Raw genomic sequence first — 98861 nt, 5'->3', positions numbered from 1 at the left:
CTCCAATGCAAACCAAAGTAGACGTTGGAGGCAGGCGATTCATTTACGTTCAATCAAGAATCGAACGCTACACTAGCATCGGCTGGCGTGCGACCGGCAGCGTCACGCAGCACTTTTTCCGGCAGACGGAGAATCACTACAGATGGCTTTCACGGACGGACGATGGCAGGCAATCCGGATGGGGGCGGGCAACCGCATCGCGTGGCGTTCGCGATGACTGCGCCCGACACCATACTCGTCAGCCGCGACCCGCACGCGCCGATCGTGATCGAGCGCGACGGCGGGTTGCTGTACCGGATCTACATCGAGAGCGGACACGCGTCGTTCTACCGCGATTTTCCGGTCGATCCCGACGCGGTGCGCGTGCTGAGTGACGACGCCGAGCGCTTTTACTTCCTGTTCGCGGCGCTTCACCATCCGTACCAGCTGAGCGCAACGAACCTGTCCGACACGGAACGCGAACGCTATTTCGGCACGATCCTGTTTGCCGGGCGCGACGACGTCGAAGCCTTCATGACGGAACTCGACCGCGCCAGCAACGGTGCCGTCGCGAACCTGCTGAGGATCTTCACGCAGGCCGACTACCGGCAACTGCGCGCGGGCCGGTGGTTCGACATGGGCGCCGGCACGCCGGCCGCGTAGCGCCAGCGCAAGCCCGTCGTCAACTTCAACGGGCGCGGGCGAAAACCGGCCGCGCACCCGGTGCGCGGCCGCGCCGTCAATGGCTGCGCGCGTACCCCTGGATCAGCGCGCGCATCATCCCTTCGACCGTCGCGTCGAGCAGGTCGGTTTCCTGCTCGGACTCCTCGACGAGCGCGGCATACGCGGTCGCGAGCGTCACGCGATCGACCTCATGGCGTTGCTCCATCAGCGTCACCATCCCGTCCTTCGCCAGATGAGCGGAGAACGCGCGGCTGCCGATGGTCTGGAATACGTCAATCATGGCGGCTCTCCCGTCCGTTGCCGATGCTTTCCAGTTTAGTCGGCGCACCGGGGCTCCGCCACGCGCGGCGGGCCGCCGCACGCTGCCCCGGAACGCGTACGGGCGAGCCGCGACCTGCGCGCCCGTGCCGGCCGGCCGACCACCGTTTCCTCGGATGAAACACCGGCGACACATGGCCCGGGCACGGTATCCGCACGCTTCAACGTTTACCCGAAGCAGCAAATTGTCGACTTTTTGTCGATAAAGTCTCGTGTTAGATTGCGCCGTCCGAGCCCGGTCGAAACCGGGCAGGCGGCGCGTTGCCACGGCGCCGCGCGTCCGCTACAAGGAGGAGCAATGCTGGTGCTGATTGGGGTGCCGATCGTCGTGATCGGTTTTGCGCTGCGCTTCAATGCGCTGCTGGTGGTCACGATCGCGGGGCTCGCGACGGGGCTGGCGGGCGGGTTGAATCTGGTCGACATCGTCAGCGCGTTCGGCAAGGCGTTCACCGAAAACCGCTACATGGGGCTCATCTGGCTGACGCTGCCGGTGATCGCGCTGCTCGAGCGCAACGGGCTCAAGGAGCAGGCGAAGCGGATGATCTCGCGCGTGCAGGCGGCCACCACGGGCCGCGTGCTGATGCTGTATTTCGTGCTGCGCCAGGCGACCGCCGCGCTCGGCCTCACGTCGCTCGGCGGGCATGCGCAGATGGTGCGGCCGCTGATCGCGCCGATGGCCGAGGCCGCCGCCGTCAACCGGCACGGCGAGCTGCCCGAGTCGGTGCGCCAGCAGATCCGCGCGCATGCGTCGGCTGCCGACAACGTCGCCGTGTTCTTCGGCGAGGACATCTTCATCGCGATCCAGTCGATCCTGCTGATCAAGGGCTTTCTCGAACAGAACGGGATCTCCATCGAGCCGCTGCATCTGTCGGTGTGGGCGATCCCGACCGCGATCGCCGCGCTGCTGATCCACTGCGCGCGCCTCGCGCTGCTCGACCGCCGGCTGGCGCGCGGCTTCGGCCTGCTCGCGCAGGAGGGCGCGCGATGATCGGCCTCGAATCGCTGTACACGCTCGCGGGGCTGATGTTCGCCGCGTTCGCATGCTTCAACCTGACCGACCGCACGAACCCGCGTCGCATCGTCAATTTCGCGTTCTGGATGATCTACGCGGTCACGTTCCTGTTCGGCGCGCTGCTGCCGCATTTCGTGACGGGCTGCCTCGCGATCGCGCTCGCGGTCATTGCCGGTTCGGGCAAGCTCGGGCGCGGCAAGTCCGATGAAGCCGGGGAGGCCGCGGCCGTGCGGCGCGAAACGCTCGCGCAGCGTTTCGGCAACACGCTGTTCCTGCCCGCGCTGCTGATTCCGGTCGTCACGCTGATCGGCACGTTCGCGTTGAAGCTTGTCCCGTTCGTCGACCAGAAAAGCGTGACGCTGATCTCGCTCGTGCTCGGCACGCTCGTCGCGTTCGCCGTCGCGCTCGCGATGCTGCGCGATTCGCCGGTGCATGCGGTGAAGGAGGCACGCCACACGATGGACGCGGTCGGCTGGGCCGCGATCCTGCCGCAGATGCTCGCGGCGCTCGGCGCGCTGTTCGCGGTCGCGGGCGTCGGCGGCGTGGTGTCGGGGCTCGTGAAGGAGTGGGTGCCGATCGATTCGCCGTTCGCGGTGGTCGCGGCCTACACGGTCGGCATGGCGCTGTTCACGATGATCATGGGCAACGGCTTCGCCGCGTTCCCCGTGATGACGGCCGGCATCGGCCTGCCGCTGATCGTCCACCAGTTCCACGGCAACCCGGCGATCGTCGGCGCGATCGGGATGCTGAGCGGTTTCTGCGGTACGCTGATGACGCCGATGGCCGCGAACTTCAACATCGTGCCGGCGGCGCTGCTCGAACTGAAGGACAAGAACGGCGTGATCAAGGCGCAGTGGCCGACGGCCGTACTGTTGCTCGCCGTGAACACGCTGCTGATGTACGCGTTCGTATTCCGCTTCTGACTCGAAGGACGAGATGCCCATGACCGACCGACTCACGCCCGAACTCGCCTCGACATTCGCGTCGCTCGCGCTCGCGCACCTGACCCGCGAATATCCGAACAAGCTCACGCATTCGCTCGAAGGGCCGCACGACGTGCAGGGGCCGCGCGCGCTGCACCCGATTTTCTACGGCAGCTACGACTGGCACTCGTGCGTGCACGGCTACTGGCTCGTGCTGCGCGTGCTCGAACGCTACCCGGCCTTGCCCGAGGCCGAACGCATCATCGCGATCGTCGATGCGCATTTCACCGATGCGAACGTCGCCGGCGAGCGCGCGTATCTCGCGCTGCCGCACAACAGCGGCTTCGAGCGGCCGTACGGCTGGGCGTGGCTGCTCGCGCTCTCCGCGCAACTCGAGCGGCTCGCGCTGAAGGGCGCGCTGCCGCAGGCTGCGCGCTGGGCGAAGACGATGGCGCCGCTTACCGACCTGTTCGTGGCGCGCTTCGAAACCTTCCTGCCGAAAGCGACCTATCCGCTGCGCGTCGGCACGCACTTCAACACCGCGTTCGCGCTGGCGCTCGCGCTCGATTTCGCGCGCGACACGCAGCGCGACGGGCTCGCGGCGCTGATCGTCGATACCGCGAAGCGCTGGCACCTGAACGATGTCGCATGCCAGGCGTGGGAGCCGTCGGGCGACGAATTCCTGTCGCCCGCGTTGATGGAAGCGGAACTGATGCGGCGCGTGCTGCCGGCCGCCGAATTCGACGGCTGGTTCGCACGCTTCCTGCCCGATCTCGCGCGCGGCGAGCCGGCGACGCTGTTCGAGCCGGCGACGGTCAGCGATCGCAGTGACGGCAAGATCGCGCACCTCGACGGGCTCAACCTGAGCCGCGCGTGGTGCCAGCGTGCGCTGGCCGGCGCGCTGCCGGAAGGCGATGCGCGACGCGCGAAGCTGCTCGATGCGGCCGACCGGCATCTCGCGAGCGCGCTCGCGCACGTGGCCGGCGACTACATGGGCGAGCACTGGCTCGCAACGTTCGCGGTGCTCGCGCTGGAGGCGTAGCGCGGCGGGTGCCGCGACATGACGGGTTTTCCGCCTGTCGCGGCAGCCGAGCGATGGAGGGTGCATGCAGGAGCGGACGATGGATCAACGTGACGAAAAACGGGCATGGGTGACGGCAATCATGACGTTCATCGAAACGCAACCCTATGACCCGGACGGGTGCGCGCGATATGTGTACACCGAAGCGCTCGATGCCCGGGCGTATCGGTACCGTGACCGACGGCTCGACACCTTGCTCGATACGATTGGAGGAATGAGTGCAGGGGACGAGTTTCACTATTCACGGGATGAACTCGTTGAAATGTTGCGATCGTATTTGCGCGATGCCGAGTGAATAGCGGGGCTGAGCGACTCGTTGCCGAACCGGGAAGCGGATGTGCCGAGACATGCTGCTCACGGATCAGGCATGAGCGGGGTGTTGTCCGCATAACCCATTTCCTGGCGCGAACCGCGTCGCCGCTTCCCGCATCGTCGGTACGTTCTCCCGCCAATCGCTGAGCGTCGCGCGCGGGCCGAGCGCGATGCCACGGGCGTGGTTGCGCGAGCAAGCACTGGCTCGCGACGTTCGCGTCGCTGGTGCGGGAGGCGTCGCGCGAAACCCCGCCGGCGGCAAGGTCTTCGGCGCGCGGCTATACTCGGCGCTCGGGTTGCCTCGTTCCATGCGTATTGTGCGAGGCGGCCATCCATTCGTTCGCCGCCTCGCCATGGACAAGCTCATTTCCTACGTTGCCGCGATCCACGGGCTCGCGGGCCCGGTGTCGATCGTGTCTCACGCGACGTCGCACGACCGCTGGACCGACGACGACGTCGAGGTCACGCGCGACGAAACCGAATACCGCTTCGACAACGGTGCGATCGTGCGCCGCTCGGTCGAGCAGGACCGCGCGCCGTCCGATCTGCTGTGTGCCGAATGCTGGATCGACTACGACGTGCTTCGCCATCCCGATGCGCAGCCAATCGGTCCGACGAGGATGACGTTCGACAACGCATGCCGCGAAACCTTCTGGCTGCGTTATCACCTTGCATGACTGCATGACTGCATGACTGCATGACTGCATGACTGCATGACTGCATGACTGCATGACTGCATGACTGCATGACCGCATGACCGCATGACCGCATGACCGCGCGCAGCCTCGTCAACCCGGTGGCGCGCCCTCAGCCGCATTCAGCAGCGGCGCGAGCCGCGTCGCCGCTTCCCGCATCTTCGGCACGTTCTCCAGCAGGTCGCTGAGCGTCGCCCGCGCGGTCGGCGCATGCACGGCAAGCGCCGCGAGCACGCGACCACTCGCGGCATCCTTCACCGGCACCGCAACAGCCACCATCCCGCGCACGAATTCCTCGTTGTCGATCCCGACGCCGCGCGCCGCGAGCCGGTCGAGTTCGGCCGCGAGCAACTGCGCATCGGTCAGCGTCCGGTAGGTCATCTTCTTCAGCGTGAGCCGCGTGAGCATCGCGTTGCGCTCCAGCGCATTCATCTGCGACAGGAACAGCTTGCCGCTCGCCGTGCAATGCAGCGGCACGCGCATGCCGGGCCGCATCTCGAGCCGCAGCGGCTCGGTCGTCTCCATGCGCTCCACATACAGCACCGTGTCGCCGTCGAGCGCGGTGAGGTTGCAGGTCTCGCCGAGCACGTCGACGAGCGAACGCAGCACCGAGCGGCAGCCGCGTGTGAACGTGTTGTTCGACAGCGCCGCGAGCGCGAACTGCGCGGCGCGCGGGCCGAGCGCGATGCCGCGGTCGTGCCCGCGCGAGTCGGGCATGTGGATCACGTAGCCGCGTGTTTCGAGCGATTCGATCAGCCGCAGCAGCGTCGCCTTTGGAATGTGCAGCCGCGCGGCGAGTTGCGACAGCGTGTACGGCTGGCCGGCCGACGCGAGCGCTTCGAGTACCGCGAGGGCGCGCAGCACGCGCGCGTCGTCGGCGGGCGCGCCGTCGGGCGGCGCGGGGGCGGTTTCGCGCATGTGTCTCCTCCGTCGGGATCGGCGTGCGTCCCGGGATGGTTGTGCGATGGAAATGAAACGAATTGAACGGTTTTTGTACCACATTCGCGGTGTGGACAATAAATCGACTTGTATGTGTTCCGTGTGCTCCATAAATTTGGACGAAACATACCGGATTTTTCAAATACCCCGGAACGGAGACACGAATGACACGCAGCTTCGACTATGTCGTGGTCGGCGCAGGATCGGCCGGTTGCGTCCTCGCCAACCGGCTGTCCGACGGCGGACGTCACACGGTGTGCCTGCTGGAAGCCGGCCCCGCCGACAACTACATGTGGATCCATGTGCCGATCGGGTACGGCAAGACGATGTTCCACCCCGTGTACAACTGGGGCTTCCACACCGATCCCGATCCGAACATGCACAACCGCCGCCTGTACTGGCCGCGCGGCCGTACGCTCGGTGGCTGTAGTTCGATCAACGGGCTGATCTACGTGCGCGGGCAGCAGCAGGACTACGACCACTGGGCCGCGCTCGGCAATCGCGGCTGGAGCTGGCGCGACTGTTTGCCGTATTTCCGCAAGCTCGAACACAACACGCTCGGAGAAGGGCCGACGCGCGGCACCGGCGGCCCGTTGTGGGCGTCTGCTATCCGGCAGCGGCACGAACTCGTCGATGCGTTCGTCGCCGCGTCGAACAAGCTCGGCGTGCGTACGGTGGACGATTTCAACACGGGCGACCAGGAAGGCGTCGGCTATTACCAGCTCACCACGCGCAACGGGCTGCGCTGCTCGACGGCGGTGGCCTACCTGAAGCCTGCGCGCGGGCGGCCGAACCTGCATGTCGCAACCGATGCGCAGGCGCTGAAGGTGCTGTTCGACGGCACGCAGGCGTCCGGCGTGCGCTACGTGCAGCACGGCAAGGTGTGCGAGGTGCGCGCGTTGCGCGAGGTGATCCTCGCGGCCGGCGCGCTGCAGTCGCCGCAACTGCTGCAGGTGTCGGGCGTCGGGCCGGCCGCGCTGCTGAACCGGCACGGGATTCCGGTCGTCGCCGATCGCGCGGGCGTCGGCGAGAACCTGCAGGATCATCTGCAGATTCGTCTGATCTACGAAGTGACGAAGCCGATCACGACCAACGACGAACTGCATTCATGGGTCGGCCGCGCGAAGATGGGGCTGCAATGGGCGCTGTTCCGCGGCGGCCCGCTCGCGATCGGCATCAACCAGGGCGGCATGTTCTGTCGTGCGCTGCCGGACGAATCGGCGACGCCCGACATCCAGTTCCATTTCTCGACGCTGTCGGCCGATTCGGCGGGCGGCAGCGTGCACCCGTTTCCCGGCTGCACGTATTCGATCTGCCAGCTGCGCCCGGAATCGCGCGGCACCGTGCGCATCCGCACCGACGATGCACGCGATGCACCGTCGATCCAGCCGAACTATCTCGACACCGAGTGCGACCGCCGCACGACGGTGGCCGGCGTGCGCTTCGCGCGACGCGTCGCGGCCACCGAGCCGATGGCGCCGCTGATGAAGCGCGAGGTGCGGCCGGGCGCGGACGCGCAGACGGACGACGAACTGCTCGAGTTCTGCCGCGAGTACGGGCAGACGATCTTCCATCCGTCCGGCACCGCGAAAATGGGCGTCGCGAGCGATCCGCTCGCGGTCGTCGACGAGCGGCTGCGCGTGTACGGCACGCGCGGGCTGCGCGTGGTCGACTGTTCGATCATGCCGACCCTCGTATCGGGCAATACCAACGTGCCGATCGTGATGGTCGCCGAGAAGGCGTCCGACATGATCCTCGAAGACGCGCGCGCGGCCGATCGCGGTCATAGCATCGCATCGGCCGCCGAGGCGCTCGCGTAGGGCCTCGCCACGCATCCCCCCGCGTGGCCCGTGCTCCTGCGCCCGGACGGCCGCCGCGCGTTTATCGATGCCCCCGCCGGCACGGCGCCGGGGCAGGTTGCGGCGCATCCTTACCTGGAGAAGCTCGCATGGCAATCGATTCCCGGGTCGTCCGACGCGTGGCCGCGGCCAGCGTGATCGGCGCGACCGTCGAGTGGTACGACTTTTTCCTGTACGGCGTGGTCGCCGGCATCGTGTTCGACAAGCAGTACTTTCCGTCCGGCGACGCGTTCGTGTCGACGATGCTCGCGTATGCGACGTTCGCGGTCGGCTTCGTCACGCGGCCGCTCGGCGGCTTGCTGTTCGGCCATCTCGGCGACCGCGTCGGGCGCAAGTCCGCGCTGATCCTGACGATGCTGATCATGGGCGTGTCGACGGCCGGCGTTGCGTTCCTGCCGACCTATGCGCAGATCGGCATGTGGGCGCCGGTGCTGCTGCTGACGCTGCGCGTGCTGCAGGGCATCGGCCTCGGCGGCGAGTGGGGCGGCGCGGTGCTGATGGCCTACGAGTACGCACCGCCGCACCGGCGCGGGCTGTATGCGAGCCTGCCGCAGATCGGGCTCGCGATCGGACTGTGCCTCGCGGCCGGTATAGTCGCGGCACTGTCGCGTGCGTTGCCGGACGCCGCATTTCTCGCGTGGGGCTGGCGCGTCGCGTTCGCGGCGTCGCTGTTGCTGGTTGCGGTCGGCTTCTACATCCGCACGCGCGTGGCCGATACGCCCGAGTTCGTCGCGCTCAAGCGCCAGCGGCGCGATACGAAGCTGCCGGTCGTCGAACTGCTTGCGAATTATCGGCAGGCGATCTTGCTCGGGATGGGCGCACGCTATATCGACGGCGTGTTCTTCAACGTGTTCGCGGTGTTCTCGATCGGCTACATGACACGCAACCTGTCGATCTCGCGTGGCGACGCGCTGCTCGGCGTGATGAGCGCGGCAGTCGTGATGTGCGTGTTCATCCCCGTGTTCGGCAGCCTGTCGGACCGGCTCGGCCGCGCGCGCGTGTACCGGTGGGGCGCGACACTGTGCGGGCTGTCGGTGTTGCCCGCGTTCTGGCTGCTGCAGACGCAGTCGACCAACCTGCTCGCCGTGTGGCTCGCGCTGGTGATCCCGTTCGGGATCTTCTACGCGATGGCGTACGGGCCGGAGGCCGCGCTGTTCGCGGAACTGTTCGACGCGAACGTGCGTTACACGGGCATCTCGTTCGTCTACCAGGTGTCGGGCATCTTCGCGAGCGGCCTCACGCCGATCGTCGCGACCGCATTGCTGCGCGTGAACGGCGGAGCGCCGTGGCTCGTCGGGGTTTACGTGATGTTGTCTGCACTCCTGTCGATCGTGTCCGCGCGGGCGATCGAGAAGCGCGGCGGGATGGACGGCGTCGTGGTGCGCGCGATGTGACGGCGGGCGGGGCGGATCGGGTGGGGCGGCGTGGCGTGGGGCCGTATCGGCGCCCTGATCTTCTTGCGGGGTCATGCCTGCGCCGCTGATTGCCACTCACCGACGCCGTCTGCCGGTCGCTCGCCGTGGCCCGCCGTTCGGCTTCCCGGCCGTCCGGCGGCGTTGCCCCCGCACCGTTGATCCTTGTTGACCGACGCCGTCTGCTGGCTGCCCGCCATTCGGCATTCCGATCGTCCGGCTGCGTCGGGTCCGTGTCGCTGATCCCTTTCGACCGTTGCCGTTCACCGGTTGCCTGCCGCCCGCCGTCCCGCGCGCTGGTCCAAGCGAATCCGGTCCACTGGCCCTACCTCCGAAAAAACGGCCTGCCTACACTTTCCTCGACAGATCGCTGCATTGAAGCATCTGCACACGATCGACCCGAAGAGAACGATCAGGAGACAGGCATGACCAACAGGCAGTCGGCAGCATTGGCCCGCGCGGCGCGCGCGCGCCCCGCATCAGTCCATCGAATCGCCTCGTGCGCCCGTTGCGGCGCGGCAGGCAAGCCCGCGTCGGAGGGCTGACCATGTCGACCCCTTCCATCGAACGTGCCGCGAGCGGCTTCGCCGGCGGCCGGTCGAACGATACGCGTTACGACCCGACCTACGATCCGCTCGTGTCGCCGGGGCCCGGGTGCGGCAAGCAGTACGCGCCGACCTACTGGGTCGCGACGGCCGGCACCCCGCCGCCCGACGACGGCCCCGTCACGCGCGATCTCGATGTCGATGTCGCGATCATCGGCGCCGGCTACACGGGCCTCGCAACGGCGCTGTGCCTTGCTCGGGACCACGGCATCAAGGCCGTCGTGCTCGAAGCCAACCGCACGAGCTGGGGCTGCAGCAGCCGCAACGGCGGGCAGGGGCAGAACGCGTCGGGCCGGCTGTCGCGCTCGCAGTGGATCGAGCGCTGGGGCAAGGACGTCGCGCTGAAGATGCACGACGAGATCCTCGAAGGCTTCGACAACTTCAAGTCGCTGGTGTCGGAAATCGACTGCGATCCGCAGCCGGGCGGCCATTTCCTGATCGCGCATCGTCCGCGCATCATGGCGAAGCTCGCGGCCGAGGCGAAGGTGTGGAAGGACGTGTTCGGCTATCCGTCGGAACTGCTGAGCGCGGAAACCTTCCGCCGCGAATTCATCAACGACCACGAGGCAGCCGGCGCGCTGCACGAGCCGGAAGGCATCGGCATCCATGCGCTGAAGCTCGCGTTCGGCTACCTGCGCCTCGCGCGCGAAGCCGGCGCGAAGGTGCATACGAGCAGCCCGGTGCTCGGCTTCGAGACGATCGACGGCGTGCATCACCTGCGCACGCCGGGCGGCGTCGTGCGGGCCCGCGCGGTCGGCATCGCGACCGGCGCGTACACCGCGCAGACGCTGCATCCGTCGCTGCGTAGCAAGGTGATGCCGATCCTGTCGAACTCGATGGTCACGCGCCCGCTCACCGACGCGGAGATCGACGCGTGCAATTTCCGCACGACGCAGGTGCTGACCGATACGCGTACGCTGCGCTTCTACTACCGGTTCCTGCCCGATCGTCGCTTGCAGATCGGCAGCCGCAGCGCAATCACCGGTGACGACGCGCCGAATCCGCGTCACTTCGAATTGCTGAAGGAAGGGATGGCGCGCAAGTTTCCCGCGCTGCGCGGCGTACAGATCGATTATTCGTGGTGGGGCTGGGTCGACGTCAGCCACGACATGATGCCGCGCGTGTGCCAGCCCGACCCGCGGCAGTCGGTGTACTACGCGCTCGGCTACGGCGGCAACGGCGTGTCGTACTCGCAGCAGGCCGGCCGCCGGCTGGCCGAGCAGATCGCGGGGAAGGGCGCACGCCAGACGCTGCCGATCTTCACGTCGCCGCTGCCTGGCCACCCGTTCGCGCCATTCCGGCGCATCGGGCAGCGGATGCTCTACCTGTCGTACTTCAGGAACGACGAAAAGCCCTGAACGATGTGCACCTCGCCCGGCGTGATGCAACGCGCCGGGCCGTCCAACACAAGAAAAGCAACAGAAATCCGTGCGGCCGGGGCTGCAGGCGCCCCTGCACGCGCCGTCGCCGGCGGCGCCCGTGCTCACCCGACGGTGGCGTGCGGGCGGCGTCCGGACAACTGGATATGGAGAAGACATGCAACCCTCGAACCAGAGTGACCTGAAGTGTGGGCTCAAGCAGCGCCACATGACGATGATTGCGCTTGGCGGCGTGATCGGTGCCGGGCTGTTCGTCGGCAGCGGTGTGGTGATTCAGCAGACCGGGCCGGCCGCGATCCTGTCGTTCCTGATCACGGGCGGGCTCGTCGTGCTCGTGATGCGGATGCTCGGCGAGATGGCCTGCGCGATGCCGGCCGTCGGTTCGTTCTACGAATACGCGCGGCTCGCGTTCGGCAACTGGCGCGGGCCCGGCAAGATGGCGGGCTTCCTGACCGGCTGGATGTACTGGTATTTCTGGGTGATCGTCGTCGCGCTCGAAGCGGTGGCCGGCGCCAAGCTGATCCAGTTCTGGCTGCCCGATACCCCCGCGTGGATCATCAGCCTCGCGCTGCTGGTCGTGCTGACGCTCACGAACCTGATCTCGGTCGGCAGCTACGGCGAGTTCGAGTTCTGGTTCTCGTCGATCAAGGTCGGCGCGATCGTCGTGTTCCTGTTCCTCGGCGGCCTGTACGTGCTCGGCCTGTGGCCTGCGTCGATGCACACCACGTCCGTGCTGCCGACGCTGCTCGGCCACGGCGGCTTCATGCCGCTCGGCATCGGGCCGGTGATGAGCGGGGCGGTCGCGGCCACCGGCTTCTACTTCGGCGCGGAAATCGTCACGATCGCGGCGGCCGAGGCCAAGGAGCCGGCGAAAGCGGTCGCGAAGGCCACCAATTCGGTGATCACGCGTGTGCTGGTGTTCTACGTCGGCTCGGTGGCCCTCGTCGTCGCGCTGGTACCGTGGAATTCGCATCAGATGGCCACGCCGTATGTGAGCGCACTCGAAGTGATGGGCCTGCCGGCCGCTGCCAACGTGATGAACGCGATCGTGCTGACGGCGGTGCTGTCCGCGCTCAACTCGGGGCTCTATGCGGCGTCGCGGATGCTGTTCGCGCTGACCCGCCACGGTGACGCGCCGGCCGCGCTCGCGAAGGTCAACAAGCGCGGGGTGCCGGTGCGCGCGATCCTGCTCGGCACGGTGTTCGGCTACGTGTCGGTGGTGATGTCGTACGTGTCGCCCGATACCGTGTTCGCATTCCTCGTCAATTCGTACGGCACCGTCGCGCTGTTCGTGTACGTGCTGATCGCGTTCTCGCAACTGCGCCTGCGCAAGCGTCTCGACCCGGTGGCCGCCAGCAAGCTGCGCGTCAAGATGTGGGCATACCCGTACCTCACCTGGGTTGCGATCGTCGGCATGGTCGGCATCCTCGTCGCGATGGCGTTCATCCCGGATCAGCGCAAGCCGCTGTGGCTCGGCGTCGCCAGCCTGGGCGTGCTGGTCGTCGCCTACGGGCTGACGCGCCGTAGCCGCCGCGAGCATCTCGACGACAGCGAACTGCTCGCCTATCCGCCGCGGTAATGCGCGGGCACGCATGACACCGAAGGCCCGGCCCACAAGCCGGGCCTTCGCGCATGCGGCTTCTCGCCCGAGCCGATGGATGGCCGGGGCAACTATCGGGCCGACTGATAGCACCGATCAGAGGATGCGACTTTATGTCGGCCGCGTGCCGGCATAGCATGGATGAACCGATTCACGGGTGCGCCCCTGCGGGGCGCACCCTCATCCGCGAACGAGGACAGACGATGGAACATCGGGCACGCGAGCGCGACGAGCAGGCCGAGATCAAGACGACGACGTGCTACATGTGCGCGTGCCGCTGCGGCATCCGCGTGCACCTGCGCGACGGCGAGGTGCGCTACATCGACGGCAATCCCGCGCATCCGCTGAACCAGGGCGTCATCTGCGCGAAAGGTTCGTCGGGAATCATGAAGCAGTATTCGCCCGCGCGGCTCACGCAGCCGCTGATGCGCAAGCCGGGCGCCGAGCGCGGCGACGCGCAGTTCGAGCCGGTGTCGTGGGAGGTCGCGTTCGACGTGCTCGAAAAGCGCCTCGCGCACCTGCGCGCCACCGACCCGAAGCGCTTCGCGCTGTTTACGGGCCGCGACCAGATGCAGGCGCTCACCGGCCTGTTCGCGAAACAGTTCGGTACGCCGAACTATGCGGCGCACGGCGGGTTCTGCTCGGCGAACATGGCGGCCGGGATGATCTACACGATCGGCGGCTCGTTCTGGGAATTCGGCGGCCCCGATCTCGACAATGCGAAGCTGTTCTTCATGATCGGCACTGCGGAAGACCACCATTCGAATCCGCTGAAGATCGCGCTCGGCAAGTTCAAGCGCGCGGGCGGCCGCTTCATCGCGATCAATCCGGTGCGTACCGGCTACGCGGCGATTGCCGACGAATGGATTCCGATTCGCCCCGGCACCGACGGCGCGCTGTTCATGGCGCTGATGCACGAGCTGATCGCGCGCGATGCGTTCGACCTCGAATTCGTGTCGCGTTTCACGAACGCGGCCGAGCTGGTCGATCAGCGCGACGGTGCCGACACGTTCGGGCTGTTCGTGCGTGACGCCGGCGCGCCGGAGGTCAACGCGCTGTATCCGCAGAACCGGATGTGGTGGGACACGAAGACGAACCGCGCGGTGCTGCATCACACGGACGGCGCGGAGCCTGCGCTCGACGGCCGCTATACGCTCGACGACGGTACGCCCGTCGCGCCGTCGTTCACGCTGCTGCGCGAACAGGTGGCCGAGTGCACACCCGAATGGGCGGCCGACATCACCGGCATCGCGGCCGACACGATCCGCCGCCTCGCCCGCGAGATGGAGACGGTCGCGCGCGAGCACACGATCGAGCTGCCGGTGCGCTGGACCGATTCGTGGGGCAAGGAGCACGCCTCGGTGAAGGGCGTGCCGATCGCGTTCCATGCGATGCGCGGGCTCGCCGCGCATTCGAACGGCTTCCAGACGATCCGCGCGCTCGCCGTGCTGATGTCGCTGCTCGGCACGATCGACCGGCCAGGCGGCTTCCGGCACAAGGCGCCGTATCCGCGCGCGGTGCCGCCGTCGGCGAAACCGCCGAACGACCCGGCGCAGATCAAGCCGAACACGCCGCTCGCCACCGGCCCGCTCGGCTGGCCGGCGGGCCCCGAGGATTTGTTCGTCCATCCGGACGGCACGCCCGCGCGGCTCGACAAGGCGTTCTCGTGGGAATACCCGCTGGCAGTGCACGGGCTGATGCATTCGGTGATCACCAATGCGTGGCGCGGCGATCCCTATCCGATCGACACGCTGCTGATCTTCATGGCCAACATGGCGTGGAATTCGTCGATGAACACGACGGAAGTGCGCAAGATGCTGGTCGACAAGCGCGACGACGGCGAATACCGGATTCCGTTCCTCGTCGTATGCGATGCGTTTGCGTCGGAGATGACGGCGTTCGCCGACCTGATCCTCCCTGACACGACCTACCTCGAACGGCACGACGTGATGTCGGTGCTCGACCGGCCGATCTCCGAATTCGACGGGCCGGTCGACTCGGTGCGCGTGCCCGTGGTGCCGCCGACCGGTGAATGCAAGCCGTTCCAGGAGGTGCTGATCGAGCTTGCGAGCCGGCTGAAGTTTCCCGCCTTCACGACCGCGGACGGGCAGCGCAAGTACCGCGACTATCCGGATTTCGTCGTCAACTTCCAGACCGCGCCCGATTCGGGCACCGGTTTCCTGATCGGCTGGCGTGGCAAGGACGGCGACAAGGCCGTCGTCGGCGAGCCGAACCCCGACCAGTGGAAGCGCTACGCGGAGAACAACTGCGTGTATCACCACCGGCTGCCGGAGCCGCTGCAGTACATGCGCAACTGCAATGGCCCGTACATGCAATGGGCGGTCGACAACGGGATGCGCAAGTTCGGCGTGCCGATCGTGATCCAGCTCTACTCGGACGTGATGCAGAAATTCCGGCTCGCCGCGCAGGGCCGCACGTCGGGCCGCCAGCCGCCCGACCATCTGCGCGAGCGCATCGCGCGCTATTTCGATCCGCTGCCGTTCTGGCATCGCTCGCTCGAGAGCGGGCTGACCGATGCGGGCCGCTATCCGCTCGCGGCGATCACGCAGCGGCCGATGGCGATGTATCACTCGTGGGATTCGCAGAACGCGTGGCTGCGGCAGATCCACGGCGAGAACCACCTGTTCGTGAACCCCGTGACGGCCGCCGCGCAACAGATCGACGACGGCGCGTGGATCTACGTCGAATCGCCGTGGGGCAAGGTGCGGTGCCGCGCGCGCTACAGCGAGGCGGTCGAACCCGGCACCGTGTGGACGTGGAACGCGATCGGCAAGGCGGCCGGCGCGTGGAACCTCGGGCCGCAAGCGGGCGAGTCGCAGCGCGGCTTCCTGTTGAACCACGTGATTACCGATGAGCTGCCGGATGCGGCGCGCGACGGCGCACGCATGTCGAATTCCGATCCGGTGACGGGGCAGGCCGGCTGGTACGACGTGCAAGTGCGGATCTATCCGGCCGAAGCCGATGCGGCGACGACCTTGCCGCAGTTCGCGCCGATGCCGGCGCTGCCGGGCACGCCGCGCGTGCTGCAGCGCGTGCAGGCGTATTTCGCGGGAACCGGCGCATTCGCCGCGCGGCTGCGGCGCGCGACGTCGGCCGGCCCGCAGTCTGACGACCGCTGATCGAAGGAGCGCAACCATGACCCAGATGGCCCTCGTCATCGACCTGAACGTATGCGTCGGCTGCCATGCCTGCGTGACGAGCTGCAAGGAATGGAACACGTCGGGCGAAGCCGGCAGTCTCGCCGACATGCGCCCGTACGACGACGATCCGTCCGGCACGTTCTTCAATCGCGTGCAAACCTACGAAGCGGGCGTGTTCCCGATGACCGACACGATCCACTTCCCGAAATCGTGCCTGCACTGCGAGGATCCGCCGTGCGTGCCTGTCTGTCCGACCGGCGCGAGCTACAAGCGCAAGTCGGACGGCATCGTGCTGGTCGACTACGACAAGTGCATCGGCTGCAAGTATTGCGCGTGGGCGTGCCCGTACGGCGCACGCGAGCTCGACGAGGGCCGCAAGGAGATGACGAAGTGCACGCTGTGCGCGGACCGCATCGACAACGAGGCGTTGCCCGAACGCGACCGGAAACCGGCCTGCGTGCTCGCGTGCCCGACGTCGGCGCGGCTGTTCGGCGACGTGCACGATCCCGAGTCGGATGTGTCGCGCGCGATCCGAGAACGCGGCGGTTATCAGCTGATGCCCGAATGGGGCACGCGGCCGTCGAACCATTACCTGCCGCGCGTGAAGACCGAAGCGTCGTGCGGTTGCGGGAGTAGCGGCGGGTGTGGCAGCGGGTCGGTCGGTGTCGATGAAGACGAGTCGTTTGAAGGCCGTGCGGCGCGTGGCGACATCAATCTCGTGTCGCTCGCGACGCAGCGCTGAGCGCGAAGCCCTTCACTCATACGAAAAAACGGAGTCCCCATGCGTCCAGCCTTTTCGGTCGTTTTTCTCACCACGCTGTGCGGCGCCGCACAGGGCCTGTTGCTGACGCTCGTGATCGTCGAGGCGCTCGCGCGGCTGGCCGGCATCGACGTGGCCGCCGCGTTCTACGTGACGGGCGCGGCGCTGTCGGTCGCGCTCGGCGTGCTCGGCCTGTTCGCGTCGTTCTTCCATCTCGGCCACCCCGAACGCGCATGGCGCGCGATCGCGATGTGGCGCACGTCGTGGCTGTCGCGTGAATGCATCGCACTGCCGGTGTTTCTCGCGTGCGCATTCGCGTATGGCGCGGCACACCTGTTCGGCTGGCCCGGCACGTTGCTGATCGGCGCGGCGGGCGCGCTCGCGAGCGTCGCGCTGTTCGTGTGTACCGCGATGATCTACGCGTGCCTGCGCTTCCTGCAGGAATGGGCGAGCCCACTGACGCTCGTGAACTTCGTGCTGCTCGGTTGCGCGTCGGGTTGCACGCTGGCGACGGCCTGCGCCGCGTGGCTCGCGCCGGCGCAGGTCGGCCGGCTCGCCGTGGCCGCGTGCGTGCTGACGCTCGCGGGCTGTGTCACACGGCTCGCGTCGCTCGCACGCAATGCGCGGTTGCGGCCGAAGTCGACCGTGCAGAGCGCGACCGGGATCCGCAATGCGAAGGTCGAACAGAAGTCGCGCGGCTTCACCGCCAGTGCGTTCAATACGCGGGAGTTCTTTCACGGGCAGGGCAACGGCACGCTGCGCGCGGTGAAGGCGGGCTTCCTGATCGGCGCATTCGCGGTGCCGTTCGTGCTGACCGGGGCGGGCGCGCTCGCGCCGACGTCGGTCGCGGCGGCCGTCGCGCTCGGCGCGGCGTTCGTGATCCAGTATGCGGGGCTGGTTGCGGAACGCTGGTTCTTCTTCGCGGATGCGCGGCATCCGCAGAACATCTACTACCAGCGCGCGTCGTGACGTTGCGTGCGCGCGTTCACGCCGTGCGGGAACTAGAACGTTGCCGCGAGCGCGCGAGCCGCTTCCTGCAGGCGCGGCACGTGGTCGAGCAGTCGCGACAGCGGGGCGCGCGACACGGGCGCATGCACGGCGACCGCGGCGATACACGCGCCGTCGTCGCCGACGATCGGGGCCGCGATGCACACGATGCCCGCGACGAATTCCTCGTTGTCGATCGCGACGCCCTTGTGTGCGGTGCGGTCGAGTTCGGCTTCGAGCAGTTCGGGATCCGAGATCGTGTTCGGGGTGTAGCGCGGCAGTGCCAGCGCGCGCACCAGCGCGGCGCGTTCGTCGCGCGGCAGCAGCGCGAGCAGCAGCTTGCCGCTGGCGCTGCAGTGCGCGGGCACGCGCGAGCCGGGTTTCAGGTCGAGCCGCAACGGCCAGTCGGCCTCGACGCGGTCGAGATAGACGACTTCAGTGTCGTGCAGCGCGGTCAGGTTGCAGGTTTCGCCGAGATCGGTGACGAGCCGTTCGAGGATCGCGTGGCGCAGCCGGCGCGCGCCCGCATGCAGCATCACGCCGGTGCCGAGCCGCGCGAGGCGCGGGCCGATCGCATACGCGTTCTTGCGGCCCGGCTCGCGGATCACGAGGCCGCCGGCTTCGAGCGACGCGAGCATCCGGTGCAGCGACGCCTTCGGGATATCGACATCACGCGCGAGATCGGCGAGCGACACGGCATCGCCGGCCTGGACGAGATGTTCGAGCAGCGCGAAGGCGCGCAGCGTGGGCGTATCCACGGGCAGCATGGCAGGCGTTCCGGAAACTGGACTGCGGCCATTGTACCGAACGGCCCGGCAGGCTAGCCGCACGGGGCCGGGATCGATGGAATCCGGCACGCATTTTCGGCAACGGAACGAATCGTTCCGTAAACACGACTGACGCGGGCACGACGATCGACGTCCGCGCAATACGCAACGACAGGAGCGCAACGCAATGGATGGGGTGGCGAACAAGCCGGACTGCATGGTGTCGGTCCGCGAACGGTTCGGGTTCGAATCGGACCTGATGGTGCCCGCGTTCAGCGCGCGCGACGATCACGTGCCCGATATCGACGACGCGTACCGTTTCAACCCGGACGTCACGCTCGCGATCCTCGCGGGGTTCGCGCGCAATCGCCGCGTGCTCGTGCAGGGGATGCACGGCACCGGCAAGTCGACGCATATCGAGCAGGTCGCGGCACGGCTGAACTGGCCGTGCGTGCGCGTGAACCTCGACGGCCACATCAGCCGCCTCGACCTCGTCGGCAAGGATGCGATCGTCGTGCGCGACGACGTGCAGGTGACCGAATTCCAGGAAGGGATCGTGCCGTGGGCGCTGCAGCGTCCGGTCGCGCTGATCTTCGACGAATACGACGCGGGGCGGCCGGACGTGATGTTCGTGATCCAGCGGATTCTCGAACGCGACGGCAAGTTCACGCTGCTCGACCAGAACCGTGTGATCCACCCGCATCCGTCGTTCCGGCTGTTCGCGACCGCGAACACGGTCGGGCTCGGCAACCTGAACGGGCTCTATCACGGCACGCAGATGCTCAACCATGCGCAGATGGATCGCTGGAACGTCGTCGCGACGCTCGACTACCTGCCGCGCGACGAGGAGATCGGCATCGTGCGCGCGCGCGTGCCGGAACTCGCGGACGAAGCCGGCCGCCCGCTGCTCGAATCGATGGTGAGCCTCGCGGAACTGACGCGCAACGGCTTCGCGACCGGCGACCTGTCGACGCTGATGTCGCCGCGCACGGTGATCAACTGGGCCGAGAACTGCCAGATCTTCCGCGATCCGGCGCTCGCGTTCCGGCTCACGTTCCTGAACAAATGCGACGACGCGGAGCGGCCGGTCGTCGCCGAGTATTACCAGCGCTGCTTTGGCGAGGAGCTGGCGGTCGCGTCGCGTGCCGGCGGCGGCGGCGAGCCGGGAGCGGGGCGGTGAGCACCGATCGGGACGCCGCGCGCCGCGCATCGGCGCGCGAAGCGCTGGGCGCGTCGACCGTGCGCGCGCTGACGCGTGACGCGGCGCTGCATTACCGTGCGGGCCGCGTGTGCCGCGACCTGCGGCCGCTGCCGATCCATGCGCCGCACCTGCGCGCGCAGGCGGCCGACGACGATCTCGCGTCGTGGCGCGGTGCGGCCGACGGTGCTGCGCTACGCATCCTGCATTCGGATGCCGACCTGCATCGCGTGTTGTCCGGCGACGACCCGGTCGAACGCGTGCTGTTCGAAATGCTCGAGCAACTGCGCTGCGAATCGCTGGCGCCATCCGCCATGCGCGGTGTCGTGCAGAACCTGCGCCATCGCTTCGAAACTTGGTCGCGCGCGTTCCACCGGTCGGGGCAGGCCGATACGCATGTCGGGATCCTCGTGTACACGGTCGCGCAGATCGCCTGGTCGCGGCTGACGGGCTGGCCGGTGCTCGAAGAAACGGAAGACCTGATCGAAGCGTCGCGCGCGGCGATCGTGCCCGAGATCGGCGTACAGCTCGCGGGGCTCAAGCGGTGCCGGCACGATCAGCGCGCATTCGCGGAACACGCGCTGGCGCTCGCGAAGCGCATTGCTGCGATGATCCGCGACGCGCGGGCGGCCGTCGTGGAAACGGAGACGGAAGACGCGAGAGAGCAGGACGACGCACTGACGAATTTCTCGCTCTGGGTCGACTTCGACGATACAGGCATCGACCTTCCTGCACTCGTAGAGACGGGCGACAGCGTCGTGCTGCAGGGCAGTGATGCCGTCTACCGTGCATATACGACGCGTTACGACCGCGAGCTCCGGCCGGCCGCGCAGATCCGCGCGGCCCTGCTGCGCGAGTACCGCGACCGGCTCGATGGCCAGGTCGCCGCGCAGCGGATCAACGTCACGCGGCTCGCGCGCGTGCTGCGCGCGGCGCTCGTCGTGCCGCAGGCCGACGGCTGGTCGTTCGGCGAGGAGCACGGCCGCCTCGATGGCCGCCGGCTCGCGCAACTCGTCAGCTCGCCGGCCGAACGGCGGCTGTTCCGGCTCGAACGCGTGCGGCCGCATGCCGACTGCGCGCTCGCGTTCCTGATCGACTGCTCGGGGTCGATGAAGACGTGGATCGACGGCGTTGCGCTGATGGTCGATACGCTGGCCCGCGCGGGCGACGCCGCCGGCCTTGCGACCGAAGTGCTGGGCTTCACGACGCTCGCCTGGAATGGTGGCCGCGCGCGGCAGGACTGGCTCGCGCGCGGCAAGCCGCGCCATCCGGGACGGCTCAACGAAACCGGCCATCTGGTGTTCAAGGACGCGGACACGCGCTGGCGGCATGCGCGCACGGGCATTGCCGCGCTGTTCAAGGCCGATCTGTTCCGTGAGGGGGTGGACGGCGAAGCGGTCGAGTGGGCGTGCGCGCGGCTCGCGGTGCGGCCGGAGGCGCGCAAGATCCTCGTCGTGATCTCGGACGGCAGCCCGATGGACGGCGCGACGGCGCTCGCGAACGATCCGTTCTATCTCGACAACCATCTGAAACAGGTGGTCGCGCGCCAGGAAGCGGCGGGCCGTGTCGAAGTGCTCGGGCTCGGCGTCGGGCTCGATCTCGGCCCGTATTACCGGCACCGGCTCGCGATCGATCTTGCGTCGGCGCCGGACATGAAGCGGCTCGTCGAGATCGCCGCATGGATCGGCGCGCGGCGGTGAAGCGGGCGACTGCATTCGACGCGGACGCGGTGAACGTGTACGCGTCGACTCCGAATCGATTGCCGGGAACAGGGTGGGTCGACGCGGCGCACGCCGCGCGACATCAAGCGCGATGCAGCAGCGGCGGCAGCGACGTCGCAATCAACCCGATGCCGATCGCCATCAACACACCGAACGCGAGCCGGCGCAACGCGACCGGCGACAGCGGCGGCGGGTAGTGACGCGCGGCGACCGTCGTCAGCATCACAACAGGCGTCGCGATCGCGGCCAGCACCCAGATGTCGCGATCGAGCTGGCCTTCGCATGCGCTGTACAGCACGCGCGTGGCCGAGGTCGTCGTGAACAGCACGATCAGCGCGCAGCGGATCTGCACGAGCGTCAGCGGCTGCCGGTAGAACTGGAAGATCAGCGGCGGGCCCGACACGCCGAACATCCCGCTCAGCAAGCCGCCGAACAGGCCGCTGACGAAGAAGCTGCGGTTGTCCGAGCGCTCGGTGAGCGGTGCCGGGCGCAGCGCCGCGCTCAGGCCGCCGTACAGCACGACCACGCCGAGAATGAGCTGCAGCAGGTCGGCCGCCGAGCGGCTCAGGCATTCGAGCAGCAGCACGCCCGCGACGACCGACGGCAGGATGCCGAGCGTCGCCGCACCCACCGCGCGCCAGTCGATGTGATGCAGCCGGCCAGGCAGCGCGGTCGCGCCGTTCGCGAGCGACACGACGCTCATCAGCGTCGCGACGGTGGCGAGCGGCGCGAGCCCGAAGCCGCTCGTCGCGCCCATCACGATCATCCCGAGCCCGAAGCCGGTGACGGTCTGGAAATAGCTGCCGGCGCCGATCACCGCGATCAGGATCGCGAGTTTGTCGGCTGTCATGCGTGTGCGGCCTCGCCGGTCGCGGCGCGCTGCGCGGCCGCCTGCGCCTGCACGGTGGTCGCCGCGATCACGTGATACACGTCGTCGGCGCTGCAGCCGCGCGACAGGTCGTTCGCGGGCCGGCGCAGCCCCTGCAGCAGCGGGCCGACGGCCTTCGCGCGGCCGATCCGCTCGGCGAGCTTGTAGCCGATGTTGCCGGCTTCGAGGCTCGGGAACACGAGTACGTTCGCGTGGCCGCCCACCTGCGAGTGCGCGATCTTGCGCTCGGCGATTTCCGCGACGATCGCCGCGTCGAGCTGCACGTCGCCGTCGATCGCGAGCGCGGGGCGCCGTTCGCGCACCTGCGCGGTCGCGGCGGTCACCTTGTCGACCGCCGCGTGATGCGCGCTGCCGCTCGTCGAGAACGACAGCATCGCGACACGCGGCTCCTCGCCGAGCAGCGCGCGCGCGCTGTCGGCGGCGGCCATCGCGATCTCGGCGAGCTGATCGGCATCCGGATCGACGACCAGCGCGCAGTCGGAGAAGATCAGTCCACCCTTGATCGTGTGAAACGGTTCGCACAGCATCATCAGGAAGAAGCTCGACACGATCCGGAACGCGGGATCGACACCGATCAGCTGGATCGCTGCGCGCACGACGTCGGCCGTCGCATGCACGGCGCCCGCGACCGAGCCGTCCGCATCGCCGAGCCGCACCATCAGGTTCGCGTGGCAGAGCGGGTCGAGTACCGCGTCGCGCGCGGCATCGGCCGTCATGCCCTTGCTCTTGCGCAGCGCATGCAGCGTGTCGGCATAGGCATCGCGTTGCGGAGCGGTGGCCGGATCGACGAGCGTCATGCCGTCAAGATCGATCGCGTCGCGCGCGGCCGCCGCGTGGATCGCCGCACGGTTGCCGACGAGCACGATGCGGGCGATGCCGTCGCGTGTTGCGCGTGCAGCGGCCTGCAGCACGCGCGGATCGTCGGCTTCGCACAGCGCGATGCGCATCGGCTGGCGGCGCGCGGAGTCGAGAATGCGGTCGAGGGCTTTCATCGTTCGCTCGGGTAGGAAAGGAAAAACGGCCGGATGCGGCGGCCCGCACGGGGCACGGCGTCCGGCCGGAAGGCCGGTCGCGCGAGAGGGGCGCGCGACCGGCAACGGGTGCGTCAGCGACGCGGCGTTACACGTAGTCCTTGTACTTGTCGAGCATGCGAACCGGCTTCGACAGCGCATCGCGACGGAACGGATCGCCGAGTTCACGCGTGCACATGATCTCGATGATCGTCGTCTTGCCTTCGTTCATCTGCATGTCGATGGCGCGCTTGAGCGCCGGGCCGACGTCTTCGAGGCGGTCGACCGTGATCCCTTCGGCACCCATCGCTCGCGCGATCGCCGCGAAGCTCTGGTTGTCGAGTTCACCTGCGACGAAGCGGCGGTTGTAGAAGTCGACCTGGTTCTTCTTCTCCGCACCCCACTGGCGGTTGTGGAACACAACGGCCGTCACCGGGATGTTGTGGCGCACGCAGGTCATCGTTTCCATCAGGCTCATGCCCCACGCGCCATCGCCCGCATACGACACGGCCGGGCGGTGCGGTGCGGCGACCTTCGCGCCGATGATCGTCGGGAACGCATAGCCGCAGTTGCCCCAGCTCATCGCCGCGAAGAAGCTGCGCGGCTTGTTGAAGCGCAGGTAGCTGTTCGCGACCGAGTTGATGTTGCCGATGTCGGTCGACACCATCACGTCGTCGGGCATCGCCTTCTCGAGCTCGCGCAGCACCTGGCGCGGATGCAGATACTGGCCGCCGCTGAACGGCTTCTCGTGCTTCTGCTCCTCGATCATGTCGAGGCTGTACGCGTCGCGCTCGTGCGTCCAGTCGTCGAGTTCCTTTTCCCACGCAGCCTTCTCGGTCGCGATCTGGTCAGCGCGATCGCCGCGCGAGCCGTCGCACGCGAGCGTGCGGCCTTCGAGGCGTTGCGTGAGCGCGATCGCCGCGGCCTTCGCATCGCCGCAGATGCCGACCGAGATCTTCTTCACGAGGCCGAGCATCTTGTGGTCGGCGTCGATCTGGATGATCTTCGCGTCCTTCGGCCAGTAGTCCATCCCGTGCTGCGGCAGCGTGCCGAACGGCCCGAGGCGCGAGCCCAGCGCGATCACGACGTCGGCGCGCGACAGCAGCTTCATCGCGGCCTTCGAGCCCTGGTAGCCGAGCGGGCCGCACCACAGCGGATGGTTCGCCGGGAACGAGTCGTTGTGCAGGTAGCTGTTGACGACCGGCGCGCCGAGCCGTTCGGCGAGCGCCTTGCATTCCTCGATCGCGTCGGCCATCACGACACCGCCGCCCGAGATGATCACCGGGAACTTCGCCTGCGCGATCAGTGCGGCCGCGTCGTCCAGGCTCTGTTCGCCGCCGGCGCCGCGGTCGAGCCGGCGCGGTTGCGGAATCTCGACCTTGACCTTGCCGTAGAAGTAGTCGCGCGGGATGTTCAGTTGCGTCGGACCCATCTCGGCCTGCGCGCGGTCGAAGCAGCGCGCGGTGAATTCGGCCATCCGCGCCGGGTGCGTGACGTGGCCCTGGTACTTCGTGAATTCCTGGAACATCGGCAGCTGGTTCGCTTCCTGGAAGCCGCCAAGGCCGATGCCCATCGTGCCGGCTTCCGGCGTGACGATCACGACCGGGCTATGTGCCCAGTACGCGGCCGCGATCGCGGTCACGCAGTTGCTGATGCCGGGGCCGTTCTGGCCGATCACGACGCCGTGGCGGCCCGACACGCGCGCATAACCGTCGGCCATGTGGCCCGCGCCCTGTTCGTGCACGACCGGGATCAGCCGGATGCCGGCCGGCGCGAAGATGTCCATCGCATCCATGAACGCGGAGCCCATGATGCCGAACATGTCGGTCACGCCGTTGGCCGCGAGGGTCTCGACGAAGGCTTCGGACGGCGTCATGTCCTGCGGACCGTTCGCCGATGCACGCAGGGAAGTGGATTGTTCGTTCATGGGTTGTCTCCGATTGTTCAATTAACGGAACGTCTTGTTCCAGATGCTATTTGCTGGGGAAAGCCGGTCAAGTCATTCCGCCCGCTGGCGGGGAATGTGGAATGAAATGAAATGATTCGTTTCAAAATGCGGTCAGGGGCGGTGGCCCGGGTAGCGCGCGAGGTGCGCGCTCAGGCCGGCTGTTTCGGCCGTTCCTTGCGGAAGGCGCGCTTGACGGCGATCAGTCCGTCGCGGAATTCGAACAGGTCGCAGCCTTCGGCCTCGATGCGCCAGCCTTCGGCGTGCGTGCCGGTGAACACCCACTCGGAGACGCCGCGCTCGCCCGTGACGGTGTGGCGGCCGTGACCCCAGTGCGCGTCGGGGAAGGTCTTGAACACGGCTTCGAACGCGGCGCGTACCGCGTCGCGGCCGACGAAGCGCGTGCCGTGGATGTCGGGGCCGCCGGCCGCGTCGAATACGCAGTCCTCGGTCATGAAGCCCATCAACGCGTTGGCGTCGTGCCGGTTGAATGCGTCGGAAAATGCCGCGAGCGTGGCGGCCGTGACGGGGGCGGCGGTGAGCGTGTCTGCCATAACGTGTCTCCTGTCGAATGGTGGGCGGTGCGCAAGGCGCTGGCGCGCATGCGGCACACGGTATCGACACGTTAGTGAGCGCTCGTTTTTGGCGGTAGCGCCAGTCGGGAGGATTCGGTTGGGCCAGGGTGCGTGACCGGCTGGCGCGACGCGTTCAGGCGCTCGGTTTCTGCGCCCGCACGCATTGCGCGAGCGCCCGCACCCCCGGCTCGATCCGCTCGAGCGGGATCGCGGAAAACCCCATCCGGAAGTATCGACGCGCATTGCTGTCGTCGTTCATGAAGAACACGCCGCCCGGCTCGATCAGAATGCCGGCCTCCTGCGCGTCTACTGCGAGCCGAGCAGCATCGAGCCACGGCGGCCCCTCGACCCAGCACGATGCGCCGCCCGTCACCCGCACGTACCGCGCTTCCGGCAGATGCGCATCGAGCGCGGCCATCAACGCCTGCGAGCGCTCGCTGTACGCATGCGCGAGCCGGCGCAGCAGCGCGTCGTGATGGCCGAGCGCGAGAAAGGTCGCGAACGCCCGCTGGATATACGCAACCGGATGGCGCACCATCAGCCGCCGCAGCGCGCGCAACTCGCGGATCAGCTCGCGCGGCCCGACCACGTAGCCGAGCCGCAGCCCCGGCGCGAACGTCTTCGACAGGCTGCCGACATAGATCACGCGGTCGGCCGTGTCGAGGCTCTTCAACGCCGGATGCGGCGTGCCCGAGAACGTGTTTTCGCTCTCGTAGTCGTCCTCGATGATCACGAAATCGTGCTGCTGCGCGTAATCGAGCAGCGCGCGGCGGCGTTCGATCGGCATCGTCGCGGTGGTCGGGCACTGGTGGCTCGGCGTCACGTACACGTAGTCGCAGCGCGCGAGCGTATCGCCGAGCGAGTCGGGTGCGATGCCGTGGCCGTCGACCGGCAGCGGCAGCAGCCGCGCGTTGCGGTTCTCGAAGATGTTGCGCGCGTCCGGATAGCCGGGGTTCTCGAAACCGACCGTCGTGTGCTTGCCGCACAGCAGGTCCGCGATCAGGTACAGCGCCTGCTGGCAGCCGTTCGTGACGACGATCTCGTCGGGCATCGCGAACACGCCGCGCCGCGGCAGCACGCGCGTGCGGATCTGCTGGATCAGCGATTCGTCGTCGCGTTCGATCAGGTCGGGCGCCCAGTTGCGGATCTCCATCACCGACAGCGCCTTCAGGCAGCATTCGCGCCAGTCGTTGGTCGGAAACAGCGATTGGTCGAACTGCCCGTAGATGAACGGAAATTCGTAGTGCTGCCAGTTCGCGGGCTTCACGATGTTGCGCTGCCTCGACGGCGGATGCGTGATGCGTTTCTCCCAGGCGGGGCGTCCGGGCACGTCGTCGCCACCGGCGGGCACGGTGCCGGCCCGGACCAACGCGAAGCCGGGCACGCCTTCGAGCATCTTCGGGTTCACGAAGTGCCCGCTGCGTTCGCGCGAGATCAGGTAGCCCTCCTCGACGAGCATCTGGTACGCGAGCACGACGGTGTTGCGTGCGACGCCGAGCTGGTCGGCGAGCTCGCGGCTCGACGGCAACGCGGCATCGGGGGCGAGCTGGCCGTCGAGGATCGCGGCCACGAGCATCCGCCGGATCTGGTCTTGCAGGCTCGACGCCGACGACCGCCGGAACTGCTGGGCCCATAAGGCGGTCGGGGTACGACTCGACATGCTTCCTCCTGTGATCGGTACGGGAAACGCGAGGCGGTGCACGTGGTGTGCACGTGGCCCGCGAGAGGCGCGGTGTCGCGAGAATACGCGCGTCGCGCCGCGGATGTGGACTCAATGAAATGTGTCGTCTGGCACTACTGCGCGCCGACGTGGCAAGACGATACTCAACTCGTCGCGCCCGGACGATCCGGATAACTCCCCGGTACGCGGGCGCAGGAGGGCGTGCGCGTATCGCGTTCGCCTGCAGCGTGATGCAAAGGAGGGAGACGCCATGCACGTCGTCGTGTTCAGGGATCGCCGCGAGCGCGTGATCCGCATCGTGTTCGACGATGCACGTGCGACAGCAGTCGCGTATCGCGACGACGAGGCGATCGGAGCACTCGACCTCGACGACGACGGTGGCGATGCCGTGCGATCGCCGTCGCTCACGCGGCTATACGTCGAACCTGCGTACCGGCGCAGCGGCATCGCGCACACGCTGCTGGCGTGCGCGTCGCGCGAATTCGGGCAGCCGATTCGCATCGACGCCGGCGCGCGTGAATGGCCCGATACGCCGGCGTGGTCGACGCTGTGCCGCTGCCTCGAATACGAAGGATTGATCGTGGTGCGCCAGGCCGCGCTGCGGTAACCGAAAGCGTGGCCACGATCACGCTGCATCAAGACGGAGACGACATGAGCACGGTCCTGAAGCCGATTCCCGCATCCGACGTGCGGCACGAAGCGTTGCGCATCGACGGGCAGCGCGTGTGGCGCGACGCAGTGATCGACGTGCGCAACCCGTACGACGGCTCGCTGGTCGGCACTGTGCCGAAGGCGACGCTGGACGACGTGCGGCGCGCGTTCGCGACCGCACGTGCGTACCGGCCGACGCTCACGCGCCACGATCGCGCGGCGATCCTGCGCCGCGCGGCCGATATCGTGCGCTCGCGCACGGCCGAGATTGCAGCGCTGATCACGGCCGAGGCAGGGTTGTGCATCAAGGATTCGACGTATGAGGCCGGCCGCGTCGCCGACGTGCTGACGTTCGGCGCCGGTGAAGTGCTGAAGGACGACGGGCAGATCTTCTCGTGCGACCTGACACCGCACGGCAAGAAGCGCCGCGTGTACACGCAGCGCGACCCGCTGCTCGGCGTGATCTCGGCGATCACGCCGTTCAACCACCCGATGAACCAGGTCGCGCACAAGATCGTGCCATCGGTCGCGACCAACAACCGGATCGTCGTGAAGCCGTCGGAGAAGGTGCCGCTGTCGTGCTACCTGTTCGCGGACATCCTGTACGAAGCCGGCCTGCCGCCGCAGATGCTGCAGGTGCTCACCGGCGACCCGAAGGAGATTGCCGACGAGCTGATCACGAACCCGGCGATCGACCTCATCACGTTCACCGGCGGCGTATCGATCGGCAAGTCGATCGCGTCGCGGATGGGCTACCGGCGCGCGGTGCTCGAGCTTGGCGGCAACGATCCGATCATCGTGATGGAAGACGCCGATCTCGACGAAGCGAGCACGCTCGCGGTGTCGGGTTCGTACAAGAACTCGGGGCAGCGCTGCACCGCGATCAAACGGATGCTCGTGCACGAGTCGGTGGCCGATCGCTTCACGGAGCTGGTGGTCGAGAAGACGCGTGCGTGGTCGTACGGCAATCCGGCCGATCCGTCGGTCGACATGGGCACGGTGATCGACGAGGCAGCCGCGAAGTTCTGCGAGCAGCAGGTGAACGACGCGATCGCGCGCGGTGCGCGGCTGCTGGTCGGCAACGTCCGCGACGGCGCGCTGTATTCGCCGACGGTGATCGATCGCGTGACACCCGACATGCCGCTCGTGAAGTACGAGACGTTCGGCCCGGTTTCGCCGATCATGCGTTTCCGCGACATCGACGAAGCGATCCGGATGTCGAACAGTACCGACTATGCGCTGTCGTCGTCGGTCTGCACGAACCGCTTCGACAACATTACGCGCTTCATCACCGAGCTGGAAGTCGGCAGCGTGAACGTGCGCGAAGTACCAGGCTACCGGCTCGAAGTGACGCCGTTCGGCGGCATGAAGGATTCGGGGCTGGGGTACAAGGAGGGCGTGCAGGAAGCGATGAAGAGCTTCACGAACGTGAAGACGTATTCGCTGCCGTGGTGAGCGAGGCGGGGAGGGGCGTGCCACGCCCTCCCGCCGCCAATAGCGTTACTGATAGAAGTTGAGCGTGACCATGGCCGAGCGGCCCGGCGCCCATGTTGCGTAGATCGGATACGCGCTCGCGTAATACTTCTTGTCGAACAGGTTCTGCACGTTCAGTTGAACGTCCATCGTCTTGTTCACGCGCCACGTTGCGGCCGCGTCGAAGCGCGCGTAGCCGGGCGTCCATTTCTTCGTCGTCGCGGATACCGACGCATAGGTCTGGCTCATCACCGTCGCACCGGCGCCGAGCGTGAGCTTCGGCATCACGTCGTAGCTCGTCCACAGCGTGAAGTTGTGCTTCGGCACCATCACCATCGGCAGGCCCGATGCGCCCGGGCTGCCGGGGCCCGCGTCGGTCGTGATCGCGTTCAGGTACGAGTAGCCGCCGAACACGTGCCACTTCCGCGTCAGGTTGCCCGCGAAACCGAATTCGAAGCCGCGCACGCGCTGCTTGCCCGCGTTGACCGTGTGACCGAGGCCGTCGCTGACACGCGCGTTGGTCTTCTCGGTCTGGAACAGTGCCGACGTCAGCGACAGCTGGTCCTGCAGCACGTCCCACTTCGCGCCGATCTCGATGTTGCGCGAGCGCTCGGGGGCGAGGTCCTGGTTCGTCGCAGTGATCTGGTCGGTGCCGCCGCCGAGGCCGCCGTTCGACCCCGGCGGGTTCGACGACGTGCCGTACGACGCATACAGGCTCACGTTGGTCACCGGCTTGAACACGAGGCCGAACTGGTAGCTGAACAGGTTCGACGTGTTCGACAGGTCGGCCACGCCGGCCTGCTTGCCGGTCGTGTCGTAGCGGTCGAAGCGCAGCCCCGTGTTGAACTGCCAGCGCTCCGACAGCTTCACGGTATCGAAGATGTACGCGGACACCGTGTCGGTGCGCGTGTTCGTCGTCGGGCCGGGGAAGCCCTTGTCGCCGTTCAGCACGACGCTGCCGGTCCACGGCATGTTCGGGTTCCAGCCGCCCGCGAGCGGCGTGCAGTTGCCGGCCACCGAGCAGGGGCCGCCCGAGCGGATGTTATTGCCGGCCGAATCCGACACGAGGTAGCCCTCGTAGCGCGCCTGTTCATGGCTGAACTCGACGCCGGCCGTCATCGTGTGCTTCATGCCGAACAGGCTGGCGCTGCCGGTCACTTCGGTCTGGTTCGAGAAGCCGTTGAGCGCGTACTTGCCGCTCTTCGCCTGCAGGCCCAGCATGTTCGGGTTCGACGCGAGGATCTGCGGATTCGTCGCGACGTAGTCGAGCGTCGAGCGGCCGAACATCGTCGTGTTCTTCAGTTTCCAGTCGTCGTTGATCTTGTGCTCGACCCGCACCTGGGCGGTGTCGGTCTGCCCGTAGCGGTAGTCGCGCGTGTTCAGCCCGAAGAACTGCCCGCGATCGGTCGGCACCGGCGTGCCGCCCGTCGAACGGAACGGCACGCTGAAGTCCGGCATGTCGTACGAGTTCATGTGGTAGTAGCTGACCGTGACCGTGGTCGGCGTGTTCAGCCCGAACACGATCGACGGCGCGACGCCCCAGCGCTTGTTGTACACGTCGTTGCGGCCGGCCTGGTTCGCGTCGTGGCCCATCACGTTCAGGCGCACGGCCGTCGTGTCGTTGATCTTGCGGTTCGCGTCGACCGTCGCGCGTTTGTAACCGTCGGTGCCGAAGCCGATGCTGCTGTTGATGAAGTCGTCGTTCTTCGGCGTCTTCGTGACGATGTCGATGCTGCCGCCCACCGAGCCGCGGCCCGCGTAGACCGAATCGGGGCCCTTGATCACGCTGATCTGCTCGACCGCGAAGGTCTCGCGGTTCTGCAGCCCCGAGTCGCGCATGCCGTCGACGAAGATCGAGTTGCGCGATTCGAAGCCGCGGATTACCGGGCGATCGGCCGACGGGTTCGCGGCCGCATCGCCGCCGAGGAACGTGATGCCCGGTACCGAGCGCAGCGCGTCCGCGAACGACGTGACGTTCTTTTCCTTGATCAGTTGCTCGGGGATCACCGTGACCGAGCGCGGCGTATCGAGCAGCGGCGCGGTGAACTTGTACGACGGCGAGCGCTTCACCTGCATGTCCGACAGCGCGGACGACTGGACCGCGATCGTCGGCAGCGTCGCCGGCACGTCGGCGGACGGGGCCGGCTGGTCGGCGGCGGCGGGAGCAGGGGCGGTTTCGGCGGAAGCGAGCAGCGGCGTCAGGAACACGGAGCAGGTCAGCGCCGATACGAGGGCGCGAGGCCTCGTTTTGAACTGGGCGGGCATATCGGGAAGCAACGGAAGATTCGGTGAACGGGTGCGTTTTCTCGATGCCGGCCGGGCAGGCGAGGGGCATCGGAAACGTCAATGTAAATGCGTATGATTCGCGTTAACTATCGCAATTGTACGGATTAGCACCAAATATGTAAACGATTGAATGGTTTTTGTACTAATACGGTCAGGTTTTCGTGGGGGCGCGATTGCCTTTGCGTCGCGTGCAACACGGCTTTCCATGACCTGACCGGCGCGCGGCGGCGGCGACTCGATACACTGCCGTACCGGTTGGACGGGCCCCGGCAAGCAGGCCCCAAGCAAGGAGACAACACACGATGGACACCCAACGCGCAGCAGTCGTCACGTACCGCGGCGATGCGATCGAGAACACGCACCTTGCCCATGTGGCGGTGGTCGATGCCCGCGGCGGGCTGCTGGCCCGGTTCGGCGATCCGTTCCGGATGACGCTCGCGCGCTCGGCGGCCAAGCCGGCCCAGGCGTTGTCGGTGATCGAGACGGGCGCGCCCGAGCGCTTCGGCTTCGACGATGCGGACATCGCGCTGATGTGCGCGTCGCACAGCAGCGAGGACCGGCATATCGAACGCACGCGCGCGATGCTCGCCAAAGTCGCCGCACACGAATCGGACTTGCGTTGCGGCGGCCATCCGCCGTTGTCGGACGCGGTGTACCGGTCGTGGATCAAGCGCGACTACACGCCGACCGGCGTGTGCAGCAACTGTTCGGGCAAGCACGTCGGGATGCTGGCCGGCGCGCAGGCGATCGGCGCCGCGATCGCCGATTACCATCTGCCCGAGCATCCGATGCAGGTGCGCGTGAAGCACGTGGTGGCCGATGCGTGCGGGCTGCGCGACGACGAGGTCGACTGGGGCATCGACGGGTGCAACCTGCCGACGCCGGCGTTTTCGCTGGATCGGCTGGCACGCCTCTACGCATCGCTGGCCGACGGGGCGGATACGGTGGAGGCGAGCGGTGGCGCTGTCACCGATCGTGTGCGCGCGCTGGCGCGCATTCATCGTGCGATGACCGCCTATCCGGAACTGGTTGCCGGCGACGGGCGCTATTGCACGGTGCTGATGAATGCGTTCGACGGGCAGGTGGTCGGCAAGCTCGGCGCCGATGCGTGCTACGGAATCGGCGTGCGGGCGTCGGCGCGCACGCGGGAGCTGGGCGCCGACGGCGCGCTCGGCATCTCGGTGAAGATCGAGGATGGCAATCTCGACGTGCTCTACATGGTCGTCAGCGAACTGCTCGAGCGGCTGCAGATCGGCACGGCCGCGCAGCGCGCACAACTGGCCGGCTTCCATCGGCCGCGGATGCTCAACACGCAGGGCGTCGAGATCGGGCACGCCACGTTCCCGTTCGAGTTGCAGCCGGCCTGAACGGCGCGGATGCGCTACTGCTGCGGGCCTGCGACCCGGGCCATGCGCCGAGGCGCGCACGTGCCGGCGTGCCGGCCGACGCGAGCGTGAATGCAGGCGCGGGCGCTACGCGCTCGCGCCGCGAATCTTCGTCAGTTCCAGCTCCGACAGCTCGCCGATATGCGCGAGGTGTTCCGCGAGAAAGTCCTTCAGTACGCGCAGCTTCGCCGAGCTGCGCCGGTTCGCCAGATACGCGATGTAGATGTATTCGCCTGTCAGCCGGTTCTGCAGCCGGTAGCGCGGCAGCACGGCTTCGAGCCGGCCGCTCGCGAGCAGGTCGCGCACCAGCCAGATCTCGAACTCCGCGATGCCGAGCCCCGCGGAGGTCGCTTCGAGCAGCAGCTCCGAATGGTCGGTGACGAGGTTGCCGGCCGGCAGCAGGCTGTGATGCGCGTCGCCGTTCACGAGATCCCAGCGCGGATCGCCTTCGGGATGCACGTAGCGCAGGCAGTTGTGCTGCCTGAGGTCGTCCGGCGTGGACGGGCGCCCGCAGCGGTCGAGATAGCCGGGCGTCGCGCACAGGATGCTGTCGTTGCGCGACAGGCGGTGCACGACGAGGTTGTCCAGGTAGTTCTCGCCTTCGTGAATGTCGAGATCGAAGCCGCCGGCCACGAGATCGTTGTGGTTGTCGGTGAGCCTCACGTCGAGCTGGATCGTCGGGTAGCGCGCGAGAAACGGCGCGACCAGCGGCGCGAGATGGCGGCGGCCGAATGCCACCGGCGCGGTGAGCTTCAGCGGGCCGCTCGGCTGCGCATTCAGTTCGGCGACGACGCGCAAGGTGTCGTCGAGATCGGCGATCAGCGTGACGGCGCGCTCCAGGTAGATATGGCCGGCTTCGGTGAGCGTCACGCTGTGCGTCGAGCGGTGCAGCAGCGCGACGCCGAGTGCCTCCTCGATCGCCGTGACCTTGCGCGCGACGGTCGACGTCGACACGTGCATCTCCTTCGCGACCGCCGAAAAACTCCCCGTTTCGACCACTCTCACGAACGCGCGCATCGCGCCCAGGTGATCGATGCCGGTTTCTCTCGCGCCTTTTTTCATTCAATTCTCGCTGTTGCGTCCCACGCAAAACCGCTTTCGATAATACAGAAGCGAGCTTGTTTTTGCAAAGGCATAGAATGCGAACCCGTCGCGTCGGGAAGCGGCGAACGACGAGCGGCACGAGACACTCAGGAGGGCACGATGACAGAAAACGGCTTCCGCGTCGAAGCGGATCTTTTAGGTAAACGAAGTATTCCGGACGAGGCGTACTACGGCGTCCATACGCTGCGCGCGAAAGAGAATTTCGACATTTCGGGCCGCACCATTGCGTCGCTGCCGTATCTCGTGATGGCGCTCGCCGCCGTGAAGGAGGCCGCGGCCGACGCGAACTGCGAGCTCGGGCTGCTGCCGCGGCCGTACCGCGATGCGATCGCCGCGGCGTGCGTCGAGATCCGCGAAGGGCGTCTGCACGACCAGTTCGTCGTCGACATCATCCAGGGCGGGGCCGGCACGTCGACCAACATGAACGCGAACGAGGTGATCTGCAACCGCGCACTCGAAATCATGGGGCACGCACGCGGGCAGTACGAGTACCTGCATCCGAACGAGCACGTCAACCTCGCGCAGAGCACCAACGACGTCTATCCGACCGCGATCCGGGTCGCGACCTGCTTCGCGGTCGAGCACCTGATCGAAGCGATGGCGCGCCTGCGCGACGCGTTCGCGGAGCGGGCCGACGCGTTCGCCGGTCTGCTGAAGCTCGGCCGCACGCAGTTGCAGGACGCGGTGCCGATGACGCTCGGCCAGGAATTCTCGACCTACGCGGTGATGCTGACGGAAGACATTGCGCGCCTGCAGGAAGCCGGCTGGCTGATTCGCGAGATCAACCTCGGCGCGACCGCGATCGGCACCGGGATCACCGCGCATCCGGAGTATGCGGAGAAGGCGCTGGTGGCGCTGCGGCGCATTACCGGGCTCGACCTGAGCACCGCGCCGAACCTGATCGAAGCGACGCAGGATTGCGGCGCGTTCGTGCAGGTGTCGGGCGTGCTCAAGCGCATCGCGGTCAAGCTGTCGAAGATCTGCAACGACCTGCGGCTGCTGTCGAGCGGCCCGCGCGCGGGGTTCGGCGAGATCAACCTGCCAGCCGTGCAGGCGGGGTCGTCGATCATGCCCGGCAAGGTGAATCCGGTGATCCCGGAAGTCGTCAACCAGGTCGCGTTCGAGGTGATCGGCAACGACCTGACCGTGACCTTCGCGGCCGAAGCCGGGCAGCTTCAGCTCAACGCGTTCGAGCCGGTGATCGCCAGCGCGCTGTTCCGCAGCTTCAGCCATCTGACGGCCGCGTGTACGACGCTCGCGCAGCGGTGCGTGAGCGGGATCACCGCGAATCCGGAGCGGCTGCGCGAAACGATGGAGCGCTCGGTCGCGCTCGCGACCGCGCTGAACCCGTACATCGGCTACAAGCGCGCGACCGCCGTGGCGGCCGAAGCGCACGCGACCGGCAAGTCGATCCGCGAGGTCGTGCTGGAGCGCGCGTGGATGACCGACGCGCAGGTCGAAGAGGCGCTGCAGCCCGAAGCGCTGATCCGGCCGCGCGTGCTTTGACGCCGGCTGCGCGGCACCGGCACAGGCTGCCGGCGGCCCGCGCGCGATAGATCCAGACGCGCCCCCTGCGCGGGGCGCGGCACATCAAGAAACAACGGAGACTCACGATGAAACACAGCAGCGAGCGCCCGGCCGATCCGGCCGGCGGCGCGGATTCCCGTCATGCCGACCCCGATGCGATGTTCGCGTCGCACGAAGCCGGCTATGCGAAGCAGTTGAAGCCGAGGCACGTGCAGATGATCGCGATGGGCGGTGCGATCGGCACCGGCCTCTTTCTCGGGGCGGGTGGGCGCCTGCAGCACGCGGGGCCCGCGCTCGCGCTCGTGTATCTCGTCTGCGGCGTGTTCGCATTCCTGATCATGCGCGCGCTCGGCGAGCTCGTGATGCACCGGCCGACCAGCGGTAGCTTCGTGTCGTACGCACGCGAGTTCATGGGCGAGCGCGCGTCGTTCGTCGCGGGCTGGATGTACTACCTGAACTGGGCGACGACCGGCATCGTCGACATCACCGCAGTCGCGATCTACATGAAGTACTGGGCCGTGTTCACCGACGTGCCGCAGTGGGTGTTCGCGCTCGGCGCGCTCGGGATCGTGTCGGTGATGAACATGATCGGCGTGAAGGTGTTCGGCGAGATGGAATTCTGGTTCTCGATCGTCAAGGTGGGGACGCTCGCGGTGTTCCTCGCGGTCGGCGCCGTGTTCCTCGCGAGCGGCCATCCGGTCGCCGGCCAGATGCCGGGGCTTCACCTGGTCGCGGATCACGGCGGGATCTTTCCGCACGGCATCCTGCCGGCCGTGCTGATCGTGCAGGGCGTCGTGTTCGCGTACGCGAGCATCGAGCTCGTCGGCGTCGCGGCGGGCGAGACCGCCGATGCGCGCAAGGTCTTGCCGAAAGCCATCAACAGTGTGATGTGGCGCATTGCGCTGTTCTACGTCGGCTCGGTCGTGCTGTTGACGATGCTGCTGCCGTGGACCGCATACAGCGCGCACGAAAGCCCGTTCGTGACGTTCTTCAGCAAGCTCGGCGTGCCGTACGTCGGCACCGTGATGAACGTCGTGGTGCTGACCGCCGCGCTGTCGAGCCTGAACTCCGGCCTCTATTCGACCGGGCGCGTGTTGCGCTCGCTCGCGATGGGCGGCTCGGCGCCGCGCTTCGTGTCGCGGATGAACGCGCGCGGCGTGCCGTACGGCGGGATCCTGATCACGGTCGCGATCAATGCGATCGGCGTGCCGCTGAACTACATCGTGCCGGCCCAGGCGTTCGAGATCGTGCTGAACATGGCGTCGCTCGGGATCATCACGACATGGGGTTTCATCGTGATGTGCCAGATCCTGTTCCGTCGCGCGGTCGATCGCGGCGAGCTGAAGGCCGTGTCGTTCCGGATGCCCGGCGCGCCGTTCACGTCGTGGCTCACGCTGGCCTTCCTCGTCGGCGTGCTGGTGCTGATGGCATTCGACTATCCGGGCGGCACGTGGACCATCGCAACGATTCCGGTCGTCGTGCTCGCGCTGGTGGTCGGCTGGAAGCTGGCGAAGCGCGGTGCCGCGCGGGAGCAGGCGGCGGATGCGCTTGCGTCTGCGGCCACGCGCGCCGTCGCCGATCCGGCTCGGGGCGCCTGAAGAGGGTACGCGCCGGGCGCGCCGGCTCGTTCGCGAGCGAGCGCCCCGGCGCCCCGTGACAGTCAGTTCAACCCGGTGCGTTCGCCGACCCATCGGCCGAAATCGCCGGCCATTTCGTCGGTCAGCTCGTGGCCGGCGTTGTACAGCCGCGTGTCGTGCGCGACGCCGAGCGCTGCGAGTTTCGCGTCGGCGGTGTCGGCCCACGCGACGGGCAGCTTGTCGTCGAAGCGGCCGTGCATGATCAGCGCATGGAGCGGGCGAAGCGCATCGCGCGGCGCGACCAGCGGATCGATTTCGGGCAGGATGCGCCCGCACAGCACGGCGAACGCGGCGACATCGCCCGGCGACGTGAGCCCGACGCTCGCGCTCATGATGCCGCCCTGGCTGAAGCCGGCGATCACGGTCGGCAACTCGGCGCCCGCACCGTCCCGCGCGCGGAAGGCACGTAGCAGCGTGATCAGCTTGAGGCGGCTGGCGTCGGCGCGGGCCGCGTCGATTTCGGGGCCGTTCGGGCCGAAGCGCACCGGAAACCACGCGTGCTGGTTGGGCCCGAACGTGAGCGGGGCGCGCAGGAACGCGATCTCGATGCGCGGATCGATGACGTCGGTCAGGTTCAGCAGATTGGTCTCGTTGCCGCCGACGCCATGCAGCAGCAACAGGCGGGCAACGGGGCGGCCGGTGGCCGGGCGCAGCCGGTACTGGAGGCCCGACTCGGGATCGGTGGTCAGCGGCAGGACGTCGGTCATTGCGTGGGTCCGGAAAGGGGAGCGATGCGACAGTCTAGAGCGTGCGGACGGGGACGTGAATCGCCGGCGTGCGATTGATTGTTTCCTGTCTGGAATGAATTCGATGCCGCGCACCCGTCATGCGGGCGCCGGCGGTGCTGTCGCAGCGCCCGGGCTTGCCATCTTCGATCGAACCACGGCCATGCCACCGCCTGCGGAGGGTGCCGACAGGATCCGGAGCCGGGCCGTCATATCAAGCTGCATCACGACGAGCGTCGGAAGCAAGCTGACTGACAGCGGCGCTTTTCGCTGATGGCTGTCGTTGCAAAAGATCCGTCGACGCTTCGCCGCCGGCGAGCGTGCGCATCGTTGCCGCGCGGATGCGGTGTCTCCGCTACGCCCATCCCCCTCCATCGGCTCGATCGACGTGAGTGAGCGGCGCTGCGCAGGAATAGCCGTTTATCGAGGACGATCGAAAAATTGCGTCCTGACTAACCCGCATCGCTGCGCTGAAACGGCGTCGACGTTACGGCGCGCTCCGCGCAGGGCCGCATACACGCATCGAGCGTCTCGCGTGCGACAGCGCCACAGCGTCCCGTGCCGCTAGGGAAAACCATAGTGCGCCCACGAAAGATCGAGTAAGCACGCAGTCAGCTTCGCTGTTCAGAATCGCCGGACTCATTCAAGAGCAAACCAGGAGACAGGCGATGCATGATGGGTTGGTAAAAAAAATCGAAGCGCATCCGAAGTATGCGCAGCTCAAGCGACGACGCAACACGCTCGGTATCTGCCTGACCGTGCTGATGCTGATCGTGTACTACGGCTATATCGCCCTGATCGCATTCGACAAGTCGTTCCTCGCGAAGCCCGTGAGCACCGGCGTGACGAGTGTCGGCGTACCGGTCGGCATGGCGGTGATCGTGTTCACCGTCGTCATCACCGGTATCTACGTGCGCCGCGCGAACAACGAATACGATCAACTGACGCAGGACATCCTGCAGGACGTCGCCCAATGAAGAAGACACTTTCGATGACGCTGGTTGCGCTGCTGGCGGCGGGCGTGTGCGGCGTGGCCGTCGCGGGCGGCGGCGATGTCGGGCAGACCGCCAAGCAGGCGACCAACACCACGGCCATCGTCCTGTTCGCGCTGTTCGTGGCAGGGACGTTGTGGATCACCAAGTGGGCGGCGGCGCGCACGCGTTCCGCCGCGGATTTCTACACGGCCGGCGGCGGCATTACCGGTTTTCAGAACGGCCTGGCGATCTCGGGCGACTACATGTCGGCGGCCTCCTTCCTCGGCATTTCCGCGGCGGTGATGACGTCGGGTTACGACGGCCTGATCTACTCGATCGGCTTCCTGGTCGGCTGGCCGGTCATCACGTTCCTGATGGCCGAGCGGCTGCGCAACCTCGGCAAGTTCACCTTCGCCGACGTCGCGGGCTACCGCTTCGAACAGGGGCCGATCCGCAGTTTCGCCGCGGTCGGCACGCTGGTGGTGGTGGCGTTCTACCTGATCGCGCAGATGGTGGGCGCGGGGCAGCTCATCAAACTGCTGTTCGGTCTCGACTACTGGGTGGCCGTCGTCATCGTCGGTGCGCTGATGATGGTCTACGTGCTGTTCGGCGGCATGACCGCCACCACGTGGGTGCAGATCATCAAGGCGTGCATGCTGCTCGCGGGCGTGACGTTCATGGCGATCATGGTGCTCGCGCAGTACGGCTTCAGCCCGGAGGCGCTGTTCGCCCATGCCGTGGAAGTCAAGACCGCGATCGCCGCGAACGCCGGCAAGTCGCCGGACGACGCGACCCGGATCGGGCTGTCGGTGATGTCGCCGGGCGGGTTCATCAAGGATCCGATCTCGGCCATTTCGTTCGGCATGGCGCTGATGTTCGGCACTGCCGGCCTGCCGCACATCCTGATGCGCTTCTTCACGGTGCCGGATGCGAAGGAAGCGCGTAAGTCCGTGTTCTGGGCCACCACCTGGATCGGCTACTTCTACGTGCTGATCTTCATCATCGGTTTCGGCGCGATCACGCTGGTGCTGACCAATCCGGAACTGTCCGACGTGGCCAAGGGCGTGATCAAGGGCGGCGCGGGCACGGCCAACATGGCCGCGGTGCTGGTGGCCAAGACGGTGGGCGGCGACGTGTTCTACGGCTTCATCTCGGCCGTGGCCTTCGCGACGATTCTGGCGGTGGTCGCCGGGCTCACGCTGTCGGGCGCGTCCGCGGTGTCGCACGACCTCTATGCCACGGTCTTCAAGAACGGCAACGCGAACAGTGCGGACGAGCTGAAGGTGTCGCGCATCACGACGCTGGTGCTCGGCGTGATCGCCGTGTTGCTGGGCATCGCGTTCGAGAAGCAGAACGTCGCGTTCATGGTGTCGCTGGCGTTCGCGGTGGCGGCGTCGGCCAATTTCCCGGTGCTGTTCCTGTCGATGATGTGGAAGGGCTGCACCACGCGTGGCGCGGTCATCGGCGGGTTCCTGGGGCTGGTCTCGTCGGTGGGGCTGACCATCGTGTCGCCGTCGGTGTGGGAGGCGACGCTCGGTTATCCGAAGGGTTCGGCATGGTTCCCGTACACGTCGCCTGCGTTGTTCTCGATGACGATCGGCTTCGTGGGCGTGTGGCTGTTCTCGGTACTCGACACGAGCCTGCGCGCGAACGCGGAGAAGGGCGCGTTCGCCGCGCAGCAGGTGCGTTCGGAAACGGGGCTGGGGGCGACGCGCGCCAGCAGCCACTGAGCGGTAGCCGGTCACGCCCGCCCCGGGGCCGACGATGCGATTTATCGTCGCTCGTCGGCCCCGGGGCGGGCGGCATCGTTTTCATCCGTCCGTCGAATGACTCGCCGGCAATAAAAAATCGCGAATTCGACTGGATTCGCCGATAATGCGCAAACGTTTTACGAAAGCCCGATTGCAGCTAATCCGCGGATTAAATAAATAAAAATAAAATATCCGAATCCCGGATTTTCCGCCTGCGCCGTAGTGCCGATCGAAGCCTTGTGGCAGGAGGTTAACGGCAGATTCTGGCAATACTTTAGGGCTCTTTCGTCACAATTGTTCATTTCATTTTTATCAATGAACGATTGATTTCCGGTCATCGGAGCGTCATACACCATCCCCGATAATTCGGCGCTCACATTCTTTCAATAGACCAAACGGCGGTCGAAGCCGGATCGCTGCGGGGAGCTGTACTCATGACCATTCGTCATCGCATTACGCTGCTAGTCGTCCTGACGTTCTTCGCGCTGTCCGCGATCGGCATCTATGCCGTGTACCAGACGCGCAAGAGCGCGTCCGAGGTGCGTCAGGTCACCCAGGGAATCGTGCCGAGCGCGCTCGCGTCGGCGGATCTCGTCGCCGATGTGAAGAACATCCAGATCGCGACGATGACGCTCATCTACGCGCCCGACGCAAATACCGCCGCGCAGGCGCGCGACGAGCTGAAGGCGAAGCAGGCCGCGCTGCGCGCCGCACTCGACGTGCAGGCGAAGTCGGCGGTCGGGCAGGCGCAGGTCGGGCTTGTCTCGCAGGCGAAGGACAGCGCCACGAACTACTTCGCGGCGATCGACGACACCGTGAAGATGAAGGCCGACGGCAAGCCCGAGATGGCGCAGGCGTACCTGTTCGCGAACGTCGCGCAGTATCGCGATGAACTCGAAAGCATCGTCGACACGCTGCGCGTCGAGAAGAACCGCCAGAAGGACGACGCGATCAATGCGCTGAACGGGATGCTGTCGACGACGGCGACCGCGATCGCGGGCGTCGCCGGCACGGTGATCGTGCTGCTGACCGCGCTCGGCCTGCTGCTGTATCGCCAGATCACGCGCCCGCTGAGCGGGATGCAGACGGCGATGAGCGAGATCGCGACGAGCCAGGATTTCACGCGCCGCGTGCCGGTGGGCCGGATGGACGAAATCGGCCATTCGATCGTCGCGTTCAACGGGATGATCGAGAAGATCCAGGAGAATGCGGCGCAGCTCAAGCAGAAGACGGCCGACATCCAGGCGATGCTGCAGAACATGCAGCAGGGGATCCTGACGGTCGTTGAAGGCGGCGTCGTGCATGCGGAGTATTCCGCGTACCTCGAAACCATCTTCGAGACGAACGACATCGCGGGCCGCGACCTGATGGCGCTCGTGTTCGACGATTCGAACATCGGCTCCGATGCACGCTCGCAGGTCGACGCGGCCGTGCACGCGTGCCTCGGCGAAGACAGCATGAACTTCGCGTTCAACGAGCACCTGCTGGTGAACGAAGTCGCGAAGCGGATGCCGGACGGCCGCGAGAAGTGGCTCGACCTGAGCTGGTCGGCGATCACCGACGAGACCGATACGGTCGTGCGCCTGATGCTGTGCGTGCGCGACGTGACCGAGATTCGCGAGCTGACCGCGCAGGCCGGCGAGCAGCAGCGCCGCCTCGAAATGATCGGCGAGATTTTGTCGATCAGCCAGGACAAGTTCCACGACTTCGTGCACAGCGCGAAGGGCTTCCTCAGCGAGAACGAGCGGATGATTCGCCAGCACGAGCGCGCCGATCACTCGATCGTCGCGGCGCTGTTCCGCAACATGCACACGATCAAGGGCAATGCGCGCACGTACAGCCTCCAGCACCTGACGAACATCGTCCACGAAGCGGAGCAGGCCTACGACTCGCTGCGCCGCGCGGACGGCGGCCCTGAGTGGAACCGCGATGCGCTGATGGACGACCTGGCGCGCGTGCGCGAGGCCGTCGAACACTACGCGACGATCAACGCGGTCACGCTCGGCCGCAGCGGCGAACCGGTGCAGGGTGCCGATTTCCTGATGGTCGAACGTGCGCACATCAGCGAGAGCCTGCGTGTGCTCGACGGCGCCGATCCGGCGAACGCGGCCGACTGGCACGCGGCGCGCGACGCCGTGCGCCGCATGCTGGGCCAGCTCGGCACGCAGGGCATCGGCGATGCGCTCGGCGGCGTGATCGAGTCGCTGCCGTCGCTCGCGGCCGAACTCGGCAAGCCGGCACCCGTCGTGCATATCGACAGCCACGGCCACCGCGTGCGCAGCGAAATCGCCGCGACGCTGAAGAACGTATTCATGCACCTGCTGCGCAATTCGATGGACCACGGGATCGAATCGTCGGACGAGCGTCGCGCAGCCGGCAAGGCGGCATCCGGCACGATCGACATCGCCGTTGGCGTGGGCGGCGGCGAGCTGTGGTTCGTGCTGAGCGACGACGGCCGCGGCCTCGCACTCGACCGGATTCGCGGCATCGCGCGCGAGCGCGGCTGGATCGACGCCGACCACGATGCGGCGCTGTCCGATGACGAGGTAGCCGAGCTGATCTTCCGGCCGGGTTTCTCGACCGCGAGTGCCGTGACCGAAGTGTCGGGGCGCGGCGTCGGCATGGACGCAGTGCGCAACTTCCTGAAGCGCGATGGCGGCGATATCGCGCTGCGCTTCACCGACGATCGCGTCGGTGCGCCGTATCGCGCGTTCGAGACGATCGTGTCGTTGCCGGCCCGCTTCGCGGCCGACGCTGCTGCGCAGGGCGTCGCGCACGAGCGTGCGCGCAGCGCGGATATCGGCGCGGCGGAGTGACGACGTGATCGTGCAGGCGTGGATGATCCAGATGGCCGCCGCCCTGGCGGGCGGTGCCGTCGTCGCAATCGTGGCGGCGGTCGTGTTTCGCGTGACGCGCAAGCGGCTCGTCGCGGCACTTGAACGCGATACGAAACAGTTGCGCGGCGCGCTCGACGCAGCCGATGCGCGCGTCGCCGACGCGGCGTCGGCGCACGCCGAGGCGGCCGACGCATGGGCGCAGCGCGAGGTGCAGCTCGAGGATGCGCTGGCGCGCGAGACGTCCGCCGCCGGCACGCAGCGCGACGCCATGCAGGCGCTGTCGGCCGATCGAACGGCGCTCGCGCAGCACGCGATGAAGATCGCCGACGAAGCCGCGCGCTTGCGCGGGCTCGCGGGCACCTTCGAGCGCTGGCACGAGCAGATGATCTCGCTGACCACGCAGAACCAGGACATGCGCACGAAGAACCAGGAGCTGTCGGCGATCGTCGCGCACGTGTCGATCGTGTCGCTGAACGCGTCGATCGAGGCCGCGCGCGCCGGCACGGCCGGGCGCGGCTTCTCGATCGTCGCGAGCGAGGTGCGCGGGCTGGCCGCGCGCTCGCAGCAACTGTCGAACAGCTATCGCGACAGCCTGAACCGCAACGATCTCGTGACGGCCGCGACGTTCCAGGACATCCAGGCCGGCGGCAAGATGATCACGGCCGCGCTCGCGACCGTCGAGACGCTGGCCGGGCAACTGCACGCGCGGATCGAAGGAGGCGCGGCGTGATCAGCGCGCAGGCGAAAGCCGGCTTCGAACGGATCTTCTTCGACGCGGCGCACACACGGCTCGCGTCCGGTGGCGCGTGCGACATCCGGCCGTCCGCCGGCCTCGCGCACGACGGGCACGATCACGCGCATGCGAAGTCGCGTGCAAAGCCGAAGGTGCCCGAGCATGTCGCGGTGCTGACGATCTCGGCGCTGCATTTCCGCCTGCTGCTCGCACTGCGCTTCAGCGACGACGACGCGACGCGCCGTCATTTCGCCGGCGCGACGGCGGGCACGAGCAGCCAGCGGCCGCTGCCTGAAGCGTTCATGGAAGTCGCGAACCTGTGCTGCGGCGCGATCAACCAGGCGCTGACCGTGCCGTTTCCCGACCTGGGGATGTCGACGCCTTATCTGCTGAGCGGATCGAGCATCGACTACCTGCACGCGCTGGCGCCGAATCACGTGGCCGCCTACGACCTGACGCTAGATGGTGACGTGCGGGTCGGTGCGACGTTGTGCGTGTGCGCGAACGCGCCGGTCGATTTCCATATGCCGGAAACGGCCACGGTGGATACCGGCGGCGAGCTCGAACTGTTCTGACCGACCCTGATCGACCATTAGGAACCCTTGAGATGACCCTGGACAAACCCGTCAGCAAGGTGCTCGTACTCGACGACAGTCGCGCGCATGCTGACGCGATCAAGCGTTTCTGCGACGAGCACAACCTGGTCGGCCTGACCGTGCGGCGCAACCGGCTGCTGAAGGTGCTGCGCTCGAACATCGACCTCGGCGCGATCCTGCTGGCCGAGGATTACGGCGGCTCACCGGCCGAGAGCGCGATCATCGCGACGCAGATCGATGCGCTGCGCCCCGAGCTGCCGATCATCCTGCGCCGCGAATCGCTCGCGTCGCGCGACGGGCTGCCGGAGGCGCTCGCGCGCGTCGCGTGCGCGGCCTATGTCGCGGACGACATGACGCCGCTCAGGCGCGCGATCGACGAATACCTGTTCGGCCGCGATTACCCGAACGCACTCGTGCGCGGCATCTCGGAGATCACCGAGGCGCGCATCGACAGCCTGTTCCCGGGCATGACGATCGAGCACGAAACGCCGTGCATCGTGCGCGACCAGATCATCTTCGGCGAAGTGTTCAGCCTGATCGCGCTCGAAAGCGCGTGGTGCCGCGGCTACATGCTGCTGCAGACGAGCGAGCAGCCGCTGCTCGACATGATCGGCGGCACTCGCGACGCCGGCCGCGCGCCGGATTTCCGCGACGTGAACAGCGTGCTCGGCGAACTGACCAACCTCGTGTGGGGCGCGTTCAAGAACCGCTATCTCGGCGACGCCGAGGCACTGGCGCGCCATCCGGTGCAGGTGCCGCTCGTCGTCAATCACAAGCAGAAGTTCATCTCGTTCGGCGGCGACTGTCCGCAGCTCTGCTTCAAGTACCGGATGACCGACCCGGCATCGGGGCGCTCCGTCTGCCTCGATCAGCGTTTCGTGTTCAGCCTCAGCTGGTCGCCGGAGGATTTCCGCGAATCGGTGCAGGACGTGGGGCCGATGGTCGAATCGGGCGAACTCGAACTGTTTTGAATAGTGAAGTCAGCAACAAGGAAAGGAAGGGGAATACGACATGGCAAAGATTCTGGTGGTCGACGATTCGGGTACGGTGCGCGACGAGGTCGCGGGCTTCCTGCGCAATCACGGGCTTGACGTCGCGACGGCCGTCGACGGCAAGGACGGCCTCGCGAAGCTCAAGGCGACGCCCGGCGTGCGCCTCGTGATCAGCGACGTGAACATGCCGAACATGGACGGCCTGACGATGGTCGAGAAGATCCGCGGCGAGCTGGCGAACTCGACGGTCAACGTCGTGATGCTGACGACCGAAAGCAGCCCGGCGATGAAGGAGCGCGGCAAGGCCGCCGGCGTGAAGGGCTGGATTGTGAAGCCGTTCAAGGGCGACGCGGTGCTCGACGCGCTGAAGAAGCTCGCGGGCTGACGCACACCGGGCTTTAGCGCGCCCGCTGCCGCCCGCGCATTCAGCGCTGCGGTTCCGGCTGCGCGACCGCCGCGTCGCCGGTTGCGGCCGGCGCGCGTGGCGCGGGCGTCTGCCATTGCACGACGATCATCCCCGCGAAGATCAGCGCGACGCCCGCGATGCGGCCGGGTGTCGCGAGGCGCTGCGCGAGCCCCATCAGCCCGTAGTGGTCGATCAGCAGCGACGCGAGCGTTTGCCCGGCGACGACGCAGACGATGAAGGTCGTCGCGCCGAGCCGCGGTGTCAGGATCAACGCGAGCGTGATGTAGATCACGCCCGCGAGGCCGCCGAGCCACATCCACAGCGGGCGCTGCAGCGCGTCGCCGACGAGCGGCGCGTTTGCGCGGGTGGCCAGCAGCATGGGCAACACCGCGAGCAGGCTGACCGTCAACGACGCGACGCTCGCCCACAGCGGGTGGCCGAGCGCGCGCCCGAGCGCGGCATTGCTGCCGCCTTGCAGCGGCACGAGCGCGCCGGCGACGAAAGCCGCGGCGGCGAGCGGAAGGGTGGCGAAGGAAAGGGAAGTCGTCATCTTGGTCGGTGATGAAAGGATGTTGAAATGATTGTTATCCATTAAGATCACGAATGGAAATTCGTTCTTCGGATGCTTCATATTCCTTTCATGAATAATCTGGCCCGCATCGACCTGAACCTGCTCGTGACGCTGCACGCGCTGCTGAGCGAAAAACACATCTCGCGCACGGCCGTCCGGCTGCACCGCAGCCAGCCGGCCGTGAGCCATGCACTCGCGCGCCTGCGCGAAATCTTCGGCGATCCACTGCTCGTGCGGCGCGCGGGGCGACTCGAACTCACCGCGCGGGCGAACGAACTGGTCGAACCGCTGAACGACGTTCTCGGCCGGCTCGGCGCGCTGATCGAGCCGCAGGCGTTCGATCCGTCCGCGGCCACGCGCGTCTTTCGCATCGCGATGTCCGACTACGGCGCGCGGATCGTGCTGCCGGCGCTCGTGAAGACGCTGCGCGCCGATGCGCCGGGCATCGAGCTGATCGTGTCGCAGGCCACGCGCGAGGCGATGCGGATGCAGCTGATGGACGGCGAGGTCGATCTCGCGCTCGGCGTGCTGCCCGCGTTGCAGCGCGACCTGCACGCGCAACCGCTGTTCGTCGAATCGTTCGCGTGCATGGCCGATGCGAGCCGCCTGCCGCCTGGCGGCGAACTCGCGCTCGACGCTTGGCTCGCGCGGCCGCACGCGCTGGTCGCGATGCGCGACGGGATGGACAACGAAGTCGATCGCGCGCTCGCGCGGTTGAGGCACGAGCGGCCCATCGCGGTGATCCTGCCGTTCTGGAGCGTCGCGAACGACCTGATCGCCGGCACCGACCTCGTGCTGACCGTCGCGCGCCGCAATCTCGATCGCGTGCGCGACGACGCGCGCCTGTGCGTGTTCGAGCCGCCGTTTCCGATCGATTCGTTCGAGTTTTCCCAGTACTGGCACGAGCGCCGGCACGGCGACGCCGCGCATATCTGGCTGCGGCAGACGATCGCGCGCGTCGCGAGCGGCGGGTAGCCGCGCGGCGCGGCCGGCAGGGCGCGCAATTTACAGCGCGCCGCGATATCCGTATCCTGCGGAATGCCGAGGGCGGCGTGGCGGCGCGACAGGCGCAGCACGCCCGGCATCCACAACAATCAGGAACGGGACACCTTCCCATGAAAATCAAGATCGAGCGGGCAGCGCTCGCGCGCGGCGCATGCGTGATGCTGATGGCTGCGCTGGCAGGCGGGTGCGCCGGCACCGGGCAGCAGCAGGCACAACAGGCCGCCGTTGGCGGCGGTTCGTCGTACACGTGCAACCCCACGCAGGCCGACGGACAGGCGACGGCCGGGAGGGGCGCCAACGGGTGCTATTTCGTGCTGCACGATCCCGCGACGAAACAGGTGCTGCCGAACACGCACTATGCATTCGCGCTTTACACGAGCGCAGCCCAGGACAACCAGGAACTCGAGGTCGAAGGCACGACCGACGCGCAGGGGCGTACGGTCTACGTGCGTTCCGCCGCGCCGATCGATGCGGCGCGCATGGTGCTCGTCCGCACGGTCGGCGACGGCCCGATGGGGCGCATCCCGGTGCTGGTCCGGCCGCAGGACGGCAAGCGCATTCCGTTCGCGCAATACAAGGTCACGGGCTGCAACGGCCTGTACGAAGGCGTGACCGACGAAACGGGGCGCGGCGTGATGTACCGCTGCAAGACGCAGTCGAAGATCGAGGTGTCGTTCTATCAGTCACGCAAGTAGGGTGGGCGGGATGGTGTCCGGATCCGGCCGCACCGCCGCGCAGCAGACGGAGACGCTGATCGCGAAGGGCATCGTCTTTACCATCGCGGGCACGTGCATGCTGGTCGGCACCGCGCTGTACGCGCAGTCGACGCGCGAATTCCTGCGGACGTCGGTCGTCGTGCCGGGGCGTGTCATCAAGCTGAACGCGGGCCCGCATCATCCTGAGATCGCGTTCACGACGCTGACGGGCGAGCAGGTCGAATACCCGCAGGGCGGCTCGGTGAGCGAGCAGGACGGCGCGACCGTCGAGGTGCGCTACACGCCCGACGAGCCCGGAATGAGCGCGCGGTTGAATACGTTCGGCGCGATCTGGGGCGACGTACTGATGTTAGGCGGGATGGGCGTCGTCTTTTTCCTGGGCGGCGTCGGTCAACTGCGGTCGGGCGTGCGTGCGTGGCGCAGCGGGCGCAAGCGCGCGTGACCGCTGGCGCCGCACTGAATCCTGCCGAACTCCGTCGAGCAGAACATGATGAATCACCTGCACGAGACTGCTGGGCCGGTTGCGTTGCCGCGTGAACGCTCGCGTGCGCGACATCGCTGCAGGCTGCCTCGTCACTTCAAAGAGCATCCCGACATGACCATCCGCTTGATACCGTGGCTGATCGCGATCGGCACCGCATGTGCGGGCCTGGCCGCACATGCGGCGGGCACCGCGCATTCGCTTGACGAGGTGCCGGGGAAGTTCAGTTCGCCCGAAGCACGCGCCGCGTACGCGCGCGACATGAGCGGCGCGCCCGAACAGGACGGTTTCGGCGTACACCTGCCGCCCGGCTTCACGAAACAGGCGCTGGTCGCGCAGCTTGCACCGGGCCAGCCGCTTGGGCGCGTCGTGCTGGTCGGCGCGAAGCCGTGGTCGCAGCGCCCCGGTGCGTTTGTCGCGATCGTCTGCGCGGCACCGACCGACGGCCTCGCGCGCGACGTGCTGAAATTGGGTGTGCCCACCGATTGTGAGGGCTATGAGCACCACCCCGGTGTCGATGACACGAAGGAGCTGGTCTGGCTGGGCGTGTTCGAGCGCGGTGCGGATGGTGCGCCGCGCCTCGTCGCACGTACCGAACAGCCGCTCGACCAGGCGATCGACTGGAGCCAGACGAATATCGAGAGTCCCGACCCCGCCAGGACGGAGGACGTCGCAATACGGCCCGAGCGGTGGTTGCGGTTCGATCTCGCCCCCTACGTGCTGCGGGCGGGCGATGCGGCATTCGGCGTGCGGGCAGGCTGGTCGGCCGGTTATTCGGGCGGCGGCGCATCGTTCGAGGCGTTGTACCTGTTCCGGATCGACGGCAAGACGCTGCGCGTCGTGTTCGCGCAGCCGATGATGTACTACCAGGATGTCGCCGGCGACTGGCATCGCGACGGCACGCGCGATCACGACATCACGGAGGCCAGCAATACGCTGAACGTGCTGCCGGCGTCGACGGAGGGCTTCCACGACCTGCAGCTGCGCCAGCGCGGCGGCAAATGGCGCCAGACGTTTCGCTGGTCGCCGGCCGACGGCGAGTATCAGCCGCGCTGAAGCAGCGCGATCGTCGACGGCCACGCGCTTCGAACATGACGCAGACATCCGGCATGCAGGTATTCAAGGGCGGCTTCGCCGTGCTGACCGGCACGGTGCTGCTGGTCTTTGCGGTCTTCGATTTCCAGTCGACCCGCGATTTCATGCGGGAATCGATCGTCGTGCCGGGGCGTGTGGTCCGGCTGACCTACGGGCCGCATCATCCGGACATCGTATTCACGACGCGCGCGGGCGAACGCATCGAATACCCGCAAGGCGGCGAGGTCGACGTCCATCTCGGCGAGGCGGTCGAGGTGCGCTACCTGCCTGCGGAACCGCGCATGAGCGCACGGATGAATACGTTCGGCGCGCTGTGGGGCGACGCCCTGATGATCGGCGGGATGGGCGTCGTCTTTTTCCTGCTCGGCGTTGGCCAACTGCGGTCGGGCGTGCGCGCGTGGCGCAGCGGGCGCACGCCGGCCGCGCGTTGACACACGGGCGCGCTACCGGGCAGAGGGCCCGGCCGTCGCGAATTCCTCGACGACGGCTTCGATCACGGCCTGCACGCGCGCGGTCTTGTAGAGATCGGCATGGGCGACGAGCCACACGTCGAAATGATTGCATCGCCGCGCCATGAGACGCACCAGTTCGGGCTCCGCGTCGGCGCGGAAGCACGGCAGCTCTGCAATGCCGAGCCCCGCTATCGCAGCCTCGACCAGCATCATCGTCGACGAGGTCTGGAACATGACACGGCCGCGCGAGGTCGGTTCGCCGCACAGCGCGTCCCACATCGTCGGCACCACCGGCTGCTGGTACATCACCAGATCGTGCCCATCGAACGCGCTGCCCGCGACCGGTTCGCCTCGCTCGGCCAGATAGCGGCGCGAAGCATAGATGCCCGTTTCGAGATGCCCGAGCCGCCTGACGATCAGATCCGGCGAATCCGGCCGCAACGTGCGAATCGCGAGGTCCGCATCCCGGCGTGTGAGGTTGGCGATCTCGGCCGATGTCACGCACACGACGTCGATGCCTGCATGCCTGCGCCGCAGGCGGGCGATCGCGGGCACCACGAAGCGCTTGCCGAGCGAGTCGGTCGTGGCGATGCGCACGGACCCGGCCAACTGCTCGTCGAGCCCCATCACGCGGCGTTCGATCGTGAGTGACGCCCGTTCCATCGTTTCGGCCGGTTCGAGCAGGGCTTCGCCCGCGGTCGTCAGCACATAGAGGGTCGGCGTTCGAAGAAACAGGCGGGCGGAGAGTTCATCTTCCAGCGCGGCGATCCGGCGTCCCACCGTCGCCTGGTCGACGTTCAGTTGCGCCGCGGCGCTGCGCAGCGTGCCGGTGCGCGCCAGGGCCAGGAAGAAGCGGGCGTTGTCCCAGTTCATGCGGGTCGACTGTGTCATCGGGCGGGGCGGTGTGCGGGGAGGGTGATGCAAATCTGCATCAGGTAAATGCAAAATTACCACTTTTCTGCATCGCGTTCCGTTTCTAGACTTCCGGCATCCGTCTGGAGGTTTCATGTCCGATTGCAATCCTGTATCCGTCCCCGTGCCGATGACGGCCGCGTATCGCCCCGCGGCGCGCGAGCAGCGCTTCACGCTGGCGCTTGTCGCGATCGGCATGTTCATGGCGGTCCTCGATTCGACGATCGTCAACGTGGCGCTGCCCGCGATGCGGACGAGCCTCGGCGCGACGGTCGCCGAACTCGCGTGGATCGTCGACGCGTATACGCTCAGCTTTGCCGCGCTGATTCTCGCGGGCGGCGCGCTGTCCGACCGGTTCGGCGCGAAGCGCGTGTATCTCGCGGGGCTGGCGCTGTTCGTCGGCGCATCGGCGGCGTGCGGCGTCGCGGCGTCCGTGGCCATCCTCGTGGCTGCGCGCTTCGTGCAGGGCATCGGCGCCGCGCTCTTCCTGCCCGCGTCGCTCGCGGTCGTGCGCAGCACCTTCGACGTGCCCGCCGAGCGGGCGCGGGCGATTGCGGTCTGGGCGGGCATCGCGTCGGTCGCCGTCGCCGTGGGGCCGGTGCTGGGCGGCATCCTCGTCGACGATTTCGGCTGGCGCAGTGCATTCCTGATCAACGTACCGACCGGTGCGGTCGCTTTTGCCGGGGCGGCGGCACTCGTTCGGGCATCGGTCGCGCAGCATGTGCGCCACTTCGATTGGGCCGGCCAGGGTATCGGTGCGACGGCGCTCGGCGCACTGTGTTTTGCCGTGATCGAATTGCCGACGCGCGGCGCTGGCGCTGCGGACGTCTGGGGCGCGTTGCTGGTCGCCGGGCTCGCATCGGTCGTGCTGATCATCGTCGAGCGGCGTGCGCGCAATCCGATGGTGCCGCTGGCGTGGTTTCGCAATCCCATCTTCGTCGCGATGAACCTGATGGGCAGTCTCGTCTATGTCGGCTACTTCGGCTTGCTGTTCGTACTGAGCCTGTATCTGCACGGACGCTTCGGCATGAGTGCGCGGCAGACGGGGCTGACGCTGTTGCCGTTCGCGCTGAGTTTGTCGCTGGGCAACCTGTTGTCGGGAAAGCTGCATGGCCGCGTCCGCCCGGTCCGGTTGATGGCGAACGGCCTTGGGGTGGCGGCGCTGGCGATCCCTGCGATTGCGATCGCGCTCACGCTGCGCGCGCCGTGGCCGGTGGTCTGGGCGGTCATGGCCGCATTCGGCACGGGAACCGCGCTGTCGGTGGCGCCGATGATCGCGACCGTGCTCGAACAGGTGCCCGCGGACGCGGCGGGCGTCGCGTCAGGATTTCTCAATGCGGCAAGACAGGCTGGCAGCCTGCTCGGCGTGGCCATCGCAGGCGCCGCGACGATACTGTTGCCGGATCTGACCGAGGCGCTGTGGGCGATCGCCGCGGTCGGTTGTGTCGCCTATGCGATCGCCGCCTTTGCCGCGCGGACGGCCGGCAAGGCGAGTGGCACGTGACTGGACGCCACACGGAATGTGGAGGACCATTTCATCACCACGGTGCCGTGAACGTGCGTGCATCAACGCCGCGCGTTTGCGCCGCATCGAATCGTGCCGAACCCCAACGAGCGGAACATCATGGAATCCGATCAAGAGACTGCCGAGCCGATCCTGCTGCGCGACGCGCACGACGGCGTCGTCACGCTGCGGTTGAACCGTCCGCAGCAATTCAACGCATTGTCCGAGGCGATGCTCGCCAGCCTGCACGATGCGTTCGACACGCTGGCGGCCGATCCGCACGTGCGCTGCGTCGTGCTGGCCGCCGAAGGCAAGGCGTTCTGCGCGGGCCACGACCTGCGGCAGATGCGCAGCAAGCCCGAGCTCGACTACTACCGCGCGCTGTTCGCGCAGTGCAGCCGCGTGATGCTCGCGATGCGCGCGTTGCCGGTGCCGGTGATCGCGCGCGTGCACGGCATTGCGACGGCGGCCGGCTGCCAGCTCGTCGCCGCGTGCGACCTGGCGATCTCGGCCGATACCGCGCGCTTCGCGGTATCGGGCATCAACGTCGGGCTGTTCTGTTCGACGCCGGCCGTTGCATTGAGCCGCAACGTCACGGCGAAACGCGCGTTCGACATGCTCGTGACCGGGCGCTTCGTCGATGCGGCGACGGCTGCCGCGTGGGGGCTCGTCAACGAGGCCGTGCCCGAGGACGCGCTCGACGCGGCCGTCGCACGCAAGGTCGCCGAGATCGTCGCGAAGAGCCCGGCCGCGGTGAGGGTTGGCAAGCAGATGTTCTATCGCCAGCGCGAGTTGTCGCTCGACGAAGCCTATGCGTATGCGGGCGACGTGATGGCGCGCAACATGATGGAAGAGGATGCGGGCGAAGGGATCGACGCGTTTCTCGAGAAACGGAAGCCCACGTGGCGTTCGTAGTGCGTTGCCGCAGGGGGCGTTGAACGGAACGGCAGGGCCGTTATCCACGCCGTTTCCGCCCGCCGCAAAGCAAACGGGCCGCCCGCGGCGGCCCGCCAATCCAGCGGAACACAAGGCGACGCGATAGTGCGCCGCCGCCTCGACGCCGGTTAGCGCCCGTAGCTTCCGGTGCGCAGCGTCGGCTGTTCGCTCGACGCACCCGGCGGCACGATCACGACCGGCACGCGGCGCGCGAGCGCGCACATCAGCTCGTAGCCGATCGTGCCGCTGGCTTCCGCCACGTCATCCACCTTCACCTGGTCGCCCCACAGTTCGACGCTCGACCCGATGCCCGCGTTCGGGCACGGCGTCAGGTCGACGGTCAGCATGTCCATCGACACGCGGCCGATGACGCGCGTCAGCACGCCGTCCACCGCGATCGGCGTGCCGGTCGGTGCGTGGCGCGGATAGCCGTCCGCATAGCCGCACGCGACGACGCCGATCCGCATCGGCCGGTCGGCCGTGAAGCGGCGGCCGTAGCCGACGGTTTCTTCCGGCGACAGCGTCTGCACGCCGATGATCTTGCTCGTCAGCGTCATCGCGGCCATCAGCGGCGTATCGGCGATATCCCGTGCCGCACCTGTCGGCGATGCACCGTACAGGATCGTGCCGGGCCGCACCCAGTCGCGGTGCGCGCGCGGATGCCACAGCACGGCTGCCGAGTTCGACGTCGAGCGCTCGCCCGGAATCTCCGCGGTGGTCGCATCGAACTGGTCGAGCTGCCAGTCGACTTCGCCTTCGTCGGCGTTCGCGAAATGCATCATCAGCGTGATCTTGCCGATCGACGGCGCGCTCGCCGCGCGCTCCCACGCCGCACGGAAAGCGGCCGGGCGGTAGCCGAGCCGGTTCATCCCGGAGTTCATCTTGAGCTGGATGTCGATCGGCTGTTGCGGCTTGGCGGCGATCAGCAGGTCGAGCTGCTCGTCGCAGTGCACGGCCACCGTCAGCCGGTGACGATCGGCCAGCTCGACGTCGGCCGGCTCGAAAATCCCTTCGAGCAGCAGCACGGGCTTGTCCCAGCCCAGCTCGCGCACGCGCACGGCTTCGTCGAGATCGAGCAGCGCGATGCCGTCGGCGGCGGCGAGGCCCGCGTAGATCCGTTCGATGCCGTGGCCGTAGGCATCGGCCTTGACCACGCCCCACACGCGCGATTGCGCGGCGGTGCGGCGGATGAAGTCGAGGTTGTGGCGGATGGCGTCTGGGCGGATATGGGCGACGATGGGACGGGGCATGGCGATGTCTCGGGTCGGATGTCGTTCGGCGCGCGCGGCGGCGCGGGTTCGGCAGGCTGGCGCGACAACGCGCCGAGCCAGTGTTGAGCGCTATATTATTGGTGTTCGACCAGTTTTAATTAACTTTTTTTTCGACGATTTGGTGGAAATTTTGGTGTCTGACCGCGCTGGCTGCGGCGGTCGACGGGCCTTGCAGCCGAGTCTCCCGTCTAGAAAACCGGTACGCGAACAGCGCGGCGCGATGCTAAGCTCTCGGCGATCTTGTCATTGATCAATGTAATTATAAAGGAGGAGACTGTTGATGACGACGTCCCAGCTGTGCCTGTTCATCGTGGCGCTGTTGCCGTTCCCGATGACGTTTCTCGCGAAGGCCCGCAAGGGCTACGACAACCGCGTGCCGCGCGACTATCTGGCGAAACTCGAAGGCTGGCGCGCCCGCGCGCAGGCCGCGCACCAGAACGCATGGGAAGCGCTCGCGCTGTTCACGGCCGCGCTGGTGGTGGCGTGGCACAACGGCGCGAACGTGCATCGCGTCGATCAGCTTGCGATGGCGTTCGTCGCGATCCGGATCGTCTATACGCTGATGTACCTGCTGAACTGGGCGTCGCTGCGTTCGCTCGTATGGTTTGGCGGGATGGCGTGCGTGGTCGCGTTGTTCTTCGCTGCGCCGTAAGCCGCGTGTGCAGGCGCGGCCGGCGCGTTACTTGCCGGTCGCGCCACCCGTGCCGCGCACGAGACGGTCGTTCGATGCGGGCGCAACGATCGTGCCGGCGAACGGCGCGGCGTCTGCTTCTTCTGCTGCTTCGCGGTGCAGGAAGGCGATCAGCGGATCGAGCAGCCGGTGCCGTGTCGATGGATTGCGGCGCAGCACGAAGCGCCACGACGCGGCGCGTTCGAGGCCCGGCCGCAGCGGCACGAGACGCCCGCTCCGCAGCTCCGGTTCGATCAGCGGCGTGCGGCCGAGCGCGATGCCCGCCCCGCCGACGGCCGCGCCGATCACCTGGCTGAAACTGCTGTAGCGGACGATCTTCGTTTCGAAGTCGCCCGGCAGGCCGAATTCCGCCGACCAGTTGCGCCAGTCGATCTCGGGCGTGTATTCGTTCATCTCCTGCAGCAGCCGGCAGCGGCACACGTTCCCCGACGCGAACGGATGCAGCTCCGGGCTGCAGACCGGGAATACGGTTTCCTGCAGCAGCACGTCGTCGTCGGTTTTCAGGCGATGCGCCGGCACGTTCACGATCGCCAGATCGACGCCGTGGCGCGAGAAATCGGGTTCGTCGTCGAGCGCGACGGCGTGCAGCGGCGTTTCCGGATGGCTCGACGAGAATTCCGCGAGGCGGCGCGCAAGCCACATCGACGAAAACGACGCGTTGGCGGATACCGTCAGCCGTTGCGCGGTGCCGCGAATCTCGGCGCAGGCGTCGGTCAGGCGCGACAGCGCATCGCTGACGGCCGGCAACAGGCGCGCGCCGGCCGGCGTGAGACTGATGCCGCCGAGCCCCGTACTGCGTTCGAGCAGCCGTGCGCCGAGCGATTCCTCGAGCGCGCGGATCTGGTGGCTGACCGCGCTCGTCGACACGTTCAGCTCGACGGCCGCGCGCGCAAACCCGCCGAGGCGGACGGCCGCCTCGAAAGCCCGCAATGCGCTGAGGGGAGGGAGGTGCGACATGCGGGGTATTGTAGTTGACTCAACACCCGTTGAAAAATCATCTTTTGCCGCGCACGGGTGGCGCGGGTAGCCTCGATCCGGTCAAGAAAAAACATCATCGGACACTACCGGAGGGCTTCATGTATTTCGACCGACGACTATGGGCAATGATGGCGGGACTGCGCTGGCGGGTCGCCGCGGCCGTCGCGCTCGGGCTGCTCGCGATGGGTGTCGGGATCCTGCGCTTCGTGTTTCTCGGCCGCGTGCTGGCGCTGGTCTTTTCCGGCGCGCCGGCACGCAGCATCGGCGAAGCCGTCGTTGCAACGGCGGCCTGCGTGCTGCTGCGCGCATGGCTCGACCATCGCCGCACGATACTCGCACAGCACACGGCCGGGCGCGTGCAGGCCACGCTGCGCGCGCGGCTGTTCGACCGGATCGCCGCGCTCGGCCCCGCCTGGTTCAGCGGCGAACGCACGGGCGGCGTGATGCTGGCCGTCGTCGACGGCGTCGAGCAGTTGCAGACCTTTTTCGGCACTTATTTGCCGCAACTCGTGATCGCCGCCTGCGCGCCGGTGATGATCTTCGCGGTGCTCGCCTGGTGGGACGTGCCGACGGCCGCGATCCTGCTGGTCGCGGCGCTCGTCACGCTCGCGCTGCCGCAACTCGTGCATCGCGCCGACAAGCGCGCGGCGCTCGCACGCTCGGCCGCCTTCAAGGCATTCGGCGAGGAATTTCTCGACGCGGTGCAAGGCCTGCCGACGCTGAAGGCGTTCGGGCAAGGCACGGCGTTCGGCGCGAAGCTGGCCGCGAAGGCGCGTGCGCTGTCCGACAGCACGTTCTGGGTGCTCGCGCTCGGCTTGCTGACGCGGCTCTTCACCGATCTCGGCACCGGCCTCGGCGCGGCCGCCGCGATCGCGGTCGGCGCGTGGCGCGTGCGGCACGGCGACATGAGCCTCGAGGCGCTGCTGATCGTGCTGATGGCCGGCAGCGAAATCTTCCGGCCGCTGCGCGACCTGCGTTCCGTGTTGCACCAGGGGATGATCGGCCAGTCGGCGGCGAATGCGATTCACGCGCTGCTCGAAGCGGATAGCCATGCACCGGCCAACGACGCGCCGCGTGTGACGGGCCTGCGGCCGGAGATCGCGTTCGACGCCGTCAGCTTCGCGTATCCGGGGCGCCGCGCGGACGCGCATGCGGCGCTGAGCTTCTCGGTTCGTGAAGGCGAGACGGTGGCGATCGTCGGGCCGAGCGGCGCGGGCAAGTCGACCATCGTGCGCCTGCTGCTGCGTCAGCACGACGCGCAGGGCGGCGCGATCCGCATTGGCGGCCACGACGTGCGCACGCTCGATGCCGGCCAGGTACGCGAGATGATCGCGGTCGTCGCGCAGGATGCGACGCTGTTCGACGGCAGCGTGGCCGACAACCTGCGGCTCGGCCGCCCCGACGCGAGCGACGCGGACATGATCGCCGCCGCGCGCGCGGCCAACGCGCACGATTTCATCTCGGCGCTGCCCGATGGCTACGCGACGCGCATCGGCGAACGCGGGCTCATGCTGTCGGGCGGCCAGCGCCAGCGCCTGGCGATTGCCCGCGCGCTGCTGCGCGATGCGCCGATCCTGCTGCTAGACGAGGCGCTGTCTTCGGTCGACGCGGAAAACGAAGCGCTGATCCAGCAGGCGCTCGATCGGCTCACGCGCGGGCGGACCACGCTCGTGCTCGCGCACCGGCTGTCCAGCGTGATCGGCGCCGACCGCATCCTGGTGCTCGACCAGGGGCAGGTCGTCGACGAGGGCACGCACGCGGCGCTGATCGCGCGCGACGGCCCATATCGCCGGTTGATGGGGCCGCAACTGGAAGCGGCCGTCGAATCGGCCGGCACGGCAACGACGGCCGGCGCGACCGCGCGCGCGTCGTCGGGCCCGCAGGTGCGGCCACTGAACGACGATGCGGCGGAGATCGGCTGGCCGGAAACCCTGCAGACGCTGCTGCGCTTCGTGCGTCCGTGGACGGGCAAGGTCGTGCTGACGGTGCTGTTCGGGATCGGGCGTGTGCTCGCGTTCATCGGCGTCGGCGTGATCGGCGCGCTGGTGGTCGGCGCGGTACCGGGCGGCCACGTGAACCCGACGCTCGTTGCTGCGCTGCTCGTGATCGCGCCGGTGGCGGCCGTGCTGCACTGGCTCGAATCGTGGCTCGCGCACGACATGGCGTACCGGCTGCTCGCGGAAATGCGCATCGCGCTGTTCGCGACGCTCGAACGTCTCGCGCCGGCCGGGCTGCTGCGCCGCCGCTCCGGCGATCTCGTGTCGCTCGCGACGCAGGACGTCGAGACCGTCGAGTATTTCTATGCGCACACGCTGGCGCCCGCGTTCGTCGCGGTGCTCGTGCCGGCCGCCGTGCTGGTGCTGCTCGCGTCGGTCGCGTGGCCGCTCGCGCTCGTGCTGCTGCCGTTCCTGTTGTGGGCCGGGCTCGCGCCGGTGCTGGCGCGACGCGACGTCGACCGGCTCGGCACCGGCGCGCGCGAAGCGCTCGGCCAGCTCGGCGCGCACCTGACCGAAACGATCCAGGGGCTCGCGGAGCTGACCGCGTTCCAGGCCGTCACGCGCCGTCGCGCAGCGTTCGTGGCCGAAGTCGATGCGTACCGGAAGCAGCGCGCAAAGCTGCTCGACGACCTGTCGACGCAGAGTGCCGCACTGGAAGTCGCGAGCGGGCTCGGCGGGCTGGCCGTCGCGGCGCTCGGCGCGCTGCTGTGTGCGCGCGGCTGGTTTCCGCGCGAATCGTTGCCGCTGCTGGTGCTGATTGCGGTGGCCGCCTTCATGCCGGTGGCCGAAATCGGCCAGGTCGCGCGCCAGCTTGCCGACACGATCGCGTCGACGCGCCGCCTGCGTGCGCTGGAGAAGGAGCCCGTGCCGGTGACGGACGGCGCTGAGGCGATGCCGGCCAATCCGGCGGTGCGTTTCGAAGCCACGTCCTTTACGTACCCGGGCCGCAGCGTGCCCGCGATCGACCGCGTGAGCTTCGAGGTGCCGCCGGGCAGCACGGTCGCGCTGGTCGGTGCGTCGGGCGCCGGCAAGTCGACGGTCGCGAGCCTGCTGCTGCGCTTCTGGGATCCGCAGCAGGGCCGCGTGACGCTCGGCGGCGTCGATCTGCGCGACTTGCGGCTCGACGACTTGCGGCAGCACATCGCGCTGGTTGCGCAGGATACCTACCTGTTCAACGACACGCTCGAAGCGAACATCCGGCTTGCCGCGAACGACGCGTCCGACGCGGACGTGCAGCGCGCGATCGACCATGCGGCGCTCGGCGACTTCGTCGCGCGGCTGCCGGACGGGCTCGCGACGCGCGTCGGCGAACGTGGCGTGCAGTTGTCGGGCGGCCAGCGTCAGCGTGTCGCGATTGCGCGCGCGTTCCTGAAGGATGCGCCCGTGCTGATCCTCGACGAAGCGACGTCCCATCTGGACACGATCAGCGAGCAGCAGATCCGCGCGGCGCTGGAAGACCTGATGACGCAACGCACGTCGATCATCATCGCGCACCGGCTGTCGACCGTGCGCAATGCCGACCTGATCCTCGTGATGGCGCACGGCAGCGTGATCGAGGCCGGCCGGCATGCGGACCTGATGGCACGGCAGGGCGCGTATGCGCGGCTCGTTTCGCATCAGGCGAGCGGGGTCGCGGCGTGAGCGGCCGGCGAACGCTGCTTCAACCCGTGTTGTCAGCGTACGGCTATTGACAACATATGTTGTGTGATTGTCTAATTCTTCATCGCGTGTTGCGCGAGCCCGGTGGCGGGTGGCCCGGCATCATTTGACGGGCCGCGCCAGCCGGGCGCACGCTACATGCCACCGGAATTCGACCCTTTCGCCCGACATGCCGCTTTCCCTTTCCCCCGTCATCGCCGGCGCGCCGTTCGACATCGGCGTGCGCCTCGGCGAGCTCGCCCGTCCCGTGTTCGATGCCTGCATGCAGCAGAGCAGCGCGTGGCAGGCCGTGCGCCGCTGGCGCGGCCATCCGTTCGTCGCTGCGCTGCGGCAGGCCGCGCTGGCCGCGTATCCCGATCTCGTCGCGGAGCTGGACGGGATCGCGGCCGGTATCGGCTGGCCGGCCGAGGACATCTTTCTGTGGAACTGTCGCGGCGAGCTGATCCACAACGCGCCGGACGGTTGCACGACGCTTGCCGCGCGCGACGCGAATGGCACGCGCTGGATCGCGCACAACGAGGACGGCGATCCGTACCTGCGCGAGCGCTGCCTGCTCGTCGACGTGCAACCGGCGGGCAAGCCGGGCTTCGTCAGCTTCTATTACCCCGGCTCGCTGCCGGGCCATACCTTTGCCGCGAACCGCGCGGGCATCGCGCAGGCAATCAACAACCTGCGGATCCGCACGCCGGCAGCGGGCGTGCCGCGCATGATCCTCGCGCGCGCCGTGCTCGATGCGACGTCGCTCGACGCGGCGGCCGACGTGCTGCGCGGTCATGCGCGTGCAAGCGGCTTTCATCACACGCTGGGCGCGACCGGCGATGCACGGGTGCTGAGCATCGAGGCGAGCGTCGCGCGCTGTTCGGTGATCGACGTCGCGCGGCTCGCGGGGCATGCGAACCATCTCGTGCATCCCGGCTGCGACGCGGAAGCGCAGATCGTCACGCAATCGTCGGCCGACCGCCAGCGCCGCGTCGATGCGCTGATGCCCGCCATCGACGCAATCGATGAAGCCGCGCTGCTGCGCGTGCTCGGCGATCGCGCACCGGAAGGGCTGCCGATCTATCGCGACGATCCGGCCGACCCCGACGACGAGAACACGCTGGCCACGGCCATGTTCGCGATCGGCGCGGCATCGATCGATTTCACCATTCACCAACAGGGCGCGCAGTGTTTCGCGACGCGCATCGTGCCGTCCGGACGCGCGCACGACGCATCCTGATCCATGAGGTAACGCATGACGACCGTTTTCCATCGCGCTCCGCGCGCCACCTTGCCCGTTGCCGTCGCAGGCGACGGCATCGAGATCATCGACTCGACCGGCAAACGCTATATCGACGCCTGCGGCGGTGCGGCCGTTTCGTGTCTTGGCCACAGCAACCAGCGCGTGATTGATGCGATCAAGCGGCAGGCGCAGCAACTGGCGTATGCGCATACGTCGTTCTTCACGACCGACGTGGCCGAGGAGCTGGCCGACCGGCTCGTCGACGCCGCGCCGGCCGGCCTTGAACACGTGTATTTCGTGTCGGGCGGCTCCGAGGCGGTCGAGGCCGCGCTGAAGCTCGCGCGCCAGTATTTCGTCGAGAAGGGCGAGCCGCAGCGCCGCCATTTCATCGCGCGGCGCCAGAGCTATCACGGCAACACGCTCGGCGCGCTCGCGATCGGCGGCAATGCGTGGCGGCGTGAGCCGTTCCTGCCGCTGCTGATCGAAGCGCACCACGTGAGCCCGTGCTTCGCGTACCGTGACCAGCAGGCCGGCGAAACCGACGAAGCGTATGCGCAGCGTCTCGCGGACGAGCTCGAGCAGAAGATCGTCGAACTCGGCGCGGATAACGTCGCGGCGTTCGTCGCGGAGACGGTGGTGGGCGCAACGGCCGGCGCGGTGCCGCCGGTGCGCACGTACCTGAAGAAGATTCGCGCGGTGTGCGACAAGTACGGCGTGCTGCTGATCCTCGACGAGATCATGTCGGGGATGGGGCGCACGGGCTATTTGTACGCATGCGATGAAGACGGCGTCGCGCCCGATCTGCTGACGATCGCGAAAGGGCTCGGCGCGGGCTACCAGCCGATCGGCGCGACGCTCGTCAGCGACCGCATTTACCGGACGATCGTCGACGGCTCGGGCTTTTTTCAGCACGGCCACACGTACCTCGGCCATGCAACCGCCTGCGCGGCCGCGCTCGAAGTACAGCGCGTGATCGCCGAAGAGAAGCTGCTCGACAACGTGAAGGCACGCGGTGAGCAACTGCGCGCGTCGTTGCGCGAGCATTACGGCGCGCATCCGCATATCGGCGACGTGCGCGGCCGCGGGTTGTTCGTCGGCGTCGAGCTCGTGCGCGATCGCGACAGCAAGGCGACGTTCGATCCGGCGCTGAAGCTGCACGCGGCAGTCAAGCGCGAAGCGATGCAGCGCGGCCTGATGGTGTATCCGATGGGCGGGACGATCGACGGCGTGCACGGCGATCACATCCTGGTCGCGCCGCCTTTCATTTGCACCGCGCAGCAGATCGATACGATCGTCGAGCGGCTGTCGGGCGCGATCGGTGCGGCGCTCGCGTCGGCCGGCGCATGAGCGGATTCGTCGAACCTTCTCCGGACCTCGCCATGACCAACAGATTGTCTCCGTTCGATCCCGCATCGGCCACCGATGAGCAGAAGGCCGTGCTGGCCGACATTCTCAGCGGCCCGCGCGGCAACCTGAACGGGCCGTTTCTCGGCTGGATCGCGAGCCCCGAGCTTGCTCAGCACGCGCAGAAGCTCGGCGCGTTCTGCCGCTATCGCACGGGCCTGCCGCTGCGCCTGTCGGAACTCGCGATTCTCGTGACGGCCGCGCGCTGGCGCTCGCAGGCCGAGTGGCACATCCACCATCCGATCGCCGTCGACGCGGGCGTGCCGGCCGCGACGGCCGATGCGATCCGGCGCGGCGTCGCACCCGCCTTCGAGTCGGACGACGATGCGCTGATCCATGCGTTCGCGAGCGAGCTGTACGACACGCGGCGCGTGAGCGACGCGACGTTCGCGCGGGCGGAAGCACGCTTCGGCCACGAAACCGTCGTGAATCTCGTGGCATTGCTCGGCTACTACGCGCTCGTCGCGATGACGCTGAACACGTTCGGCATGCGCGCGGAAGGGCAGACCGAATTGCCGTTTCCGGAGTAACGGCGGCGTTTCGACAGTGCCGGAGCAGGGCGGCGATACGTCTGACGAACACCGCGCCGACCTGTTCCCGGCACAATGCAACCAAATGTATTCATGCGGGATCGATGGCCGATCGCCGCGTATGATGGCTTGTTCACGTCGATATGAGCGGTGAGCAAGCATGACGAGTACCCGCAAGACCTTGATGATCGCCGGTGGGCTCCTGGTAGCCGCAGCCGGCACTGCCTACGTGATGCTCCTGCGCGCGGACCACCGTGCGATCGAAGATGCCGGCATCGGCGATTCGGCCGCGCCGGTTGCCACGGCGCCTGCCAGCAACGATCACGCAGTGCAGGGCACCATCGCGCCGCCGGCCCCGGCCGCCGCGACGGCACCGAAACAGGCGGCTGTTGTGCCGCCACCTCCCGCACCGGCACCTACTGCGCCGGCCACAACTGCACGCGTCAGCGCCGCGCCTGCGTCTGCTCCCGCCGTGCCGGTTGTCAGCGACAAACCGCAGCCGGTGACGAAGCCGAGCGCACCGCCGCCGAAGGTCAACGTCGTGACCGTCGATGCGCAGGATTCGACCCCGCCGGCACCGCCGCCGGCCGCCAAAGCTGTGCAGCAGGCCGCGCCTGCACCCGCGCAGGTCACGCAACGCGCGCCGCGCAAGCGTGACGGTCTCGAACGCCACGCGGCCGCAGCACCCGCTGCAACGAAATCCGAAACGCCGGAGACGGCTGCACTCGTCAGGGAATCGGCGAAGCTCGACCCGTCGTTGCCGCCGCCGTCGATGTCGTCAATGTCGTCGAGCAGCGGTTCGTATCGGCAGGGCAGTTCGTCGTCGGGCTCGAATCCGGTTGCTGCCGCGATGACCGAGCAACTGGTCAGGGAGTCGAGCAATTTCAAGACGCCGGCCGGCGGTGTGGCTGCCGGTACGAAATGATGTCGGCTGTGCGTGTTGAAACGAAGCGCGACGATGGGCGCCACGCGAGCAGTTCGGCGTGGCTGCCATCGATCGCTCATGCGACAGGTAGATAGCGTTCGACCAGTCTGGACCAGAACGCGGAACCGACGACCAGGTTTTCATCGTTGAAGTCGTAGGTCGCGCTGTGCAGCGTATTCCCGCCGTCGGTCGGGCCATTGCCAATCCGCAGGAAGCTGCCGGGGCACGCCTGCAACATGTAGGCGAAGTCCTCGCTGCCCATCAACGGAGCCATCTGTTCCGTCACTTGCGCGTCGCCCACCAGTTCTTTCGCGACTTTGATCGCAAGCTCGGTTTCGGCCGCGCTGTTCGTCACCACCGGGTAGCCTTCCACGTAATCGACGACGGCGCAGAGGCCGTAACTGTCGGCCTGCGCGTGCACGAGCGCGGTGATTCTTTCTTTCAGCATCCGCCGGACATCCGCATCGAACGACCGGACGCTGATGCTCAACTCGACTTCGCCCGGGATCACGTTCGGGGCCGATCCGCCCGCGATCTTTCCGATCGTCACGACCGCGGACTGCGTCGGATCGACGTTGCGCGACACGATGGTCTGCAACGCCATCACGATGCTGCCTGCCGCGACGATCGGGTCGTTGGCCAGGTGCGGGCGGGCGGCGTGCCCGCCCTTGCCGATGATCTTCACGAAGACACGGTCTCCCGCGGCCATGAAAGGCCCGGTGCGAAACATGAACGTACCGGCCGGCGCGCCCGGATGATTGTGCATGGCGAACACCGCGTCACACGGAAAACGCGTGAAAAGGCCTTGCTCGACCATGCGTCGGGCACCGCTGTCGAAGCCGCGCTCCTCGGCAGGCTGGAAGATCAGATGTACGGTGCCGTCGAATCTCCTGCGTTGGGCAAGGTGCCGGGCCGCGCCGAGCAACATTGCGGTATGGCCGTCATGACCGCATGCATGCATGCGTCCCGGATGGCGGCTCTTGTGATCGAACGTATTGCGTTCGTCGATCGGCAACGCGTCCATGTCGGCGCGGATCCCGATGCGACGTTTGCCGGAACCCAGCCGCAGCGTGCCGACCACGCCGGTACCGGCGATGCCCGTCGCGACCGTGTAGCCATATTCCTTCAGGCGAGTTGCCACGATTTCGGCGGTCTGCACTTCCTCGAATGCCAGTTCAGGGCAGCAATGCAGCGTATAGCGGAGCTTGCGCAGGTCATCGCCAAGCGGCTGCAGATCGGGAATGGAGCTGAGGTCAGGTAAAAGCATGTGCGATCCAGGAAAAATGAGGACGACTAGAAGGGGCCCCAATGTATGGCGACGCCAGTCGCAATGGCGACGACGCAGATGGCGAACCAGGCAATCAGCAGCGGCGTGACGAAACGCACCCACTTGACGTAGGAGATGCCGGACGTTGCGAGTACGGCCATCAGGACGCCGGAAGTCGGGTTGAAGCAATTGACGATGCCTTCGCCGAGCAGCACGGCATGTACCGTGACCTGTCGGGTCAGGTGCAGCGTGTCGCCGAGCGGTGCGAAGATCGGGATGAGCACCGCGGATTCGCCGGACCCTGACGAGATTCCGACATGGATCAACGCGGCGCTCAGGAACATGCAGATCGCAGCCATCGTGGCGTCGAGCGGTGCAAGCATGCCGGCAAGCGCGTTGACGATCGGGTCCATGATCCTGCCGTCGGCGAGCACGATCGAGATGGCCCGTGCCATGCCGACCACGAGCGCGCCCTTGACGAGCCCGCCGCAGCCGTGAAGGAAGGTGTCCGCGATCGCGCCCGGGCGCATGCCGCTCACGATCCCTGCAGCGATGGCCATGACGAGAAACATCGCGACCATTTCGATCTCGGCCCAGTTGCGCGTCGACGAACCGTAAACGAAGATCGCCAGGCACACGACCACGATGCCGATGACAGCGAGTTGCCGGGCGTTGAACCGTTGCGCGGACGAGGGCGGCAGGGTGCGGGCCCCGGGGATCGCCGGATCGGAAGCCGCTGCGTCATTCGTTCGACAGGCGTGGATTCGGGCGACGAGGAAAATGATCGTGGCCGCCACGAACGCGACATACACGCCTACCCGGAACGTCATGCCGGAAAACATCGGCAGCCCGGCCAGGCGTTGCGACAGTCCGGTTGTGACCGGATTGAGGATGCCCGTGTTGAAGCCGGCATAGGTGCCCAGGTAGATCATGCCGGCGCCGGTTTCTTTCGGCAGTTGCATCGACTCTGCGAGCAGCAGCCCGAGCGGGACGAACGCGACGACCGAATTCGTCACCACGCCGAGTGTGCCGAGCAGCGAAAAGATGCAGCAAATGATGGCGACGTACCAATGTGCGCGCGCTCCCGGCTTGACCAGCGCGAGTGCACTGCGGACGGCGCCGGTCGACTCGAGTACGGCCAGTGCGCCGCCGGTGAACAGGATCAGGAAGATGATGGGCGCGGACGAGATCATCCCCTTTGCCAGCGCGACAAACATCTCGCCCGGCATCACGCCGTGCCCGGCAACCGGTTTCAGGCTGTTCGGCACGACGAAGCCGATGCCGTTGCTGACCGTACGGGCAAACTCGCCGGACGGCACGATCCAGGTCGCGATGGTGGCGGCCACCAGCATGACGAACAGCAGCACATAGGGGCTGATCGGCTCCTTGCCGCTGCGCGCGCGGGTTGGCGGGCGTGGTTGCCACGCGCCGTCGACTGACCGTCTGGTGTCGTTCATGTTGCTCCTCCGTTGTTGTGCTCGAGTGCCAGGCCACTCGGCCTTTCTGGTTCGACGCCGGCTGGTGGCATTCCCTGACCGGCTCCGGGGCGCAGTATCAGGGAAGATCGATCTGGAAAGTTGCTCGGATCGCGGCGAGAATGTTGCATTGAATGCAACACGGGAGCCTGCGTTGGATACGGTCGAATGGAGTCTTTCGGAGCGCACGCTGCAATACCTGGCCGCGATCGCCACGTACGGCGGGATGCGCCAGGCAGCGCTGGGGCTGGATGTGAACGTATCGACGATCAGTCGGCAGGTTGCCGTTGCCGAGCGTGAGCTTCGGCTATCGCTGGTGACGCGTCGCGGCCGGGAAATGGCGTTGACGGAAGCGGGGCGGATGGCGGTCGATTATTTTCGCGACTGCGAGCGCAACGCCCGCCGGTTTCGCACGCAACTCGACGAATATCGCGGCCTCAAGCGGGGGCAGGTCACGATCGCCGTCGGCGAAGGGGCGGTAGCGAGCCTGGTCTCGATCGTCCTCAAGCCGTTCCTGGAGAAATATCCGGATATCACCGTGGAGTTGCGCACCGGCTCGCTTCCGCAACTCCTGTCGATGACGCGGGAGGACCAGGTCGATGTCTGTGTGTCGATCGGCGCGACGACGGATCCGACATTGAACGCGCGCCTGTTCCGGAGCGAGCCCATCTGCGCGATCTTCTCGGTGAACCATCCGATGGCTTCGCGCAAATCGGTGAAGATGGAAGCGCTCGTCAACGAGCGCATTGTCTTCATGCCCGCCGAGTTCGGGTTGCAGGCGCACGTCGATGCGATCCTGGCCGATATCGGGCGCACGTACGTTCCAGCGTTCCGCTGCGACCGGTTTTCGACGGCAGTCGCGATTGCGGCACAGAATCTCGGTGTTGCGTTCATGACGCGTACCGCGGCCCAGGAGAGGATCGCCGCAGGGCAGGTCGTCGCGGTGCCGCTCGATCATCCCATTGCGCGCGCTTTCGATCGCTACGTGGTCACGCGTGCGGGGCGGCGGCTCGGTCCGGCCGCGAACTTTCTTCGGCGGGAAATCGTCAGGTTGATGTCGGCCGTGTAGAGGGGGAGGCTGCTTCAACCTTCGTTCCCTGCCCGTCATGGATTCACAAAAAAAAGGACCCCGCACGCCGACCAAAGCATGCGGGGCCAAGAGAGACAAACTGTTGTGCCGATGGGCTGACGCGCGTTACGCGGCGACCGCTTCCTCGGCCTGCGGTTGCGCGGCGGCAACCGGCGTCACGTCCTGCCGGATCAGGTGGTCGAACGCGCCGAGCGATGCCTTCGCGCCTTCACCGACCGCGATCACGATCTGCTTGAACGGCACCGTCGTCACGTCGCCGGCCGCGAACACGCCCGGCACCGACGTCGCGCCGCGCGCATCGACGACGATTTCGCCGTGCTTCGACAGTTCGACCGTACCCTTCAGCCATTCGGTGTTCGGCACGAGGCCGATCTGCACGAACACGCCTTCCAGATCGATGCGCTGCGTGTCGCCCGAGCGCAGATCCTTGTAGACGAGCCCGTTCAGCTTGCTGCCGTCGCCGGTCAGCTCGGTCGTTTGCGCCTGCGTGACGATCGTCACGTTCGGCAGGCTGCGCAGCTTGCGCTGCAGCACTTCGTCCGCGCGCAGTTGTGCGCCGTATTCGATCAGCGTGACGGCCTTCACGATGCCGGCGAGGTCGATCGCGGCCTCGACACCCGAGTTGCCGCCGCCGACCACCGCGACACGCTTGCCCTTGAACAGCGGGCCGTCGCAGTGCGGGCAGTACGCGACACCGCGGTTGCGGTATTCGCGCTCGCCCGGCACGTTGATTTCGCGCCAGCGTGCGCCGGTCGCGAGGACGATCGTCTTCGCCTTCAGCACCGCGCCATTCGCGAGGCGGATCTGGTGCACGTCGCCCGGAATCAGCGCGTCGGCGCGCTGCACGTCCATGATGTCGACGTCGTACTGCTTCACGTGCTGTTCGAGCGCGGTCGCGAACTTCGGCCCTTCGGTTTCCTGCACCGACACGAAGTTCTCGATTGCCATCGTGTCGAGCACCTGGCCGCCGAAGCGCTCGGCCACGACGCCCGTCGCAATGCCCTTGCGCGCCGAGTAGATCGCCGCCGCCGCACCTGCCGGGCCGCCGCCGACGATCAGCGTATCGAACACCGGCTTGTTCTCGAGCGACTTCGCGGCACGTGCGCTCGCACCCGTGTCGAGCTTCGCGAGGATTTCCTTCACGCTGCTGCGGCCCTGGCCGAACGATGCGCCGTTCAGGAACATCGTCGGCACGGCCATGATCTGGCGCGACTCGACTTCGCTCTGGAACAGCGCGCCGTCGATCGCGACGTGACGGATGCGCGGATTGACCAGCGACATCACGTTCAGCGCTTGCACGACCTCCGGGCAGTTCTGGCACGACAGCGAGAAATACGTCTCGAACGCGTAGTCGCCGTCGAGTGCGCGGATCTGTTCGATCACGTCGTCGTCGAGCTTGATCGGGTGGCCGCCCGTCTGCAGCAGCGCGAGCACGAGCGACGTGAATTCGTGGCCCATCGGGATGCCGGCGAAGCGGATGCCGGCCGGCTTGCCGGGCTCGCCGATCGAGAACGACGGCTTGCGCTCGGCGTCGTCGCGGCGTTCGGTCACGGTCACGCGATCCGTCAGCGACGCAATCTCGTTCAGCAGCGCCAGCAGTTCCTGCGATTTCGCGCTGTCGTCGAGCGAGGCGACGAGTTCGATCGGGCGCGTGATCTTTTCGAGGTACGCTTTGAGTTGGTTCTTGAGATTGGCGTCGAGCATGGCGTTTCGGATTCCGTATTAATGATTCTGGTCGGGCACGTCGTGCCGGAGGAGGGCGCGGGCCGCATGCTGCAGCGGCCCGTGTTGGTGTGTCTCGCGCGCCTCGAGCGAGGCGCGCGGAGCGATCGTCAGATCTTGCCGATCAGGTCGAGCGACGGGGTCAGCGTTTCCGCACCCGGCGTCCACTTGGCCGGGCACACTTCACCCGGGTGCGCCGCGATGTATTGCGCAGCCTGCACCTTGCGCAGCAGTTCGCCTGCGTCGCGGCCGATGCCGTTGTCGTGGATTTCGCACAGCTTGATCTCGCCTTCCGGGTTGATCACGAACGTGCCGCGCAGGGCCATCCCTTCTTCCTCGATCAGCACGTCGAAGTTGCGCGACAGCGTGAGCGTCGGGTCGCCGATCATCGGGTACTTGATCTTGCCGATCGTGTCCGACGTGTCGTGCCAGGCCTTGTGCGTGAAGTGCGTGTCGGTCGACACGCCGTAGATTTCGACACCCAGCTTCTGGAATTCCGCGTAACGGTCGGCGAGGTCGCCCAGTTCGGTCGGGCAGACGAACGTGAAGTCGGCCGGGTAGAACACGACGACGGACCACTTGCCCTTGAAGTTCTCTTCCGAGACGGGCACGAAATCGCCATTGTGGTATGCGGTTGCCTTGAACGGCTTGATTTGGGTGTTGATGATCGGCATCTGGAGAATTCCTTTGCTTCAGTGGTGAGTGGAGTGTTGCCAGTATCCGGGTTCACCCTGAGTTTGTGAAATTGCTTGTTTCAATCCGGGGCATCGAGAATTTCTATCTGCTTCCGGCCCTTGATTGGGTGGGGCTTGCGGGGGAGTGGGGACGCATGGGGCGAGCAGGCGAGACGCCTGGGCCTCAGCAGGTGGAGGGGGGGCATCGACAGTCGGTCGTCCCGGCGGATCGACTCCTGGCGGCACCGAAGGAGGTTCGGTTGACGGGGCGGTACGCGCCTTCACCACTCCGAGCGCAGGTTCTCCTGGCTTACGCTCACGCGCCCTTTCAATAGACCGAACACATTGTTGGCAAGTGTCTCTTTGTGTCGCGCGATACAGGTATCGATCGCGTCGCCGATGATCTCGGCGCAGGAGCGGTTCTGGTTTGCTGCGATAAGGGTCAACGCGGCATGCTGGTCATCTGACAGGTCGACCGGGATGGTGCTCATTGCAACCTCCGTTACTTGACGCACCCATCATCGATATCCGGCCGGGCAAATGCAAGGTTGCGGCATGGCAGGCGCGAATGCCGACGCCTGATGCCCGGTTCGGTTGACAGGACGCACCCCCCTCAAATCCCCGCCATCTTCCTCAGCCACTCCGCCAGCCGCCTGGCCCCGTCCGGCATGTCCGCGTCCGCGCGCGTGCACAGGTAGTAATCGCGCCCGTCGTCGAGCGCGTGATCGAACAGCTTCACGAGCTCGCCATTCGCCAGCTCGCGCTCGACCAGCGGCGCGCGCAGCAACGCCGCGCCGAGATCCGCGCGTGCGGCGCTCAACGTCAACTGGCCGTCCTCGAACATCGGCCCCACCGCATGCGACACGTGCTTCACGCCCGCGCCCTGCAGCCAGTTGACCCACGTGCTGCGATCCTCGTCATGCACGAGCGGGGCGCGCGCGAGATCGGCCGGCGTGCGGAACGGCCCGTGACGCTTCAGGAACGCCGGACTGCACATCGGCACCATCGCGCCTGGCAGCAGCCGCTCGCAGCGGTAGCCGGGCCAGTCGCCGGTGCCGAAGCGGATCGACAGGTCCGACGCATCGCTGCGGTAGTTGCGGTGATGCGCGTACAGCACCGTCACGTCGACGTCGGTGTTGTCCGCCAGGAACGCGTGCAGCCGCGGAATGAACCAGCCGATGCCGAGCAGCGGAATCAGGCTGACGGTGATCTGCCGCAGCGACGACCGGTCGCGCACGAAGCGCGTCGCGCTGCGCAGCACGGAGAACGCGGCGCTGATCGAGCGGTAGTAGTCGCGGCCTTCGTCGGTGAGCGCGAGCAGCCGGCCCTCGCGCACCGTCAGCGGCGTCTGGATGAACGCTTCGAGCAGCTGCAGCTGATGGCTCACAGCCGACGGCGTGATGTCGAGCTCGCCCGCCGCCGCGGTGACCGACCCGAGACGCGCGAACGCTTCGAACGCACGCACCGCGCGCAGCGGCGGATCGTGCGGCAATTGTTCGATATTTTTCATGTGTCGAATTTTATCGAAAAGTCAGCGTGAGTGACAACATGAAAATATTCCGTAATTACAACTATTTAAGTTAATGTGCCGAGAACGGCATAAGCATCCAACAATTGGGTATTTGGGGTTTGGGTGCTGAATATTTAATATTTTTCATGTTTTGATCCGATTCACCGATCCCCGCACATGAAAATCGCTTTTCTCCCCGCCAGCCTCGCCTTCTCGGCGGCCGCCCTGGTCGCCTCCGTTCCCGCGTTCGCGCAATCCGCTCCGCAGACGATCCTGATCGGTCTCGCCGCGCCGCTCACCGGCCCGTCCGCGCGGATCGGCAAGGATCTGCAGAACGGCGCGCAACTCGCGATCGACGACGCGAACGCGAAGCATCCGACCATCGGCGGCAAGCCGGTCGTCTACAAGCTCGTCGCGGCCGACGACCAGTCCGACCCGCGCACGGCCGTCGCGGTTGCGCAGCAACTTGTCGACACGCACGTGATCGGCGTCGTCGGCCACTGGAACACGGGCTGCAGCGTGCCGGCGTCGCGCGTCTATCGCGATGCGGGCATCCCGCAGATCGCGCCGGCGTCCACCGGACATCAGTACACGCAGCAGGGCTACGCGACGGCCTTCCGCATCATGGGTCACGACGATGCGGGCGGCAATTTCACCGGCGCGTACGCGGTGAAGACGCTGAAGGCGAAGCGCATCGCGGTGATCGACGATCGCACGTCGTTCGGCGCGGGGCTCGCCGACCAGTTCATCAAGGGCGTGCAGGCGAACGGCGGCGCGATCGTCGATCGCCAGTACGTGAACGACAAGACCACCGACTTCAGCGGCGTGCTGACCGCGATCAAGGGCAAGCGCGCCGATCTCGTGTTCTTCGGCGGCCTCGATGCGCAGGCTGCGCCGATCTCGCGCCGGATGCGCCAGCTCGGCGTGAACGCGCCGCTGCTCGGCGCAGGCGGCTTCGTGAGCCAGACCTTCCTGTCGCTCGCGGGCAAGGACGGCGACGGCGTGACGGCGCTCGAACCGGGCCTGCCGCTCGACCGGATGCCGGGCGGCAAGGCGTTCGACACGCAATACCAGGCGCGCTTCCACGCCCCGATCGAACTGCATGCGCCGTTCGCGTACGATGCGGCCGCCACGCTGATCGCGGCCGCGCAGAAGGCCGGCACGACGCAGCCGGCGAAGCTGGTCGCGGCGGTGCGTGCGATCGACCGGCCCGGCGTGACGGGGCGGATCGCGTTCGACAATGAAGGCAACCTGAAGGACCCGGCCTTCACGATCTATCAGGTGCGCGGCGGCAAGTGGACCGTCGTCGACGTGCTCGGCGGCTCGCGCACCGCGACCAAGTAACCGAAACAGCGTAAAAAAACCAAGACGACCCCCATGACCGAAGCGACCCAGACACCCGCCGCCGCACCCGAGGACACGCGCCTCGGCATCCTCGCGCGGCGCCGCATCGAAGCGGAAATCATCAAGCCGATCTACGAGATCATGAAGCGTGAGTTCGGCGCCGAGCGCGCGCAGGCCGTGATCGCGGAAGCCGTGCGCGGCGCGGCCGTCGACGCCGGCCGCACCTTCGCCGCGCAGGAGCCGGACGGCGCGAGCGTGAAGTCGTTCATCGCGCTGCAGGTGCTGTGGGAGAAGGACGATGCGCTCGACGTCGAGGTGCGGCGAGCGGACGATGCGCACTACGACTATGACGTGCATCGCTGCAGCTACGCGGAGATGTATCACGCGATGGGGCTCGGCGAGATCGGCCACCTGCTGAGCTGCGCGCGCGACAGCTATTTCATCCAGGGCTATGCGCCGGACGTCGCGCTCACGCGCACGAGCACGATCATGCAGGGCGGCAAGCGCTGCGATTTCCGCTACGCGCTGCAAGCCGCGCCGGAGAACGGCGATGCGTAACGACACCGCCCATACCCATGCGGCAAGCGCGAGTGCGCCGCGCGTCGACGGCCATCGCCTGTGGGCGTCGCTCGACCGGATGGCGCAGATCGGCGCGACGCCGAAGGGCGGCGTCTGCCGCCTTGCGCTGACCGATCTCGATCGCGAGTCGCGCGACCTGTTCGTGCAATGGGCGCAAGACGCCGGCTGCACGGTGCGCGTGGACCAGATGGGCAACGTGTTCGCGCGCCGCGCGGGTCGCAACCCCGACGCCGCGCCGGTCATGACGGGCTCGCACGCGGACTCGCAGCCGACGGGCGGCCGCTACGACGGTATCTACGGCGTGCTTGGCGGACTCGAGGTCGTGCGCGCGCTGAACGACGCGGGCATCGAGACCGAGCGCCCGATCGACGTCGTGATCTGGACCAACGAGGAAGGCTCGCGCTTCGCGCCGGCGATGGTGTCGGCCGGCGTGTTCTCGGGCGTCTATACGCTCGAATACGGGCTGTCGCGCACTGACAGTGCAGGCAGGACGATCGGCGAGGAACTGGCGCGGATCGGCTATGCGGGCGCCGAGCCCGTCGGCGGCTATCTGGTGCATGCGGCGTATGAGCTGCATATCGAACAGGGCGCGATTCTCGAACGTGCCGGCAAGACGATCGGCGTCGTGACGGCCGGGCAGGGGCAGCGCTGGTACGAGGTGACGTTCACGGGTGTCGACGCGCACGCGGGCACGACGCCGATGGAATTCCGCCGCGATGCGCTGGTCGGCGCCGCGCGGATGATCTCGTTCGTCGAAGTGCTCGGCCGCCGTTACGCGCCGTACGCGCGCGCGACGGTCGGGATGATCGAGGCGCGGCCGAACTCGCGCAACACGGTGCCGGGCGGCTGCTTCTTCACGGTCGAATTCCGTCATCCCGACGACGCGGTGCTCGACGAGCTGGATGCGGCGCTGCGTGCGGAGCTGGCGCGCGTGGCCGACGAAACGGGCCTCGGCGCGCAGATCGAGCAGATCTTCACGTATGCGCCGATCCCGTTCGCGCCGCGCTGCATCGACACGGTGCGCGATGCGGCACAGGCGCTCGGGCTGTCGCACATGGATATCGTGTCCGGCGCGGGTCATGACGCCTGCTATGTCGCGCGCGTCGCGCCGACGGGGATGATCTTCGTGCCGTGCGTCGACGGGCTGAGCCACAACGAGGCCGAAGCGATTACGCCCGAGTGGGCGGCGGCGGGCGCCGACGTGCTGTTGCGTGCGGTGCTGCAGAGCGCGCAGGAAGCCTGAGTCTGAGCCTGAGCGTGATGGCGGCGGTCTGGCGAGAGCGTGTGCTCCGGGCCGCGCCGCGCCGTTTCGCGCCTGACGACGCGAACGCGCGGTTCGCGTCAGGCCGTTGGCGAATGTCGATCGATATATCGCCGCATCACATGGAACGCCGTATCGGTGCGCCCCGGCATCGTCACCATCGCGCCATCGGCCGCGAAGCCGAGCTTTTCGTAGAACCGGTACGCGGCTTCGCGTGCCGTGCACCACACGAGCGCGGCCCCATGTGCTTCCGCATGCCGCACGCAGACCTGCACCAGCACGCGCCCGAAGCCCAGGCCGCGAACCGCAGGGTGGACGGCCATCCCGCGCAGCCGCCACGCCGGCCGCGCGCGATCGTCGTCGCGCCACGCCTCGCAGAGAGACGCAACGGCGACGATGCCCGATGCGTCGCGTACGCCGACGTGCAGGGTCGTCGGCGCATGGTCGCCAGCCAGTTCGCACGCGTTCAGATCGCCGTTCAGCAGGATCGTCGCCCGGAGCGGGTGTGTCTGCGCGGCCTCGATCGATGCGATGGTGAACAGCGTGTCGTGTGACGTCATCAACGTTCCTTGTGTAGTCCGGCCGCGCGTTACTGAGCGGCCTTGCGCCGCGCCATATACGCGAGATACGCGACGATCTGGTCGAGTTCGCGGTCGCTCAGCTGATCGGGCGGAAACGCCGGCATGCTGCGGCCCGGCCAGTCGCGCACCGACGCCGGGTTGCGGATGTAGCGGCGCAGCGCGGCGGGCTGGAAGTAGTCGACCGGATTCATCGGCGTGTTCAGGTCGGGGCCGGCGTGGCTGCTGCCCGCGCCGTCGATGCGGTGGCACGCGAGGCATTGCGTGACGAACAGGTGCTGGCCGGCGCGCGCCGGGTCGTTCGCGGGCAGCGCGGCATCGACGGCAAGCGACGGCCAGCGCGCGAGCGGCGACGATTCGATCGTGACGCGCACGATCTGATACGGCCATTGCTCGCCGCGCACCGACGACGCTTTCGGCCCGAGCCAGACGAGATAGAACGGCCCCGCGCTGACCGCCTTGCCCGGCAGTGTCGGCCACGGGTGCGCGGGATCCTCGATCGCGAGCCATGCAACGGCGCCGGCCGGCGCGCGGTGGCGCGCGAGCTCCAGCGGCAGTTGTGCGGCGAAACCGTCGGCTGCGCGGGTTTCGAGCACGCCGTCGGCCGGCAGCGTGTCGCCGAGCAGGTCGGCGAACGGCACCGCGCGGAAGGTCATCGGTTTGCCGTACGCGATGTCGCGCGGCACGCGGATCGTCGCGGCGTCGGGGCGCGCGAGCAGCGCCTGCGGCGTGAAGGAGCGGGGCGTGTCGCCGGTCGCGAGCTCGAGCGCGGACTCGGCGAATGCGCGCTGCCCGAGCAGGCAAACCGTCAGCAGCAACAGCGGAAACAACCGGCGCTTCAGCATTCGTTCTCCAGGGAGGGCAGGTTCGGCAACGGCGGGAGGATACCGCGCGCCGTGCCGATGGCATGAGTCGGGCGACAGTCTATCCGGTACGGGCGCGGCCGGCACGGGAAACGGACGTCAGGCGATGGTGTATCGTGCTCCGATGTGCCGCGTGGTGCGGCCGGACAACACGACATGGACCCTTCCGTCGCCCGCGCGCTCGCGCATATCCGGCAGGCCTGGCCGCCCGGCCGTCCGTCCGGCGCTTGGCCGGTGACGCTCAACTTCCATCCGGACACGCAGGTCGACGGCGTCGGCACCCTCGAGCGGATCGTCCGCGACGGCCTCTACCGATCCCAGTTCGAAACGGCGACGAGCAACGGCGGCCTGACTGCGCATCCCGGCGGCGCGCGCTGGTTGTGGGAAAGCCGGATGTTCGGGCAGGCCTACGATGCCGCCGATCCCGTCTGGCGGCCGAAATACGGCGCGCTGAATCATTGCCGCGATCCTGCCGGCGGATCGCGCCGTTTCGGTTCGTGTCACTTGCGCCTGCGCAGCCATGTGCTCGAACGGACGACGTTCTGCTATCCCGACAGCTACTACGAGCCGCGGCATTTCGCGATCCGCGACGGCACGCCGCTGGTCGCGCTGGCGACCGAGAATCGCGACGGTTTCGATCCGCAGCTCGACAACTACATCGAAGCGCACGTGCACGGCGTGGTCAGTCTGGCCGACGACGTCGAGGCGATCGTGCTCGATCCCAGCTATCGCGATACGCCGGTCGAGGCCATCGCTCGCCGCTCGGGCTGCCGGGTCGAGTGGCACGACGGCTTTCGGCTGTCGCTGGCACGGCTGGAGGCGTGCCGGCAGTTTCGCGGCGACGCGGCAGCCGACGCGATCGCACGCATCGGCGTCGATCGCGTCGTGACGCCCGCCACGCTCGACCGTGCCCGCGACGGGCTGCTCGACTACCAGACCGCCAAATGGGTGTGGCACTGCGTGGCGCGTTTCGGACAGGACGAGCCTGGCAGCGAAACGGCCGGGCGTTAGCGTTCACCGCGATCGAGTCGGTCGAGGGAAGCGACCGACCGGCGGGCCGCACCGTCCTCACTGACCCGAACAGCGCAACGCTGCCTCGGGGAGCGGCTTGTCCCGGGCCGGTTCGAAATCGGCTTCGCGCGCGCCGGAGGGCGTCAGCGACACGAAATGCATTGCGTCGCCGTGCGCCGGGAAACCGGCGATACCGGTCGTGCCCCACGGAATCGGCGAAGGCTGCGCGCCGCTCGCGGCGATGCCGGCCGGCGACAGTGCGAGCGTCAGGAGCCGCCCGTCGCGGATCGGCACGTACGCACGCGCTCCGGCGACACCGATACTGGATTCGCGCACCGTCGCCGGCAGGCAGCCGAGCGTCGCGGTACGCTGTCCGTCCGGATCGATCAGCATCGCGACGCCGCGACCGTTCGCGGTCGTCGTGGTGACGATGAAGCGGTCGATCGCCGGCACGTAGGCCGCGGAATAGACGTAATACTGGATGGCGTCGTTCAGTTCGCCCAGCATCTCCAGCTTCGCGGTCACCGGGTCGAACATCGCGTACTCGAGCTTCGCGTCGGTACTGTCGTCGATGAACTTCTGCCAGACCAGCAGCGCCTTGTGCGGCGAACCGGCGATCACGGGCCACCATTCGCGGCGGTGCGGCGCGACCTCGACATGATTCAGCACGCGCCCGGCGTCGTCGTAGGTTTTCACGTAGACGCCGTTGCCGGTGCCGAGATTGTCGACGCCGCCGCCGTCGATCCAGTCGGCCGAATAGAACACGACGAAGCGGTCGGCTGCCGTCGCGACATGCCCCGAGTGGCCGCCCGATTCGACGTCATTCGGGTAGGGCTTGATCGGCTTCAGGTCGCGGCGGTACACGCCGTAGCGCTGGCTGACCTCCTGCGGTGCGTTCCAGCCGTCCTCGAACGTGACGAAGATGTCGCCGCGCGCGTTCTGCGCGATCGACACGGGCTCCTGCGCCTCGGGGCGGCTGATGAACGTATGGACGTGCAGCAGGTGCGGCTTGCCGGGCAGCCATTCGCCGACGTACACGTCGTGCGGCCAGTTGCCGTTGCGCAGCGCGCCGCGCGGCACGATGCCCGAGCTGCTGAAGAACACCCAGCGCTTGCCGTTGCCGGCGTCGGCCACGCCGATGCCGTGCATGAAGCTGCGCGGATCGACGGCCGGGCGGGATGACGGGGCGTCCGGCACGGTGACCGTATGCACGGCCGGCGTGGCGGCGAAAGCCGGCGGCGGCACCGTGACGATGCAGCATGCGCCGCACAGCGCGGCCGCGACGCACTGCGCGACCGCCTGTGCCGGGCGCGCTCGCCGCTTCATTCGACGGTCACCGATTTCGCGAGGTTGCGTGGCTTGTCGACGTCGGCTCCGCGCGCGCAGCCGACGTGATACGCGAGCAGCTGCAGTGGGATCACGTTGACGATCGGCGACAGCAGGTCGCCCGATTCGCGCACGCGGATCAGGTGCGTGTCTCGATCGGCGTCGATCCCGAGCTGATCGCCGGCCAGCACGTAGAGCCGCCCGCCGCGCGCGCGCACTTCGGCCATGTTGGATTTCAGCTTCTGGAACAGGCGATCGTCCGGCGCGATCGTGACGACCGGCATCGCGCTCGTGACGAGCGCGAGCGGGCCGTGCTTCAGTTCGCCGGCCGCATAGCCTTCCGCGTGGATGTAGGACACCTCCTTGAGCTTCAACGCGCCTTCCATCGCGATCGGGAAATGAATCCCGCGCCCGAGGAACAGCGCATTCTCGGTGCCGGCGAACTTCGCGGCCCAGCCCATGATCTGCGTTTCGAGCGCGAGTGCATGGCCGATGCGCTCGGGCAGCGCACGCAACTGCTTCAGGTGCAGCGCGACCTGCGCCTCGTCGAGCCGGCCGCGCAGCTGCGCGAGCGTCAGCGTCAGCACGAACAGCGCGACGAGCTGCGTCGTGAACGCCTTGGTCGACGCGACGCCGAGCTCGATGCCGGCCCGCGTCAGGAACCGCAGCGGCGCGTTGCGTGCAATCGTGCTGGTCGCCACGTTGCAGATCGCCATCGACAGTTGCTGGCCCATTTCGCGCGCCCGCTCGATCGCCCCGATCGTGTCGGCTGTCTCGCCCGATTGCGAAATGCCGACCACCAGCGTGCGCGGATCGGCCACCGTATCGCGGTAGCGGAATTCGCTGGCGATCTCGACCTGCGCGGGCACGCCCGCGATGGCCTCCAGCCAGTATTTCGCGGTCAGGCCCGCGTAGTAGCTGGTGCCGCAGCCGAGCAGCAGCACGCTCCTGACGCGCGACAGCAGCGCGCGCGTGCCGTCGGTCGCGTCGAACAGCGCCGGCGAGATCGTGTCGATGCCGTCGAGCGTGCTGTCGATCGCTTTCGGCTGCTCGAAGATCTCCTTCTGCATGAAGTGCTGGTACGGGCCGAGCGCGGCATCGCCGTCGCGCGCCTTCACCTGGCACAGCGGGCGCTGGGCCTCGTGCCCGCCCAAGTCGACCACGGCGATGCGGTCCGGCGTGATCAGCGCGACGTCGCCGTCTTCCAGATAGACGAAGCGGTCGGTCAGGTCGCCGAGCGCCGCGCAGTCGGACGCGAGGTAGTTCTGTTCGGCGCCGATGCCGATCACGAGCGGCGAACCGGCGCGCGCGGCGACGAGACGCTGCGGCTCGCGCGCGCTCAGCACCGCGATCGCGTATGCGCCGTGCAGCCGCTTGACCGCGCGCACGACCGCGTCGAACAGGTCGTCGCGGTAGAGGCTGTGGATCAGGTGCGCGATCACCTCGGTGTCGGTCTGGCCGCGAAACGCGTAGCCGCGCTCTCGCAACTCCACGCGCAGCGCGTCGTGGTTCTCGATGATGCCGTTATGTACGACCGCGATCGTGTCGCCGGACATGATCGGATGCGCGTTCATTTCCGACGGCGCGCCGTGCGTCGCCCAGCGCGTATGCGCGATGCAGGTCTGCGCTTCGAGGCCCAGCGTCAGCACGCGGGCTTGCAGGTCGGTCACGCGCCGCAACGTGCGTTCGCTGCGCAGGCGGCCGTCGTCCTGCACGGCGATGCCGCACGAGTCGTAGCCGCGATACTCGAGCCGGCTCAGCGCATTGACCAGTTGCGGCACCTGATTGTTCAGGCCGCTTGCTCCGACGATTCCGCACATGATTCACCTCATCCACAAAAGGTTGCCGGCCTGCCGGCAACGCGCGGCAGCACGGTGTCAGGAACGGCGCCGCTGATCTACTCGCGGGGCGGCGGCCCTGCGTGGGCGACCCATTCGATGCCCGAGATCGAGCCGTTCGCGTCGTGCGACGCGACGAGAATGCGCGTCGTGCGCCGCGCGCCGCGCCGGCGGGCGCTGGCCAGCACGGTCGGCGGCACCGAGCGCACCTTCGCGCTGGCCGAGCGCCGCAGCATCTTCGACACGCGCAGCCGGTAGGCCAGCGGATGCACGACGCGTCCGGCGATCAGCCATGTGACGATGGTGCCCGCGATGAGCGCGATGCTGGTCGCGTAGAACACCATCTGTTCGATCGGCATCTCGGCCGGGTTGAACGGCAGCAGGTAGCGGTACGTGTAGATGCAGATCGATGCCCAGACGGCACCCACCAGCGCCGGCCGCAAGAGCCGGAACCAGACGACCAGCACGGAGCCGACGATGCGGCCGCGTTCTGCGATCATTTCGCGCGGTGCGCGCAGGGAGAGGTCAATAATCGGCGCGTTCTTCATGTTGAATGCCTCGGTCGGGGCTGACCCATACGGCCCGCTTGCCGCGGCCCCGCAGCACGATGGCAGGCAGGGCGACGACGGTGGTGATCATGCTGATCAACCAGAAGGCGACGGGATACCAGACGGTGTCCAGGAAATACATCAGGAGTTTTTCGTCGTAACGACGATCGATCATGCTGCCGATGATCAGTTGCAGGATGCAGGTGGCGACCAGCAGCATCCCGTGCCAGTGCGGCACGACCGATACATGCCAGCTCTGCGGCAGCGGGTACACGACATCGATCAGCGCGAGCAGCAGGATGAACGACATCGAGTACGCCCACGCGATGCCGATCAGGTACTCGGCGAACAGCGGCCACATCATCATCTGCGTCGGCCGCGCGAGCGTGCCCGCGTACTTCATCAGCACCTGGATGCCGCCCTTCGACCAGCGCAGCCGCTGCCGGTACAGGCCCTTCAGCGTTTCGGGCATCAGGATCCAGCTCAGCGCGTGCGGCTCGTACACGACACGCCAGTCGCGGCACTGCAGCTTCCAGCTGATGTCGATGTCCTCGGTCAGCATGTCCGAGCTCCAGTAGCCGACGTCGGCGAGCGCGGTCTTGCGGAACATCGTGATCACGCCGGATACCGTGAAGATGCGGCCGTACACCTGCTGCGTGCGCTTGATCAGCCCGACGATCGACGAGAATTCGCCGACCTGCATGCGGCCGAGCAACGACGTGCGCGTGCGGATGCGCGGATTGCCGGTCACGGCACCGACGCCCGGATCGGTCAGGAAATGCTCGAGCATCCAGCCGATCGCATCGTGCGCGAGCAGCGCGTCGCCGTCGATGCACAGCAGGTATTCCGCGTTCGACACGGCTGCCGCGGTCGTGAGCCCGACCGCCTTGCCTTCGTTGCGCGCGTGATGGATCACGAGCAGCCGCGGGATCTCGACGGCCAGCTCGTTGAGGATCTCGCCGGTGCGATCCTGGCTGCCGTCGTTGACCGCGATGATGTCGTAGTTCGGATACTGCATCCCGTTCAGGTGGCCGATCACGCTGCGCGCGTTCGCGGCTTCGTTGAAGCAGGGCACGACGATCGAGATCTTCGGGATCCCGCTCGACGCGATCGTCCGCGTGGACAGCTCGCGGCCTTCCTCGAGCAGGAAGTAGTGCACGACGCCGCCGATCATCCACAGGTACGACATGAAGAACGGGTAGTAGAAGACGAAATCCTGCAGGCGCTGGATGATGCTGTGAGTTGTCATGGCGTCTTCGTCCCCTGCGGTTTCTGCATCTGCATCAGTGCGTTGATCGACGTCGGGTCGAGGCGCGACTTCAGCGACATCACGTCGCGCATCGCATCGAGTTCCGGCAGGCCGTTCAGGAAGTTGTCCGGGTAGTAGCCGAAATTCACCGCGCCCTCGCTGCGCAGCCGCCGCATCTGCGTGAGCAGCGTGCTGGCGGGGACCTCCTTGCGCGCGTGCCAGTCGTACGACTGCAGTTCGAACACGGTGCGCCGCAGCCCGAGCTTCTTCGCACGGACGGCCTTCACGAGCTGGTCCAGCCAGCCGTCGGGATCCTTCGCCTGCTCCATGTACGGCATCGCCATCAGCGCGACGTAGTCGTAAGTGGCGAGAAAATCGTCGTAGTTCTGCGCGTACCACGCCTCCGATTCGGGCTTGAGTACCGGCAGCGCGAAGATGTTGCGCGCGGTCAGCACGTCGCCCACGTTCTGGTGGGCCAGCACGACCTGTTCGAGCTGGCGGGTCAGGTCGATCAGGTAGCGCGACTTCTGCCGGGTCCAGCGTTTCAGCAGGTCGGGGTTCTCGCGGATCTTGCCGACGTCGGCCGGCAGCCCCCACTGCGAATAGGTGCGCAGCGCATGCCGGCCCGCATCCTCGTAGTCGTCGAGCACGGCGTCGTCGCTGAACAGGATGCCGCTGAACGATGCGTGCTTGCTGAGATCCTCGTAGATCTGCTGGATCATCAGCCGCGCATCCGGATCGAACGGGCTCAGCCGGAACGTGCGCGTGCCGTTCTCGCGGGCCGGTGCGCCGCCGTAGGCACTCACGGCCTCGAGCCCGCGCAGCTTGTCGGCCGGTGGCCGGAACGCGAGCACCGGCATCCAGGCGTACACCTGCACGTTGGAGCGCGTGTTGAGCTGCCACGCGGCGCGCGAGAACAGGTCGGCGCGCATCGGCAGGTGCCGGTTAGGGAAATACACGGATTCGGCCACGCCCGTGCCTTTCGGGTCCGCAAACGCCTGCAGGTACACCGATTTCGGCTGCATCCGGTAGATACGTTCGATCAGTTTGCCGAGATTCGCTTCCTGCCGCGCGAGATCCGGATCGTAGACCTGGTCCAGGTCGACCTGCACGGTGCGCTCGGGCACGTCGACGTCGCCGCGGTTCGACGCCGGCTCGCGCATCGAGCGCTCGAACCCGCCGATGTCGACGTCGTACATCATCAGGATCCGCCGCAGCCGGTCCAGCGGCACGTCCGGCGTATTCGGGCCGGAATCGAGGCTGAACTGGATGTCCATGCCGAGCGACGTCGATATCTGGCGCACCGGCTGGTTTTCCGCGCCGTATGGCCACACCATCGAGCGTGCGACGATGCCGGTATGTTCGTGGATCTGTCGCACGCATGTCTGCAGGTCGTTGTGCACGCGCGCTTCGAATTCGGCGTCGGTTTCATAGCGCTTCTCGTCTTGCAGGTAGAGGTGCGACGTGGTCGCCGGCAATTCGTTGCCTTGCGGATTCGCGATCGCGCCGTGATGGAGGTTGTGCGTGTGGCAGCCGAGTTCGACGAACTGCGACTGGCCGAGACGCTTCACCTCGTCCCACGACATGAAGTAGTCGCGCGGCACCTGGACCTTGTCGCTGAGGCGGATCGGCGTATCCGGCGGGGTATCGATCCACGCGGTGACGATGCCCATCACGGCCGGATACTTGAATCGCTCGAGCAGCGGCAGCACCTTCGTGTAGTGGCTGCGAAAGCCGTCGTCGAACGTGATGAGCACCGCGCGCGGCGGCAGCGGCTTGCCGCCGTGCCGCGACTCCTCGATCTGCTTGACCGTGATGGTGTGGTAGTTGTTGGTCTGCAGCCACGAGAAGATCGCGGTCAGCGTGCCGGTATCGACCGCGAACGGATCGATCAACGCCGACGTCGACGGCGACGAAAACGACGCCATCAGGTTGTCGCGCACGTCATGCATGCAGATCACGCGAAACGTCTTGCCGTCGGCCGGGTCGGAAGGCGGCAGCAGGTCGATCATCTTGGCATGGGTCACGCCAGGAAACAGCGAGCAGGCGGCAAACGTGCCGAGGCATCCGCACATGAAGGTCCGTCTGGATTGCATTACCCGATCTCCTTGCTAGAACGGCAGGTTGACCGACATGAAGCCGGTTTCGGAGCGTTCGCGCTCGCCGTCGTACGCGTGGCTGCTGACCTCGACGCCATAGCTCAGCGTGATGTCGTGCTTGAACGTCCACGCGTGCTCGAGGCGCGCGCTCCACAGAGGGCTGGTGCCGAAGCCGCGCTCGTTGTACACGCCGCCGGACACCGAGACACGCTGCTGCAGCCCCATGTCGCCCTTCTTCCACAGGGTCAGCTGGTGCATGACGGTCGCCGCGGCCGCATAGTCGCGGCCCGGGTTGAAGTAGGGCGCGTTCTGGCGCGTGTTGCTGTCGGTGCCGAGATCCAGCGAGACGTTGACCTGCTGGTTGGCGGTCGTGTACACGCGCTGCGTGGCGGTCGCCGAAATTTCCTGGTGCAGGTTCGTGTCGCTGTAGCGGCTCACGCCGTAGCTCAGCTTGACCTCGCGCCGGTCGTTCTGGCGATACACCACCGAGACGTTCGCCGAGCGGCCCCAGATGTGCGCGGCATATGCTTTCCACGGCAGCGAGTTGTCGTTGGTGTCGAGCGAGCCGCTGACGGTCCAGTAGTCGTTCAGCGCGTACGCGATCGACCCGCGGCCACCGGTTCGGCCGTCCGAGCCGAGCGAACGCGTGACTTCGCCCTGGACCGTGAGCGGCCCGTGACGGTAGTCGCCGCCGATGCCCGTACGCGTGCGGCTGAGGTTGCCGGCGTCGGTCTGCGCATAGCCGAAGAACGTGTGCGAGAAGACGCGCCAGTTGTCGCCGAACGGTTGCGAATACACATAGCTGTCCGACGTGAAGCTGTTGTCGGCCAGTGCGCTGTTGCCGTGCTCGTAGCTCAGGTCGGTCGTGAACACGGGGCTGCGGTATGCGTTGTAGTCGCGCTTGAAGCTGCGCACGGCACCGCTGTCCGGGAACGTGTTGTCCAGGGTCTGGTCGACGTTCTTCGCGGTCGCGTAGTCGTCCGCCGCGAGCGATGCGCGGCCGAGGCCCGCGAGCATTTCGACGCTGTCCGGGTGGTCGGTCAGCGACGCGTGATACATCGCGATCGCCTGGCGGGGATGCGACTGGCCGGACACCGCGTCGGCGTGCGCGGCACGGATCTCTGCGTTGAACGGCACCTGCTTCTCGAGCGCCTCGAGCGCGGCGATCCCTTGATCGACGTGGCCCGTGAAGATCAGGTATTGCGCGCGCAGCCGGTAGTAACGCAGATAGTCGCTTTCCCCTGGGCCGACGGTTTGCACCTCCTTGGCCGGCGGCAGCGATGCGCCCATGTCATCGAGCGCCTGTTTCGCGTCCGCCGCGCGGCCCTGGTCGACGTACGACCAGAACAGCCCTTCGCGCAGTTCGATCGGGCGCGTGCGTGCACCGTACTGGAAGCCGCGGGTCGCGCGATCCGTCGGCGATGCGGTTGCCTGCTTCAGCGCGCGCTGGTACACGACGGTGGCTTTGCCCGGCTCGCTCAGGTACAGGTAGGCATCGCCGACGGCCGACAGCGCATCGATCGAAATCTCCGCGTTGGACGGAATGGTTTCGAACGTCGAGACGGCCTGCTTCATGTCGCCGCGCGCTGCGTAGGCGACCGTGCGGTCGCCCGCGAGCGCCGTCCTGACCGGCGTGTACTCCGGCGTGGCCGGCATCCGCTTGTCGAGGTCGTCGGCCGCGCGCAGCGCGTTGTCGATCCCGTCGAAGCGGTCGGAACTCGTCATCGAGCGCGACTTGTCGCGTCCGCCGCGCACCTGCTGGCGAATCGCCAGTTCTTCGAGTTGCGCGATGTCGACTGCGGAGAACGCATCGGGCCGTGCCTTCGCTTCGTCGAGTGCCTTGATCGCGCCGCCGCTCGCCGCGAGGCCGAACACGTCGTTGCGTACGGTCGCGACGTCGGCGGTGCTCAGATTAGGTGCCTGGGCATTCGGGGTCTCGACGTCGGGCCCTTGCGATCGTTGTGTCCCTTCGCCGGGTAGCTGCGCGCCGGGCGTCTGCGAGTTCGGCGCCGGGGACGACGGCGGTGGCGCACCCGGCATCTGGGGAGCGGGGGCAGGCGAGTTCGGCATCGGGGCGCCGGAGGCCTGCGCGGTTTGCGTCGGCGTATTCGACGGTACGGCGGGCGCAGGTTGTGCGACTGTCGGCGGGGCGTCCGGCGTGGGCGCGATCGGTGCTGGCGAAGGGGATGCCGGCGTGTCGGACGTCGTCGCGGCAGGAAGCGTCGGCGCATCGGGCGGTCGGGCGGTCGTGGCCTGCGCAAGCAGCATCGGCGTGCCCGGCGTCTGCGCGACCGGTGCCGGCGTATTCGGCGTCGTCGGCGTATCCGGCGATCGCGCGACCGGCACCGGGTCGCTCGATTTCGGCGCCTCCGGTTCGACCACGACCGTGGTCGGCTGCTGCGGGTTCGACGCCTGCGCGATCTGCATCGACGCATCGGAAGCCTGCGCGATCGGCGTCGGCGCATGAGGGGGCGGGGCGCCCCCAGCGTCGGCAATCTGGATCGACACGACCGTGGGCTGCATGGCGCGCGGTGACGCATCCGGCGCGCCGTGGGTCCCGGCGATTGCGTTGACGCCGCCTGCTTCCGTATCGCCGTCGGCGGAGAAGCAGGGGCCGGACGCGACGAGCAGCAACACCAGCGGCGCATGCAGGAGGATCCGCCGGTTGGACGGAGCGTCGGTGGTGCATTGTTGTTTGCGATTGTTGTCCACGAGGTGTCCTCCTTTCGAAACGATCACATCGGTTGCACGCCTGACGACGCGCGTCGCGTGGCCGGGCTGCGAGTGCCCGGCGATGCGGGTCCGGCTTACAGCCGGTTGCGGATCGCTTGCCCAAGCAACGCGCGCGATTCGCTGTTCTTCGGGTCGATCGCGAGCACCCGGCTCGCGTTTTGTTCCACACAGTTCCATTCGTCGATCACCGCGCACGAGCGCGCCTTCGCCAGCGCACGTGCACTTTCCAGATCCGAGCGCGTGACGCTTGCCGTCTGCATGCGGGCCGAATCGGGTCCGTACGACTGCGGTTTCGGCGCGAGGTCCATGCGCTTTCTCGTGCCGGCCAGCGTTTCGGTTCGCGGTGCGCGATGCGCGGCGCCGGGCCGTATGGCGGCGCGGCTGTGGGCCGGCGCGGCATGCGTGTTGGCCGCCAGCGTCACGGGCGGCGCATGCGACGATTGCCGGTGTTTCGCGACGACGTGGGTCCGTGCCCGTGGCGCCACCTCCGGCTCGACCGCGAGCGTGACGGGGCGCACCGTCGATACCGAGAGCGCTTCCGGCGCGGACGGCTGCGGTGTGACGGGGGGCGTGGCCGGTGCGAGCGCCGGCGTCGGCATGGGGGCGGGGTCGGAGGCGGTCGACGTTCCGGGCGCGCGTGACGCGCTGGTTGCGCGCGCCGTGGCGGCTACGATTGCGTTGCGGGTTTTCCCGACGGCGGTTCTGATCACACCGGAGATGTCGTGCGTCACGCTTGCATGGCTGACCGTCGTGTCCCGTTCGACATAGGCGAAGATGCCGAAGATCGCGGCGAATGCGACGAAGCTGAGCGCCGCGTTTTTTCCAGGCCCCCAGGAGGGTTTCGGCGGGTGGGCGGGCGAACCGTCCGGTCGTTCTCCACGAGTCATGCAAAGCTCCTCGATTCGATACGTTGCGGTGAAAGTCGCGATTCGGGCGGGGTCAGGTGGCGTTCACCATCGCAACTGCGTGGTCAGCGCACCCGTTTCGACGATCGCGAACTGGGTCGCGCCCTGATAGGTGCCTTCGACCCGGTAGCTCGCATCGGGCACGCTGAACAGGCAGCGCGACCCCGATGCATTGAATTCGACGAGTACGCGACCATGTCGTCGCAGGCGCACCTGGACGTTGGCGAGCGGCTGCCCCGTCTTGGCGGAAGCAAACGACACGCCCAGGTTGTACGGCCGGCCGTCGGGGGGCAGCGGTGCCGTACCGTCGATCCGTGCGTCGCCGCAGATATACGAAATGACGTAGCGGCCCGCACCCGGGTCGGATGCCGGGGCAGGGGCGGGGGCGGGTGGCCGGGACGCGAGCGTCTGGGCCATCGCATTCATGCAGAGCGCGGAGATGAAGACGCTCAGGTAAGGGCGAGCATGCTGTCGAAACGAGGAAGACATTGCAACCTCCCGTCCGGAATCAATGGCGAGCATTTATTCCGAGTCAGATTTGCCAGCGTTCTTTTTGCGACACGCTATTGATACACGATGGTTTTTGAACCAACAACCGCGTGTGGCCGGAATGGCACGTCGGTGAAATATCCTATTTAAATAGGATAACGACGGACTCGTATGACTCTCTTAACGCAGAAGAAAGTCGTTATTGCCGAATATGAATATTGCTATTCGGTAGCGATGATCCAGCACGTATTGAATCATGTCGGAGGTATCGACATTCGTGCCGAAAAATAACGACTGAGAAAAGGAATTTTTGCGGCTGTGTTTCAGGCGAATTGATATCGTCCCGGATACAGGTCACACGATGTGAAATAAGGGGACGGTGTTTTTGGTATTTTAGATTGTTACAGGTAAATCGAAACTTTTAATTTGTTCTGTAACAGGGTATTTCCGTCCTGATAATCAGACGGAAAATGCCGGGACACTGTCGCGGGCGTAAAGAATTCATCTCGGTAGTGCAAACGTTTGCGATTCGTCTGATAACGATTCCGGGTCTGGCGCGGTAATTTTTCAGGCGATAGCGGGATCGCGGTTTGCTACCGGAGAGCGGGGCGGATTCGCTGAGAGACGACGCGACGTCGATGCATGCGCATGTCGGATCACAGCAAATCGTACCCGCATTCGCGTCGCCGACGGGCGCGACGCGAACGCGAAGATTAGCGGCTGCCGCCCACGCTGCGCCGCGCGATGCGCATTGCCGGCGCGGCCGCTGATTCGGTCGCGCCGACCGCACCTTCGACCGCCGCGCGCGGCCGGTTCATGATGTAGGTCCACAGTTGCTCGGCCGCGAGCCCGCGCTTGCGCGCCGACCGGTACAGGCGGATTTCGAGCTCGGTGATCCAGTCGCCGGCCCCCGCGCACACGAGCGTGCCTTCCGCGAGCTCCTTCGCGACGCAGCTTTCCGGCAGCCAGCCGATCCCGTGCCCGGCCACGACCATGCCCTTCAACGCCTCGGACATGTGCGTCTCGAAGCATCGGTGCAGCACGTACGGCTCGGTCGCATTCAGCAGCAGCATCTCGACGATGTTGCCGAGAAACGCGCCCGACGAATACGCGAGCAGCGGCAGCGGTGCATCGGCGGTGCCCGGCAACTGGAACACGGGTTTGCCGCGCGCGTCGGGCGTCGACACGGGCAGGATCCGTTCAACGCCGAGGCTGACGAACGGGAAGTGGTTCGGGTCGAGCACGATCGGCAACTGCGGATGGTGATAGCCGAGCAGCAGGTCGCATTCACCTTCGACGAGTTGCTGCACGCCTTCCGGCACGTTCACCGCGTTGACGCGCGCGGTCACGTGGCCGACCTCGCCGTTGAGCTGCTTGAGCCATTCCGGAAACAGCGTGAAGACGAGCGTATGAGCGACTGCGAAACGCACGACCTGATCGCTGGCCGCGAACTGGTCGTAGCCGTTCACGAGATTGCGCGCCGCATACATGCTGCGCAGGATGTCCGCGGCGAGCCCGCGGAACATCTGGCCGGCCGGCGTCAGCGTGATCGGGTTGATGCTCCGGTCGACCAGCTTCGCGTCCATCCAGGTTTCGAGTGCGGCAATTCGTCTGCTGAATGCCGATTGCGTGAGGTGCCGGTTACGCGCGGCCCGGGAAAAGCTCTTGGTATCCGCAAGGCTCAGGAAATCTTCCAGCCACTTTGCTTCCATTTCGATCTTCGCTTTTTATAGTCGGGCGCCTGAAGGGCGGCGCCGCTTCGCTGCACGAACGTTCTAGCGTACCGCGCCTCGCGTGCGGCGACCCGATGTTTTTTTTCGATGGGTGTCAGTCGAAATATGCATGGGCGTTGTCGGCGGGATTACGGCTGCATAGCGTTGAGGTGCCGGACCCGGCTAACCGGACAGTTCATCGCGTCGAACTGCCGGCGCGGCCGCAGACGGTACTTCCCCCCAGGGCCGGTTGCGCCGTGCGCGTACCGGCCCGCCTTCCCATCCTTTCGTTGCGGCGCGTTCCCGCGCCCGGGCGGGCCGTTTTTTGTGCAGTGCAGATTGCACATTCGTGACACGAGGGGGAACTATGTTTGAAAGTCGCAGCGCAGCATGGGGCACGCGCGCCTGCGACGCACCGTCGTCGCCCGTCGCGTCGGGCGCTGCACCGCCGTGGTGCGTCATGCCGCGCTGGCGTGCCTGGCGCGGCGCAAAAAGGGGGGATTATCGAGGGGATCGCGCAAGGCACGTTCCTTGCGACGCAGTCGTTACGCCGGTCCGGCATGCGCAATGCCGGGGAAAACGATCGATGGAGAAAAGATCGATGAAGCCATTCGATGAAATGCTGCAATCCGGCGACATGGTAAGGGCGCCCTACGCGCGCCTGAAGCAGTGGCTCGACACGCAGAATCCCGCGAGCCTCGCCCAGAAAGCCCACGACGCGGAAGGCGTGTTCCGCAAGACGGGCATCACGTTCGCCGTCTACGGCGACGCGGAGGCCGCCGAGCGGCTGATTCCGTTCGATATCGTCCCGCGCATCATCTCGGGCGCCGAATGGAGCCGGCTGTCGCTCGGCATCGAGCAGCGCGTGATGGCGCTCAATGCGTTCCTCGACGACATCTACCATCGCCAGGAAATCGTGCGCGCGGGCATCGTGCCGAAGCACCTGATTGCGCATAACGAAGCGTTCATTCCGGAGATGATCGACTTCCGGCCGCCCGGAAACGTTTACACGCACATCATCGGCGTGGACATCGTGCGCACCGGCGAGAACGAGTTCTACGTGCTGGAAGACAACGCGCGCACGCCGTCCGGCGTGTCGTACATGCTGGAAAACCGCGAGACGATGATGCAGCTCTTCCCGGAGCTGTTCCAGCAGGTGAAGGTGCGCCCGGTCGAAACCTATCCGCAGATGCTGCGCCAGTCGCTCGCGGCCGTGTGCCCGCCGGGCGGCAACGCCGACAACCCGACCGTCGCCGTGCTCACGCCCGGCATCCACAATTCCGCGTACTACGAACATTCGTTCCTCGCCGACCAGATGGGCGTGCATCTCGTCGAGGGCAGCGACCTGCAGGTGATCGACGGCCGTGTCGCGATGCGCACGACCGAGGGTTTCCGCCCGATCGACGTGCTGTACCGCCGCGTCGACGACGCGTTCCTCGATCCGCTCACGTTCCGTCCCGATTCGGTGCTCGGCGTCGCGGGGATCATGGACGTCTACCGCGCGGGCAACATCACGATCGCGAACGCGCCGGGCACCGGCATCGCCGACGACAAGGCGATCTACTCGTACATGCCGGAGATCGTCGAGTTCTACACGGGGCGCAAGGCGCTGCTGGAGAACGTGCCGACCTGGCGCTGCGGCGAGGCCGACAGCCTGAAGTACGTGCTCGACCATCTCGACGAACTGGTCGTGAAGGAAGTGCACGGTTCGGGCGGCTACGGGATGCTGGTCGGGCCGTGCGCGTCGAAGGCCGAGCTCGAGGCCTTTGCCGCGAAGCTGCGCGCGCGCCCCGCGAACTACATCGCGCAGCCGACGCTCGCGCTGTCCACGACGCCGATCCTGACCGAAGCCGGCCTTGCGCCGCGCCACGTCGACCTGCGGCCGTTCGTGCTGGTGTCGGACCGGATCCGCATCACGCCGGGCGGGCTCACGCGCGTCGCGCTGAAGGAGGGATCGCTCGTCGTCAACTCGAGCCAGGGCGGCGGCACCAAGGACACCTGGGTGCTGGCCGACTGAGCCGGACGCGACCGCGCGCGCCGGAACCGGCGCGCCAACCGAACGAAGACGGAGTGGACACGAGATGCTTCTGGGACGTACTGCAAGCGGTCTCTACTGGATGTACCGCTATATCGAGCGCGCGGAGAACATCGCGCGCATCGTCGATGCCGGGCTGCGGATGGCGCTCACGCGCACGTCCGACGCGCCGGCCGAATGGTCGTCGGTGCTCGTCAGCTCGGGCACGGATGACGGCTACCGGCAGAAATACGATGCGTATGCGGCCGATACCGTGACCGACTACCTGCTGCGCGACCGCGACAACCCGTCGAGCGTGCTGTCGTGCATCGAGGCCGCGCGCTCGAATGCGCGGATGGTGCGCACGGCGCTCACGCGCGAGGCGTGGGAGAGCGTGAACGGCGCGTGGCTCGCGCTGCGCCGCGGGCTCGCGCAGCCGGTGCCGGAGAGCGAACTGCCGGCCGTGCTCGACCAGGTGAAGCGCGAAACCGCGCTGATCCTCGGCAGCTTCTACAGCACGATGCTGCGCAACGAGATCTTCGATTTCGCGCAGATCGGCGCGTTCGTCGAGCGCGCGGACAACACGGCGAGGATCATCGACGTCAAATACCACCTGCTGCTGCCGTCGGTGTCGCACGTCGGCACGATCCTCGACAACTACCAGTGGGAGACGATCCTGCGCTGCGTCGCCGCGCACCGTTCGTACCGCTGGGTGTACGACGTGCAGTACAAGCCGATGAACATCGCCGACTACCTGATCCTGAACGGCCGCATGCCGCGCTCGCTGCGTTATTGCTACGGGCGTGTCGTGTCGAGCCTGAACCTGCTCGCGAAGGATTACGGCGTGACACATCCGTGTCACGACACGGCCGCGAAGATCCTGCAGATGCTGTCCGACACCTCGGTCGAGCGGATTTTCAAGAGCGGCCTGCACGAGTTCCTGACCGACTTCATCGGCCGCAACAACAGCCTCGGGCTCGAAATCGCCCAGGCTTACAACTTCGACTGAGACTTGCCATGCGACTCGCCATCCGACACATCTCGCGTTATCAGTTCGACGATCAAGCCACCCATGCGCTGCAACGGCTGCGGCTGCGTCCGCAGTCGGGCCCCGGGCAGACGGTGCGCGCGTGGCAGGTCACGATCGATGGCGTCGAGCCGACGCTGTCCTATGCCGACGGGCTCGGCAACCGGATCGACCTCGTGCGGCACGACCGCGGCGCGAAGGCCGAAATCGTCGTCATCGCGGCCGGCGTCGTCGAGACACAGGACCGCGCGGGCATACTCGGTAATCCTGAAGGCTATGCGCCGCCGTGGATCTTCGAGCGCGAAACGGCGCTCACGAAGGCGGGCGACACCGTTCGTGCACTCGCGCAAGCGCTGCCGATCGAGCCGCACAGCCTCGATGCACTGCACTGGCTGATGACGGAAGTGCACGACCGCATCGCGTATGCGCCGAACCTGGCCGCCGAAGCGCCCGTCGATGCGGAAACCGCGCTGCAAAGCGGCGAGGGCACGAGCCGCGATCATGCGCATGCGTTCATCGCAGCCGCGCGCGTGCTGAAGATTCCCGCGCGCTATATCTCGGGCTACGTGCTGGCAGACAGCGCGATGCAGCGCATCGCCGACGCGAAGCAGAACACGGGCGACAACGAGGAGGAGGAAGAAGCGCTCGCGCTGCAGAGCGGCGAGGGCATGCAGCAGGTGCTCGGCGCGTCGCATGCCGCGCAATCGCAGTCGCAAGGGATGCCGCAGCCGGCGCACGGTGCGCAGCCGCAAGCGGCCGGGCTGATGCAGCAGCCGGCCGGCCATGCGTGGGCCGAGGCCTATGTCGAAGGGCTCGGCTGGGTCGGGTTCGATCCGTTCATGAATCGCTGCCCGGACGAGCGCTACGTGCGCATCGCGGTCGGCCTCGACTATCGCGACGCGCAGCCGGTGACGGGGCTCGGCGCGACGGCCGTCGGCGTCGAGATCAGCGTCGTGCAGACGCCGGAACTCGTCTGACCCGACGCACGCTTTCGCCGAATCCGCCAGGCCGGGCCACCGCGTCGCATCGAGCGCGACGCGGCGCGCGGCGGGCCCAACCCGAACCGAGCTCCCATGTCCATCCACGTCGCGCTGCATCACACCACCCGCTATCGCTACGACCGGCTCGTCAACCTCGGCCCGCAGGTCGTGCGGCTGCGGCCCGCGCCGCACTGCCGGACGCCGATCCTCGCGTATTCGATGACGGTCGAGCCCGCGCAGCACTTCATCAACTGGCAGCAGGATCCGTTCTCGAACTATCTTGGGCGGCTCGTGTTTCCGGAGCGCACCGAGCACTTCGAGATCACGATCGATCTCGTCGCCGAGATGTCGGTGTACAACCCGTTCGACTTCTTCCTCGAAGCGAGCGCGGAGCAATACCCGTTCAGCTATGACGACGCGTTGAAGACCGAGCTCGCGCCGTATCTCGTGTGCGACCCGCAGACGAGCGCGTCGCAACTGTTCCGCACGTATCTCGACGGCGTCGACCGCACGCCGGCCGGCACCGTGAATTTCCTCGTTGCGCTGAACCAGCAACTGCAGCGCGACATCGGCTATCTCGTGCGGATGGAGCCGGGCGTGCAGACGCCCGAGGAGACGCTCGAGCTGGCTTCCGGCTCGTGCCGCGACAGCGCATGGCTGCTCGTGCAGCTGTGCCGCCACCTGGGCATCGCCGCGCGTTTCGTGTCGGGCTACCTGATCCAGCTCACGCCCGACGTGAAGTCGCTCGACGGCCCGAGCGGCACGTCGGTCGACTTCACCGACCTGCACGCGTGGTGCGAGGTCTATCTGCCGGGCGCCGGCTGGATCGGCTTCGACCCGACCTCGGGCCTGCTCGCCGGCGAGGGCCACATTCCGCTGGCCTGCACACCGCAGCCGACCAGCGCGGCGCCGGTCGAGGGGCTGATCGACGAGTGCGAGGTGTCGTTCGAGCACGAGATGAGCGTGACGCGCGTGTACGAATCGCCGCGCGTGACGAAGCCGTATACGGACTCGCAATGGGATGCGGTGCTGGCGCTCGGTACGCAGGTCGACGGCGCGCTGGCGGCCGGTGACGTGCGGCTCACGCAGGGCGGCGAGCCGACCTTCGTGTCGATCGACGATCGCGACGGCGCCGAGTGGAACACCGACGCGCTCGGCCCGACCAAGCGCGGCTACGCAACCGAGCTCGTGCAGCGGCTGCGCGCCGAATACGGCGACGGCGGCTTCCTGCATTTCGGGCAGGGCAAGTGGTATCCGGGCGAGCAACTGCCGCGCTGGGCGCTGTCGATCTTCTGGCGCGCGGACGGACAGCCCGTGTGGCACGATCCGTCGCTGTTCGCCGACGAGCGCGAGCCGTCCGCTTATACGACCGACGACGCGAAGCGCTTCATCGACGCGCTGGCCGCGAGGCTGAACCTGACCGGCGAATTCATCCGGCCCGGCTACGAGGACGTCTGGTACTACCTGTGGCGCGAGCGCCGGCTGCCGGTCAACGTCGACCCGTTCGACTCGCGTCTCGACGACGAGCTCGAACGCGCGCGGTTGCGCAAGGTGTTCGAGCAGCAGCTCGACAGCGTGGTCGGCTATGTGCTGCCGGTCAAGCGTGCAGACGATGCACCGGGCCTCGACGGCCCGCGCTGGCAGACGGGCCCGTGGTTCTTCCGAGACGAGCGGATGTACCTCATGCCCGGCGATTCGCCGATGGGCTATCGGCTGCCGCTCGATTCGCTGCCGTGGGCGAGCCGCGCCGACTATCCGTACCTCGTCGAGCGCGATCCGTTCGCGCCGCGCGACGTGCTGCCGGACGCCGCCGCGATCCGCGCGCGCTACGCGGGCCTGGCCGATGCGCCGCGCTACCTGTCCGGCGTGCATCGCGAGGCGGCCGCACAGGCCGTGATGCAGTGGCGCGACGACGGCACGGCCGGAAAAGGGCGGCCGGCCGCGCGCGACCCGAGTCGCCTCCCCGTGCGTTTCGAATCGGCTGCGTGGATCACGCGCACCGCGCTGTGTGTCGAAGTACGCAACGGCATCCTGTACCTGTTCATGCCGCCGCTTGCCGCGCTCGAGGATTATCTCGACCTGCTCGGCGCGATCGAGCTGACCGCGCACGCGCTCGGCGTGAAGCTCGTGCTCGAAGGCTATCCGCCGCCGCGCGATGCGCGGCTGAAGCTGCTGCAGGTGACGCCCGATCCCGGCGTGATCGAGGTGAACATCCATCCGGCCGCGAATTTCGACGAGCTGGTCGATCACACCGAATTCCTGTACGACGCCGCGTGGCAGTCGCGGCTGTGCAGCGAGAAGTTCATGGTCGACGGTCGTCACGTCGGCACGGGCGGCGGCAATCACTTCGTGCTCGGCGGCGCGACGCCGGCCGACAGCCCGTTCCTGCGCCGCCCGGATCTCCTGGCGAGCCTGATCGCGTACTGGCACAACCATCCGTCGCTGTCGTACCTGTTCTCGGGGCTCTTCATCGGGCCGACGAGCCAGGCGCCGCGCGTCGACGAGGCGCGCAACGACCAGCTCTACGAGCTCGACATCGCGTTCGCGGAGATCCAGCGCAACAAGCTGCTGTTCGGGCAGGACATGCCGCCGTGGCTCGTCGACCGCGTGCTGCGCAACCTGCTGATCGACGTGACCGGCAACACGCACCGCAGCGAGTTCTGTATCGACAAGCTGTATTCGCCCGATTCGTCGACCGGCCGGCTCGGCCTGCTCGAACTGCGCGCGTTCGAGATGCCGCCGCATGCCCGGATGAGCATCGTGCAGCAACTGCTGCTGCGCACGCTGGTCGCGCGTTTCTGGGCCACGCCGTACACGACGCCGCTCACGCGCTGGGGCACCGCGCTGCATGACCGCTTCATGTTGCCCGCGTTTCTTCAGATGGATTTCGACGACGTGCTGGCCGAACTGCGCGACGCCGGCTTCGCGTTCGATCCGGCATGGTTCGCGCCACACTTCGAATTCCGCTTCCCGCTGTTCGGCCAGATCGCGGTGAACGGCATGCAGCTGTCGCTGCGCGGCGCGCTGGAACCGTGGCACGTGATGGGCGAGGAGGGCGCGCCCGGCGGCACGGTGCGCTACGTCGATTCGTCGGTCGAACGGCTCGAAGTGCGCGTGACGGGGTTGAACGACAACCGGCACGTCGTGACGGTCAACGGCCGCGCACTGCCGCTGCAGCCGACCGGCACCGTCGGCGAATACGTCGCGGGCGTGCGCTACAAGGCGTGGTCGCCGCCGTCCGCGCTGCATCCGACCCTCGGCGTGCACGCGCCGCTCACGTTCGACATCGTCGATACGTGGCTGCAGCGCTCGCTCGGCGGCTGCCGCTATCACGTCGCGCATCCGGGCGGGCGCAACTACGCGACGTTCCCGGTCAATGCGTACGAGGCCGAAAGCCGCCGGCTCGCGCGCTTCGTCGAGATGGGGCATACGCCGGGGCGGATGGATGTCGCGGCTGCCGCGCCGAGCCGCGAATTCCCGTTCACGCTCGACCTGCGGCGGCCGTGACCGGACGATGACAGGACGGGCGACGATGCGCGGTTCGCGACACCCGGGTGCGGCGGTCGCTGGCGGCCCCGCCGGAATGCTAGGATGCGGGCAGATTGCGGCCGCGCGCCGCGGCCCGCCGCCCGGGTGGCGGCGCGCGTGC

Annotated in this window: 82 protein-coding genes; 49 read left to right on the top strand and 33 right to left on the bottom strand. The window is 67.3% G+C overall.

The window, feature by feature from the left end; genetic code table 11:
• Positions 1 to 213 precede the first annotated feature (213 nt).
• Positions 214 to 642, top strand: a complete 429-nt coding sequence (locus BDO18943_RS21530) for a hypothetical protein (RefSeq protein ID WP_175023953.1) — start codon at positions 214 to 216, stop codon at positions 640 to 642.
• A gap of 76 nt (positions 643 to 718) precedes the next feature.
• Here BDO18943_RS21530 and BDO18943_RS21525 read toward each other — a convergent pair whose 3' ends face one another.
• Complete coding sequence (locus BDO18943_RS21525; RefSeq protein WP_011355611.1) at positions 719 to 943, bottom strand: hypothetical protein; 225 nt, start codon at positions 941 to 943, stop codon at positions 719 to 721.
• Between the two features lie 336 nt (positions 944 to 1279).
• On the opposite strand from BDO18943_RS21525, the gene BDO18943_RS21520 reads away from it, so the two are divergent.
• The 5 genes from BDO18943_RS21520 to BDO18943_RS21500 all read left to right on the top strand — a co-directional run bounded on the left by BDO18943_RS21520 (position 1280) and on the right by BDO18943_RS21500 (position 4986).
• On the top strand, positions 1280 to 1969 hold the full coding sequence (locus tag BDO18943_RS21520) for a DUF969 domain-containing protein (protein WP_175023952.1): 690 nt from the start codon (positions 1280 to 1282) through the stop codon (positions 1967 to 1969).
• Positions 1966 to 2916: a DUF979 domain-containing protein gene (locus BDO18943_RS21515; protein ID WP_175023951.1), complete on the top strand. Its 951-nt coding sequence runs from the start codon at positions 1966 to 1968 to the stop codon at positions 2914 to 2916. Before BDO18943_RS21520 ends, BDO18943_RS21515 begins: the two co-directional genes overlap by 4 nt.
• Positions 2917 to 2935: 19 nt before the next feature.
• Positions 2936 to 3958, top strand: coding sequence for a DUF2891 domain-containing protein (locus BDO18943_RS21510; RefSeq protein ID WP_175023950.1), 1023 nt, complete (start codon positions 2936 to 2938; stop codon positions 3956 to 3958).
• Between the two features lie 79 nt (positions 3959 to 4037).
• Positions 4038 to 4292, top strand: coding sequence for a hypothetical protein (locus BDO18943_RS21505; RefSeq protein ID WP_175023949.1), 255 nt, complete (start codon positions 4038 to 4040; stop codon positions 4290 to 4292).
• 370 nt (positions 4293 to 4662) lie between these two features.
• Positions 4663 to 4986 (top strand): hypothetical protein, encoded by a 324-nt coding sequence (locus BDO18943_RS21500; RefSeq protein WP_089453280.1) that lies wholly within the window; start codon positions 4663 to 4665, stop codon positions 4984 to 4986.
• Positions 4987 to 5097: 111 nt separating this feature from the next.
• Here BDO18943_RS21500 and BDO18943_RS21495 read toward each other — a convergent pair whose 3' ends face one another.
• Positions 5098 to 5922 (bottom strand): IclR family transcriptional regulator, encoded by an 825-nt coding sequence (locus BDO18943_RS21495; protein ID WP_175023948.1) that lies wholly within the window; start codon positions 5920 to 5922, stop codon positions 5098 to 5100.
• 185 nt (positions 5923 to 6107) lie between these two features.
• Between BDO18943_RS21495 and BDO18943_RS21490 the strand changes: the two genes are divergently transcribed.
• The 7 genes from BDO18943_RS21490 (at position 6108) to BDO18943_RS21460 (ending at position 17688) form a co-directional block, all read left to right on the top strand.
• A complete protein-coding gene (locus BDO18943_RS21490; RefSeq protein WP_175023947.1) occupies positions 6108 to 7763 on the top strand; it encodes a GMC family oxidoreductase in 1656 nt (551 codons plus the stop codon).
• 128 nt (positions 7764 to 7891) lie between these two features.
• Positions 7892 to 9196, top strand: coding sequence for an MFS transporter (locus BDO18943_RS21485; protein ID WP_175023946.1), 1305 nt, complete (start codon positions 7892 to 7894; stop codon positions 9194 to 9196).
• 565 nt (positions 9197 to 9761) lie between these two features.
• Positions 9762 to 11177, top strand: coding sequence for an NAD(P)/FAD-dependent oxidoreductase (locus BDO18943_RS21480; protein ID WP_175023945.1), 1416 nt, complete (start codon positions 9762 to 9764; stop codon positions 11175 to 11177).
• Between the two features lie 178 nt (positions 11178 to 11355).
• A complete protein-coding gene (locus BDO18943_RS21475; RefSeq protein ID WP_043179361.1) occupies positions 11356 to 12777 on the top strand; it encodes an amino acid permease in 1422 nt (473 codons plus the stop codon).
• Between the two features lie 224 nt (positions 12778 to 13001).
• On the top strand, positions 13002 to 15938 hold the full coding sequence (locus BDO18943_RS21470; RefSeq protein ID WP_175023944.1) for a molybdopterin oxidoreductase family protein: 2937 nt from the start codon (positions 13002 to 13004) through the stop codon (positions 15936 to 15938).
• A 16-nt stretch (positions 15939 to 15954) separates the two neighbouring features.
• Positions 15955 to 16701, top strand: a complete 747-nt coding sequence (locus tag BDO18943_RS21465; protein WP_043179359.1) for a 4Fe-4S dicluster domain-containing protein — start codon at positions 15955 to 15957, stop codon at positions 16699 to 16701.
• Between the two features lie 39 nt (positions 16702 to 16740).
• Positions 16741 to 17688, top strand: coding sequence for a dimethyl sulfoxide reductase anchor subunit family protein (locus tag BDO18943_RS21460; protein ID WP_175023943.1), 948 nt, complete (start codon positions 16741 to 16743; stop codon positions 17686 to 17688).
• Between the two features lie 32 nt (positions 17689 to 17720).
• Here the strand turns inward: BDO18943_RS21460 and BDO18943_RS21455 are convergent, their stop codons facing one another.
• Positions 17721 to 18473, bottom strand: a complete 753-nt coding sequence (locus BDO18943_RS21455) for an IclR family transcriptional regulator (protein WP_175023942.1) — start codon at positions 18471 to 18473, stop codon at positions 17721 to 17723.
• Between the two features lie 187 nt (positions 18474 to 18660).
• Between BDO18943_RS21455 and BDO18943_RS21450 the strand changes: the two genes are divergently transcribed.
• Both BDO18943_RS21450 and BDO18943_RS21445 read left to right on the top strand, forming a co-directional pair.
• Complete coding sequence (locus BDO18943_RS21450) at positions 18661 to 19653, top strand: AAA family ATPase (protein WP_175023941.1); 993 nt, start codon at positions 18661 to 18663, stop codon at positions 19651 to 19653.
• Positions 19650 to 21371 (top strand): cobaltochelatase CobT-related protein, encoded by a 1722-nt coding sequence (locus tag BDO18943_RS21445; protein WP_175023940.1) that lies wholly within the window; start codon positions 19650 to 19652, stop codon positions 21369 to 21371. The genes BDO18943_RS21450 and BDO18943_RS21445 overlap by 4 nt, the downstream gene beginning before the upstream one ends.
• Positions 21372 to 21474: 103 nt before the next feature.
• On the opposite strand, the gene BDO18943_RS21440 is transcribed toward BDO18943_RS21445, so the two are convergent.
• The 5 genes from BDO18943_RS21440 to pdxR all read right to left on the bottom strand — a co-directional run bounded on the left by BDO18943_RS21440 (position 21475) and on the right by pdxR (position 27471).
• Positions 21475 to 22242: a sulfite exporter TauE/SafE family protein gene (locus BDO18943_RS21440; protein WP_175023939.1), complete on the bottom strand. Its 768-nt coding sequence runs from the start codon at positions 22240 to 22242 to the stop codon at positions 21475 to 21477.
• Positions 22239 to 23273, bottom strand: coding sequence for a phosphate acetyltransferase (pta, locus tag BDO18943_RS21435; RefSeq protein WP_175023938.1), 1035 nt, complete (start codon positions 23271 to 23273; stop codon positions 22239 to 22241). The genes BDO18943_RS21440 and pta overlap by 4 nt, the downstream gene beginning before the upstream one ends.
• 127 nt (positions 23274 to 23400) lie before the next feature.
• Positions 23401 to 25218, bottom strand: coding sequence for a sulfoacetaldehyde acetyltransferase (xsc, locus tag BDO18943_RS21430; RefSeq protein WP_175023937.1), 1818 nt, complete (start codon positions 25216 to 25218; stop codon positions 23401 to 23403).
• A gap of 170 nt (positions 25219 to 25388) precedes the next feature.
• Positions 25389 to 25790, bottom strand: coding sequence for a nuclear transport factor 2 family protein (locus tag BDO18943_RS21425; protein WP_175023936.1), 402 nt, complete (start codon positions 25788 to 25790; stop codon positions 25389 to 25391).
• Positions 25791 to 25944: 154 nt separating this feature from the next.
• Complete coding sequence (pdxR, locus tag BDO18943_RS21420; protein WP_175023935.1) at positions 25945 to 27471, bottom strand: MocR-like pyridoxine biosynthesis transcription factor PdxR; 1527 nt, start codon at positions 27469 to 27471, stop codon at positions 25945 to 25947.
• Positions 27472 to 27742: 271 nt separating this feature from the next.
• Here pdxR and BDO18943_RS21415 point away from each other — a divergent pair, with 271 nt between their 5' ends.
• Together BDO18943_RS21415 and phnY are read left to right on the top strand one after the other, a co-directional pair.
• A complete protein-coding gene (locus BDO18943_RS21415) occupies positions 27743 to 28099 on the top strand; it encodes a GNAT family N-acetyltransferase (protein WP_175023934.1) in 357 nt (118 codons plus the stop codon).
• A 44-nt stretch (positions 28100 to 28143) separates the two neighbouring features.
• Positions 28144 to 29598 (top strand): phosphonoacetaldehyde dehydrogenase, encoded by a 1455-nt coding sequence (gene phnY / locus BDO18943_RS21410; RefSeq protein ID WP_175023933.1) that lies wholly within the window; start codon positions 28144 to 28146, stop codon positions 29596 to 29598.
• Positions 29599 to 29643: 45 nt separating this feature from the next.
• On the opposite strand, the gene BDO18943_RS21405 is transcribed toward phnY, so the two are convergent.
• Entirely contained in the window at positions 29644 to 31881 is a 2238-nt protein-coding gene (locus BDO18943_RS21405) for a TonB-dependent receptor (RefSeq protein WP_175023932.1), read from the bottom strand.
• 323 nt (positions 31882 to 32204) lie between these two features.
• Here BDO18943_RS21405 and BDO18943_RS21400 point away from each other — a divergent pair, with 323 nt between their 5' ends.
• Entirely contained in the window at positions 32205 to 33269 is a 1065-nt protein-coding gene (locus BDO18943_RS21400) for an asparaginase (RefSeq protein ID WP_175023931.1), read from the top strand.
• Between the two features lie 105 nt (positions 33270 to 33374).
• Here BDO18943_RS21400 and BDO18943_RS21395 read toward each other — a convergent pair whose 3' ends face one another.
• Entirely contained in the window at positions 33375 to 34349 is a 975-nt protein-coding gene (locus BDO18943_RS21395) for a LysR family transcriptional regulator (RefSeq protein WP_175023930.1), read from the bottom strand.
• 141 nt (positions 34350 to 34490) lie between these two features.
• Between BDO18943_RS21395 and aspA the strand changes: the two genes are divergently transcribed.
• Both aspA and BDO18943_RS21385 read left to right on the top strand, forming a co-directional pair.
• On the top strand, positions 34491 to 35897 hold the full coding sequence (gene aspA / locus BDO18943_RS21390) for an aspartate ammonia-lyase (RefSeq protein ID WP_043179337.1): 1407 nt from the start codon (positions 34491 to 34493) through the stop codon (positions 35895 to 35897).
• Positions 35898 to 36004: 107 nt separating this feature from the next.
• On the top strand, positions 36005 to 37516 hold the full coding sequence (locus tag BDO18943_RS21385) for an amino acid permease (protein WP_175023929.1): 1512 nt from the start codon (positions 36005 to 36007) through the stop codon (positions 37514 to 37516).
• Between the two features lie 62 nt (positions 37517 to 37578).
• Here the strand turns inward: BDO18943_RS21385 and BDO18943_RS21380 are convergent, their stop codons facing one another.
• Entirely contained in the window at positions 37579 to 38262 is a 684-nt protein-coding gene (locus BDO18943_RS21380; RefSeq protein WP_175023928.1) for an alpha/beta hydrolase, read from the bottom strand.
• Between the two features lie 686 nt (positions 38263 to 38948).
• Between BDO18943_RS21380 and BDO18943_RS21375 the strand changes: the two genes are divergently transcribed.
• Together BDO18943_RS21375 and BDO18943_RS21370 are read left to right on the top strand one after the other, a co-directional pair.
• The gene (locus tag BDO18943_RS21375) at positions 38949 to 39257 is read left to right on the top strand and encodes a DUF485 domain-containing protein (RefSeq protein WP_043179330.1); all 309 of its coding nucleotides are present in this window, start codon (positions 38949 to 38951) and stop codon (positions 39255 to 39257) included.
• On the top strand, positions 39254 to 40984 hold the full coding sequence (locus tag BDO18943_RS21370) for a cation acetate symporter (RefSeq protein ID WP_175023927.1): 1731 nt from the start codon (positions 39254 to 39256) through the stop codon (positions 40982 to 40984). Before BDO18943_RS21375 ends, BDO18943_RS21370 begins: the two co-directional genes overlap by 4 nt.
• A 158-nt stretch (positions 40985 to 41142) precedes the next feature.
• Here BDO18943_RS21370 and BDO18943_RS21365 read toward each other — a convergent pair whose 3' ends face one another.
• The gene (locus BDO18943_RS21365; RefSeq protein ID WP_175023926.1) at positions 41143 to 41382 is read right to left on the bottom strand and encodes a hypothetical protein; all 240 of its coding nucleotides are present in this window, start codon (positions 41380 to 41382) and stop codon (positions 41143 to 41145) included.
• A gap of 57 nt (positions 41383 to 41439) precedes the next feature.
• Here BDO18943_RS21365 and BDO18943_RS21360 point away from each other — a divergent pair, with 57 nt between their 5' ends.
• From BDO18943_RS21360 to BDO18943_RS21340, 5 genes are read left to right on the top strand one after another with little or no spacing between them, the layout of a single operon-like run.
• Positions 41440 to 43821 carry an MCP four helix bundle domain-containing protein gene (locus BDO18943_RS21360; RefSeq protein ID WP_175023925.1) on the top strand — a complete coding sequence of 794 codons (2382 nt, stop codon included), beginning with the start codon at positions 41440 to 41442 and terminating at the stop codon, positions 43819 to 43821.
• A gap of 22 nt (positions 43822 to 43843) precedes the next feature.
• Positions 43844 to 44572: a methyl-accepting chemotaxis protein gene (locus tag BDO18943_RS21355; RefSeq protein WP_175023957.1), complete on the top strand. Its 729-nt coding sequence runs from the start codon at positions 43844 to 43846 to the stop codon at positions 44570 to 44572.
• Positions 44569 to 45150, top strand: coding sequence for a hypothetical protein (locus BDO18943_RS21350; protein WP_175023924.1), 582 nt, complete (start codon positions 44569 to 44571; stop codon positions 45148 to 45150). The genes BDO18943_RS21355 and BDO18943_RS21350 overlap by 4 nt, the downstream gene beginning before the upstream one ends.
• A 32-nt stretch (positions 45151 to 45182) precedes the next feature.
• The gene (locus BDO18943_RS21345; RefSeq protein ID WP_175023923.1) at positions 45183 to 46142 is read left to right on the top strand and encodes a chemotaxis protein CheX; all 960 of its coding nucleotides are present in this window, start codon (positions 45183 to 45185) and stop codon (positions 46140 to 46142) included.
• A gap of 40 nt (positions 46143 to 46182) precedes the next feature.
• Positions 46183 to 46548, top strand: a complete 366-nt coding sequence (locus BDO18943_RS21340; protein ID WP_011355572.1) for a response regulator — start codon at positions 46183 to 46185, stop codon at positions 46546 to 46548.
• Between the two features lie 40 nt (positions 46549 to 46588).
• Here the strand turns inward: BDO18943_RS21340 and BDO18943_RS21335 are convergent, their stop codons facing one another.
• Complete coding sequence (locus BDO18943_RS21335; protein WP_089453338.1) at positions 46589 to 47119, bottom strand: DMT family transporter; 531 nt, start codon at positions 47117 to 47119, stop codon at positions 46589 to 46591.
• A gap of 90 nt (positions 47120 to 47209) precedes the next feature.
• On the opposite strand from BDO18943_RS21335, the gene BDO18943_RS21330 reads away from it, so the two are divergent.
• The 5 genes from BDO18943_RS21330 to BDO18943_RS21310 all read left to right on the top strand — a co-directional run bounded on the left by BDO18943_RS21330 (position 47210) and on the right by BDO18943_RS21310 (position 50868).
• The gene (locus BDO18943_RS21330; RefSeq protein ID WP_175023922.1) at positions 47210 to 48115 is read left to right on the top strand and encodes a LysR family transcriptional regulator; all 906 of its coding nucleotides are present in this window, start codon (positions 47210 to 47212) and stop codon (positions 48113 to 48115) included.
• Positions 48116 to 48255: 140 nt separating this feature from the next.
• Complete coding sequence (locus tag BDO18943_RS21325; RefSeq protein WP_175023921.1) at positions 48256 to 48840, top strand: hypothetical protein; 585 nt, start codon at positions 48256 to 48258, stop codon at positions 48838 to 48840.
• Positions 48841 to 48850: 10 nt separating this feature from the next.
• Positions 48851 to 49303 carry a DUF3592 domain-containing protein gene (locus tag BDO18943_RS21320; RefSeq protein ID WP_175023920.1) on the top strand — a complete coding sequence of 151 codons (453 nt, stop codon included), beginning with the start codon at positions 48851 to 48853 and terminating at the stop codon, positions 49301 to 49303.
• Positions 49304 to 49456: 153 nt separating this feature from the next.
• Positions 49457 to 50398: a hypothetical protein gene (locus BDO18943_RS21315; RefSeq protein WP_175023919.1), complete on the top strand. Its 942-nt coding sequence runs from the start codon at positions 49457 to 49459 to the stop codon at positions 50396 to 50398.
• Between the two features lie 35 nt (positions 50399 to 50433).
• A complete protein-coding gene (locus BDO18943_RS21310) occupies positions 50434 to 50868 on the top strand; it encodes a DUF3592 domain-containing protein (RefSeq protein WP_175023918.1) in 435 nt (144 codons plus the stop codon).
• A 12-nt stretch (positions 50869 to 50880) separates the two neighbouring features.
• Here the strand turns inward: BDO18943_RS21310 and BDO18943_RS21305 are convergent, their stop codons facing one another.
• Complete coding sequence (locus tag BDO18943_RS21305; RefSeq protein ID WP_175023956.1) at positions 50881 to 51762, bottom strand: LysR family transcriptional regulator; 882 nt, start codon at positions 51760 to 51762, stop codon at positions 50881 to 50883.
• Between the two features lie 133 nt (positions 51763 to 51895).
• Between BDO18943_RS21305 and BDO18943_RS21300 the strand changes: the two genes are divergently transcribed.
• Together BDO18943_RS21300 and BDO18943_RS21295 are read left to right on the top strand one after the other, a co-directional pair.
• Positions 51896 to 53305 carry an MFS transporter gene (locus tag BDO18943_RS21300; protein WP_175023917.1) on the top strand — a complete coding sequence of 470 codons (1410 nt, stop codon included), beginning with the start codon at positions 51896 to 51898 and terminating at the stop codon, positions 53303 to 53305.
• Positions 53306 to 53425: 120 nt separating this feature from the next.
• Positions 53426 to 54220 (top strand): enoyl-CoA hydratase, encoded by a 795-nt coding sequence (locus BDO18943_RS21295; RefSeq protein WP_175023916.1) that lies wholly within the window; start codon positions 53426 to 53428, stop codon positions 54218 to 54220.
• Positions 54221 to 54369: 149 nt separating this feature from the next.
• Here the strand turns inward: BDO18943_RS21295 and alr are convergent, their stop codons facing one another.
• A complete protein-coding gene (alr, locus tag BDO18943_RS21290) occupies positions 54370 to 55491 on the bottom strand; it encodes an alanine racemase (protein ID WP_175023915.1) in 1122 nt (373 codons plus the stop codon).
• Between the two features lie 301 nt (positions 55492 to 55792).
• Here alr and BDO18943_RS21285 point away from each other — a divergent pair, with 301 nt between their 5' ends.
• Positions 55793 to 56164 carry an MAPEG family protein gene (locus tag BDO18943_RS21285; RefSeq protein WP_043179313.1) on the top strand — a complete coding sequence of 124 codons (372 nt, stop codon included), beginning with the start codon at positions 55793 to 55795 and terminating at the stop codon, positions 56162 to 56164.
• A gap of 27 nt (positions 56165 to 56191) precedes the next feature.
• Here BDO18943_RS21285 and BDO18943_RS21280 read toward each other — a convergent pair whose 3' ends face one another.
• On the bottom strand, positions 56192 to 57160 hold the full coding sequence (locus tag BDO18943_RS21280; protein ID WP_175023914.1) for a LysR family transcriptional regulator: 969 nt from the start codon (positions 57158 to 57160) through the stop codon (positions 56192 to 56194).
• A 119-nt stretch (positions 57161 to 57279) separates the two neighbouring features.
• Here BDO18943_RS21280 and BDO18943_RS21275 point away from each other — a divergent pair, with 119 nt between their 5' ends.
• From BDO18943_RS21275 to BDO18943_RS21255, 5 genes are all read left to right on the top strand, one after another.
• Positions 57280 to 60819, top strand: a complete 3540-nt coding sequence (locus tag BDO18943_RS21275) for an ABC transporter ATP-binding protein/permease (RefSeq protein ID WP_175023913.1) — start codon at positions 57280 to 57282, stop codon at positions 60817 to 60819.
• Between the two features lie 187 nt (positions 60820 to 61006).
• Positions 61007 to 62056 carry a C45 family autoproteolytic acyltransferase/hydolase gene (locus BDO18943_RS21270; protein WP_175023912.1) on the top strand — a complete coding sequence of 350 codons (1050 nt, stop codon included), beginning with the start codon at positions 61007 to 61009 and terminating at the stop codon, positions 62054 to 62056.
• A 15-nt stretch (positions 62057 to 62071) separates the two neighbouring features.
• Complete coding sequence (locus BDO18943_RS21265) at positions 62072 to 63406, top strand: aspartate aminotransferase family protein (protein ID WP_175023911.1); 1335 nt, start codon at positions 62072 to 62074, stop codon at positions 63404 to 63406.
• A gap of 32 nt (positions 63407 to 63438) precedes the next feature.
• Entirely contained in the window at positions 63439 to 63993 is a 555-nt protein-coding gene (locus BDO18943_RS21260; protein ID WP_175023910.1) for a carboxymuconolactone decarboxylase family protein, read from the top strand.
• 160 nt (positions 63994 to 64153) lie between these two features.
• The gene (locus BDO18943_RS21255) at positions 64154 to 64918 is read left to right on the top strand and encodes an extensin (RefSeq protein WP_175023909.1); all 765 of its coding nucleotides are present in this window, start codon (positions 64154 to 64156) and stop codon (positions 64916 to 64918) included.
• A 76-nt stretch (positions 64919 to 64994) separates the two neighbouring features.
• On the opposite strand, the gene BDO18943_RS21250 is transcribed toward BDO18943_RS21255, so the two are convergent.
• Both BDO18943_RS21250 and BDO18943_RS21245 read right to left on the bottom strand, forming a co-directional pair.
• Positions 64995 to 66185 carry a M20 aminoacylase family protein gene (locus tag BDO18943_RS21250; RefSeq protein WP_175023955.1) on the bottom strand — a complete coding sequence of 397 codons (1191 nt, stop codon included), beginning with the start codon at positions 66183 to 66185 and terminating at the stop codon, positions 64995 to 64997.
• Positions 66186 to 66211: 26 nt separating this feature from the next.
• Positions 66212 to 67552: a YfcC family protein gene (locus BDO18943_RS21245; protein ID WP_235996149.1), complete on the bottom strand. Its 1341-nt coding sequence runs from the start codon at positions 67550 to 67552 to the stop codon at positions 66212 to 66214.
• 262 nt (positions 67553 to 67814) lie between these two features.
• Between BDO18943_RS21245 and BDO18943_RS21240 the strand changes: the two genes are divergently transcribed.
• Positions 67815 to 68729: a LysR family transcriptional regulator gene (locus tag BDO18943_RS21240; protein ID WP_175023908.1), complete on the top strand. Its 915-nt coding sequence runs from the start codon at positions 67815 to 67817 to the stop codon at positions 68727 to 68729.
• Between the two features lie 126 nt (positions 68730 to 68855).
• Here the strand turns inward: BDO18943_RS21240 and ahpF are convergent, their stop codons facing one another.
• From ahpF to BDO18943_RS21220, 4 genes are all read right to left on the bottom strand, one after another.
• On the bottom strand, positions 68856 to 70454 hold the full coding sequence (ahpF, locus tag BDO18943_RS21235) for an alkyl hydroperoxide reductase subunit F (protein WP_175023907.1): 1599 nt from the start codon (positions 70452 to 70454) through the stop codon (positions 68856 to 68858).
• Positions 70455 to 70582: 128 nt separating this feature from the next.
• Positions 70583 to 71146 carry an alkyl hydroperoxide reductase subunit C gene (gene ahpC, locus BDO18943_RS21230; protein WP_006488685.1) on the bottom strand — a complete coding sequence of 188 codons (564 nt, stop codon included), beginning with the start codon at positions 71144 to 71146 and terminating at the stop codon, positions 70583 to 70585.
• Between the two features lie 281 nt (positions 71147 to 71427).
• Positions 71428 to 71637 (bottom strand): CopG family transcriptional regulator, encoded by a 210-nt coding sequence (locus BDO18943_RS21225; RefSeq protein WP_175023906.1) that lies wholly within the window; start codon positions 71635 to 71637, stop codon positions 71428 to 71430.
• A 122-nt stretch (positions 71638 to 71759) separates the two neighbouring features.
• A complete protein-coding gene (locus BDO18943_RS21220) occupies positions 71760 to 72656 on the bottom strand; it encodes a LysR substrate-binding domain-containing protein (protein ID WP_175023905.1) in 897 nt (298 codons plus the stop codon).
• 177 nt (positions 72657 to 72833) lie between these two features.
• Here BDO18943_RS21220 and BDO18943_RS21215 point away from each other — a divergent pair, with 177 nt between their 5' ends.
• The 3 genes from BDO18943_RS21215 to BDO18943_RS21205 are packed head-to-tail and all read left to right on the top strand — an operon-like array spanning position 72834 to position 75822.
• On the top strand, positions 72834 to 74000 hold the full coding sequence (locus BDO18943_RS21215) for a branched-chain amino acid ABC transporter substrate-binding protein (RefSeq protein ID WP_175023904.1): 1167 nt from the start codon (positions 72834 to 72836) through the stop codon (positions 73998 to 74000).
• A gap of 33 nt (positions 74001 to 74033) precedes the next feature.
• On the top strand, positions 74034 to 74558 hold the full coding sequence (locus BDO18943_RS21210) for an L-2-amino-thiazoline-4-carboxylic acid hydrolase (RefSeq protein ID WP_043183259.1): 525 nt from the start codon (positions 74034 to 74036) through the stop codon (positions 74556 to 74558).
• Positions 74551 to 75822: a Zn-dependent hydrolase gene (locus BDO18943_RS21205; RefSeq protein WP_175023903.1), complete on the top strand. Its 1272-nt coding sequence runs from the start codon at positions 74551 to 74553 to the stop codon at positions 75820 to 75822. Before BDO18943_RS21210 ends, BDO18943_RS21205 begins: the two co-directional genes overlap by 8 nt.
• 98 nt (positions 75823 to 75920) lie before the next feature.
• On the opposite strand, the gene BDO18943_RS21200 is transcribed toward BDO18943_RS21205, so the two are convergent.
• Both BDO18943_RS21200 and BDO18943_RS21195 read right to left on the bottom strand, forming a co-directional pair.
• Entirely contained in the window at positions 75921 to 76400 is a 480-nt protein-coding gene (locus tag BDO18943_RS21200) for a GNAT family N-acetyltransferase (protein ID WP_175023902.1), read from the bottom strand.
• Positions 76401 to 76429: 29 nt separating this feature from the next.
• Entirely contained in the window at positions 76430 to 77263 is an 834-nt protein-coding gene (locus BDO18943_RS21195; protein ID WP_175023901.1) for a c-type cytochrome, read from the bottom strand.
• 174 nt (positions 77264 to 77437) lie between these two features.
• Between BDO18943_RS21195 and BDO18943_RS21190 the strand changes: the two genes are divergently transcribed.
• Positions 77438 to 78292, top strand: a complete 855-nt coding sequence (locus tag BDO18943_RS21190; protein WP_175023900.1) for a DUF3626 domain-containing protein — start codon at positions 77438 to 77440, stop codon at positions 78290 to 78292.
• Between the two features lie 57 nt (positions 78293 to 78349).
• Here the strand turns inward: BDO18943_RS21190 and BDO18943_RS21185 are convergent, their stop codons facing one another.
• The 9 genes from BDO18943_RS21185 to BDO18943_RS21145 form a co-directional block, all read right to left on the bottom strand.
• Positions 78350 to 79618, bottom strand: coding sequence for a hypothetical protein (locus BDO18943_RS21185; protein ID WP_175023899.1), 1269 nt, complete (start codon positions 79616 to 79618; stop codon positions 78350 to 78352).
• Positions 79615 to 81438, bottom strand: coding sequence for a glutamine--fructose-6-phosphate transaminase (isomerizing) (glmS, locus tag BDO18943_RS21180; RefSeq protein WP_175023898.1), 1824 nt, complete (start codon positions 81436 to 81438; stop codon positions 79615 to 79617). The genes BDO18943_RS21185 and glmS overlap by 4 nt, the downstream gene beginning before the upstream one ends.
• A gap of 77 nt (positions 81439 to 81515) precedes the next feature.
• The gene (locus BDO18943_RS21175; RefSeq protein ID WP_175023897.1) at positions 81516 to 82004 is read right to left on the bottom strand and encodes a Biofilm PGA synthesis auxiliary protein PgaD; all 489 of its coding nucleotides are present in this window, start codon (positions 82002 to 82004) and stop codon (positions 81516 to 81518) included.
• Positions 81982 to 83253 (bottom strand): poly-beta-1,6-N-acetyl-D-glucosamine synthase, encoded by a 1272-nt coding sequence (pgaC, locus tag BDO18943_RS21170; RefSeq protein WP_043183271.1) that lies wholly within the window; start codon positions 83251 to 83253, stop codon positions 81982 to 81984. Before pgaC ends, BDO18943_RS21175 begins: the two co-directional genes overlap by 23 nt.
• Entirely contained in the window at positions 83250 to 85349 is a 2100-nt protein-coding gene (pgaB, locus tag BDO18943_RS21165; RefSeq protein WP_175023896.1) for a poly-beta-1,6-N-acetyl-D-glucosamine N-deacetylase PgaB, read from the bottom strand. Before pgaB ends, pgaC begins: the two co-directional genes overlap by 4 nt.
• Before the next feature lie 15 nt (positions 85350 to 85364).
• Positions 85365 to 88064 (bottom strand): poly-beta-1,6 N-acetyl-D-glucosamine export porin PgaA, encoded by a 2700-nt coding sequence (pgaA, locus tag BDO18943_RS21160; protein ID WP_175023895.1) that lies wholly within the window; start codon positions 88062 to 88064, stop codon positions 85365 to 85367.
• Between the two features lie 95 nt (positions 88065 to 88159).
• A complete protein-coding gene (locus BDO18943_RS21155; protein WP_175023894.1) occupies positions 88160 to 88972 on the bottom strand; it encodes a hypothetical protein in 813 nt (270 codons plus the stop codon).
• A 63-nt stretch (positions 88973 to 89035) separates the two neighbouring features.
• A complete protein-coding gene (locus BDO18943_RS21150) occupies positions 89036 to 89479 on the bottom strand; it encodes a hypothetical protein (protein ID WP_175023893.1) in 444 nt (147 codons plus the stop codon).
• A gap of 713 nt (positions 89480 to 90192) precedes the next feature.
• On the bottom strand, positions 90193 to 91191 hold the full coding sequence (locus tag BDO18943_RS21145; RefSeq protein WP_175023892.1) for a LysR substrate-binding domain-containing protein: 999 nt from the start codon (positions 91189 to 91191) through the stop codon (positions 90193 to 90195).
• A 601-nt stretch (positions 91192 to 91792) separates the two neighbouring features.
• Here BDO18943_RS21145 and BDO18943_RS21140 point away from each other — a divergent pair.
• From BDO18943_RS21140 to BDO18943_RS21125, 4 genes are all read left to right on the top strand, one after another.
• Complete coding sequence (locus tag BDO18943_RS21140) at positions 91793 to 93208, top strand: circularly permuted type 2 ATP-grasp protein (RefSeq protein WP_043183281.1); 1416 nt, start codon at positions 91793 to 91795, stop codon at positions 93206 to 93208.
• 64 nt (positions 93209 to 93272) lie between these two features.
• The gene (locus tag BDO18943_RS21135; RefSeq protein WP_011355533.1) at positions 93273 to 94214 is read left to right on the top strand and encodes an alpha-E domain-containing protein; all 942 of its coding nucleotides are present in this window, start codon (positions 93273 to 93275) and stop codon (positions 94212 to 94214) included.
• A gap of 8 nt (positions 94215 to 94222) precedes the next feature.
• Positions 94223 to 95209, top strand: coding sequence for a transglutaminase family protein (locus tag BDO18943_RS21130; protein WP_175023891.1), 987 nt, complete (start codon positions 94223 to 94225; stop codon positions 95207 to 95209).
• A gap of 96 nt (positions 95210 to 95305) precedes the next feature.
• Entirely contained in the window at positions 95306 to 98719 is a 3414-nt protein-coding gene (locus BDO18943_RS21125) for a transglutaminase family protein (protein ID WP_175023890.1), read from the top strand.
• Positions 98720 to 98861 lie beyond the last annotated feature (142 nt).

This window comes from Burkholderia aenigmatica (assembly GCF_902499175.1).
GTDB classification, from domain to species: Bacteria; Pseudomonadota; Gammaproteobacteria; order Burkholderiales; family Burkholderiaceae; genus Burkholderia; species Burkholderia aenigmatica.
The sequence above is the reverse complement of the archived record's forward strand: the minus strand, read 5'-3'. Positions and strand labels throughout refer to the sequence as shown.

Bases quoted from the DNA above. Each gene is read 5' to 3' on its own strand.
- BDO18943_RS21480 (WP_175023945.1), top strand. From the start codon at position 9,762: ATGTCGACCCCTTCCATCGAACGTGCCGCGAGCGGCTTCGCCGGCGGC.
- BDO18943_RS21210 (WP_043183259.1), top strand. From the start codon at position 74,034: ATGACCGAAGCGACCCAGACACCCGCCGCCGCACCCGAGGACACGCGC.
- BDO18943_RS21140 (WP_043183281.1), top strand. From the start codon at position 91,793: ATGAAGCCATTCGATGAAATGCTGCAATCCGGCGACATGGTAAGGGCG.
- xsc (WP_175023937.1), bottom strand. From the start codon at position 25,218: ATGAACGAACAATCCACTTCCCTGCGTGCATCGGCGAACGGTCCGCAG.
- BDO18943_RS21135 (WP_011355533.1), top strand. From the start codon at position 93,273: ATGCTTCTGGGACGTACTGCAAGCGGTCTCTACTGGATGTACCGCTAT.
- BDO18943_RS21400 (WP_175023931.1), top strand. From the start codon at position 32,205: ATGGACACCCAACGCGCAGCAGTCGTCACGTACCGCGGCGATGCGATC.
- BDO18943_RS21460 (WP_175023943.1), top strand. From the start codon at position 16,741: ATGCGTCCAGCCTTTTCGGTCGTTTTTCTCACCACGCTGTGCGGCGCC.
- BDO18943_RS21495 (WP_175023948.1), bottom strand. From the start codon at position 5,922: ATGCGCGAAACCGCCCCCGCGCCGCCCGACGGCGCGCCCGCCGACGAC.
- BDO18943_RS21345 (WP_175023923.1), top strand. From the start codon at position 45,183: ATGACCCTGGACAAACCCGTCAGCAAGGTGCTCGTACTCGACGACAGT.
- BDO18943_RS21415 (WP_175023934.1), top strand. From the start codon at position 27,743: ATGCACGTCGTCGTGTTCAGGGATCGCCGCGAGCGCGTGATCCGCATC.
- BDO18943_RS21125 (WP_175023890.1), top strand. From the start codon at position 95,306: ATGTCCATCCACGTCGCGCTGCATCACACCACCCGCTATCGCTACGAC.
- BDO18943_RS21270 (WP_175023912.1), top strand. From the start codon at position 61,007: ATGCCGCTTTCCCTTTCCCCCGTCATCGCCGGCGCGCCGTTCGACATC.
- BDO18943_RS21275 (WP_175023913.1), top strand. From the start codon at position 57,280: ATGTATTTCGACCGACGACTATGGGCAATGATGGCGGGACTGCGCTGG.
- BDO18943_RS21330 (WP_175023922.1), top strand. From the start codon at position 47,210: ATGAATAATCTGGCCCGCATCGACCTGAACCTGCTCGTGACGCTGCAC.
- BDO18943_RS21515 (WP_175023951.1), top strand. From the start codon at position 1,966: ATGATCGGCCTCGAATCGCTGTACACGCTCGCGGGGCTGATGTTCGCC.
- BDO18943_RS21465 (WP_043179359.1), top strand. From the start codon at position 15,955: ATGACCCAGATGGCCCTCGTCATCGACCTGAACGTATGCGTCGGCTGC.
- BDO18943_RS21370 (WP_175023927.1), top strand. From the start codon at position 39,254: ATGAAGAAGACACTTTCGATGACGCTGGTTGCGCTGCTGGCGGCGGGC.
- BDO18943_RS21385 (WP_175023929.1), top strand. From the start codon at position 36,005: ATGAAACACAGCAGCGAGCGCCCGGCCGATCCGGCCGGCGGCGCGGAT.
- BDO18943_RS21340 (WP_011355572.1), top strand. From the start codon at position 46,183: ATGGCAAAGATTCTGGTGGTCGACGATTCGGGTACGGTGCGCGACGAG.
- BDO18943_RS21325 (WP_175023921.1), top strand. From the start codon at position 48,256: ATGAAAATCAAGATCGAGCGGGCAGCGCTCGCGCGCGGCGCATGCGTG.
- BDO18943_RS21260 (WP_175023910.1), top strand. From the start codon at position 63,439: ATGACCAACAGATTGTCTCCGTTCGATCCCGCATCGGCCACCGATGAG.
- BDO18943_RS21130 (WP_175023891.1), top strand. From the start codon at position 94,223: ATGCGACTCGCCATCCGACACATCTCGCGTTATCAGTTCGACGATCAA.
- BDO18943_RS21490 (WP_175023947.1), top strand. From the start codon at position 6,108: ATGACACGCAGCTTCGACTATGTCGTGGTCGGCGCAGGATCGGCCGGT.
- BDO18943_RS21360 (WP_175023925.1), top strand. From the start codon at position 41,440: ATGACCATTCGTCATCGCATTACGCTGCTAGTCGTCCTGACGTTCTTC.
- BDO18943_RS21280 (WP_175023914.1), bottom strand. From the start codon at position 57,160: ATGTCGCACCTCCCTCCCCTCAGCGCATTGCGGGCTTTCGAGGCGGCC.
- BDO18943_RS21250 (WP_175023955.1), bottom strand. From the start codon at position 66,185: ATGCTTTTACCTGACCTCAGCTCCATTCCCGATCTGCAGCCGCTTGGC.
- ahpF (WP_175023907.1), bottom strand. From the start codon at position 70,454: ATGCTCGACGCCAATCTCAAGAACCAACTCAAAGCGTACCTCGAAAAG.
- BDO18943_RS21520 (WP_175023952.1), top strand. From the start codon at position 1,280: ATGCTGGTGCTGATTGGGGTGCCGATCGTCGTGATCGGTTTTGCGCTG.
- alr (WP_175023915.1), bottom strand. From the start codon at position 55,491: ATGCCCCGTCCCATCGTCGCCCATATCCGCCCAGACGCCATCCGCCAC.
- BDO18943_RS21405 (WP_175023932.1), bottom strand. From the start codon at position 31,881: ATGCCCGCCCAGTTCAAAACGAGGCCTCGCGCCCTCGTATCGGCGCTG.
- BDO18943_RS21265 (WP_175023911.1), top strand. From the start codon at position 62,072: ATGACGACCGTTTTCCATCGCGCTCCGCGCGCCACCTTGCCCGTTGCC.
- aspA (WP_043179337.1), top strand. From the start codon at position 34,491: ATGACAGAAAACGGCTTCCGCGTCGAAGCGGATCTTTTAGGTAAACGA.
- BDO18943_RS21300 (WP_175023917.1), top strand. From the start codon at position 51,896: ATGTCCGATTGCAATCCTGTATCCGTCCCCGTGCCGATGACGGCCGCG.
- BDO18943_RS21220 (WP_175023905.1), bottom strand. From the start codon at position 72,656: ATGAAAAATATCGAACAATTGCCGCACGATCCGCCGCTGCGCGCGGTG.
- BDO18943_RS21470 (WP_175023944.1), top strand. From the start codon at position 13,002: ATGGAACATCGGGCACGCGAGCGCGACGAGCAGGCCGAGATCAAGACG.
- pdxR (WP_175023935.1), bottom strand. From the start codon at position 27,471: ATGTCGAGTCGTACCCCGACCGCCTTATGGGCCCAGCAGTTCCGGCGG.
- BDO18943_RS21200 (WP_175023902.1), bottom strand. From the start codon at position 76,400: ATGACGTCACACGACACGCTGTTCACCATCGCATCGATCGAGGCCGCG.
- ahpC (WP_006488685.1), bottom strand. From the start codon at position 71,146: ATGCCGATCATCAACACCCAAATCAAGCCGTTCAAGGCAACCGCATAC.
- BDO18943_RS21500 (WP_089453280.1), top strand. From the start codon at position 4,663: ATGGACAAGCTCATTTCCTACGTTGCCGCGATCCACGGGCTCGCGGGC.
- BDO18943_RS21225 (WP_175023906.1), bottom strand. From the start codon at position 71,637: ATGAGCACCATCCCGGTCGACCTGTCAGATGACCAGCATGCCGCGTTG.
- phnY (WP_175023933.1), top strand. From the start codon at position 28,144: ATGAGCACGGTCCTGAAGCCGATTCCCGCATCCGACGTGCGGCACGAA.
- BDO18943_RS21320 (WP_175023920.1), top strand. From the start codon at position 48,851: ATGGTGTCCGGATCCGGCCGCACCGCCGCGCAGCAGACGGAGACGCTG.
- BDO18943_RS21150 (WP_175023893.1), bottom strand. From the start codon at position 89,479: ATGTCTTCCTCGTTTCGACAGCATGCTCGCCCTTACCTGAGCGTCTTC.
- BDO18943_RS21305 (WP_175023956.1), bottom strand. From the start codon at position 51,762: ATGAACTGGGACAACGCCCGCTTCTTCCTGGCCCTGGCGCGCACCGGC.
- BDO18943_RS21355 (WP_175023957.1), top strand. From the start codon at position 43,844: ATGATCCAGATGGCCGCCGCCCTGGCGGGCGGTGCCGTCGTCGCAATC.
- BDO18943_RS21185 (WP_175023899.1), bottom strand. From the start codon at position 79,618: ATGAAGCGGCGAGCGCGCCCGGCACAGGCGGTCGCGCAGTGCGTCGCG.
- BDO18943_RS21440 (WP_175023939.1), bottom strand. From the start codon at position 22,242: ATGACAGCCGACAAACTCGCGATCCTGATCGCGGTGATCGGCGCCGGC.
- BDO18943_RS21455 (WP_175023942.1), bottom strand. From the start codon at position 18,473: ATGCTGCCCGTGGATACGCCCACGCTGCGCGCCTTCGCGCTGCTCGAA.
- BDO18943_RS21530 (WP_175023953.1), top strand. From the start codon at position 214: ATGACTGCGCCCGACACCATACTCGTCAGCCGCGACCCGCACGCGCCG.
- BDO18943_RS21175 (WP_175023897.1), bottom strand. From the start codon at position 82,004: ATGAAGAACGCGCCGATTATTGACCTCTCCCTGCGCGCACCGCGCGAA.
- BDO18943_RS21285 (WP_043179313.1), top strand. From the start codon at position 55,793: ATGACGACGTCCCAGCTGTGCCTGTTCATCGTGGCGCTGTTGCCGTTC.
- BDO18943_RS21195 (WP_175023901.1), bottom strand. From the start codon at position 77,263: ATGCTGAAGCGCCGGTTGTTTCCGCTGTTGCTGCTGACGGTTTGCCTG.
- BDO18943_RS21450 (WP_175023941.1), top strand. From the start codon at position 18,661: ATGGATGGGGTGGCGAACAAGCCGGACTGCATGGTGTCGGTCCGCGAA.
- BDO18943_RS21510 (WP_175023950.1), top strand. From the start codon at position 2,936: ATGACCGACCGACTCACGCCCGAACTCGCCTCGACATTCGCGTCGCTC.
- pgaB (WP_175023896.1), bottom strand. From the start codon at position 85,349: ATGCAATCCAGACGGACCTTCATGTGCGGATGCCTCGGCACGTTTGCC.
- BDO18943_RS21335 (WP_089453338.1), bottom strand. From the start codon at position 47,119: ATGACGACTTCCCTTTCCTTCGCCACCCTTCCGCTCGCCGCCGCGGCT.
- BDO18943_RS21485 (WP_175023946.1), top strand. From the start codon at position 7,892: ATGGCAATCGATTCCCGGGTCGTCCGACGCGTGGCCGCGGCCAGCGTG.
- pta (WP_175023938.1), bottom strand. From the start codon at position 23,273: ATGAAAGCCCTCGACCGCATTCTCGACTCCGCGCGCCGCCAGCCGATG.
- BDO18943_RS21295 (WP_175023916.1), top strand. From the start codon at position 53,426: ATGGAATCCGATCAAGAGACTGCCGAGCCGATCCTGCTGCGCGACGCG.
- BDO18943_RS21190 (WP_175023900.1), top strand. From the start codon at position 77,438: ATGGACCCTTCCGTCGCCCGCGCGCTCGCGCATATCCGGCAGGCCTGG.
- BDO18943_RS21155 (WP_175023894.1), bottom strand. From the start codon at position 88,972: ATGACTCGTGGAGAACGACCGGACGGTTCGCCCGCCCACCCGCCGAAA.
- BDO18943_RS21380 (WP_175023928.1), bottom strand. From the start codon at position 38,262: ATGACCGACGTCCTGCCGCTGACCACCGATCCCGAGTCGGGCCTCCAG.
- BDO18943_RS21315 (WP_175023919.1), top strand. From the start codon at position 49,457: ATGACCATCCGCTTGATACCGTGGCTGATCGCGATCGGCACCGCATGT.
- BDO18943_RS21505 (WP_175023949.1), top strand. From the start codon at position 4,038: ATGGATCAACGTGACGAAAAACGGGCATGGGTGACGGCAATCATGACG.
- BDO18943_RS21525 (WP_011355611.1), bottom strand. From the start codon at position 943: ATGATTGACGTATTCCAGACCATCGGCAGCCGCGCGTTCTCCGCTCAT.
- BDO18943_RS21310 (WP_175023918.1), top strand. From the start codon at position 50,434: ATGACGCAGACATCCGGCATGCAGGTATTCAAGGGCGGCTTCGCCGTG.
- BDO18943_RS21475 (WP_043179361.1), top strand. From the start codon at position 11,356: ATGCAACCCTCGAACCAGAGTGACCTGAAGTGTGGGCTCAAGCAGCGC.
- BDO18943_RS21145 (WP_175023892.1), bottom strand. From the start codon at position 91,191: ATGGAAGCAAAGTGGCTGGAAGATTTCCTGAGCCTTGCGGATACCAAG.
- pgaC (WP_043183271.1), bottom strand. From the start codon at position 83,253: ATGACAACTCACAGCATCATCCAGCGCCTGCAGGATTTCGTCTTCTAC.
- glmS (WP_175023898.1), bottom strand. From the start codon at position 81,438: ATGTGCGGAATCGTCGGAGCAAGCGGCCTGAACAATCAGGTGCCGCAA.
- BDO18943_RS21395 (WP_175023930.1), bottom strand. From the start codon at position 34,349: ATGAAAAAAGGCGCGAGAGAAACCGGCATCGATCACCTGGGCGCGATG.
- BDO18943_RS21215 (WP_175023904.1), top strand. From the start codon at position 72,834: ATGAAAATCGCTTTTCTCCCCGCCAGCCTCGCCTTCTCGGCGGCCGCC.
- BDO18943_RS21205 (WP_175023903.1), top strand. From the start codon at position 74,551: ATGCGTAACGACACCGCCCATACCCATGCGGCAAGCGCGAGTGCGCCG.
- BDO18943_RS21255 (WP_175023909.1), top strand. From the start codon at position 64,154: ATGACGAGTACCCGCAAGACCTTGATGATCGCCGGTGGGCTCCTGGTA.
- BDO18943_RS21375 (WP_043179330.1), top strand. From the start codon at position 38,949: ATGCATGATGGGTTGGTAAAAAAAATCGAAGCGCATCCGAAGTATGCG.
- BDO18943_RS21425 (WP_175023936.1), bottom strand. From the start codon at position 25,790: ATGGCAGACACGCTCACCGCCGCCCCCGTCACGGCCGCCACGCTCGCG.